Source organism: Streptomyces sp. NBC_01463, from assembly GCA_036227345.1.
Classification (GTDB): domain Bacteria; phylum Actinomycetota; class Actinomycetes; order Streptomycetales; family Streptomycetaceae; genus Streptomyces.
This window is the reverse complement of sequence record CP109468.1, coordinates 8,622,120-8,737,462: the sequence shown is the minus strand read 5'-3', so window position 1 is coordinate 8,737,462 and position 115,343 is coordinate 8,622,120. Positions and strand designations below refer to the sequence as shown.

Annotated in this window: 100 protein-coding genes and 3 pseudogenes (2 of these 103 cut by a window edge); 40 read left to right on the top strand and 63 right to left on the bottom strand. The window is 70.3% G+C overall.

Going from position 1 to position 115,343, the window contains the following annotated elements; translation table 11 throughout:
• A protein-coding gene (locus OG521_38405; GenBank protein ID WUW26328.1) for an MFS transporter crosses the window boundary here: on the top strand, positions 1-499 show its 3' end. The gene continues 836 nt to the left of window position 1, outside the view; the window shows 499 of its 1,335 coding nt (coding positions 837-1,335); its start codon lies off the left edge, out of view; its stop codon occupies positions 497-499.
• Positions 500-560: 61 nt separating this feature from the next.
• Here the strand turns inward: OG521_38405 and OG521_38400 are convergent, their stop codons facing one another.
• Entirely contained in the window at positions 561-1,280 is a 720-nt protein-coding gene (locus OG521_38400) for an SDR family oxidoreductase (GenBank protein WUW26327.1), read from the bottom strand.
• 181 nt (positions 1,281-1,461) lie between these two features.
• Between OG521_38400 and OG521_38395 the strand changes: the two genes are divergently transcribed.
• Together OG521_38395 and OG521_38390 are read left to right on the top strand one after the other, a co-directional pair.
• The gene (locus OG521_38395) at positions 1,462-2,067 is read left to right on the top strand and encodes a TetR/AcrR family transcriptional regulator (GenBank protein WUW26326.1); all 606 of its coding nucleotides are present in this window, start codon (positions 1,462-1,464) and stop codon (positions 2,065-2,067) included.
• Positions 2,068-2,389: 322 nt separating this feature from the next.
• Positions 2,390-3,196 (top strand): hypothetical protein, encoded by an 807-nt coding sequence (locus OG521_38390; protein WUW26325.1) that lies wholly within the window; start codon positions 2,390-2,392, stop codon positions 3,194-3,196.
• Between the two features lie 236 nt (positions 3,197-3,432).
• Here the strand turns inward: OG521_38390 and OG521_38385 are convergent, their stop codons facing one another.
• Complete coding sequence (locus tag OG521_38385) at positions 3,433-5,742, bottom strand: ABC transporter permease (GenBank protein WUW26324.1); 2,310 nt, start codon at positions 5,740-5,742, stop codon at positions 3,433-3,435.
• The gene (locus tag OG521_38380) at positions 5,739-6,449 is read right to left on the bottom strand and encodes an ABC transporter ATP-binding protein (protein ID WUW26323.1); all 711 of its coding nucleotides are present in this window, start codon (positions 6,447-6,449) and stop codon (positions 5,739-5,741) included. Before OG521_38380 ends, OG521_38385 begins: the two co-directional genes overlap by 4 nt.
• 137 nt (positions 6,450-6,586) lie before the next feature.
• Here OG521_38380 and OG521_38375 point away from each other — a divergent pair, with 137 nt between their 5' ends.
• Both OG521_38375 and OG521_38370 read left to right on the top strand, forming a co-directional pair.
• The gene (locus tag OG521_38375) at positions 6,587-7,426 is read left to right on the top strand and encodes a histidine kinase (GenBank protein ID WUW26322.1); all 840 of its coding nucleotides are present in this window, start codon (positions 6,587-6,589) and stop codon (positions 7,424-7,426) included.
• Positions 7,423-8,139: a response regulator transcription factor gene (locus OG521_38370; GenBank protein WUW26321.1), complete on the top strand. Its 717-nt coding sequence runs from the start codon at positions 7,423-7,425 to the stop codon at positions 8,137-8,139. Before OG521_38375 ends, OG521_38370 begins: the two co-directional genes overlap by 4 nt.
• Positions 8,140-9,018: 879 nt before the next feature.
• Here the strand turns inward: OG521_38370 and OG521_38365 are convergent.
• Positions 9,019-10,014 (bottom strand): LysR family transcriptional regulator, encoded by a 996-nt coding sequence (locus OG521_38365; protein WUW26320.1) that lies wholly within the window; start codon positions 10,012-10,014, stop codon positions 9,019-9,021.
• Positions 10,015-10,156: 142 nt separating this feature from the next.
• On the opposite strand from OG521_38365, the gene OG521_38360 reads away from it, so the two are divergent.
• Complete coding sequence (locus OG521_38360; GenBank protein WUW26319.1) at positions 10,157-11,608, top strand: MFS transporter; 1,452 nt, start codon at positions 10,157-10,159, stop codon at positions 11,606-11,608.
• On the opposite strand, the gene OG521_38355 is transcribed toward OG521_38360, so the two are convergent.
• Positions 11,609-12,658, bottom strand: coding sequence for a zinc-binding dehydrogenase (locus tag OG521_38355; GenBank protein ID WUW26318.1), 1,050 nt, complete (start codon positions 12,656-12,658; stop codon positions 11,609-11,611).
• A 95-nt stretch (positions 12,659-12,753) separates the two neighbouring features.
• Here OG521_38355 and OG521_38350 point away from each other — a divergent pair, with 95 nt between their 5' ends.
• Positions 12,754-13,311 (top strand): TetR/AcrR family transcriptional regulator, encoded by a 558-nt coding sequence (locus OG521_38350; protein WUW26317.1) that lies wholly within the window; start codon positions 12,754-12,756, stop codon positions 13,309-13,311.
• Positions 13,312-13,560: 249 nt separating this feature from the next.
• On the opposite strand, the gene OG521_38345 is transcribed toward OG521_38350, so the two are convergent.
• Complete coding sequence (locus tag OG521_38345; GenBank protein WUW26316.1) at positions 13,561-14,823, bottom strand: DUF6357 family protein; 1,263 nt, start codon at positions 14,821-14,823, stop codon at positions 13,561-13,563.
• 264 nt (positions 14,824-15,087) lie between these two features.
• Here OG521_38345 and OG521_38340 point away from each other — a divergent pair, with 264 nt between their 5' ends.
• Complete coding sequence (locus OG521_38340) at positions 15,088-15,540, top strand: TIGR03618 family F420-dependent PPOX class oxidoreductase (GenBank protein ID WUW26315.1); 453 nt, start codon at positions 15,088-15,090, stop codon at positions 15,538-15,540.
• Between the two features lie 484 nt (positions 15,541-16,024).
• Here the strand turns inward: OG521_38340 and OG521_38335 are convergent, their stop codons facing one another.
• Positions 16,025-16,882: an alpha/beta hydrolase gene (locus OG521_38335; GenBank protein WUW26314.1), complete on the bottom strand. Its 858-nt coding sequence runs from the start codon at positions 16,880-16,882 to the stop codon at positions 16,025-16,027.
• Between the two features lie 104 nt (positions 16,883-16,986).
• On the opposite strand from OG521_38335, the gene OG521_38330 reads away from it, so the two are divergent.
• The 3 genes from OG521_38330 (at position 16,987) to OG521_38320 (ending at position 18,922) form a co-directional block, all read left to right on the top strand.
• A complete protein-coding gene (locus tag OG521_38330; GenBank protein WUW26313.1) occupies positions 16,987-17,397 on the top strand; it encodes a helix-turn-helix transcriptional regulator in 411 nt (136 codons plus the stop codon).
• 322 nt (positions 17,398-17,719) lie between these two features.
• Complete coding sequence (locus tag OG521_38325; GenBank protein WUW26312.1) at positions 17,720-18,361, top strand: acyltransferase; 642 nt, start codon at positions 17,720-17,722, stop codon at positions 18,359-18,361.
• A 171-nt stretch (positions 18,362-18,532) separates the two neighbouring features.
• Positions 18,533-18,922 (top strand): hypothetical protein, encoded by a 390-nt coding sequence (locus OG521_38320; GenBank protein WUW26311.1) that lies wholly within the window; start codon positions 18,533-18,535, stop codon positions 18,920-18,922.
• A 39-nt stretch (positions 18,923-18,961) separates the two neighbouring features.
• Here the strand turns inward: OG521_38320 and OG521_38315 are convergent.
• Both OG521_38315 and OG521_38310 read right to left on the bottom strand, forming a co-directional pair.
• Positions 18,962-19,843, bottom strand: a pseudogene (locus tag OG521_38315) (IS5 family transposase).
• 218 nt (positions 19,844-20,061) lie between these two features.
• Complete coding sequence (locus OG521_38310; GenBank protein ID WUW26310.1) at positions 20,062-21,204, bottom strand: alpha/beta hydrolase; 1,143 nt, start codon at positions 21,202-21,204, stop codon at positions 20,062-20,064.
• A 502-nt stretch (positions 21,205-21,706) separates the two neighbouring features.
• Here OG521_38310 and OG521_38305 point away from each other — a divergent pair.
• The 3 genes from OG521_38305 to OG521_38295 all read left to right on the top strand — a co-directional run bounded on the left by OG521_38305 (position 21,707) and on the right by OG521_38295 (position 24,683).
• Positions 21,707-22,195, top strand: coding sequence for a hypothetical protein (locus OG521_38305; protein ID WUW26309.1), 489 nt, complete (start codon positions 21,707-21,709; stop codon positions 22,193-22,195).
• A gap of 159 nt (positions 22,196-22,354) precedes the next feature.
• Complete coding sequence (locus OG521_38300) at positions 22,355-23,248, top strand: IS5 family transposase (GenBank protein ID WUW26308.1); 894 nt, start codon at positions 22,355-22,357, stop codon at positions 23,246-23,248.
• Between the two features lie 628 nt (positions 23,249-23,876).
• The gene (locus OG521_38295) at positions 23,877-24,683 is read left to right on the top strand and encodes a GPP34 family phosphoprotein (protein WUW26307.1); all 807 of its coding nucleotides are present in this window, start codon (positions 23,877-23,879) and stop codon (positions 24,681-24,683) included.
• Between the two features lie 136 nt (positions 24,684-24,819).
• Here the strand turns inward: OG521_38295 and OG521_38290 are convergent.
• The 7 genes and pseudogenes from OG521_38290 to OG521_38260 all read right to left on the bottom strand — a co-directional run bounded on the left by OG521_38290 (position 24,820) and on the right by OG521_38260 (position 31,129).
• Positions 24,820-25,500 (bottom strand): annotated as a pseudogene (locus OG521_38290) (IS5 family transposase).
• A gap of 13 nt (positions 25,501-25,513) precedes the next feature.
• A pseudogene (locus OG521_38285) lies at positions 25,514-25,885 on the bottom strand (helix-turn-helix domain-containing protein).
• Between the two features lie 45 nt (positions 25,886-25,930).
• Entirely contained in the window at positions 25,931-26,779 is an 849-nt protein-coding gene (locus OG521_38280) for an AfsR/SARP family transcriptional regulator (GenBank protein WUW26306.1), read from the bottom strand.
• Between the two features lie 139 nt (positions 26,780-26,918).
• On the bottom strand, positions 26,919-27,584 hold the full coding sequence (locus OG521_38275; GenBank protein ID WUW26305.1) for a TetR/AcrR family transcriptional regulator: 666 nt from the start codon (positions 27,582-27,584) through the stop codon (positions 26,919-26,921).
• A gap of 133 nt (positions 27,585-27,717) precedes the next feature.
• Entirely contained in the window at positions 27,718-30,225 is a 2,508-nt protein-coding gene (locus tag OG521_38270; protein ID WUW26304.1) for a caspase family protein, read from the bottom strand.
• Positions 30,222-30,575, bottom strand: coding sequence for a hypothetical protein (locus tag OG521_38265; GenBank protein ID WUW26303.1), 354 nt, complete (start codon positions 30,573-30,575; stop codon positions 30,222-30,224). Before OG521_38265 ends, OG521_38270 begins: the two co-directional genes overlap by 4 nt.
• Positions 30,576-30,697: 122 nt before the next feature.
• On the bottom strand, positions 30,698-31,129 hold the full coding sequence (locus OG521_38260; protein ID WUW26302.1) for an SRPBCC family protein: 432 nt from the start codon (positions 31,127-31,129) through the stop codon (positions 30,698-30,700).
• Between the two features lie 241 nt (positions 31,130-31,370).
• On the opposite strand from OG521_38260, the gene OG521_38255 reads away from it, so the two are divergent.
• A complete protein-coding gene (locus OG521_38255; protein ID WUW26301.1) occupies positions 31,371-31,898 on the top strand; it encodes a hypothetical protein in 528 nt (175 codons plus the stop codon).
• A 134-nt stretch (positions 31,899-32,032) separates the two neighbouring features.
• Here the strand turns inward: OG521_38255 and OG521_38250 are convergent, their stop codons facing one another.
• Complete coding sequence (locus tag OG521_38250) at positions 32,033-34,279, bottom strand: MMPL family transporter (GenBank protein WUW26300.1); 2,247 nt, start codon at positions 34,277-34,279, stop codon at positions 32,033-32,035.
• Positions 34,280-34,541: 262 nt separating this feature from the next.
• Here OG521_38250 and OG521_38245 point away from each other — a divergent pair, with 262 nt between their 5' ends.
• From OG521_38245 to OG521_38230, 4 genes are all read left to right on the top strand, one after another.
• Complete coding sequence (locus OG521_38245) at positions 34,542-35,264, top strand: TetR/AcrR family transcriptional regulator (protein WUW26299.1); 723 nt, start codon at positions 34,542-34,544, stop codon at positions 35,262-35,264.
• A gap of 203 nt (positions 35,265-35,467) precedes the next feature.
• Positions 35,468-36,595, top strand: coding sequence for an FAD-dependent monooxygenase (locus OG521_38240; protein ID WUW26298.1), 1,128 nt, complete (start codon positions 35,468-35,470; stop codon positions 36,593-36,595).
• Between the two features lie 195 nt (positions 36,596-36,790).
• A complete protein-coding gene (locus tag OG521_38235; protein ID WUW26297.1) occupies positions 36,791-37,585 on the top strand; it encodes an SDR family oxidoreductase in 795 nt (264 codons plus the stop codon).
• Positions 37,586-38,125: 540 nt separating this feature from the next.
• Complete coding sequence (locus tag OG521_38230) at positions 38,126-38,635, top strand: DinB family protein (GenBank protein ID WUW26296.1); 510 nt, start codon at positions 38,126-38,128, stop codon at positions 38,633-38,635.
• 141 nt (positions 38,636-38,776) lie between these two features.
• Here the strand turns inward: OG521_38230 and OG521_38225 are convergent, their stop codons facing one another.
• Complete coding sequence (locus tag OG521_38225; GenBank protein WUW26295.1) at positions 38,777-39,322, bottom strand: GNAT family N-acetyltransferase; 546 nt, start codon at positions 39,320-39,322, stop codon at positions 38,777-38,779.
• Between the two features lie 145 nt (positions 39,323-39,467).
• Here OG521_38225 and OG521_38220 point away from each other — a divergent pair, with 145 nt between their 5' ends.
• Genes OG521_38220 through OG521_38210 form a run of 3 tightly spaced genes read left to right on the top strand, consistent with a single transcriptional unit; the run spans position 39,468 to position 43,134 of the window.
• Positions 39,468-40,028, top strand: a complete 561-nt coding sequence (locus OG521_38220) for a 2Fe-2S iron-sulfur cluster-binding protein (protein ID WUW26294.1) — start codon at positions 39,468-39,470, stop codon at positions 40,026-40,028.
• Positions 40,025-41,026, top strand: coding sequence for a xanthine dehydrogenase family protein subunit M (locus OG521_38215; protein WUW26293.1), 1,002 nt, complete (start codon positions 40,025-40,027; stop codon positions 41,024-41,026). Before OG521_38220 ends, OG521_38215 begins: the two co-directional genes overlap by 4 nt.
• Positions 41,026-43,134 (top strand): xanthine dehydrogenase family protein molybdopterin-binding subunit, encoded by a 2,109-nt coding sequence (locus OG521_38210; GenBank protein ID WUW26292.1) that lies wholly within the window; start codon positions 41,026-41,028, stop codon positions 43,132-43,134. Before OG521_38215 ends, OG521_38210 begins: the two co-directional genes overlap by 1 nt.
• 110 nt (positions 43,135-43,244) lie before the next feature.
• Here the strand turns inward: OG521_38210 and OG521_38205 are convergent, their stop codons facing one another.
• From OG521_38205 to OG521_38195, 3 genes are all read right to left on the bottom strand, one after another.
• Positions 43,245-43,700, bottom strand: coding sequence for an SRPBCC family protein (locus OG521_38205; GenBank protein WUW26291.1), 456 nt, complete (start codon positions 43,698-43,700; stop codon positions 43,245-43,247).
• 141 nt (positions 43,701-43,841) lie between these two features.
• Positions 43,842-45,026, bottom strand: coding sequence for an alcohol dehydrogenase catalytic domain-containing protein (locus OG521_38200; protein WUW26290.1), 1,185 nt, complete (start codon positions 45,024-45,026; stop codon positions 43,842-43,844).
• Positions 45,027-45,131: 105 nt separating this feature from the next.
• Positions 45,132-45,356, bottom strand: coding sequence for a DUF2945 domain-containing protein (locus tag OG521_38195; GenBank protein ID WUW26289.1), 225 nt, complete (start codon positions 45,354-45,356; stop codon positions 45,132-45,134).
• 239 nt (positions 45,357-45,595) lie between these two features.
• On the opposite strand from OG521_38195, the gene OG521_38190 reads away from it, so the two are divergent.
• Together OG521_38190 and OG521_38185 are read left to right on the top strand one after the other, a co-directional pair.
• A complete protein-coding gene (locus OG521_38190) occupies positions 45,596-46,042 on the top strand; it encodes a hypothetical protein (protein ID WUW26288.1) in 447 nt (148 codons plus the stop codon).
• A gap of 101 nt (positions 46,043-46,143) precedes the next feature.
• A complete protein-coding gene (locus OG521_38185; protein ID WUW26287.1) occupies positions 46,144-46,299 on the top strand; it encodes a DUF6131 family protein in 156 nt (51 codons plus the stop codon).
• A gap of 207 nt (positions 46,300-46,506) precedes the next feature.
• Here OG521_38185 and OG521_38180 read toward each other — a convergent pair whose 3' ends face one another.
• The 17 genes from OG521_38180 to OG521_38100 form a co-directional block, all read right to left on the bottom strand.
• Entirely contained in the window at positions 46,507-46,971 is a 465-nt protein-coding gene (locus OG521_38180) for an Asp23/Gls24 family envelope stress response protein (GenBank protein ID WUW26286.1), read from the bottom strand.
• Positions 46,972-47,129: 158 nt separating this feature from the next.
• Entirely contained in the window at positions 47,130-47,408 is a 279-nt protein-coding gene (locus OG521_38175) for a gas vesicle protein K (GenBank protein WUW26285.1), read from the bottom strand.
• Positions 47,405-47,632: a gas vesicle protein gene (locus tag OG521_38170; GenBank protein ID WUW26284.1), complete on the bottom strand. Its 228-nt coding sequence runs from the start codon at positions 47,630-47,632 to the stop codon at positions 47,405-47,407. The genes OG521_38175 and OG521_38170 overlap by 4 nt, the downstream gene beginning before the upstream one ends.
• Positions 47,633-47,635: 3 nt before the next feature.
• Positions 47,636-48,451: a GvpL/GvpF family gas vesicle protein gene (locus tag OG521_38165; GenBank protein WUW26283.1), complete on the bottom strand. Its 816-nt coding sequence runs from the start codon at positions 48,449-48,451 to the stop codon at positions 47,636-47,638.
• 29 nt (positions 48,452-48,480) lie between these two features.
• Positions 48,481-48,819, bottom strand: a complete 339-nt coding sequence (locus OG521_38160) for a gas vesicle protein (protein WUW26282.1) — start codon at positions 48,817-48,819, stop codon at positions 48,481-48,483.
• A complete protein-coding gene (locus OG521_38155; protein ID WUW26281.1) occupies positions 48,812-49,909 on the bottom strand; it encodes an SRPBCC family protein in 1,098 nt (365 codons plus the stop codon). Before OG521_38155 ends, OG521_38160 begins: the two co-directional genes overlap by 8 nt.
• 6 nt (positions 49,910-49,915) lie before the next feature.
• Positions 49,916-50,839, bottom strand: coding sequence for a histone protein (locus OG521_38150; protein WUW26280.1), 924 nt, complete (start codon positions 50,837-50,839; stop codon positions 49,916-49,918).
• Between the two features lie 7 nt (positions 50,840-50,846).
• On the bottom strand, positions 50,847-51,101 hold the full coding sequence (locus tag OG521_38145) for a gas vesicle protein GvpG (protein WUW26279.1): 255 nt from the start codon (positions 51,099-51,101) through the stop codon (positions 50,847-50,849).
• Position 51,102: 1 nt separating this feature from the next.
• Positions 51,103-51,858, bottom strand: coding sequence for a GvpL/GvpF family gas vesicle protein (locus OG521_38140; GenBank protein ID WUW26278.1), 756 nt, complete (start codon positions 51,856-51,858; stop codon positions 51,103-51,105).
• 2 nt (positions 51,859-51,860) lie between these two features.
• Positions 51,861-52,316 (bottom strand): gas vesicle structural protein GvpA, encoded by a 456-nt coding sequence (locus OG521_38135; GenBank protein WUW26277.1) that lies wholly within the window; start codon positions 52,314-52,316, stop codon positions 51,861-51,863.
• 34 nt (positions 52,317-52,350) lie between these two features.
• Positions 52,351-52,674 (bottom strand): gas vesicle protein, encoded by a 324-nt coding sequence (locus OG521_38130; protein WUW26276.1) that lies wholly within the window; start codon positions 52,672-52,674, stop codon positions 52,351-52,353.
• 332 nt (positions 52,675-53,006) lie between these two features.
• Positions 53,007-53,795, bottom strand: coding sequence for a hypothetical protein (locus tag OG521_38125; GenBank protein ID WUW26275.1), 789 nt, complete (start codon positions 53,793-53,795; stop codon positions 53,007-53,009).
• A 209-nt stretch (positions 53,796-54,004) separates the two neighbouring features.
• Complete coding sequence (locus OG521_38120) at positions 54,005-54,676, bottom strand: HAD family hydrolase (protein ID WUW26274.1); 672 nt, start codon at positions 54,674-54,676, stop codon at positions 54,005-54,007.
• A gap of 13 nt (positions 54,677-54,689) precedes the next feature.
• Positions 54,690-55,658, bottom strand: a complete 969-nt coding sequence (locus tag OG521_38115) for an LLM class F420-dependent oxidoreductase (protein WUW26273.1) — start codon at positions 55,656-55,658, stop codon at positions 54,690-54,692.
• Between the two features lie 209 nt (positions 55,659-55,867).
• The gene (locus tag OG521_38110; protein WUW26272.1) at positions 55,868-57,916 is read right to left on the bottom strand and encodes a CocE/NonD family hydrolase; all 2,049 of its coding nucleotides are present in this window, start codon (positions 57,914-57,916) and stop codon (positions 55,868-55,870) included.
• Between the two features lie 35 nt (positions 57,917-57,951).
• Entirely contained in the window at positions 57,952-59,265 is a 1,314-nt protein-coding gene (locus OG521_38105) for an ATP-grasp domain-containing protein (GenBank protein ID WUW26271.1), read from the bottom strand.
• Between the two features lie 58 nt (positions 59,266-59,323).
• Positions 59,324-61,234 (bottom strand): NAD-binding lipoprotein, encoded by a 1,911-nt coding sequence (locus tag OG521_38100; GenBank protein ID WUW26270.1) that lies wholly within the window; start codon positions 61,232-61,234, stop codon positions 59,324-59,326.
• A 573-nt stretch (positions 61,235-61,807) separates the two neighbouring features.
• Here OG521_38100 and OG521_38095 point away from each other — a divergent pair.
• Together OG521_38095 and OG521_38090 are read left to right on the top strand one after the other, a co-directional pair.
• A complete protein-coding gene (locus OG521_38095) occupies positions 61,808-62,068 on the top strand; it encodes a hypothetical protein (GenBank protein WUW26269.1) in 261 nt (86 codons plus the stop codon).
• 156 nt (positions 62,069-62,224) lie between these two features.
• On the top strand, positions 62,225-62,464 hold the full coding sequence (locus OG521_38090; GenBank protein WUW26268.1) for a DUF5133 domain-containing protein: 240 nt from the start codon (positions 62,225-62,227) through the stop codon (positions 62,462-62,464).
• A 194-nt stretch (positions 62,465-62,658) separates the two neighbouring features.
• Here the strand turns inward: OG521_38090 and OG521_38085 are convergent, their stop codons facing one another.
• Complete coding sequence (locus OG521_38085; protein WUW26267.1) at positions 62,659-63,039, bottom strand: VOC family protein; 381 nt, start codon at positions 63,037-63,039, stop codon at positions 62,659-62,661.
• Positions 63,040-63,280: 241 nt separating this feature from the next.
• On the opposite strand from OG521_38085, the gene OG521_38080 reads away from it, so the two are divergent.
• Together OG521_38080 and OG521_38075 are read left to right on the top strand one after the other, a co-directional pair.
• Positions 63,281-64,153 (top strand): DUF2236 domain-containing protein, encoded by an 873-nt coding sequence (locus tag OG521_38080; protein ID WUW26266.1) that lies wholly within the window; start codon positions 63,281-63,283, stop codon positions 64,151-64,153.
• Between the two features lie 289 nt (positions 64,154-64,442).
• Positions 64,443-65,753 carry a serine/threonine-protein phosphatase gene (locus OG521_38075; GenBank protein ID WUW26265.1) on the top strand — a complete coding sequence of 437 codons (1,311 nt, stop codon included), beginning with the start codon at positions 64,443-64,445 and terminating at the stop codon, positions 65,751-65,753.
• 187 nt (positions 65,754-65,940) lie between these two features.
• On the opposite strand, the gene OG521_38070 is transcribed toward OG521_38075, so the two are convergent.
• The 6 genes from OG521_38070 to OG521_38045 form a co-directional block, all read right to left on the bottom strand.
• Positions 65,941-66,276, bottom strand: coding sequence for a helix-turn-helix domain-containing protein (locus OG521_38070; GenBank protein ID WUW26264.1), 336 nt, complete (start codon positions 66,274-66,276; stop codon positions 65,941-65,943).
• Positions 66,277-67,018: 742 nt separating this feature from the next.
• Entirely contained in the window at positions 67,019-70,108 is a 3,090-nt protein-coding gene (locus OG521_38065; GenBank protein WUW26263.1) for an alpha-mannosidase, read from the bottom strand.
• 73 nt (positions 70,109-70,181) lie between these two features.
• Positions 70,182-71,354 carry a glycoside hydrolase family 76 protein gene (locus tag OG521_38060; protein WUW26262.1) on the bottom strand — a complete coding sequence of 391 codons (1,173 nt, stop codon included), beginning with the start codon at positions 71,352-71,354 and terminating at the stop codon, positions 70,182-70,184.
• Between the two features lie 65 nt (positions 71,355-71,419).
• Positions 71,420-72,256, bottom strand: a complete 837-nt coding sequence (locus OG521_38055; protein ID WUW26261.1) for a carbohydrate ABC transporter permease — start codon at positions 72,254-72,256, stop codon at positions 71,420-71,422.
• Positions 72,253-73,194, bottom strand: coding sequence for a sugar ABC transporter permease (locus OG521_38050; protein ID WUW26260.1), 942 nt, complete (start codon positions 73,192-73,194; stop codon positions 72,253-72,255). The genes OG521_38055 and OG521_38050 overlap by 4 nt, the downstream gene beginning before the upstream one ends.
• The gene (locus OG521_38045) at positions 73,191-74,507 is read right to left on the bottom strand and encodes an extracellular solute-binding protein (protein ID WUW26259.1); all 1,317 of its coding nucleotides are present in this window, start codon (positions 74,505-74,507) and stop codon (positions 73,191-73,193) included. Before OG521_38045 ends, OG521_38050 begins: the two co-directional genes overlap by 4 nt.
• Positions 74,508-74,779: 272 nt before the next feature.
• On the opposite strand from OG521_38045, the gene OG521_38040 reads away from it, so the two are divergent.
• From OG521_38040 to OG521_38010, 7 genes are all read left to right on the top strand, one after another.
• Entirely contained in the window at positions 74,780-76,492 is a 1,713-nt protein-coding gene (locus OG521_38040) for a class I mannose-6-phosphate isomerase (protein WUW26258.1), read from the top strand.
• Positions 76,489-77,415 carry an ROK family protein gene (locus tag OG521_38035; GenBank protein WUW26257.1) on the top strand — a complete coding sequence of 309 codons (927 nt, stop codon included), beginning with the start codon at positions 76,489-76,491 and terminating at the stop codon, positions 77,413-77,415. Before OG521_38040 ends, OG521_38035 begins: the two co-directional genes overlap by 4 nt.
• Before the next feature lie 55 nt (positions 77,416-77,470).
• Positions 77,471-78,487, top strand: coding sequence for a LacI family transcriptional regulator (locus tag OG521_38030; protein WUW26256.1), 1,017 nt, complete (start codon positions 77,471-77,473; stop codon positions 78,485-78,487).
• A gap of 73 nt (positions 78,488-78,560) precedes the next feature.
• Positions 78,561-81,659, top strand: coding sequence for a glycosyl hydrolase-related protein (locus OG521_38025; protein WUW26255.1), 3,099 nt, complete (start codon positions 78,561-78,563; stop codon positions 81,657-81,659).
• A 229-nt stretch (positions 81,660-81,888) separates the two neighbouring features.
• The gene (locus OG521_38020) at positions 81,889-83,643 is read left to right on the top strand and encodes a diacylglycerol kinase family protein (protein ID WUW26254.1); all 1,755 of its coding nucleotides are present in this window, start codon (positions 81,889-81,891) and stop codon (positions 83,641-83,643) included.
• Complete coding sequence (locus OG521_38015) at positions 83,644-84,597, top strand: YihY/virulence factor BrkB family protein (GenBank protein WUW26253.1); 954 nt, start codon at positions 83,644-83,646, stop codon at positions 84,595-84,597.
• Complete coding sequence (locus OG521_38010) at positions 84,598-85,371, top strand: phosphatase PAP2 family protein (GenBank protein ID WUW26252.1); 774 nt, start codon at positions 84,598-84,600, stop codon at positions 85,369-85,371.
• 59 nt (positions 85,372-85,430) lie between these two features.
• Here the strand turns inward: OG521_38010 and OG521_38005 are convergent, their stop codons facing one another.
• The 8 genes from OG521_38005 to OG521_37970 all read right to left on the bottom strand — a co-directional run bounded on the left by OG521_38005 (position 85,431) and on the right by OG521_37970 (position 101,097).
• The gene (locus OG521_38005; GenBank protein WUW26251.1) at positions 85,431-86,042 is read right to left on the bottom strand and encodes a hypothetical protein; all 612 of its coding nucleotides are present in this window, start codon (positions 86,040-86,042) and stop codon (positions 85,431-85,433) included.
• Positions 86,039-87,064, bottom strand: a complete 1,026-nt coding sequence (locus OG521_38000; GenBank protein WUW26250.1) for a caspase family protein — start codon at positions 87,062-87,064, stop codon at positions 86,039-86,041. Before OG521_38000 ends, OG521_38005 begins: the two co-directional genes overlap by 4 nt.
• Before the next feature lie 171 nt (positions 87,065-87,235).
• The gene (locus OG521_37995) at positions 87,236-87,607 is read right to left on the bottom strand and encodes an FKBP-type peptidyl-prolyl cis-trans isomerase (protein WUW26934.1); all 372 of its coding nucleotides are present in this window, start codon (positions 87,605-87,607) and stop codon (positions 87,236-87,238) included.
• A gap of 182 nt (positions 87,608-87,789) precedes the next feature.
• Positions 87,790-89,673, bottom strand: coding sequence for a hypothetical protein (locus OG521_37990; GenBank protein WUW26249.1), 1,884 nt, complete (start codon positions 89,671-89,673; stop codon positions 87,790-87,792).
• Entirely contained in the window at positions 89,670-93,599 is a 3,930-nt protein-coding gene (locus tag OG521_37985) for a DUF5682 family protein (GenBank protein WUW26248.1), read from the bottom strand. The genes OG521_37990 and OG521_37985 overlap by 4 nt, the downstream gene beginning before the upstream one ends.
• 234 nt (positions 93,600-93,833) lie before the next feature.
• Positions 93,834-95,057, bottom strand: coding sequence for an AAA family ATPase (locus OG521_37980; protein ID WUW26247.1), 1,224 nt, complete (start codon positions 95,055-95,057; stop codon positions 93,834-93,836).
• Positions 95,054-100,240, bottom strand: a complete 5,187-nt coding sequence (locus OG521_37975) for a hypothetical protein (protein ID WUW26246.1) — start codon at positions 100,238-100,240, stop codon at positions 95,054-95,056. The genes OG521_37980 and OG521_37975 overlap by 4 nt, the downstream gene beginning before the upstream one ends.
• Positions 100,237-101,097: a DUF4132 domain-containing protein gene (locus tag OG521_37970; GenBank protein ID WUW26245.1), complete on the bottom strand. Its 861-nt coding sequence runs from the start codon at positions 101,095-101,097 to the stop codon at positions 100,237-100,239. The genes OG521_37975 and OG521_37970 overlap by 4 nt, the downstream gene beginning before the upstream one ends.
• A 553-nt stretch (positions 101,098-101,650) precedes the next feature.
• On the opposite strand from OG521_37970, the gene OG521_37965 reads away from it, so the two are divergent.
• Positions 101,651-103,417, top strand: coding sequence for a cellulase family glycosylhydrolase (locus OG521_37965; protein WUW26244.1), 1,767 nt, complete (start codon positions 101,651-101,653; stop codon positions 103,415-103,417).
• Between the two features lie 97 nt (positions 103,418-103,514).
• Here OG521_37965 and OG521_37960 read toward each other — a convergent pair whose 3' ends face one another.
• On the bottom strand, positions 103,515-104,774 hold the full coding sequence (locus OG521_37960; GenBank protein ID WUW26243.1) for an MFS transporter: 1,260 nt from the start codon (positions 104,772-104,774) through the stop codon (positions 103,515-103,517).
• 98 nt (positions 104,775-104,872) lie between these two features.
• Between OG521_37960 and OG521_37955 the strand changes: the two genes are divergently transcribed.
• A complete protein-coding gene (locus OG521_37955) occupies positions 104,873-105,253 on the top strand; it encodes an ArsR family transcriptional regulator (protein ID WUW26242.1) in 381 nt (126 codons plus the stop codon).
• A gap of 134 nt (positions 105,254-105,387) precedes the next feature.
• On the opposite strand, the gene OG521_37950 is transcribed toward OG521_37955, so the two are convergent.
• From OG521_37950 to OG521_37935, 4 genes are all read right to left on the bottom strand, one after another.
• Positions 105,388-106,602: a PQQ-binding-like beta-propeller repeat protein gene (locus OG521_37950; GenBank protein WUW26241.1), complete on the bottom strand. Its 1,215-nt coding sequence runs from the start codon at positions 106,600-106,602 to the stop codon at positions 105,388-105,390.
• 269 nt (positions 106,603-106,871) lie between these two features.
• Positions 106,872-107,069: a DUF4236 domain-containing protein gene (locus tag OG521_37945; GenBank protein ID WUW26240.1), complete on the bottom strand. Its 198-nt coding sequence runs from the start codon at positions 107,067-107,069 to the stop codon at positions 106,872-106,874.
• 138 nt (positions 107,070-107,207) lie between these two features.
• On the bottom strand, positions 107,208-107,888 hold the full coding sequence (locus OG521_37940) for a permease prefix domain 1-containing protein (GenBank protein WUW26239.1): 681 nt from the start codon (positions 107,886-107,888) through the stop codon (positions 107,208-107,210).
• Entirely contained in the window at positions 107,885-108,226 is a 342-nt protein-coding gene (locus OG521_37935; protein ID WUW26238.1) for a PadR family transcriptional regulator, read from the bottom strand. The genes OG521_37940 and OG521_37935 overlap by 4 nt, the downstream gene beginning before the upstream one ends.
• An 89-nt stretch (positions 108,227-108,315) precedes the next feature.
• Between OG521_37935 and OG521_37930 the strand changes: the two genes are divergently transcribed.
• Both OG521_37930 and OG521_37925 read left to right on the top strand, forming a co-directional pair.
• The gene (locus OG521_37930) at positions 108,316-108,780 is read left to right on the top strand and encodes a hypothetical protein (protein WUW26237.1); all 465 of its coding nucleotides are present in this window, start codon (positions 108,316-108,318) and stop codon (positions 108,778-108,780) included.
• A gap of 5 nt (positions 108,781-108,785) precedes the next feature.
• Positions 108,786-109,103: a DUF3817 domain-containing protein gene (locus OG521_37925; protein WUW26236.1), complete on the top strand. Its 318-nt coding sequence runs from the start codon at positions 108,786-108,788 to the stop codon at positions 109,101-109,103.
• A gap of 53 nt (positions 109,104-109,156) precedes the next feature.
• Here OG521_37925 and OG521_37920 read toward each other — a convergent pair whose 3' ends face one another.
• Both OG521_37920 and OG521_37915 read right to left on the bottom strand, forming a co-directional pair.
• Positions 109,157-110,737, bottom strand: coding sequence for an amidohydrolase (locus OG521_37920; protein ID WUW26235.1), 1,581 nt, complete (start codon positions 110,735-110,737; stop codon positions 109,157-109,159).
• A 54-nt stretch (positions 110,738-110,791) separates the two neighbouring features.
• Complete coding sequence (locus OG521_37915) at positions 110,792-112,291, bottom strand: APC family permease (GenBank protein WUW26234.1); 1,500 nt, start codon at positions 112,289-112,291, stop codon at positions 110,792-110,794.
• Between the two features lie 142 nt (positions 112,292-112,433).
• Between OG521_37915 and OG521_37910 the strand changes: the two genes are divergently transcribed.
• A complete protein-coding gene (locus OG521_37910; protein WUW26233.1) occupies positions 112,434-113,063 on the top strand; it encodes a TetR/AcrR family transcriptional regulator C-terminal domain-containing protein in 630 nt (209 codons plus the stop codon).
• 116 nt (positions 113,064-113,179) lie between these two features.
• On the opposite strand, the gene OG521_37905 is transcribed toward OG521_37910, so the two are convergent.
• The 3 genes in view from OG521_37905 to OG521_37895 are tightly spaced (at most 56 nt apart) and all read right to left on the bottom strand, a layout consistent with a single transcriptional unit that may run on beyond the window.
• Positions 113,180-114,049 (bottom strand): alpha/beta hydrolase, encoded by an 870-nt coding sequence (locus OG521_37905; GenBank protein WUW26232.1) that lies wholly within the window; start codon positions 114,047-114,049, stop codon positions 113,180-113,182.
• A 56-nt stretch (positions 114,050-114,105) separates the two neighbouring features.
• Positions 114,106-115,326 (bottom strand): FAD-dependent monooxygenase, encoded by a 1,221-nt coding sequence (locus tag OG521_37900; GenBank protein ID WUW26231.1) that lies wholly within the window; start codon positions 115,324-115,326, stop codon positions 114,106-114,108.
• Positions 115,323-115,343, bottom strand: the 3' portion of a protein-coding gene (locus tag OG521_37895; GenBank protein WUW26230.1) for an MFS transporter. 1,389 nt of this gene lie beyond the right edge of the window; only the last 21 of its 1,410 coding nucleotides appear in the window; the start codon falls outside the window, past its right edge; it ends in the stop codon at positions 115,323-115,325. The genes OG521_37900 and OG521_37895 overlap by 4 nt, the downstream gene beginning before the upstream one ends.

The following is a 115,343-nucleotide window of genomic DNA, read 5'->3' as shown; positions in this document are numbered from 1 at the left end:
CGGCCGACGACTCGGCACCGGCACCGCACTCACCTGCACGGCCGCGGTCGAGGGGCTCGCCGTCCTGGGGCTCGCCTTCGCCCCTAACCCGTACGTCGCCGGCCTCGCGCTCGCCGTCTGCGGAGCGGGCATGGGCGCCACGATGGTGCTCGCCCCCTCCCTCCGGCAGACCATCGTCCCCGCCCACATGATGGGCCGGGTCGCCTCCACCTCCCGCATGCTCTCCATGTGCGCCGCCCCGTTCGGCGCTTTCCTCGGCGGCTGGCTGGCTACCACCTACGACGTACGCACTCCGCTCTACGCTTCGGCAGCCCTCCTCCTCACCATGACCGCCGTCACGGCGACCATGACCAGCAATCGCCAGGTCGAGGCTGCTCTGCGCGCCGCCGCGCCTGTGGCCGATGATCTGGACCGTCCACTCCCCCGGAGCCTCGTCCAGGAGGCCGCCGTTCAGGAAACCGCCGTTCAGGACTCCGCGAAAGCGCTGAGTCAGAGCTGAGACCATCCGTGCCCCCCCTGCGCCCAGCAGGAGCGGGACAGAAAGCACGGCCCGCCATCGCCTACACGGGGCGGGTGTGAACGCCGATGCCCCCAGACACGATCATGTTGTCGCCCGTTATGTAGCCGGCGCCGTCCGACGCAAGGAAGGCGACAGCTTCGGCGATGTCGACCGGGGCTCCGACGCGGCCGAGGGGGACGCTTTCACCCCATGAGGCGACCGTGTCGGCGAGGATGCCCATCTTGCCGTACGCGGGGGTGTCGATCACGCCGGGGCTTACCGCGTTGACCCGGATGCGGCGGGGGGCGAGCTCGATGGCCAGGGAACGTACGAGAGGCAGCAACGCCCCCTTGGCCGCGGTCATGGCGGCGCCGAGACCGTCGCCCGCGCCCACGGTGAACACCACGGACGCGCCCTCGTTCAGCAGGGGAAGCGCCTTCTGCAGCGTGAAGAAGTTGCCCTTGACGTTGATGTCGAACAGGGCGTCGAAGGCTGCCTCGTCGGTGTGCTCGATCGTGAGGCCGGGACGGGGCAGGCCCGCGTTGAGGTAGAGCAGGTCGAGGGAGCCCAGGTGCTCGCGCGCCTGGTCCAGGGCCTGGTCGATGTCTGACAGGGAGCCGATATCGGCCTGGACGGCGACGACGTCGTCGGGAAGGCCGGTGTTGGCGGTGTCGCCGAGGCCGGTGACCATGACGCGGTAGCCGCGCGAGTGGAGGAGTTCCGCGGTGGCCTTGCCGATCCCGCTGGTTCCGCCGGTGATGAATGCCGTCTTTGCTGCCACGGTTGCTCCCCTAGCTATTGACGTGGGCACCTCCGGTCCCGCCTCGACAGAGGGAAGGGACCGGGGAGGCGGAGCTCGGTACAAACACCCGGCCGCCCTCATGGCAGCGTACGCCTACTTGGCAGTGACTGCCAGACTTCGCGTGACTGCCAGATTGGCAGGCTGCGCTAAGCTGGCGACCATGACGCAGGGAATTCGGAACGATGGGGCGACTACGTCCACGCTGTGGGACCGGACGCGGCGGCTGGCCGCTCAAGAGATCCTCCAGACCGCATTGCGCCTGTTCGCCCAACAGGGATACGACGAGACGACCATCGCGCAGATCGCCCGCGAAGCCGGAGTCTCCCAGCGCACCCTCTTCCGCTACTTCGGCACCAAGGAAGACCTTGTCGCCGGCAGCGAGGAGCAGTTCACCACCCTCCTGACGGAAACCGTCCGGGAGCAGCCCGTCGACGCGAGCACCTGGGACGCGTTGCGGGCCGCGTTCAAGGCGGCGCTCTCCCTCCATGCGACTCCCCAGGAAGCGCTGGAGCGCCTCCGCCTGGTACACAACACCGACTCCCTGCGCGCCGCCTATCTGGGGAAGCGCGTGCGCTGCCAGGAGGAGCTACTGCCGCTGCTCGAAGCCAGACCGGCCCATGCGGGGCTGGGCAAGGGGCAGGCCCGCGCCATCGTTGCGACAGCGTTCGCCTGCTTCGATGCCGCCATTGCGACGTGGCTCGAGGGCGATGGGCAGGGCGACATCCTTGATCTGTACGACCAAGGCCTGGCCACGGTGCGCAGCTAGAGCCGCTCCGGCCGCCGGATGGGCCCGTGCCACCTGTTCGCATCCCAGAGCGGGAGCGGCCCCGCTCCCGCGGCCGGGTTGTGCGGCATCCGGGTCATGACGGGCCCTCACACCCATCGGCGCCGCCTTGACCCAGCTCCGCGGACTCGCCAAATGAGATGCATTCCAGGAGAGTTGGCGCGCAGAAGCACCCGCTGTTCCCGGAAGTTACCGACCGGGGTTCCGAGTGTTCGTGACGTTCGCCGTGGCCGTGTCCTGAGTCCTGGCGTACGCGCTGACCGCCCATGTACGCGATGTGGTCGACGTGCGCCAGGAGGCTTGCGTGGATGGGACGTTGATCATTGATGATCTACGGGTACAGGAGCTGGAGCTCGCGGACGGCACGTTCGCCTACACGATCCTGTGGCCGGAGGGCGCGACCCACCGGGAGGCGGACGGCTTCCTACGGACTCGCCAACCCGGTACGGACCGCACGTACGCCTTCCACTTGGTGGACCACCTGCGGTGGCTGGAACACGAGGGCCTGACGCTCGCCTCGGTGACGCTCGATGACCTGTACCGGTACATGGGCGCGGTGGGCGCGAAGATCACGGGTCCGTACGGACAGCCGTGGCGGACGGGTAAGCAACCGTACGAACACTCGACCTTGAAGCTGGTCGCATCCTGTCTGAAGGGCTTCTACCTTCATGTATCCGGGCTGGGGATCAACGAGGAGTTGGGCAAGCGACTGGATCGAAGCCAGCTGCCAACGCGCCGGGACAGCCGACCAGAGAGGCCTCACGGCAGCGAGGCCGAGACGGCCTGGCGTGAACGCGCGCTCAACGCCGAAGACGGACTCAAGAGCGCACACGCGGAGATCAGAAGACAGCGCTCCCGCAGGGGCCAGTTACTCGGTCAGATCCGCGATCTGAAGGCCCGCTGGTCGGACGGGTCGGTGACGCGCCTGGTCGAGCAATACGCGCAACCCAAGCAGCGGGTTCAGCAACTGTCCCAGGACCAACGGCAGATGAGGAACGAGCACAGGCGACCCGGACGAACAACAGGTTCCAGGACCGCCGCATCGCCCAATTGGAAGCACAACTGCTGGAACACACCGGCGGCAGCTGAGCGGCCGTGCTCGCCTCGCTAATCGGAGCCGGGCTTCCAGCGCCCGGACGGAGGCCGTCACCGTGCCCGTCCTGGCGCCTGGAGCCACGGCCCGCGTCAGGGCCTGGGCAGCGGCAGGCCGGGCACCTGCGCGTGCCGCAGGTGCTGCCCGCCGCCATAGACGTGCAGGGTAAATGCCTCCAGGCCCGGTACACCGGCCGCGTCGTAGGCGTCCAGGCCGGCCGGGGCTGGTTCCAGAGGCTGGAGCTGACGGGTGATCTACTCGGTGTGCAGCACCGAGGCGATGGTCATCCGGGCCGCCGACCGGGCCGGGACCAGTGCGCCGAGGACTGCGATCGCCACACCCGCCAGGAGCATCGCGGCCAGCTGCGGCGCGTGCCACACGTCCTTCATATATGCGGGGAAGTCGACCACCCCGACATGGTCCACGACGAGGCGGTGCGCCACGATCCCGAGCGGGATGCCGAGCAGCCCGCCGACCGCGCCCAGCCCGGCGACCGAGGTCACCGTCATCACCACCACCTGCCGGGGTGTCATCCCGATCGACTTGAGCATGCCCAGGTCCCGGCGCCGCTCACGGGTGTTCAGGAGAACGGTGTTGAAGACACCGAGCGATGCGACGAGCGTCAGCAGCACCGTGAACACCGTCGAGAAGGTGATGACGGTGGCGGTGCCGGCGTTGCCGGAGTCCATCACCGACGCGTGCAGGCCCGGGTCGAGCGCAGCGACCGCCTCGGCGTAGGCGCGCGCGTCGGAGCCGGGGGCGAGCCGCACCGTGTACTCGGTGGCGTGGACGCCCGGTGCAAGTTGGGTGAAAGTATCCCAAGCGGCCTCCAGGGCCCGGGCGTTGCCCTCCATGAGCTGACCCACGACGGTCGCGGTGATCTTCCTGCCGTTCAGCTCCAGCGTGACCCGGTCACCGAGCTTCAGTCCGCGCTGGGTCAGGAACGCCGGCCCGGCCACGATCTCGCCCGCCGCGACCGGCGCCCGGCCCTTGACGATGGTGTGCTCGTACAAGGAATCGTCGCCGCGGTAGAAGTCGGCGAAGACGGGCTGGGTCTGCCCAGTCATGTTCGTCTGGGACAGCGCGCGGGCCCGTACCCCCTCCGCACCCGGCAGGGACCGCAGCCGTTTCTCGATCTGCGGGTCGCTGAGCCTGGGCGGGGTCCGGTCGCTGCCCGAACCCCCGGTCGTCACGTGGATCCTGGCGCCTCCGTCCTCCCGCCCGACATTGCCGTGCGCCACCATGCTGCTGGTCAGTCCGGTCGACAGGGTCACCGTGGTGACCCCGAGGACGATGGCCGCCATGGTCAGCAGGGCGCGGCTGGGGCGGGCGAACGGCTGGCCGAGGCCCAGACTGACCGGGCGCGGCAGCCGGCTAGCGCCGAGCAGCCGCTGGACGCGCAGCCCGCGCCCGGTCCGCGGCGCGCCGCCCGCGCTGATCGCCTCCGCGGCGGGCAGCCGGTGGGCGCGCAGGGCGGGGACCAGCGCGGCCAGCAGGACGAGGACGGGCATGCCCACGAGGCAGGCCACGGACACCCACGGGCTGATGTCGCCGACCGAGGCCCGGCCCACGTCGATGCCGGTGAACGCGACCTTCAGGATCGGCCCGGCCAGCGCGTTGCCGGCCAGAGTGCCCAGCACGCAGCCCACCACCGCCGGTACGGAAAGCATTGTCAGGTAGACGGCGACGACCTGGTTGGGGGTGAAGCCCAGGGCCTTGAGCACCCCGATGTGCCGGTACCCGGAGACGACCGCCCCGCTGACCACGTTGCCGACGATCAGGGTGGAGACGAGCAGGCCGAGGATGCCGAAGAGTGTGATGAACGGGAGGTAGGAGTCGGCCAGCGCGGAGAAGGCCTGCTTGAGGGTGAGGTAGGTCTGAGCGCCGGTCAGCGATTCCCTGGGCAGTCCCGTGGTGGCCCGTGCCAGCGAGGCGCTCAGCTGGGCCTCCGTCGAGGAGTCCGTGAAGCGGTAGAGCATCTGGGCGGAGGTCGGGTGCAGTGCGGCCATCTGCTCGGGCGAGACCCAGGCGCTCCCCGACTTGCTCATGCTGGCGGCGAATCCAACGACGGTCAGCGTCGCTCCGCCGGGGGTCTCCAGCTTGGTGCCGAGCAGCTCGGGGCCTGGGGAGCCCTGGACGGACCAGTTGACGACGATCTCGCCGGGTGCGGTGGCCCAGTGGCCCTCAAGGAGTTCGATCCGGTCCACGGGGCCCGCCGGATCGGCTCGGCCCACCACCGTGAGGGTGCCGCCCGCCATCCAGAGCCAGTCCTTGGGGATGGCGACGACGGCCTGCCCGAACGGCCCGGCCGCAGCCTCCACTCCGGGCTGCCGGGCGGTCCGCGCCAACTGCGCCTGCGAGACCTTCGTGGTGTCGAAGGCCGCCACCGTATGAGCACCGCGCTGTGCGGCGTAGGCCTTGTCGAAAGGGCCCGAGGCGGCGCTCAGCAGCGCCAGCGCGAGCAGGACGGTCGTGGTGGAGCAGAGCACGACGAGCCCGATGACGAAGGTCTGGAGCCGGCGGCGCTTCACGGCCGCGCGCGAGGCTCTCCATACGGCGCTCACGCGGTCGCCTCCAGCGTGCTCTCGCGGGCGACCCGGCCGTCGGCCACTTCGATCAGCCGGCTGGCGCAGCGGGTGGCCAGCTGCGGGTCGTGGGTGACGATCAACAGGGTCTGGCCGATCTGGTTGAGGTCGATCAGCAGATCCATCACCTGCTCGCCGGACCGGCTGTCGAGGGCGCCGGTCGGCTCGTCGGCAAGCAGTAGGGCCGGGCGGTTCATCAACGCCCGCGCGACGGCGACGCGTTGGCGCTCGCCGCCGCTGAGCGTCGCCGGATAGTTGTTCCGGCGTTCGGCGACACCGAGTTCGTCCAGGAGCTCCAGGGCACGGCGGCGCGACTGCCGGGCCGAGGTGCCGGTCAGCTGCGCGGCCAGCGCCACATTGTCCAGGGCGGGCAGATCGTCGATGAGGTTGAAGAACTGGAAGATCATGCCGACGTTCCGCCGCCGGAACAGCGCCAAGCCGGTCTCGTTCAGTTTCCCGAGATCCTGACCCTGCACCTCGACCGTGCCCGACGTCGGCCGGTCCAGGCCGGCCACCATGTTGAGCAAGGTGGACTTGCCGCAGCCGGAGGGGCCCATCACGGCGACCGCGTCCCCCGCCCTGATCTCCAGCGACAGGCCGTCCAACGCCTTCGCGTCGCCGTACTCCTTGTGGACGCTGTCCAGCCGCACCACCACTTGCCGGGCACTGTCGTGATCAGTTGTCATGGCTCGAACTTAGGACGGAGCCCGCGGAGGGGCGTCACCCCCCGGGTGTATCCGTCCGGGCAGGTCATCCCGGGGATGTACGGCGCTGCATCCGGGGGATGATGCGGGGCGTGTCGTGCAGCTGCGAAGATGGTCCGGTGTGGGGATCCGGGACGATGTGGCTGGTCATCGCCCTGGCGGCGGCAGTTGGCGCCGCTGGGTGTCTGTGTGTGGCGGTGGTCCGGGCGCGGCGGCTGCACCAGGCGGCCATCGAGGAGCGCGGCTGGCTGCTGGAGCGGGAGCGCGAGAGCGCGGCGCGGACCGCGGTCGACGCCGAGCGGGCCAGGATCGCCGCCGAGCTCCACGACATCGTCAGCCACAACGTGAGCCTCATGGTGGTCCAGGCCGGGGCCGCCCGTGAGGTGCTGGCCACGATGCCGGACGAGGCTGCGGCGGCGATGAGCGCCGTCGAGGGCGCCGGGCGGAACACGATGACCGAGCTGCGGCACCTGCTCGGCCTGCTCGCACCCGCGCAGAACGGCGACGACGAGCCCTACGGTATGGACCTGTCACCGCAGCCGAGCTTGAGCCGGCTCAGCCCGCTGATCGACCGGATTGCCTTTGCCGGCCTGCCCGTGGAGATGCGCATCTCGGGTGAGCCGCGCCCGCTGCCGACCGGGATCGATGTCACCGCCTACCGGATCATCCAGGAGGCCCTGACCAATGCCCTCAAACACGGGGACGGAGCGAAAGCCGAGGTGACGGTGCGATACGCGGACCACTACCTGCGAGTCGAGGTGCTGAACAGCGGACCGAGCGTCCTGTCGGACAGCCGGCCCACGCGGAGGGAGCCGGTCCCGGGCCAGGCAGACGGAACGGGACGCGGGCTGCTCGGCCTGCGGGAGCGGGTCGCCGTCTACGGCGGCGATCTCGACGCCCGCCGCCGGCTCGGCGGCGGCTACCGCGTGCGCGCCCGGATCCCGCTGGACCGGCCATGACGCACACCGAACCCGCCCCTCGCGTCGTGATCGCCGACGACCAGGAGCTGGTCCGCACCGGCTTCCGCCTGATCCTGACCGCCCGCGGCATCGACGTGGTGGGCGAAGCCGGCCACGGAGCCGAGGCCGTGGCCACCGTGCTGAGGCTGCGGCCCGACGTCGTGCTGATGGACATCCGAATGCCCGTCATGGACGGCCTGGAGGCCGCCCGCCGCATCCTCGCGCAGGCCCCGGACTGCCGGGTGATCATGCTGACCACCTTCGACCTCGATCACTACGTCTACGCCGCCCTCGCAGCCGGAGCCAGCGGATTCCTGCTCAAGGACGTCACCCCCGCGCATCTGGCCGCCGCCGTACGCCTGGTCGACACCGGTGACGCCCTGCTCGCACCCTCGATCACCCGCCGCCTGGTGGAGCGCTTCGCCTCCAGCGCCTCCAGAACCGGTTCGGGACTTGCAACCCCGGCCGTCCACCGAGACCTGGCCGCGCTGACGCCGCGTGAGCGCGAGGTGCTGACGCTGATGGGCCGGGGTCTTTCCAATTCCGAACTCGCGCGGGAACTGACGCTCAGTGAGGCGACCGTGAAGACCCACGTAGCCCGGATCTTCGCCAAGCTGACCCTGCGCGACCGGGCCCAAGCCGTCGTCCTCGCCTACGAGACAGGACTCGTCTCACCGGGCGAGTCCGCTGACACCGCCAACCCCTGTCGATAGCCGGCAATCTGGAGATCAAGCATGGATCAGCCAGTTGGTGTCAGATGAGGTGACGACCTCGGCCCGGCGCTATGTTCGGAAACGGCCGTCTGCGGACATGATCAACTGTCAGTTTCCGAAGTCGCCTACACAGGTGAGCTGGTGATTTGCTGTCACATTCAGGGAACTGCGAACGTGCCGGACGGGCCGAACTCGCCTGCACTACGGGCGAGTTGCCCGTGGTCGTGTGCGTGATGGGGCTTCCGGATGACAGAGGAACCGGTGGCCGGGCGTGGGGTGCTGACCGCGCCGACCCAACGGACCCGGGCGAAGGAACTCTCCGCCAGGCCGACCATGATCGCGGCCTGAGGGCGTCGAGGCATGGGCAAGCACAGCCGACCCGGACCGTCGAACCAGCCGTCGCGCGCCGTCCCGCGTGTGGACGCCGACAACCCGTTCGCCGCGTACGACAAGCGGCGCCGCCCGCCGATGGACATCTACCGGCGGCCACCGGCCGGTGCACGGCGGCGCCGGTCACCTCCGGCCCGACGAGCCGCGCGTCCTGGAGGCGTGGAGCGGGTTCGCGTACGAGCCGGCCGGCACCGCCCCGGCCTCGCAGCAGCCCAGGAATGGGTGAACGAACTTCCGATCGGCGACGGCCCCGCAGCATGATGCTCCGTAGCGAAAGGCATCCCAATCCGTGCCCGGGTGCGGTGGCCTACCGAACGTCAGCCGGACACGTAGCGAACATGTCCGGCACGCAAAGAGCGTGGTCAAGCCAGCTTCTCGCGAGAGACGGTCGGAAAACTTCACGTGCAGACCGCCCCGGCACCGGGCGTACCGTCCGCCTGCACCTGCACCTGGTCCGGTCCCGCCATCGCCCGCCACCTCTTCAACCGGTCAACCCGTCGGCAGGGAGGCCCGCTCGGCCGAGGGCTCCGGCACCCGGGGCCGGAGCTCCGAGGTCGCGGATCGGCCGACAATCACTCTCCTGGGGTCAGCCGGAGCCATGTCCCGTGCGATCTCGCGTGCCGCGCGGCCGAAGAGCTCTATCGCGCGGCTGTCGCCGCCGGACCGCCACATCAGGCCGTATCCGAGGGGGCTGTCCCCCTCCACCGGAACGTAGGAGATACCGGGACGGCCGTGGTAGAGCGCGATGTGGGCCCCTGACAACAGGGCTCCCTTGCCACCGGCGACGAGTGTCAGGGCCTCCTGATAGTTGGTGACGGCCGGCCCCCGCTCGATCGGTCGGCCACTGGGGGTGCGGGCCGGCAGTTGATGCTCCAGCCAGTAATCCGGGATGTCCCCCGCAATCGTCAGCAACGGAACGCCGACCAGGTCCTCAAGCGTCACCGTGATCCGCCCGGCCAGGGGATGCCCGGCCGCGACAGCCAGCACCCTGTCCTCGACGAGGAGCGTCGGACCGCGGGTCAGGTCGTCCTCGCGCACGGGGAAGTCCGTCAGCTGGAGGTCGAACTCGCCCTTCCGCAGCATCCCGTACGGATCGGAGAGCGGCACCTCGCATACCTCGACCGCGAGTTCGGGGTGGGCGGTACGCAGCTTCTCGATCGTCTTCATCACCATTTCTCCCGCCAACGGCGTGGAGAAGCCGACGTGCAGAATGCCTTCGATGCCCCGTGCCGAGGCGACAGCCCGCGCCATGGCGTTCTCGATGCCGCGGAAGTGCGGTGTGAGGTCGTCACGCAGACGGCTGCCCAGGCCGGTGAGGGCCACCCGCCGGCTCGTGCGCGTGAACAGCGGCGCTCCGACGCGGCGCTCCAGCTTCTGGATGAGCTGGCTCACCCGGGCACGGGAGAGACGCAGGCGGACGGCGGTCCGGCCGAAGTGCAGTTCCTCGGCGAGGACGAGGAAGCATTCGAGTTCGCTCTGTTCCACGTACGTCTCCGGGATCGTGTGGGACGTGGATCGGTAAGCCTGACTGACCGAACGTTGCGATCATCGCTGTTGTTCCCGTCCGGGTCGTGGCGAAGGCTTGAGGCACCACCAACACCCACCACCTCGGAAGGGGTTCATCGTCATGACTGCCTTGAGTACGTCGAGCGGGCTGAGCGCACACAAGTGGGGCGTCCTGCTCGTGCTGTGCGGCGCGATCTTCCTCGAAGGAATCGATGTCGCGATGCTCAATGTGGCATTGCCGTCGATCCGCGCCGACCTCGGGCTCTCCACCGGCGAGTTGCAGTGGGTCATGAGCGCCTACGTACTCGGTTACGGCGGTTTCATGTTGCTCGGCGGCCGTGCGGCAGACCTGTTCGGGCGCCGGCAGATGTTCGTCTCCTGGCTCGCCGTCTTCCTGCTGTTCTCCGGGCTCGGCGGGTTCGCCACCGAGGGGTGGATGCTGATCGTCGCGCGGTTCGTCACGGGCGTCGCCGCGGCCTTCATGACCCCGGCCGGTCTGTCCGTCATCACCACCGGCTTTGCTGAGGGTCCGGAGCGGAACAAGGCCCTGTTGCTCTACTCGGGCACCGCCGCGGGAGGCTTCACGATCGGTCTGGTCGCCGGTGGGCTGCTCACCGCCGTCGGCTGGCGCTGGGTCTTCTTCGCCCCGGTCGTGCTCTCCTTCCTCATCCTTGTCGCGGCCCTCGCGTTCGTCCCCAAGTCCGCACGCCCCGACAGGTCCGGTCAGCGCGTCGACGCCGCCGGCGCGCTCACCGTCACCGCGGCGCTCGTGCTGATCGTGCTGGGCGTGGAGCGTGCGGCCCACGCCGGGATCGCTGCCAGCGCCGGAACCCTGCTGGCAGGGCTCGCCTTCCTCGCGGCGTTCCTCGTCATCGAACGGCGGTCGGCCGAGCCCCTGGTACGTATGGGCATCTTCCGCAGCGCCTCTCTGGTCCGGGCCAACCTTTCGGCGATGCTGTTCGCCGCGGGGTTCTTCGGCTTCCAGTTCCTGGTCGTGCTGTATCTCCAGGAGCTGCGCGACTGGTCGACGCTGCAGACGAGCTTCGCGATGCTGGTCATCGGAGTCGACGCGATCCTCTCGCCGACCCTCACTCCTCGGCTGGTCAGCCGCTTCGGCACCTCCAAGGTCATCCTCGGAGGGCTCCTGCTCGCGGTGCTCGCCTACGGACTGTTCCTCCCGTTGGGCGCGGACTGGAGTTACGCGGCCATGTTCCCGAGTCTGCTCCTGCTCGGTCTCGCGTTCTCACTGGCGTACGGGCCGCTCACCATCGTGGCTACGGAGGGGGTCGCTGAATCGGAGCAGGGACTCGCGGGCGGTCTTCTCTACACCGCGTTCCAGTTCGGTGCCGCCCTGGGGCTCTCCGCGGTCACCGCCGTCAGCGCGGCCGCCACGCACGCGGAGACTCCTGCCGCAGTACTGGACGGGTACCGGACCGGTCTGCTCGTCCCGTTCGCGGCGGCGGCCGCCGCGGCCGCCATCAGCGCCTTCGGCCGGCGCACCCGGCGGAACGGAGAGCCGCCGGTCGCGGTGGACGCTGCCGGGGAGCGCATCGACGTACCCGCCTCCCGCTGATCAGGGGCGCAGGACGATCTTTCCCACGTGTCCCCTGCGGGAGAGCTCCTCCTGCGCCCGAGCGGCCTGGTCCAGGGGGAAGGCCGTGGCGATGACGGGCTGGACCTCTGCCCGGCGGGCCAGGTCCATGAGGAGGTCGAAGTGCCTGGGCGTGTGCATCGCGGAACCGATGACCTGGGCGTTGTGCAGATAGAGGCGGCGAACGTCAAAGGTCACACCGTAGCCTCCGAGTGCGCCGGCGATGACCCACCGGCCCCCTTCGCGCAGCAGCGGAAGCCCCTCACCCACCAGCTCGCCGGCCACGACGTCGAGTGCGACATCGATGCCCTCCGGAGCGACGGTGCGGATCTGCCCGGCGATGTCTCCTGCACGGTCGACGACTTCGTGCGCACCCGCTGCGCGCACCGCATCGATCTTGGGTCCGCTGCTGATGGCGACCACCCTCGCGCCGCGCGCGCGTGCGATCTGCACCAGCGCGAGGCCGACGCCGCCGGACGCTCCGGAAACCAGGGCGGTCTCACCCTTCCGCAGCCGACCTCGCTCGATCATCCCCAGTGCCGTGCCGTAGGCGGTCGGCAACGTCGCGAGCTGGTCGTCCGTGAGCGGCGATTCCGTCATGTCGTGCACACGTTTCACCGGCGCCGTCACATACTCGGCGTAGCCGCCGTCGCGTTCACTCCCCATCAGCCCCACCGGGTTGGCGTCCGGCCCCTCGGTGTCGTAGATCGCGGGATCGACGACCACCCGGCGTCCGACGAGGGTCTCCTGCGCTCCGGGTCCTGCGGCGACGACGCGGCCGGCCACATCGGCGCCCTGGATGCGCGGGAAGTCGATCGGACCCCGCCAGCCCGAGAGCGCCTTCGGGTCGTCCGGCCGGCCGTAGGCACCCTCCCGCGTCCACAGGTCGGTGTTGTTCAGCGCCACCGCGCCGACCCGGACCAGCACCTCCCCCGCCCGGAGTGCGGGAACCGGAACCTCCGTCAGCTCAAGGACCTCCGGTCCTCCGTGCCTGGTGATACGCACTGCTCGCATGAGATCGGACGGACTCATCGCTTGGTCCTCCTCACAGGTATACTGATCTGTAAACATCTCCCACCGTACACCGATCAGTGAAGGGATCATCCGTCGTGCAGGGATCGCGGCCCATGACACCGGCCGGCCGCCGCATCGTGGCGGCCGCCGAAGAGTTGTTCTACAACCGCGGCATCACAGCGGTCGGCGTGGATCTGATCGCCGAGCACTCCGGCGTGACCAAGCGAACCCTGTACAACCAGTTCGGGTCGAAGGACCGCCTCGTGGCGGCCTATCTCACGGAACGCGACCAGCGCTGGCGCTCCCTCGTCCGGGCAGCCGTCGACGCGAGCGACACGCCCGTCACGGCCGTCACCGCACCCTTCGAGGCGCTGCGGATCTGGAGCGGGGCCAACACCCGCGGATGCGCCTTCATCAACGCGCTGGCCGAGCTCCCGGACCCCTCACATCCCGCCTACCGCATCGCCGCGGACCAGAAGCACTGGCTGCTCGACCTGTTCGGGGAACTCGCCGCCAAGGCAGGCTGCTCACACCCGGCCACCCTTGCCACCCAGCTCCTCGTGCTGCACGAGGGCACCATCGCCACGCAGCCCCTCGCGCTCGACAGCCTTGCGGCGAGCACCGACTTGGCGCGGGTACTGGTCCGAGACGGCGCGCCGGACCGCCAGTAGGGCGGCTTCGGGGAGGTCAGGTCGTTCGACCAGGCGCCCCGGCGCGTCCCGGCCAGGACGGCTACCGCGCCCGGGCACGCGATGGCCCAACTTTCGGTCCGGCTGCGTCCAGGGCGACGGTGAAGCAGACCGCTGCCGGAGGGAAGGCCACCACGCCGAGCACGGCGGCTTCGGCCCGAACGTGACACGTGAAACGTGACAGCATCCGTCAAGCCCCTTCCGACGGCGCGTGCGCCGGCTCCCCCGGGGCTACTGGGCGTCGCGCCGCCGGCGCGCACGCTCCAGCTGATCGGCATCCGACAACCAGGAGCCGTGCTGGTCGAGTGCGACGCAGCCGCCGCGGACGAATACGCTCAGCAGGTTCCGGTACCCTCGGATCCCGTCGACCAGGCTGTACTCCACCCGGTACTCCGGATCCGCCCCGCCCACACCCTCGCGCACCGTCGTGACCCGGGCGATGGAATCCGCGTAGAAGTGGAGCTGGAGCCCTTCGCCCATCTCCTCGTCCTCGATGGTGAACACCTCGTTGTCCGCGGCGGAGCGATCGCCGACGAACTCCCAGAACTCCGCGGTGGCGTTGCGGGTACCGCCCTGGAGCCACCTCTTCTCGACACCCTTGTCATCGGTGAACAACAGGGCCGTCTTCCTCGTACGCTCGCCGAAGTCGGTGCGGTCGCCGACGATCGTCTCGTCATCCTCCATCGGCGTGCTCCTGGAGCGGTCCGTGGCCTCCGAGCACATCAGGAAGCTCACGGTGCGCACCGCGTCGTCGACGAGCTCAGGGTGTGCCCGGCGCACGGCGGCGTCGACCGCCTTCGCCATCCGGTCCCAGTCCCCCTTGTCCGTGGCCCGCTTCCCCCGTCGCGGATCGCGGCCGATCCGCATCCCGGCGCACGCCTGCTCCGCGGTGGCGATCACTCGCATGACCTCGGGCAGCAGCGCGGGGGCGACGGCATCGGGGCTCCGCTTCGGAATCGTCGCGCCGTGCAGGTACTGGCCCGTGTACCTCAGAACCGCGGCGTCGAGGGGGCCGAGCACTTCTCCGCGCTCGGCCCGACGGCGGTTCGCGTGGTATTCCTGCGCTCGTTTCCCGTTCGACGTCTCCGTCGCCGCGCGCATCGCCGCGCAGACCTGACCGCGCTCGAGCAGACCGATGTCGGCTCCGTGGGCGATGAGTCGACTCCTGTCCCACGGGATGCGCCGGAAGAGCGCGTCGACGTCCGCGGGCGGGGAGAGAAGGATCGGGTCCAGGAGCGCAACGGCAGCGGCCTCGTCGAGCGGGCCCCGGGTTCCGGCGGCGTCGCACAGCGGAAGGACCGCGCTCCACAGCAGCAGGTGCCTGGCGAGGTCCTCCCGGATCACCGCGAGATGGGCTTCGCCGATCGGGAACGTGAACGTACGAGGATCATGGTTGGCATCGGCACCGGCACCGAGAGTCAGCTGGAGCTCACCGTCCTCGCGGATCACGTTCGGTATCCAGCCGCTGTTGCGCGCGAAAACGATGTCTCTCATGGGCTCAGTCTCCCCCATGGGCCGGGACTGCCGAGTGCCGCCCGCACTCACCTGACCGGCCACCGGCGGGTACACCCGTGCCGCGCAGAGCGAGCAGACTCGCCAGGGGCCGGGCCAGCCGTTCAGCGGGAACCGGCGAGCACGCCGCGCGTGCACCGGGAGCCCCCTGCCCGGACCAACCGAGGCAGACAGCAGTCGCGTCCCCCCACCACCAGCCATGACCTCCGCGACCGTCCCGCCGATCATGATTGGTAGCCTCCGAAGATGACTGCGACTCTTGACCAAGCTGTCCGCGAGCGACTTCAGGCCGCCCACATCTGGTACGTCGGCACCGTGTTCGCCGATGGAGCACCGCAGGTCAGCCCCATGTGGGTGGACCTGGAGGGCGAGGGAGAGCTGTCGTTCAACACCTCGGTCGGCCGGGTGAAGGAGGAGAACCTCCGCCGCGACCCCCGCGTCTATCTCTCACACGCGGACGCCGTCGACCCGTTCGACCGGGTGCAGATCAGTGGGGAAGTGGCCCGATTCATCGAGGGCGAGGAGGCGCATGACCGGATGGACCGGCTGGCACGGAAGTATCTGGGCGTCGACAGGTTCGAATGGACCATGCCGTCGGAGCAGCGGGTCGCGGTGATCGTCCGCCCGCTCAAGGTGAGGCACATCGTCGGGGTGGAGCGGTTCCGGCCGGGTGGCCCCACTCCCCCTCGTACTCCCTGACCATCCCCTGCCCCCGGCGCGTACCCCTCGACCATGGCCGAAGGCTCGGCATCCGGCCCGGCAGGCCGACCGCAAGCCCGTCCACCACGAGTTCGCATCCCGCGGATGCCACCTCGTGGACGTTCCGGAATCGGCTGCTGAGGGTTCGTCGCCCTCCGCGCCCGCGCCCGGATCGTCCGGCTCTGCGGTTCGGCACATCTGCCACCTCCTCTCGACAGCGACCGCGACCATCGCGAGCTGTCGCGACACGCACGCGGTGGATCCGCGAGCCGCCGATGCATCGTGCGAGAGGAGCTGAGAGGTTCTGTGGAACTCATCACCTGAAGTGGTTCGCTTACCGTCCCTCAGAAGCACGCTCACCGGCAAGAACGTGCAAGCGACGTAGCGTCAGTGCAGTGTGAAATGGCCGCAGTTGACGTCCGAGCGGATCAGTAGACCAGCAGCCCCATCGTGCGCCCCCCCCTGACCACTTGCCCCGTTTCGGTCATTTGGCCAGATCGGCGGAGAGAAACGGGCCAAGCAGCGCGCACAATGCGTCGGGGCGGTCGAGCGGAATGATGTGGCCGCAGTCCTGCACCTGGTGTCCGACGAGGTCATCGGCAATGGGACGGAGTTGACGTTCGAGTCCGCGGCCGACCGGATGGGAACCGACGGCCATGGTGGGCATCGTCAGCCGAGCCGTCGCAACGGCGTCCTGGAGCTGACGCGCGCTCGTGGGCAGGGCCCGGTAGTAGGAGAACGCGCAGCGCAGGGCCTCGCTCCCGGTGTACGCGTGCACGAAGGCCGCGCGGATGTCGTCGGGTACTCCCCGTCCGCCTGTCCCCGAATCGAGGAAGAAGTCGAGGTACGGGCCCTCGTTGCCGGCCAGGACCGTCTCGGCGAGGCCGGGGACACTGTGGAAGCCGAACCACCACGGGGCACCGCTACTGACGAAGTGTTCCGCTCCGGGCAGGCGGCCGAGCAGTCCCTCCATCACCACCAGGCGCCGCACGAGGCCGGGCCGGCGCAGCGCGAGCAGAGCAGCAGGAGCGACGCCCGCATCGATGCCGACCACCGCAGCCGAGGTCTCGCCGAGTGCGCCGAGCAGCCCTTCGGCGTCGTCGGCGAGGGTGCCCGCGTCGTAGCCCTCGACGGCGCGTTCACTGTCCCCGAAGCCGCGCAGGTCCGGGGCGATGACCCGGTACTGTCCGGCCAGCCGGCCCATGATGCCGCTCCAGAGTCGCCAGGTATGCGGAAAGCCGTGCAGCAGGAGAACCGCCGGTCCGTCCCCGGCGACGGCGACGTTGAGCTCGACACCGTTCGTGGCGATGCGGCGCAGTTGGTATGCGGCATTGACGGGCACAAGGACTCGACTCCTCAAGTGGTTACCATTGGTGACCACAGAACGATAGGTAACCGCCGCATCACTTCATAGACGGCACTTACAGGGAAGGTGGTGAGCCGCAGGTGACCACCCGGGAAACCCGGTCCGCCGTTCGCGGAGTACGGGGAGACCTGTTCGACCCCAAGTGCCCGACGCGGCAGCTGCTGGACCGCATCGGCACGAAGTGGACGTCCATGGCCGTCAAGACGCTCGCCGACGCCGCACCGGACGAGGTGCGGTTCGCGGAGCTGAGACGCCGCATGCCCGGCGTCTCGCAGAAGATGCTGTCCGTGACGCTGCGCAGCCTGACCCGCGACGGGCTGGTGTCACGGCGGGTCGAACCGACGGTGCCGCCAAGGGTCTTCTATCAACTCACCGCACTGGGGCTGTCCCTGGAGACCGCGCTCGCCGGGGTGCGGGCCTGGGCGGAGGAGCACATGGCCGAGATCGACCGCGCCAACGAGACCGCTGACCACGACGTGGATGAGGCATAGGCAGGACGCCGTGCCCGGTTCACGGGCTGCTCGGGTGCTCGGGAATGCGTTCGTGACCGCGCTCATGCCGCACCGACGCCTGGCTGTCACCCCCGAAGCCGACCTGCGCCGTACCGAGGCCATGATCCGCCTCGCGAAGACTGGTCTGATGAGCCGTCGCCTCACCTGAGAGGCCGCCGTGAATCGGCGTGGCACCTAATGGCGCCCGTATCAACCATCGTCCGCCCCGTAGTGCCTCAGGTCGCGGATGGCACATTGCCCCGGCGAACGCGAAGTCGGAAATCCGCCAGCATGCTCCCAGCCGGTCGCGGAGAATCCGCCCATGATCGCTGAAGCGCAGGGCATCCGCATCCGGCACCGTGGGCATGAACCGCAAGTCCATCCCACTGCCTACGTCGCCCCGACGGCCACGCTCGTCGGCAATGTCCGCGTGGGGCCAAGGGCGCGGGTGATGTTCGGCGCGGTGCTCGATGCTGAAGGGTCTCGGATCGAGATCGGGGAGGCTGCGGTGATCTGTGAGAACGCGGTGTTGCGCGGGTCTGCGGTCGCCGGTGACCAGCCGGTGCTTGTCGGCGACCACGTCTTCGTGGGGCCGCATGCCACGCTGCTGGGCTGCGAGGTAGAGAGGTGCGTCTATGTGGCGACCTCGGCGACGGTCCTGCAGTGCGCACGGTTGGGGGCCGGCTCGGTTGTCGCTGTCGGCGCGCTCGTCCATGCGCGCACCGTTCTGCCGGACGAGTACTTCGTGCCGCCGCACACCGTGGCCCTTGACGCACCGGTGCGGCTGCTGGCCCCCGGCGATCCGGGCCTGGCCGAGGCCGTCCGGCGGGTGGGGTTCGCGCAGGTGGCGTTCGGCGTCGACGCGGAGTGGACCGACCGGATCAGCCGGTACGAGCACATCGCGGAGGTGCGGGTCGCCGAGTTCGGAACGCACGCGGACGATGAGGTTCTGAATCCCGGCTAGGGCCTGTCCGAGGCGTCGTGGTGGGGCGCACGGTCGTCGGTTCGGTTCGGTCGATCGTTGTAGCCGGAATTCAACTCGCGATAGGTTCTGTTCGAACTGGGCTGAGGGCGTTCTGATGCGCCCCCGTCCCGATGATGTCGCGCACGAGTGCAGTGCGCTGGGGGGATTCTGATGATCGCTGCTTCGTTCTTCCTTTTCGTGGTCGCCGTCCTGGCCCTCTTTTTCCTGGGCTTTCCCTTCCTGTTGCAGGTTCCGTTGCGCAAGCGCGGGGTGCAGGTCATGGCTTCCGAGGTGAGCAGGACAATCCCCAGGGACGGCAGGATCGATGTGCAGTACGGGTATCTCGTGGCGGACGGAGGGCACCACACTCTGTGGCGCCGCGGGATGTCCACGGAGCCGCCGGTGCTGACGGGGGTGGTCTACGACCCGAACAAGCCGAAGCGGGCCGACTTCAGCGACCGCATGCCGGAGAACGTGCAGCGCACGCGGATGGTTCTGCTTTGTCTCACGGCGGTGGCCGTCGTCATGTTGGTGCTGATGGCGGTGGGCGCTCTGTTGTGATGGCTGAGGGACGCGCGAATCGGAAGGCGGGCGGGCTGGTCAACTGCGGAGCCATAGCCTGATCGCGGCCACGGCGACCGTGCCGTGAAGGACATACGCCCTCTTGTCGTAGCGTGTGGCCACGGCTCGAAAATTCTTGAGCCGGTTGATGGTCCGCTCGACTTCTTTGCGACGTCGGTAGATCGTCTTGTCGAACCCCGTGGGCCGGCCACCTTGGGTGCCGCGGCGCTGGCGGTTGGCTCGCTGGTCTCTCGGCTCGGGATGGTGTGTTTGATTTGGCGTCTGCGCAGGTGACGCCGGTTTCGGGTGACGAGTACGCCTTGTCGCCCCCAACGTGATCGGGTCTGGTTCGTGGTCGTCCGCCAGCTTGTCGTGGCACACGGATCTCTTCAAGCACAGGAATCATCTGCGGTGCGTCTCCCCACTGGCCGGGCGTGATGACGAACCCGAGTGGGTGGAGCCCACCCTCCCCAGCGAGATGAATCTTGCTTGCAGCAGCCCGCCTCGTGAGCGGCCCAGGGCCTCATCGGATCTGTGACACGCTGGTTGGCCTCGCTGGCCCGGAACCTTCGGGGCACGGGTGGTGGCTCCGGCTGCATGCTGATGAGCGCGGCAGGTCGTGGAGTCGACGCTGACCATGCTCCAGTCGATCCGGCCTTCGGCATCAGCGTCGGTCTGGACGGCCCGCAGGATTCTCCCCCACGTGCCGCCCGCCGACCACCTGCGATGGCGGTCGTGCACCGCCTTCCACTTGCCGAAGCGAGACGGCAGGTCTCTCCAGGGAAGGCCGGTCCGCTGCCTGAACAAGATCCCGTTGATCACGCGGCGGTGGCATTGCCAGCGTCCACCACGCCCGCGATGCATCGGCAAGTGCGGCTGCAGCCGAGCCCATTCCTCATCCGAAAGATCTCCCCGCCCCATGCCCTATGGAACGAGCTCCAAGCCGCAGCGTCACCCGACCCATCGGACAGTGCCTAGGCCGCTTCTTGTGGGTCGCATTGCTGACCAGATGAACACGGCGGACAGCTCCTGGCTTCGCGCCAGCAGCCCCGGCCCCTTGAGGTGAGGTGACCCGCATCCGAGTTCCACTCCGGCGCGCATCCGGCAGCATGTACCGATGACAGGGCCAAGGCCGCCCCTCAGGCTGCCGTCTGACGCGGAGTGGCCAGAACCCAGGCGGCAAAGGCATCGATACTGTCCACGACCGCCTCGAAGCGTGGGGAATGGAAGATGTCGAAAGCGTGCTGTGCGCCGGGCAGTTCGGCGTAGACCACAGTGCTGTTCGAGGCGCGACGGAGCTGAGCGGCGAAGTTCCTCGCGCCCTCGACGGTACCCAGCGCGTCCTTGGTGCCATGGGCGATGAAGAACGGTGGTGCACCGGGGTGGATGTATCCCTGTGGCTGCGGCGCGGGCGGCGGCTCGTCCGGCGGGGTGCCGAAGTAGTGGCCGTAGAAGCCGTACAGGCAGACGGCCGCGGTGACGGAGGTGTCGGCCGACTCGAATCCGGGCTGGAACACCGGGTCGTTCGGTGTGAGCGCGCACAGGCCTGCCATGTTGGAACCGGCCGAGCTGCCCGCCACGAACAGCCTCGACGGATCGGCGCCGTACTCGGAGCCGTGCTCGCGCACCCAGGCGATGACCTTCTTGGCATCGATCTGGTGTCCGGGGAAAGTGGTCTCCGGACGCAGTCGGTAGTTGGCGCTGATGCACAGCCATCCCTGCGCGGCGAGGTGGGACAGCAGGGGACGGGCCTCGCGGCTCTTGCCTCCGCTGGTGTAGTGGCCGCCGTGGAAATAGATCAGGACCGGCGCGTTCCGCGGCGCGTCCCGGTGGCGGTAGATGTCGAGGAGATTCCGGCGGCCGGCGTCACCGTAGCTGATGTTCCGGATCCGCTGCACGTCACGCCGGCGCATGAAGCCCGGCAGCAGAAGGATGCGGGCCCACGGCCGGTTGCGGCGCATTGGCGTCTGCACCCGGTCCCGCCAGCCGGTCCCGAGACCGTCTTCAAGGGCCTGCCCGACGGCCTGATCCGAGCGCACACCCCGCCAGGCGGATACCGCCAGCCCGAGCGTGGCTGCGACGGACACCGCGACCAGCACCTTGGCGCCCGTCGAATCGAGGTCGCCCTGACCTGCGGCCAGGGCCGTGGAACCCACCAGGAAGTAGATGCCCACGAACGGCACCTCGTTGATGATCAGGCCGAACCAGAAGCTCATGCTCGCCAGCAGTTGGGGCCGGCGCGGCGCGACAACGGCGAAGAAGGTGCACCAGGCGATGAGCACGGTTGTCGCTAGATATCCCATTGGCATGGCGATCACCGTACCCGCGTCAACTCCGCTGTGTTGCTTGGCCTTTCTTCGACTACCGAACTCGCATGAGCGCAGTCGCACCGCTTGCCCGACCGCGGCTTGGCCGATGAGCCGAGTCGGCAGCTCGGCGGGCTGAGATACACGCAAGGTTGCGCCTCGGAGCCTTCGATTCCGACCGAGACGTCGCCTGGAGAACCGCTACAGAAACGGTCCAGCTCCTCCGCCGGAGTGCCCGGTCGCCCGTACCGTGAACTCTCTCCAGGCTTCGGGATCGGGCCGGGACGCGCGCATCGGTGTAAGGGTGAAGACACATGTCGAATACAGCCGTCACCTCCCCCACCAGGCAGCACGCCCGCGGACGGATCAGCTGTTGCTTGGCCGCGACCGTGGCGGCTGTCATCGTCTGGCTGGTGGCGCACTCCGTGGCAGCCGTACTCGTTCCCGGATTCGCCCGTACCGCGCGAAAGGACTGACCATGGCAAAGACAGCTCTGACCCTGCGCAAGACGGGCGGCACGTTCGTCATCGACGGACTCGAATCCCCCTCCGGCACGCTGAGGTTCAACCGCGGCATGCGCACGGGCACGGTCACTGCGGATGGTCACGCTCTGCCGATCGCGGCCACCGGACGGCTACGGACCCGTGTCACGGCCGGCGAGGACGCGATCCTGTGTCTGGACGGCCAAGGGGCGTTCGTCCCGGGCAGCGGGGCGCCGGTCGAGTGGCGTACGTCCCCGCCGCGCCGTGGCCGGTACCACGCGACTCTCGTCCGGGGCTCCGACCTGATCGACTTCTCCCTGGCCCGGTCCGCAGGCAAGTCCGTGCGGATATCCGTCAGCGGCCACTGGGACGAGCTCGAACTGATAGCGCTCGCGGGCTCGTTCGCGCTGCTGTCCCGCCGCCGCGGCGACACGTACCTCAAGATGGCCATCGCCGGCATCGTCGGCGGACACGGCCCGCGCTGAGTGTCCGTCACGCGACGGCGGCCTCCTTACCGGACTGCCCGGACTTGCCGCACTTACCGACCGCAACCGCCCGCCGTCGCGATGGGGACCCGGGGACCGGCGCGTCCTCGACCCGCCGCTAGAGCGCGTCTCCTTGATGGGTTGATCAGTTGATCGGATATGCCTGTCCGGTTAGTGATCACTGATGCGATGTGGGCCCGGATCGAGCCGTTGATGCCGACTGATCCAGTCCGTGGACGGCGGTGGGCCGACCACCGTCGAACCCTGGAGGCCATCGCCTGGAAGCACCGCACGTGCTCACCCTGGCGGGATCTTCCCCGCGAGCTCGGTGCGTTCCAGACCGCACACAAACGCCTGATCAGATGGGCTGCCGACGGCACCTGGCGGCGGATCCTCGCTGCAATCCTCGCCCAGGCGGACGCTGCTGACGAGGTGGGGTGGGCCGTATCGGTGGACTCCACTGTCTGCCGGGCTCATCAGCACGCGGCCGGGGCCAGAAAAGGGGCACTCAATGATGCTGAACCCGCCGATCACGCACTCGGCCGCTCACGGGGAGGCCTGAGCACGAAGGTCCATCTCGCCGCTGACGGTCAGGCACGGCCCTTGGCCTTACACGTCACTGCGGGCCAGGCTGGCGACGCTCCAGCCTTCGAGACGGTCATGGCCCGCATCAGGGTCCCTCGCACCGGCCTGGGCAGACCACGAACGCGACCCGACGTGGTCCTTGGATACCGGGCCTACTCATCCCGAGCAATCCGCCGGCATCTACGCCGGCGAGGCATCCAGGCCGTCATCCCGCAGCCCTCTGACCAGATCGGACACCGCCTCCGCCGAGGCCGGGCCGGCGGCCGTCCCCCGAGCTTCGACGCGGAGGCGTACAAGCAGCGCAACACCGTCGAGCGGTGCATCAACCGTCTGAAGCAGTGGCGCGGCCTGGCCATGCGAACGGACAAGCTCGCCATCGCCTACGAGGGTGCACTTCACCTCGCAGCCATCCTGATCTGGACACGACCATGGAAAGCCAAGGACGCCCGCTCGCCAGGGAATGCCTGACTCAGGGCCTCGACATGGCGTCGACTGCCTTCGCCCTGCAGTCTGAGCACCTTCCAAACCTCTTCGCGACGAACAGGTGCCGATAGACCGTCACCTGGCGCTGCGAGATGCCACAGAGTGTCGCCCGATCCGATATGGCGTGCTCCTGAGCCGGGCCGCCTGTCTCCGTACATGCCGCAAAGCTCGTCGGGGCAAGCCCGAGCGTGAATCTGAGGGATCGGAGGTGGTGACCAAGCTGCTGCATGGCGCCCACCATCGCACGTGGCTCGATCGCCGTGAAGTCAGGGAGACAGGCTCCAGGCCCTGTCGTCAAACTGCCGTCGTCGCCCGGAGGGCGGCTACGCTGCGTCTGGTGCGTGTGACCGCGGGGCGCTGGAATAGTCTCGCAGTGGAGCTGCCAGGGCGTTTCGGCAACGCTTCCAGCGCCAGAACGCCGAGTGGCAGACGGCAATTACGCCAGGAGTAGTTCCGCCATGTCCCCAGGCCGTAAAGGCCCGCCCAGGTCCTGACAGAAATGCCTGTGCGTCCGGGCTCGGACTCCCGGGGGCAGACACTCCGGCACAAGCAGCACGCTGAGCATCCTGCGGAGCGCTCCCTTCCGCGGACCGCCATGCCTACCCTGGCAGGCATGACTACGGCGGATGAACTACTCCTGCTCGCGATAGTCCCGGGCAGGCAGCGCATACGCATACGCATACGAAGCGACAATCGGCTTCGGTATGCCCTGCGGGCCTCGGAGTTGGCAGATCTGTTCCTGGCCGGACGGATCGCCGTCGGGCGCCGACGGATCGAGGTGTTGGACACCCGGCCTGTCGAAGACCGTCGCCTGAGCAATGTCCTGCAAGGTCTCGGCGCAGCTACTCCCCCGCCCGGCCTCAAGGACTGGCTGCGCCGGACACCGCGCTCCCTGACCGTCGAGTACCTCTCCCAACTGGAGGACCAGAAGGCGGTCCGTGTCCGCCGGTGGCGCGATTCCAGCGGCCGTACTCGCAACGACATTCTTTCCGTGGACATGCCGCGCCGCCAGGCGCTACTGACCCGCCTCGACAGCGTGGTCCGCTCTGGCTCGGCAAGGTCCACCGCTGACCGCAACCTCACCCTCGCCGTGCTTGCCCAGGCCGCGGGCCTCGCCCCTGCCGCCTACCCTGGACTGCGCGGCATCACCGACCGCCGCCGTATGGCCACCCTCGCCGCAACGCACCGTCTCACCCCCGCAGCCGCCGGAGCGGTCCCGGCCGCCGACGTGGAGCTCGCTGCGGCACTGACCACCGGCGCCGACGTCCTCACCCGCCAACTCCTCGGCGAGCTCAGTGACCTCTACGCCGACTTCACTACCGGCGGCCACGGTCTTGGCCACGGATTGGACTCCGGCGGTTGGTCCGAGGGCGGCGCAGGCGGCACCGGCCACCACGGCGACGGGCACGCCGGCTGGTGACTCCGACAGCCGGGAGTCGCACGGCTCTTGACCTTGCCCGGGCCCGGCGGAACTCGGTACGCGAGCCGTGCGGGCAACCCTCGCCATCCATCACATGACATGACATGGTGTCAGGGGCGCCTCTACTATCCGTAGCTTAGCGTCGAGCCCACATCAGGAGCGATGCGAGAGCGACTGCTGCCTGGTAGGACTCGGCGTTCTTGTCGTAACGCGTGGCAAGGCCGCGCCAATGTTTCAAGCGGTTGAAGCAGCGTTCGACGACGTTGCGCTGTTTGTAGAGCTGCTTATCGAAGGTTGGCGGGCGCCCGTCGCGGCATCCTCGGCGGAGCCGGTTTCGGATCTGGTCGGCCCGTTCCGGGATTGTGTGCCCGACACCGCGCTGTCTGAGCCAGACCCGGATGGCTTTGGAGCTGTAGCCCTTGTCGCCCAGGACGTGGTCGGGCCGATTCCGTGGCCGTCCCGGTCCGAGGCGGGGCACCCGTATCGCGTCCATCACGGCAGTGAACTGGGTGCAGTCGTTGGTGTTCCCACCAGTGACAGTGAAAGCGAGCGGACGTCCCAGGGCATCGCAGGCCAGGTGGATCTTGCTGATCAGTCCGCGCCGGGAGCGTCCGAGTGCGGGACTGCCCCCTTTTCGTGCCCCGGCGGCGTGCTGGTGAGCCCGGACGGCCGTGGAGTCGACCGACACAAGCCAGTCGATGCCCCCGGCCGCGTCCGCCTTCGCCTTCGCCTGGGCGGACCGGAGCATCCGGTCGAAAGTGCCGTCCAGGGCCCACCGGCGAATTCGGGTGTGCAGCGTGCCCCACGGGCCGTACCGCCGCCCGCCGCGCAGCGCAGCGCAGCACGATCCTGGCACGCAACGCGAGGAACTGAGCGGTCTTGGCCCGCCGCGCCCACTGCTGCAGCTGTCGGCGCTCAGTCTCGTCGAGGATCAGGTCGGCCTTCGGCCGGCCAATCCACCCGGCGTCCTCAAGCCCGGCCATCCGCTCCGCCGCGAAAGCCCGACGCCACTTGCCGACCGTCTTGGCCTGGACACCCACGAGCCGTGCGACACCAGCGTTTGACATGCCCTCAGCGCACGCCAGGATGATGCGGGCCTTCTCAGCCGAGCGCCGATGCGGCACCTCTGTCCGGCGCAACAACTCGGCACGCTCGGCCTCGGACAACGTGATCGCCACAGCAGAAGGCCCCGAATGCGACATGACATCAGGCTACTTACTAACCCTCAGGATTTCTGGCGCATCACACTAGCTGATCGGCACCGCACCCGCGCCGCGCAGCGGGAGCACGGAGCCGTCCTGGGGGCTGCGTCCGTCGCCGGCGGGGGTCGCCAGCAGGGCCTTCTGCAGTCGGCCGAGCCGGGCGGACGGTTCGATCCCCAGTTCCTGGACGAGCGTGTTCCGCAGTCGGCGGTAGTGTCCGACCGCCTCTCCCCGGCGGCCGGAACGGTGCAGCGCGATCATGAACTGGGCATGCAGGTTCTCATGCGTGCGGTAGCGGCTCACCAGTACCGTCAACTCGGCCAGCAGCTCGCGGTGCCGCCCCAGCCTCAGATCCGCGTCGATGCGCTGATCGAGGGCGCGGAGGCGGCTCTCCTCGAGCCGTCTGACCTCCATTCCCAGCTGCCCGCCCGTCTGCACTCCGGAGAAGGGTGTTCCGGTCCACAGTGCCAGCGCCTGCCGCAGGGTCTCTGCGGCCCCGGGGTAGTCGCCCGCGTCCATGGCTCGGTATCCCATGCCTGCGAGCCGGTCGAACTCGCGGACGTCGCTGACCCCTTCTGCACCGCTGACGAGCATGTAGCCACCGGGCGCGGTGACCAGGACGTCCTTGGGGGTACGGGCAGGACGGTCGGCGGGGTCCTTCGACAGCGCCACGGCGATGTGGTCGCGGACCTGAAGCACGTAGGTCTGCAGGTTCGTACGGGCGCTGCGCGGCGGTGTGCCCGCCCACAACTCCTCGATGAGGACCGGCACATGCACCACCTGGTCCGCCTGCAGGGCCAGGAGTGCGAGAAGCTGACGGGGCTTGGGCGCGGTAGGGGTGACGGAGACCCCGTTCTCACGTACGTCCAGCGCACCCAGAACGTCGATGTCCACGCAGCTCGCCTCCCCGGCTTCCTGGCTTCCCTGACTTCCTGGCTTGGCGCACAAGGCTTGACAGTAAAAAACAGCACGGGCGGTTTGTCAATGAGGCCGCTGGTGTCCGCGGTCCTCCGCCGTTGCGCCGGAACGCCTGTTACGCCTCGGCGGAAACGTGCTGCGCGTCGGTCGCGTTCCGAACCTCGGCCAGGACGCGGGCGCCACGGTCCGGTGCGGTGTCCAGCCTGATCAGCGCCGCAGGTGTGGCGATGGCAGGCAGTACGTGGTTGTACAGCACCGAGATGCGCCGTTCGAGATCTCCGTAGCCGGACTCCGCCTCGGAGACGAGCTGGGTGCCGACCCATGCACCGAGAAAGCACTCCGCGGTCTCCGCCGGATCGACGTGCGGCAGCACTTCGCCCCGCTCCTTCGCCTCCGTGAGGAACGTGGTGATCAGGCCGGTCCAGGCCGGCCACGCGCTGCCGAACCGAGCACGGCCCTGCGTGTCGGCCGACAGGCGGATGCCGGCGAGCAGGATGACATCGCCCGGGATGCGGTGGGCCAGCGTCATCCCGACGTCGACCCACTCCTGCAGTCTCAGATCACGCGGCACCCACCGCTCGGGGTCGACCTGCTCTTCTATGACTCCGCGCGCCAGTGCTTCCTTGGAGTCGAAGTGGAAGTAGAGGGCGCCCTTGGTCACTCCGGCCCGCTGGAGGATCTCGGCCATGGTGGCCGCGGTGTAACCCCGTTCGGCGAAGACCATGGCTGCCGCCTCGATAACAGCGCGACGGGTCCGTATCGCACGCTCTTGCTGTGCCATGGCCCCTCCTCCGGTAGCAAACAAAACCGAACAGGACGTATCTTACTCATTCTCCGCCACCGGACACCGCTCGCCTCACCCCGTCCGACCGCCGCCGTGGTCCGTCCCGCCGGGCCACCGCCCCCTGCTCCGTTCAGCGGCGCCACGCCTGACTGCCCCAGTCCTGCCGGGCCAGATGCATCATCGGCGAATGCCGCTGTCCCGCGTAACGCGCTACTGCCAGGTCGAGTTGATCAGGTGAGACGTCGAGCCTGCTGCCTTCGAGCGACAGGATGCGCAGGCCGCCCTGGTCCGTCTGGCACGGCCACCAGAGCGAGCGCGGTCTGACGGCGCCCGGCCGGAACCACACCACCAGCGAGTGCCTCACCGGTTTGGGACTGCACACGATGCCGATGCTCTCGATGTCTCCCCAGGGAACCCGCAGGGAGCGGGTACCGACCGGAGTCCGGAAGACGAGTGTCAGGCCCGGCACACCGACGTGGAAGGTGATCCGGTGCCGGCCCAGCAGGAAGTAGGCAGGCAGCCCGATCAGCGGAAGCGGTCCGAGGACCATCGCGTAGAGCGCGTCCAGCCAAGGCGGCGCGCTCCCGTTCGTCATGAACTGCGAGGCGGTGAAGCCGGGAGCCATGAGCAGCACGGTGAGCAGCACCGCCACACCCACGGAGCGGTATCCCGCGAAGGAGCTTCCTTCGTGGGGAATCGCGCCCCTGCGCGCGGACCTCGCGGCCTTGGCCGGGCTGGAGTACAGCCAGTCCCCGGCGTCGGACACCACCGGCGTGTCACCGGCGAAGCGTTCCAGCGCCTCCTTGACCTCGCGATGGTTGTCGGCGATCTCCGGCAGCACGCACAGAGTGACGCGGCCGGCGGTGAGCCGTGGCAGGAACCGACCGGTCCGGTCGACCGGTGTGTGCGTGCCGGCCGATGGCCGGACCGCCAGCAGGCCCATGCTGGTCATCCCCCTGGGCCAGCCGACGAGCGCGATCTCCTCGATTTCCGACCAGGCGTACGAGATCTCCAGCGCGGCCCTGGTCAGGCGGAGGCCTGCCGCGCTCACCACCAGCCGCACCGGGCTGACCAGGCGTGAGACGCTGAACCAGCAGACGCCGCAGGAAAGGGCGCAGAACAGCAGCGGCATCACCTTCAGCCACAGAGTCTCCGGTTCCGTGAGAACTTGCTCGGGAAAGAAGGCGTAGGCGAGCAGTCCGAACAGGACCGCACAGGCCGTCATCACCTTTCTGTCCGCCGTGAGTTCCACGATCGGCTCCGTACTGCGGACCGAGCCGAGAGGCCCTGCGCTCGGCGTCCATGCCGACCCGGCCATCTCCGCGAGGGCGGCCTCCACCGCGGCCGGGGGCCCGTCCAGGTGCCGGAGGGCCGCGAAGTGAAGGGCGCCGGTCGTCGCGTCGCGACGGGGCCCCGGGGAGCCGCGACGCGACGTGCTGATGTACGCACCGGGTTTCGGCCGGAGGAGCAGCTCGTAGCGGGGCCCGCGGATGCGGCCGCCCGGCCGTGTCCGCACCCACACCCGGCTCACCCGGTGCCACGGGTAGGAGAAGCTGTCGTTCTTTCCGTAGCGGACTTCGATCCCGTCGGGCCGGATGATGAGGTAGTAGTCGCTCGGGTAGCGGCGCCAGAGCACGGCGAGGATCAGCACGAGAGCGGTCAGGCATGCGCTGGTGACGATGCCTTCGGGGGTCTTCAGGTCGAGTTGCTGGTCGTCTCGGATTCCGAAGGCGGAGATCAGCCAGCCGAGCCCCAGTACGGCCGGCACGGCGATGCCCCACTGCATCACCCGGCTGTGCCGGACAGAGGCGCCGAAGCGGGTCTCGGTTCCCCGAGCAGCCCGTTCCCGCTCCGCGGGGCGGCTCGACACGCCGGACACGTCCTCGGCCAGGGTGACCGCACGGTTGCTCACGATGGCGAGTTCGGCATGCCCGTCGGAGCCCTGTTGCTGGGGAAGCGGCATGGAGCGCCGCTTCAGGGCTTCGCACAGCGGGCCGTACAGGGCGCTCAGGGACAGCAGTTCGGGCCCGCCCGGCACACCGTCGCGCAGGAGTTGGATCAGCTCACCGCTGAAGGCGGTGTAGCGGTCCCCGGGCGGTGCGTACGAGAGCAGATCGGCCGAGGAGGACGTCAGGAGGTAGGTCCCACGGATCGCGGACTGCTCCGACGCCTCGGTGGAGTCGCCCATCATGGCATCGAGGATCCAGCCGCTCCGGCAGCAGTCCAGGATCAGTATCTTGTTGCGGCAGGACGAGGTCTCGAAGATCTCCCGCAGCGCCTGGAAAGGCACGGCCGTCCACCGCAGATCGTTCTGGTCGGCCCCTGTCAGTGCGAGATACAGCTCGCTGTAGTCGTAGTTGAGGATGCCGTGGCCGGAGAAGTACACGAGCAGGGTGTCCGGAGCGTCCTGCGCCGCCTCCCGGACCTTGCGGCAGACCTCCTGCGGAGCCGAGGAGTCCTGCACGACCGTGCACCGCCCGGGAAGGAATCCCCCGCCGCTGTCGGACGTGAGCAGCTCCTGCAGGACCTCCAGGTTGTTGCGCACGGCGAGCAGGGGTTTGAGGTCCACGCTGTCGTACGAAGAAGTGCCGATCAGGACCGCGCTGGACCCCCGCGGGTCCGGCAGTCTCACGCTCATGGCCGGGAGCGGTCGCGCAGGGCCTCCTCCAGGAGGAGCCTGGCGTCCTTCGCCGAATCGGCGGTGATCGTGGCGCTGCGCCCGTCGGCGAGCGTCACCTCGACGGTGGCGGCGGAGCGGCGCGCCTGCAGCAGGGCGGGGAGCGTGGTGACGAGGGCGGTGAGCGCGCCGCCGCTGCCCAGGCCGACGAGCAGCAGTTCGGTGCCGGAACCCATCGCGCCCTCGTCCGGCTCCGCGCTCACGGTGCTCACATGGCCGCGCAGATCACGGTGCGCCGTCAACTGCTGCCGGATGGATGCCACATCGGAGTCGCTGACTCCCTCGCCGAGCAGACGCAGTTCCACGTTCATCGGCACATGCCCCCGTTTGCTCCGTAGTTGGTGCACAGTGTGCCCCAACTCCCGTCCTGTGGTGCGTGGATCGGGATTCATACGGCGCCGGGTGGACGCTGCCGGCTCGGCGAGGGCAGCGCTCAGAGTGAACCGTCGGCCGTTCGCTCGGCCAGCTTCTGGAACTCTCCGAGGTCGTAGTTGGCCAGGACCGAGTCGAGGTTGGTGAGGGCTCCCACGTGTTCGACGAAGCCCTGCGGGTCGTACTCGATCTGCAGAGTCACCCGGCTCGACTCGTCGTCCAGCCGGTGGAACGTGACGACACCGGCGTGGTGGACCCCCGCCGTCGTCTTCCACGCGATCCGCTCCCCCTCCACGACCTCGCTGAGCTCGGCGACGAAGCTCTTGTCCGCTCCCGGGAGGGAGAGCTGCCAGGCGAACCGGCGCTCGTCCAGCCGATCGACGCGCTGTACGTGGCTCAGGAACACCGGCCACCGTGACACGTCGCTCCACAGGGCCCATGCGACGGACACCGGTGCCTTGATGTCGACCGTCTCGACGAGTGAGGACGTCATGGAAGCTCCTTAGGGGTTTCGCCGGCCTCTGGGCCGTTGCGCGCCATTCCGTACCGGCCACGTGCCGTTCCGTTCCGGCTGTACGTCGATGCGTCGATGTACTCCGGACGACGCTGCGCCTACCCCCGCCGGCCGAGGCCACACACAGGGGGTCCGGGCGTCCGGGTGAGCGGTGCATCGGGGGTGACGGGGTATCCGAGGCAGTACGGTGATACCCGTCCATTCCGAGGAGGTTCGCCCCATGCACGCGTTGAAGCATTGGTTCGACCGCAGTCTGCTCGCACAATCAGTGTTCGTCCTGGTGCTCGGCGTGGGTATCGCGGCCCTGTTCCATCGGGGCGACAATCCGGTCTCGTGGGTCGTCCAGGGTGTGTTCTACGGGGCTGTCGTCATGGGGACACTCGCCTTCCAGCGTCGTAGGGCCGCCCGCGCCGCCGGTACGGACGCACAGGGCGTGACCGAGCTGCACCGCAAGATCCGGCACCGTGAGGTGCCGGAGGAGCCCGAGGAGCGGGCGGCCATGAGACGCCTGGTGGCCGAGCAGTTGGGCACGATGGAGCGCGCGGGTCGCTGGCTGCCCTACTCCCTCGGTTTCCTGGGCCTGATCGCGGTCGGTCTGGTCGTGCTCGGGGTGGTCGGCGGTTCACTGACCTTTCCGCTGATCTTCGCCGTGGCCTTGATCGGCTTCTGCTACTGGTGTTTCTGGATGCGCCGCCGCTCCCTGGGTCTCTATCACCACATGCGGGCAGAGCTGCAGGGTCACACCTGACGTGGCCGGGCGGTCCGCCAACCGTCCGTGGCCACTGGTCCGGACCCCGCCGCCGGCCCCTTGCACTCCCCCGCACACCGCGACCGTGCCCGCTCCCCGAGTCCTCGGGGAGCGGGCACGGTCGCGGTGTGCGGTCAGACCTTCGTCGGGCTCTTCACGGGCGGCGGACCGGTCACCGGTCCCGGAGCGGGCGTGTGTCGGGTGGCGGGGCCTCCTTCGCTGAGGCCGATCCGTCCGTGGAGCTTCCGCAGGAAACCGGGTGCGTACCAGGCCGAGCGGCCGAGCACCCGCATCGCGGCGGGCACGAGGATGCCGCGTACGGCGACCGCGTCGATGAGAATGGCCAGCCCGCTGCCCAGGCCGAACATCTGCATGAAGCTGAGCTCCGCCGTACCGAACGCGAAGAAGCTGACGGCGAGCAGGCAGGCGGCCGCGGTGACGATGCGTCCGGTGTGGCCCAGGCCGTTGGTGACGGCGGACTCGTTGTCCTCTCCCTGATCGTGGAGTTCCTTGATGCGGCTGGTGACGAACACCTCGTAGTCCATCGAGAGTCCGAAGGCGATGCAGAACATCAGCACGGTCATGGACACCTCCATGGGCTGCGCGGTGAAGCCCAGCACGGAGGAGAGGTTGCCGTCCTGGAAGATCCAGGTCATCACGCCGAGGGTCGCGCCCAGGCTGATCAGGTTCAGGAGCAGGGCGCGGAGGGGCTGCACGACGCTGCCGGTGAACAGGAACAGCAGGAGGAAGGTGGTGACCGCGACCAGGCCGACGGCGAGCGGGAGCCGGCTGCCGATGGAGGACTTGGAGTCGACGAGCTGGGCATCGACTCCGCCGACCAGGGGGTGTGTGCCGGCCGGCGCGGTGACTGCTCGGACCTGTCCGACCAGGCTCTCGGCCGCCGCCGATTTCGGTGCCGGCGAGCTCACCACGTTGATCCGTTGCGCGTCGGCGCGGCTCAGGGCGCTGTTGCCCCTGCCGTTCGGTGCGGACTGCCCGTCGGCGTAGGTTCCCGTGCTGGTCTCGACCCGGACGACGCCGTTGAGCCCGGACAGGGCCATCGCGTACGAGTCCAGCGGGGCCTTGCCCACGGAGTTGCCGATCACGACGTGGAGGGCGGCGTCGTCGCTGCCGTCGAACTTCTCCCGGAGTTCCGCCGACACCTGGCGGCTCTGGGCGTTGTCGGGCAGCACGCGTTCGTCGGGGGTACCGAAGGTGATGCCGAGGAGCGGGCTCGCCGCCACCAGCAGGACCGCGAGCACGGGAAGCGCGGTGAGCGCGGGACGCCGCATGACGGTGCCGGCCAGCCGTCCCCACAGGGGTGCCCGGGTGGCGGGGCGCTTCGCCTTCGCCCATGGCATCCGCCCGCTGTTGACCCGGTGCCCCAGCACGACGAACAGCGCCGGCATGACGAACAGGGTGCTGACGGCCGCGATGACGACGACGCCGACCCCCGCGTAGCCGAACGAGCGCAGGAAGTACTGCGGGAACACCAGGAGCGCCGCGAGTGCGGCCGCCACGGTCGCCGCGGAGAACGCGACCGTGCGGCCCGCCGTGCTCACCGTCCGCCGGACGGCGTCCTCCACGCCCGCCCCGGTGGCGAGTTGCTCCCGGAAGCGGTTGACCATGAGGAGGGCGTAGTCGATGCCGAGGCCGAGGCCCAGTGCCGTGGTCAGGTTGACCGCGAAGACGGAGACGTCGGTGACGCTGCCCAGGAGATACAGCTCCGCGAACGTGCCCGCGATGGCGATGACTCCGATCGCCAGCGGCAGCAGCGCCGCGACCAGGCTGCCGAAGACGAGGAGGAGCAGAACGAGGGTCAGCGGTACGGCGATGGACTCGGCGAGGACGAGATCCTTCCCCGACTGCGTACCCATCTCACTGGTGACGGCCGCGCCGCCGCCGAACCGGACGGTGAGTGAGTCCTCGTACTGACCGCTGTAGGCGTCGATGACGCTGTCGGCGTTCTCGCCCCGCTCGGTTTCGTCGTCGCCCTTCACATGGGCGAGGACCATCGCTTCCCGGCCGTCCTCGGAGCGGAGTTCGGGGGCGGTCGTGTCCCAGTACGAGACCACGTTCTCCAGATGCTGTTCCTTCTTGAGGTCGGCCACCAGGCTCCGGCCGCGCTGTTCGGCGGCCGGAGCGTCGACGCGGCCGTCGGACGCACGGACCAGCAGCACGAGGTTCGTCTCCCCGCCGAACTTCTCGTCGATGACCTTCGCCGCCCGGGTGGACGGGGAGGCCGGGTCGTCGTATCCGCCGCCCAGCAACTTGCCGAACGCGCCGGCGCCCAGGGCGCCCATGAGGGCCAAGGCCACTACGGCGACGACGAGTACCAGCCGTGACCTGCGTATCGCCAGTTCGGCTATGCGTTCAAACACGCCCGTTCTCCTTCGGTGTCCATACGGTGAAATGCGACGCGAGACGGCCGGGCCGGCCTGGGGGAAGGTGCGGTGATGATCCGCAGCCCTTCTCCAACTCGGCAGGAGCGGCAGCGGTGTTGCCCTCTTCGTCGCCGTGAGTGACGTTAGTGGGGCACCAAGAAATTTGGCAGTGTTAGATTTTCCTGGCATCTCGCACTCACCGGATGGTCCACAGCGGCGGCGGTTTCACGGTCGCCCCATGCCCGTAGAGGAATCCGCAATGACCCAGCCCTCCCTGCGCGAGCGACGCCGGACCGCGGCCACCCAGGAGATCGTGGACGCCGCCGAACGCCACATCGCCGAACACGGGCCCGCGGCCCTGTCCCTGCGGGCCGTCGCCCGGAGCCTGGGGATGACCGTGCAGGCGCTGTACCACTACTTCCCGAGCCGGGACGCCCTCGTCACGGTCCTCGTCACCAAGGCGTACGACGACCTGGCCGACGCCGTGCAGGCCGCCGTCGACAACCCGGCGGAGGGCCCGCCCCTGCCCCGCCTGGTGATCGCGGCCGAGGGCTACCGGAACTGGGCGACCTCCCACCCCGAACGCTTCCAACTCCTGTACGGAACACCCCTGCGGGGCTACGCGGCCCCCGCCGACGGCCCCACCACCCAGGCGATGCGCCGGATGAGCGCGATCTTCGAGCACGAGATGTTCGGCGGGTTCACCCAGGAGCAGCTCGCCGCGGCCGAGACCTCCGCGCTCTCACCGGCGCTGCGCACCTACCTGGAGCAGCTGCCGCACTACGGTCTCGGGCATCTCCCGCCCGCCGCGACCGCACTCCTGCTGAGCTCGTGGGGACACCTGCACGGCCTCGTCGTGCTGGAGGTGTTCGGGCACAGTTCCTTCCTCGGTGAACACCAGGGCGAGATGTTCCGCGGGGCGATCCAGAACCTGCTGGACGATGTGAACCGCCGCATCCCCGCACCCGCGAGCCACGCCTGACGCGGACGGGAGGACCTGACCGGCGCTCATGATCCGGAAGGGGCCCGGCGGATCCGTAAGGGCATCCGACGCCGCGTCGAGCGGATGTCGGTGGCCGCCCGATGCTGTCGGCCCGCTGTCGGCGGCCTGTCGGCGGGACATTGCACCGTTCCAGGGACGGCCGCCGCAGACGATCGGGCGGCCCCCGACCCGGAGGAGCGATCATGCACACCCCCGTCACCATCATCGGAGCCGGCCTCGGCGGACTCACGCTGGCCCGCGTCCTGCACCTCCACGGCATCCTGGTCACGGTCCACGAGGCCGAGGCCTCCGCGTCGGCGCGCGCGCAGGGCGGGATGCTCGACATCCACGACTACAACGGGCAGCGCGCGCTGGAGGCGGCCGGGCTGCTGGACGAGTTCCGTGCCGTCGTCATCGAGGGCCGCCAGGCGATGCGGCTGGTCGAACAGGACGGGACCGTGCTGCACGAGATGGCCGACGACGGCACGGGCGGACGCCCCGAGGTACAGCGCGCCGATCTGCGACGGCTCCTGCTCGACTCGCTTCCGGCCGGCACCGTCCGCTGGGGGCGGAAGGTCAGCGGGGCCCGCGCCCTCGGCGACGGCCGTCATGAGGTGACGTTCACCGACGGCGGCACGGAAGCGACGAGCCTGCTGGTCGGTGCGGACGGGGCCTGGTCGCGCGTGCGGCCGCTGGTCTCCGCCTCCGCGCCCACGTACGTCGGCACCTCGTTCGTCGAGACGTACCTGTTCGACGCCGACACCCGCCACCCGGGCTCCGCCGCGCTGGTGGGCGGGGGTTCGATGCTCGCGCCCGCACCCGGCAGGGAGATCGTCGCCCACCGGGAGAGCGGTGACACCCTGCACGTCTACACGGCGCTGTCCAAGCCGCTGGACTGGTTCGCCGCCATCGACTTCAGCGACGCCGGCGCAGCAGCCGCACGGATCGCGCGGGAGTTCGACGGCTGGGCACCCGAGCTCACAGCTCTGCTCACGGACGCCGACACCGCACCCGTGCTGCGCCCCCACCACACCCTGCCGGCCGGCCACCGGTGGGACCGGGTGCCGGGGGTCACCCTGCTCGGTGACGCCGCCCACCTCACGGCACCGAACGGCGAGGGCGCCAATCTGGCCATGCTGGACGGCGCCGAACTCGGCAGGGCCCTCGCCGCGTCTCCCGACGACGTCGAGGCCGCGCTCGCCGCGTACGAAGAGGCCATGTTCGCGCGCGGCGCCGAGCCCGTCACCTTCGACGGCGCCGAGATCCATGGCATCGACTCCGAGAAGAACACGGCCCGGACGATGCTCGAGATGATCACGCAACAGGGCTGATGGGCGAAGCCCCTCGCGGCACACGGCCCATGACCATCGGCACGCGCTGACACCGGGACCATCGGCACGCGCTGACACCGGCCGGAGCCGATCGGCCCACACCCGCCCGCGTCCGCCCGGACCGGCCTGCACCGATGGGCGGATTACCCGCCTATCGGATGATTGATCGCAACCCATTCAGGGAAGGCGACTCCCATGATCGTCGATCTGTCAGGAAAAACGGCCCTCGTCACCGGCTCCACGCAAGGAATCGGTGCGGCGATCGCCGCCGGGCTCGCGGCAGCAGGGGCCCGTGTCGCGATCAACGGCCGCAGCGCCGGCTCCGTGGCAGCCGCCATCGAGCACCTGCGGGCGCAGCATCCGGAGGCGGAGTTCGTCGCCGCACCGGGCGACATCGCCACCGACGAGGGCGCCCGGGAGGTGCGGGACGCGCTGCCGCACGCCGACATCCTCGTCAACAACCTCGGTATCTTCGGTGCCAAGCCGGCGCTGGAGATCAGCGACGACGAGTGGCGCCGCTACTTCGAGGTGAACGTGCTGGCCTCGATCCGCATGACGCGGGAGTACCTGCCGGGCATGACGGAGAACGGCTGGGGCCGTGTGCAGTACATCGCCAGCGACTCGGCGGTCGTGGTCCCGGCCGAGATGATCCACTACGGCATGTCCAAGACGGCGCTGCTGGCCGTGTCCCGCGGCTTCGCGAAGGAGGCGGCGGGTACGGGGGTCACGGTCAACTCCGTCATCGCCGGGCCGACGCACACCGGCGGTGTCGAGGACTTCGTCTACCAGCTGGTCGACAAGGATCTGCCGTGGGACGAGGCCCAGCGCGAGTTCATGCGCGTGCACCGGCCGCAATCCCTGATCCAGCGTCTCATCGAGCCGGAGGAGATCGCCCACATGGTGGTCTACCTGGCTTCCTCGTTCGCCTCCGCGACCACGGGTGGCGCGCTGCGGGTGGACGGCGGCTACGTGGACTCGATCCTTCCCTGAGCCCACCCCGCGGCACGCGGGGCCCCGCAGCGGACGGGTATCGCCGGTCTCGGTCCGGCGCGCCACGGACCTGCGGAAACGCGATCGGGGGCGGCAGAGGCCGCCCCCGGTTGCGTCTGCGCGCCCTCAGGTCTGCGGACGGCTTCCGTGGTTTGCGCCGTTCTTGCGGCGGGCCTTCTTCTTGCGACGTCGCTTCGAGGACATCAAACCCTCCTTACTCTGCATCTTTGGATCATTATCTACCGGTTTGTCGCCTGTGGCGATCACAGGTCCCTTACCCACTCACACAACGACAAACTCTCGGCGGAGACACCCACGGGCGGTCCGCGTCACCGCCCCGTGACAGTCCCGGCACCCCGGCCTCGCCATGCCCGGAGCAGAGGGGTATTTGCGGCAGCGGGGCCCGATGAGCCTTTCTCATTCCCGTGCTCGGCGGTCTCTGTGGGAGCGATCAGGTCCGGTCGACGGCCGTCGTACGGGGGACAGCCGACGGGACTGGATACTGGCCCTCAACGCCGGCACGCATGAGGAGCACGACCGATGAGCAGCGACAACCGCATAGGACCGCCCAGCGTTGGCAGCGAACGCGACATGCTGCGGGCGTTCCTCGACTACCACCGCGCGACCCTCGCCATGAAGTGCGAAGGGCTCACCGACGAGGAGCTGCGGCAGCAGTCGGTGCCGCCGTCCACGCTTTCGCTGCTCGGTCTGGTGCGGCACATGGCGGAAGTGGAGCGTGCTTGGTTCCGCCGGGTGTTCGAGGACAACGAGGCGCCCATGGTCTGGTCCGACAAGATCGACTTCCAGGCAGCGTACGACGCGAGTGCGTCGACCAGGGCCGAGGCGTTCGCGGCCTGGGATGCCGAGGTGGAGAACTCGCGCCGTATCGAACGGGAGGCCGAGTCCCTGGACCAGGCCGGGCATCAGCCACGATGGGACGAGGAGGTGTCGCTGCGGATGGTGATGGTGCACGTGCTTCTGGAGTACGGCCGCCATAACGGGCACGCGGACCTGCTCCGCGAAGGTGTCGACGGGACCGTGGGCGCCTGACTCCGCCGGAGCCCTCGATCCCCGCATGCTGATCCGTTCCGGACAATCGCCTGCGGGGGTTGGCTCAGCCCGCAGGGCGGCGTCCTGGCGCTGACGGCCGCGATCCGGCGCAACGACCGTGCCGGGCAGACCGCTCTGCGCTCACTCACCGGATACGGCATTTGACCCTTTGGAATCGGTCATCCATGCGTCGGGGTGCGCCGGCAGGGCGAGCCACTGCGACCAGGAGATCTCGCGGCCGAGGAGGCGCGGCCGCTCGAACGGCCAGTCGGCGGCGATCCACCGCGGCACCAGCGCGTCGAGGGCCTGCTCGACCTCGCCGCCCACCAGATCGTCCACCACCCACCAGGCGACTTCGCCGTCCGCGCCGGACTTCTCCGGTGGGTCGATGTAGACGCAGCCGAGGAGTGCCGTCTCCCCCTCGTCGAACAGCGCGTAGTTGAAGGACTGGTGGGCGGCTATCTCCTTCTCGTGCCGCAACAGGTCGGCCCGGTCGGCCTCGTAGGTCATGGTGGCGGCGGGCCAGCCCCAGGCCGGACCGAAGATGGTCCACAGCCGCTCGCGCGAGCCCATCACGGCGCGATAGTCGTGCGGCGCATCCGCCTCCCGGATCGGCCGCAGGTGATGGCCCCCGCCCGGCAGCGGTACCAGGACAGGGTGGACGAAGTCATCGGGAAGCCAGCTCATGGCGCCCGACCGTAACACCGTGCGGGCATGTGCTCCCGCGGCCGGGGCTCCGGCTCCGGCTCCGGCTGATCCGGCACTGCCGCCACTTGTGTGAGTTGGCACCGGGCGCCGTGTGAGGCGAGCTGTTGTCGGGAACCTTGGTGCGGTGAAAAGTGAAATCACCGTGCAGGTCGACGGAATCACGCGTCAGCTGACCGTCGACACGCGTACGACGCTGCTCGATGCCCTCCGCGAGCGGTTGGGGGTGACGAGCCCCAAGAAGGGGTGCGATCACGGACAGTGCGGCGCGTGCACGGTGCTGGCCGGCGGGCAGCGTGTGCTGAGCTGCCTCACTCTGGCGGTCACGCAGGACGGTGCCGAGGTCGTTACCGCCGAGGGGCTCGCTGCCGGTGATCAGCACGCCGAGGGGGGTCTGCATCCTGTGCAGCAGGCCTTCATCGACTGCGACGCCTTCCAGTGCGGCTACTGCACACCGGGCCAGGTCGTCTCCGCGGTCGGAATGCTCGACGAGTTCGCGCGGGGCTGGCCGAGCGCCGTCACCGGCGGCACAGAGGCCCCGGCGCTCGACCGTGCGGAGGTGGCCGAGCGGATGAGCGGCAACCTGTGCCGCTGCGCCGCCTACGTCAACATCGTGCCCGCCATTCAGCAAGCCGCCGCCGCTGCGTCCGGCGTCCAGCGGGCGGCCGGCATGGAGGTATCCGGGTGAAGCCGTTCGACTACCAGCACCCCACCGACGCGGCCGCCGCCGTGCGCAGTGTCGCGGGGGTCCCCGGCGCCGTGTTCCTCGGTGGTGGCACGAATCTGGTGGACCACCTCAAGCTGGGCCTCGTCGAACCCGATCTGGTCGTCGGTGTCACCGATCTCCTGCCCGCCGGGATCGAGGAGCTCGGCGGGGGCGGGCTCAGGATCGGCGCGGGTGTCAGCAACAGCGAACTCGCAGCGGATCCGCGGGTGCGCGAGTGGTTCCCCGTGCTGTCACAAGCCCTGCTGTCGGGCGCCTCGGGGCAGTTGCGCAATATGGCCACCACCGGCGGCAACCCGTTGCAACGCACCCGGTGCGTCTATTTCCAGGACGTCACGACACCGTGCAACAAGCGGGAGCCCGGCACGGGCTGCTCGGCGATCGGGGGCTGGACCCGCAACCACGCGATCCTCGGCGCCTCCGAGCACTGCATCGCGGTCCATCCGTCCGACATGGCCGTGGCGATGTCCGCGCTCGACGCACAGGTGCGCGTGCTCGGCCCCGGTGGCGAGCGCACCATCCCCTTCGTCGACCTGCACCGGCTGCCGGCCGACACCCCGGAGCGCGACACGGTGCTCGAACACGGCGAACTCATCACCGCGATCGACCTGCCCGCACAGTCCATCGCCCGCCGATCGGCCTATCGCAAGGTACGGGACCGTGCCTCCTACGCGTTCGCCCTGGTCAGCGTCGCTGCGGCGCTCGAGGTCCAGGACGGCGTGATCACTGACGCGCGCATCGCGTTCGGTGGCGTGGCGCACGCGCCGTGGCGCGCGTACCGGGCCGAGGAGACGCTGCGGGGCGCCGCGGCCTCGGAGGAGAGTTACCGTGCCGCCGCGGACGCCGAACTCGTCGGTGCCCGGCCCGCCGAAGGCCTGGACGGCGGGAACGCGTTCAAGATCCCCCTGCTGCGCCGCACCCTCGCGGCAACCCTGCGTGACCTGGCCCGAGAGGACGCCTGATGACCTTCCTGAGCGAGCCGGTCGCCATCGGCAGTGACCTGCCGCGCCGGGACGGCGCGGTCAAGGTCCTGGGCACCGCCACCTATGCGTACGAGACGCCCCTGGAGAACGTCGCCTACCTGCATCCCGTCCAGGCGACGATCGCCCGGGGGCGCGTCTCGGGGCTGGACACCTCCGCGGCCGTAGCGCTCGACGGTGTGCTCGCGGTGCTCACGCCCGACACCGCTGAGCGCCTGGCTTCCACGGAGGACCGAGAGCTGGCGGCCCTGCAGGACGAGGCGGTCGACTTCCGCGGCCAGGTCATCGCCCTGGTCGTCGCCGACAGCTCCGAGGTGGCCCGGTATGCCGCCGCACTCGTCCGGCCGGCCTACGCGCAGGAGGAGCACGACGCCGAACTGCGGGCCGACCACGAGGCTCTGTACGCGCCCGAGCGGGTGAACCCGGACTTCCCCACCGACACCGCGGAGGGTGACGTCGCGGCAGCCATGGCGGCCGCGGAGGTGACGGTCGAGCAGACCTACACCACCGCGATGTACCACAACAACCCGATGGAACCCCACGCCACGACAGCCCTCTGGGACCCGGCAGGCGAGGGCTTCCTGACGCTGTGGGACTCCACCCAGGGCGTCCATCCCGCGCGTGCCACCCTGGCGTCCGTGTTCGGCCTCGACGAGGCACGGATCCGGGTCGTCTGCCCGTACGTCGGTGGCGGGTTCGGGTCCAAGGGCGAGCCGCACGTCAATGTGGTCCTCGCCGCGATGGCCGCGCGCGCAGTCCCCGGCCGGCCCGTACGACTGGCGCTGACCCGTCAGCAGATGTTCTCCCTCGCCGGTTACCGCACACCCACCATCCAGCGGTGCGCTCTCGGCGCCGGCCGCGACGGCAAGCTGACCGCCCTCTCGATCGACGTGGTCGAACAGACTTCGCGGATCAAGGAGTTCGCCGAGCAGACCGGTGTGCCCTCCCGGATGATGTACGCGGTGGCGAACCGGCGGACCACGCACAGGCTCGCTGCCCTGGATGTCCCGGTGCCGTCCTGGATGCGCGCCCCCGGCGAGTGTCCCGGCATGTTCGGGCCCGAGGTGGCGATGGACGAGCTGGCGGAGCGCCTGGGGATGGACCCGGTCGAGCTGCGGATCCGCAACGAGCCCGACGTCGAGCCCGGTTCGGGCAAGCCGTTCTCCAGCCGCGACCTTGTCGGCTGCCTGCGGGAGGGCGCGGCGCGGTTCGGCTGGGCGGAGCGTGATGCGCGGCCCGGCGTGCGGCGCAGCGGTGACTGGCTGGTCGGCACGGGCGTCGCGTCCTCCACCTACCCGGTGCACCGTATGCCGCGGTCGACGGCGACGATCCGGCGGGAAGGCGACCGCTATGTCGCCGAGATCGGCGCGGCCGACCTCGGCACCGGCGCATGGACCACGCTGGCGCAGATCGCCGCGGACGCGCTCGGCGTACCGGTCGATGCGGTGGAGGTACGGATCGGTGACACCGACTACCCGATGGCGACGGTGGCCGGGGGTTCCTCGGGGACGGCGACGTGGGGCTCGGCCGTGGTCGAGGCCGCACGCGCCTTCCGTGACAGGTTCGGGACCGAGCCGCCGGACGGGGCCGAGGCGTCCGGTGACGTCGGCCCGCTCGACGACCGCTACGCGATGCACGCCTTCGGCGCGCAGTTCGCCGAGGCGCACGTCCACGTGGACACGGGCGAGGTGCGGGTGCCGCGCCTGCTCGGCGTGTTCGCCGCCGGCCGGATCATCAACCCGCGCACGGCACGGTCCCAGTTCATCGGCGGGATGACGATGGGGCTGTCCATGGCCCTGCACGAGAACAGCGTGCTCGACCCCCGCACCGGCCATGTCGTCAACCACGACTTCGCGGGCTACCACATCGCGGCCAACGCGGATGTCGACGAGGTCGAGGCCCACTGGCTCGACGAGCACGACCCCCACGTCAACGCCATGGGGTCGAAGGGCATCGGAGAGATCGGCATCGTCGGCACGGCCGCCGCGGTGTCGAACGCGGTGTGGCACGCCTGCGGTGTGCGCGTACGAGACCTGCCGATCACTCTGGACAAGGTCCTGCACGCACTGGAGGACCGGCCCGAGCGGTGAGCACCGGGCGACAGCCGGTATTGCGGCTCTGCTGGAAAATCGTTCAAGCCCCGAGGCTGCCCGCCATGGCCGCCCTGTCCCACCTTCTCGGGCAACGGGTGGAATGGACTTCAGGCGGCCTCGTGCGTGCTGTGCGAGGCCTTCTCGACGGTGTCAGCAAGCCGGGCGAGCATGCTGCGGTGGCGCAGTTGGATCAGCGCGTCCACGGCTGTGTTGTGAAGCTTCCCCGCGGGCCCGCGCAGCGGGTGTTCGTCAATGGTCACCAGGGCGTTCTCGCCCCAGGGACGGACTTCCAGAGCGATCCGGGCGGTGCCGAGCCACCCGCTGTCGACTTCCAGTTCCAGCACTCCGGGTGTCTCGCAACGCCGAACGACCGTTCTTCCAGCCACCGACCACGGTCCGAACCGAATCGTGTACCTGATGCTGGAGCCGACCTGCGGCCACTCTCCGTCCGCGGGACGCGACCGCGAGGTCCCCACCACCCAGTCGCCGTACCGCGTGCCGTCGGCCAGGACGGCCCAGACTTCCCCGGCGGGACTTTCGATCAATCGATGTCGTACGGCCATCGGTCCTCCACGTTATCGTCGGATGCACCGGGCCCCGCGCCGGCCCCTTCCGGCGTACGCATTCATTCACCCGAGCAGGGGTGAACCGCGCGCCGCGCCGACAGGACCGGGCGCCCCGGTCCGGCAGGTCAGACCACGCGCTCAGGGAACCAGCAACGTCTTGATCATGCCGTCCTCCTTGTCCTGGAACGTCTTGTACGCCTGCGGCCCCTCTTCGAGCGGCAGATGGTGCGTCGCGAAGCCGTCGACGCCCAAGGGGTCCTCGTCCGTGAGCAGCGGGAGGATCTCGTCGACCCAGCGCTTGACGTTGGCCTGGCCCATCCTGAGCTGAATCTGCTTGTCGAACATGGTCAGCATCGGCAGGGGGTCGGCCGCGCCCCCGTACACCCCGGACACCGAGATCGTGCCGCCCCTGCGCACCACGTCGATCGCTGTCCGCAAGGCGGCCAGGCGGTCCAGTCCCGCCCTGTCCATGAGTCGTTCCGCCAGACGATCGGGCAACATTCCCACGGCCCCGTGCGCCGCCTTCGCCACGGGAGCGCCGTGGGCCTCCATACCGACCGCGTCGATCACCGCGTCGGTGCCTCGTCCGTCGGTGAGGTCGCGGATGGCGTCGCCGAGTTCCTTGCCGAGCCGGCGCAGGTCCAGGCATTGCACTCCGTCCGCGGCGGCGCGGGACAGACGCGCGGGTACGAAGTCGACGCCCACCACCACGCCCGCGCCCCGGTGCCTGGCGACTCGCGCCGCCATCGCGCCGATCGGCCCGAGTCCCAGAACGGTCACCGACCCGCCGGGCGGGATCGCCGCGTACTCCACGGCCTGCCAGGCGGTGGGCAGTACGTCGGAGAGGTAGACGAACCGGTCGTCCGCCGGACCGTGCGGAACCTTGATGGGCAGGCTGTCCCCGAAGGGAACCCGCAACAGCTCCGCCTGGCCACCGGGCACCTGGCCGTAGAGCTTGGTGTAGCCGAAGAGGGCGGCCCCCATGCCCCTCTCCCGGACCTGCGTGGTCTCGCACTGGGAGTGCAGCCCTCGATCGCACATGTAGCAGTGCCCGCACGAGATGTTGAAGGGGACGACCACTCGGTCCCCCGGGGCGAGCGAAGTCACCTGTGGGCCGACCGCCTCCACGATGCCCATGGGCTCGTGGCCGAGAATGTCTCCGGGGTCGAGGTAGGGGCCCAGGACTTCGTACAAGTGCAGATCCGAGCCGCAGATGCCCGTGGACGTGATCCTGACGATGATGTCCGTCGGGTCCTCGATCCGCGGATCCGGAACCGTGTCCACCCGGACGTCCCTTTTGCCTTGCCAGGTCAGTGCGCGCATGAGGCGAGTCCTCTCAGGAGGAACTGCGAAAACGACCCGTGAAGTGTGCTGTGCGGACAGAATTCAACTTCATGCATTCCTCGTCGATCTTCGTCGCCACCCACTTCACCCGGTCTCCTTCTTCCGCAAGGACTGAGGTTTATGGACAGCACGACGGCCGGATTTATCGCTCTCGACCTCGTACTGCGGTCGGTCCTCTGACGCGTCGACGGTACGTCCCGCCGCCTCGGTGCGTTTCGTGATCTTCTTCTTTACTCTTCCGGGTACGACCTGACCATGGCTGCTCCAGGCGACCTGGTCCCCCGGGTCGAGCTTCTTGCCTTTCGCCATGATCCCTGCGCTCCCCGGACTCGAAAATCGGCTGCGGCAGCCCGCACTTCACTGTCGCGCCCTTCATGGCTCGGCGCACTCCGGCAGGCTGCTGCGCCGAAAAGCGGCCGGAACACCGATGAGCGAGGGCGCGCATGGCCTCATACCGACCCCAGGCGTCCGCCTTTGCAGGCCGTCTCGCTCTCGGGAGGAGTAACCCGGCGGATAGGTAAAAGCCCTCTCAGGGCATAGGTACGGGCGTGAGCGATGAACAGAACAGCCGCCCGGACACTTCACACCAGCGCCCCGAAGGCGTCAGCGACAAGACCGTCGAAGCGCTGGGGGCCCTGTCGAAGGCGTTGGAGACGACAGAACGCGCGCGCGGCGCACTGTACGAGTTCCATCAACTGACCGGAAGTGCCGACTTCGCCGTCGGCGACGCCGTCCGCCTCCTGCGCGAGGCCGGCCACGATCAGGACGCCGAGCTCGTCGAGCGCGAGATCCTCGGCCGCAATGTCATCCCGGGCCACTGGACCTTCCAGCTCATCGAGACGTACAACCAGACCTACTACCGGCCCTTCACCGATATCGAGCAGCAACTGGTCCACAGGCTTGCCCAAGGCCGCGACCACCTGTACGAAGCCGAAATGAAAGGGGCACGCCGTCCTCTGGGCGGCACTCCCAGGACCACCATGCGCCCGGATTAGGCGTTCCGCCGGTGGCTTCTCCCTTATCCGGTCCGGGCTCGCCCACAATGCGGCTTGACGCCGTAGGCTGGTAGCAGCGTCAAGCGAAGATGGAGGACGCCATGATTGTCCTCGGCATCATTCTCCTGGTCATCGGTTTCGTTGCGGGAATCTCGATTTTGTGGACCATCGGGATCATTCTGCTCGCCGTCGGTGCCATTCTCTGGATCCTGGGGGCAGCGGGGCACGCCGTCGGCGGACGTCGGCACTACTGGTAGTCGCGGGCACTCCTGGTAGTCGCGTCGGAGCGTCATCTTCCGGAGCCGAATCGCGGAGGATCTCGAGGCCGCCGTGGCGCCGGCTTTGCCGTGCCGACGCCGAACGCATGGCCTTCTGGGCGTTACCGGCAGCCACGCCGAACGCATGGCCTTCTGGGCGTAACCGGCAGCCACTAGGACGCCAGTCCCGGGGTCCGGCACGGCACCTCACTGCACGCGGCGCGACTTCCCGGAAGCGCTCTTCTCCTCGTCGTCGTCCGCGCTGTCGTCGTCACCTGGCACGTAGACGTCCAGAACCCTGATGTTGATCTCGACGACCTCCAGCCCGGTCATCGTCTCCACCGCATCGGTGACATGGATGCGGATCTTCTTGGCGGTTTCCAGGATGAGAGTTCCGTACTCGACCACGATGTCGACGTCGACGGCGGCCTGCTTCTCGCCCACCTCGACCTTCACTCCGCGGCCTGGATCGTTGGAGCGGGACACCTTGTCCTTCATCGCTCCCACAGCCCGCGAAGCGCCCCCGCCGATAGCGTGAACCCCATCGGTCTCGCGTACCGCGATCCCCGCGATCGTCGCGACGACGGTATCCGCGATGACCGTCGTCCCCTTGGTTCCACCCGACGATTCGTTCGATCCGAGCGCCGTTCCGTTTTCACTGCCGTTCGCCATGAGTACCTCGCAGCGAGAGTTCTGTGAGGGGGCCGACCGGAATTGGCGGACGTTTTCCACCACCCGTGCCCCTCTTCCACGGTGCTCCCGGATCGCGACATACGCCATTCGAGTGCCGGTGAAGCGCAGCGTATTCGTGCTCGCCCCTCTGCCTGTCCTCAGTCCCGGGGCAGGAGAGAGCCCAGGGGGCCGAGGTCAAGATTGAGGTCTTCCATCCGTACACCGTGCTGCTCGCAGAGCTCTCGCATGCGCTGATCGAGCATCATCAGGGTCGTGCCGATCTCATCGGTCTGATCGTCGGTCAGGTCGCCTTCGTCGATGCGCCGCAGGGCTTGTCGTTCCATCAACTGGCGGAGCAGTTCGACCACCGTCAGGACCAGGGTGACCAGATCTCGCCCCATCTGCTCGGAGTCCAGATCTACTCGTGACGTCGTCACAGCGGCCCACTGTCGGCCCAGGGGGCGGGAACACGCTCGTTGACCGACGACAGCAGCGCATGGAGTGAGACACGTACAAGTGGGACGTCGGCGATGGCGATGACCAGGTCACCGCTCACGACCACCCCGGTCGCCAGAACACGGTCCAGCAGATCGACCAGTGGCACGCCGATCGGGCCGCTCAAGCCGCCCGGGCCGTCCCACGGAACTGTTTCATGCGTCACGGACTACACCTCACCGACGAAGGAGTAGGGCACCCAGGGCCCAGAGACCTCGATGTGCGCACCGGTGCGCTCTCGCAGTCCAGCAACCAGCAGGTCCAGCTCGGCGGCCCGTTGCCCCGCGACCAGATAGGTCGCGTTCAGGACCTGAACGCGACCGTCGCCAACGGCTCCGTTGCCGTGCGGCCGGAGCCGGCGGGACTCCGTGGCGATGCGGCTCACGTCCGCATCCACGACATCCGCGACCCGCAAGGAAGCCGCTTGCCGCTCCTCACGCTGCGACTGCAGGTTGCGCTTACGTTCCAGATAGGCCCTGCCCGCTCCAGGAGCCGGGCGCGCGCGGTCGGCCGCCGCGGCCGGCTGTTCCTCCGGGGTGTCATCGCCCGCGCTCCGCGAGACGGGTGCGTAGACCTTGATTCCCCATTCGGCGTGATGCGCGATACGTGTCAGCGCCGTGCGGAAACGTGTCGACTCACTGGCCAGTGCGCGTGCCGCCCTCTCGTCCCCGTTGTACAACGTGGCCAGCGGCAAGGGGACTGTGGGGAAGCGGGCAGCGACCGCCGAGACGACCTCATGGTGAGCGCGAGCGTATCGCTCCAGTTCAGCCTCGTCGGTCAGCCTCTTCTGCCAGACCTCGTCCGTGAAGTCAGCCCCCCGGACGGTCTGCACGATCGCTGTGAGCGAGCCGATGCGGAGGGAACGCACCGGCTCGGCCCGCGTCACCCCGGTGAGCCCCTGCACGTCGGGGGCCTCCTCGGCGCGGCAGACCGCGAACACGTAGATGGCGTTCTTCTCCGACGTCCCTGTGCCGCACTCCGTCATGAGCCCCTGCTCTTCCTCTCCCTGACTCGTCACGAGTCCGACGATGTCTCTTCGGAGCCCGATTCAAGTGCCTCAAGCCTCGCCCGCAGCTCGCGGTTCTCGTCCTTCAGTGCGTTCCTCGCCGCATGGGAACTGAGCGCGGGGTCGGTCTCCCACCAGTCGATCCCGGCCTTCTTCGCGGTGTCCACGGAGGCTACGAAGAGCCGCAGACGAATGGTGAGGAGCTCGATGTCGAGAAGGTCGATCTTGATGTCCCCGGCGATGACGATGCCCTTGTCGAGCACGCGCTCGAGGATGTCCGCCAGGTTGGTGTTCTGCGGCCCGGCAACGGGATAGGAAGCATCCTGCCGGAAGTCCAGATCAGTCACTTCGCGCTCTCCGTGATCGCTGCTTCGTGGGCGCGGACCGCCTTCTGCGCGGCGCCTCTTCTTCCTCTTCTTCCTCGTCCGGCTCTTCCTCTTCGTCCGGCTCTTCCTCTTCCTCTTCCTCCTCGTCCTCGTCCGTCAGTTCGTCCTCGTCCTCACCGTCGTCCTCGTCTTCCCACTCGTCCTCGTCCTCCTCCGGCTCTTCCTCGTCGCCGCCTTCTTCCTCGTTCTCGTTCTCCGCTTCTTCCTCTTCCATGGCCTCTTCGTGCGACACGACGACTTCTCCGTCGCGGATCTCGCCACGCCACCCTTCCGGCTCCTCCTCCGTGAGCGTGACGTACCGCTGGAAGTGCTTGAAGTCGAGGCGGACGCGGCGTCCTTGCGCACGCCACAGGTTGCCCGTCTTCTCGAAGAAGCCGGACGGGTAGTACTCCATGACCAGGACGATGCGGGTGAGGGACGGTGCAAGTTCGTGGAAGCTCACCGCGCCTCGCGTCGTCCCCTTGGCGCCTTCGGAAGTCCAGACGATGCGTTCGTCAGGGACCTGCTCCTGGACCGTCGCCTTGAAGCTGCGGGAGGAGGGCCCCACCTTGACCTTCCAGTCGCTCGACATCTCTTCGTCCATCGAGACGTCGCGCACGCCCTTGGCGAAACTGCTGAACTGGTCGTACTGAGTCCAGTGGTCGTACGCCGTGCGCAGCGACACTCCCACATCGAGGACCTCGACGATGTTCATGAGCTTTCCGCCGCTCGCCTTGCGTTTGCCCTTGCCACCGCTGAAGGCCTCCTTGGCCTTGTCCACGACGTTGTCCTTGACACCCTTGGCCTTCTCCGAGACGAACGCCTTCACCGGGGAGTCGCCCTGCAGGATGCGAGAACCGATGGCGGGCAATGAGCCGCCGTTCTCCGCGGCATCGTTCAACTGACCGGTGACATCGGTCAGCTTGTCCCCTGCCTTCTCCGCGAGCTTCTCCACCTGTGTGCTGAGGAAGTTGGAAAGCTCACCGCGGAGTTTGTCCATTCCGGACTCTTCGGTCTCTTCGGCCTCTTCGGTCTCTTCCGACTCAGGCTCTGCGTTATCCGTCCTGGCCATGACTCGCTACCTCCGACCGCTGGTGCGCTTGGATGCGGCCCGCTTCGACGATGCCTTGCCTGCTGCCGTCTTCTTGGCAGCCGCCTTCTTCGCCGGAGCAGCCTTCTTGGCGGCCGCCTTCTTCGCCGGGGCCACCTTCTTGGACGCAGACTTGGCCGGGGCGGTCTTCTTGGCTGCGGTCTTCTTCGCCGTACCGCCGGACTTCTTGGCGGCCGCCTTCTTCGCCGGGGCGGTCTTCTTGGCAGCCGCCTTCTTCGCCGGGGCCGCCTTCTTGGCTGCGGTCTTCTTCGCCGTACCGCCGGACTTCTTGGCGGCTCCACCGCTCTTGCCCGTGGCCGACGAAGACCGGCGGGGCGCGCGCCTTCTCGGCTGCTTCTCCTCCGGCTCCTCCTCGGGCTCCTCCTCGGGCTCCGGCTCTTCCTCGGGCTCTTCCTCTTCCTCGGGCTCTTCCTCTTCTTCCTCTTCCTCGTCTACTGGCTGCTCGTCCTCTTCGTCGCCCTCCTCGTACTCCTCGTCCTCGTACTCCTCGTCCTCTTCTGCGGGTTCCTCTTCGTCCTCGTACTCGTCCTCGTACTCATCGCCCTGGTCCTCGTCGCCCTCGTCCTCATCGCTCGGCGGTTCCAGGAGACGAGCCGTGCGCTCACTGATCGAGCCGGCCAATGTACTCATGCTGCGGTTGGCCGCGGCGGTCATGGCCTTGCGGCCCGCCTCCAGGACCTCGCCCCTGAGCTGGTCCTGGAGTTCCGCAACCTGGGGGACCTCACCGAGTCGGCGCATACCTTCTGCGGCGAGCTGGCGGGGCTCCAGACCGAAGCGTCGACCGGCGAGATACGTGGCGACACTGAGAGCCAGCCGCCCCTTCTTGGTCCGGCCCAGCACGTAGCCGCCGACTACTGCGACCGCTAGGGTCAACTTCGTCTGGTCTTCCATGAGCACGTCACCTTCGATCACTTTGTGCCGGGCCGACCCGTACGGCGTGCAGCCGGTCAAGCAAGCGTTCCTCTTCGCGTTCGAACTCCTCCAGGCTGATGTCTCCGGATTCAAGTTCCTGATTGAGTACCGCCAACTGCGCACGCAGCACAGCAGGGTCGTGCAGCTCGCGCTCGGCAGCGTCGTTGAGCTTCTCCGCCACCCACACCACGCCACGTACCGGCGCGATCGGAAGCGTGAGCAGTCCGGTGATCAGCCCCATGTCATTTCCCGCCCACGAGCACGGGGCGAGCCTCGGCCGAAACGAAGCTGTAGCAGGGAAGGGGGCCGGCCGGCCGGATCTCCGCATGCTCCCGAAACTCCGCCCCGAGGCTCTGCGCCCGCTGGAGGAAGGCTTCGCTCTCGGCGCGGTCGACGAGGAAGGACTCGTTCAGCACGCACCCCTGGACCTCCGGTCCGGGGACGGACGCCCGGGCAGCAGGCGCGAGCTCGCGGAGGATCCGCTGCCCCGCAGTGGCCGCACGCCTGGTGAGCGCGCCGGCGATGGCCTCGCCCAGCCGGAGACTGGCCTCGTAGCCCGGGGTTCTCCGAGCTGCCGCACGGAGCTGCCGCACGCCTTTGTCCTCGGCGACGAGCGCCTTCAGCGCGTTCTGCGCGGGAAGGACCTTGACGTTGATCTCGATGCGGCCCGCGAGCCGGTCCAGGACGTCGGCATAACCGGATTCACCGGCGGCGAGTTGCGCAAGGACCGACTGTTCGTCCGCCGCGACCATTCCGAACCGCATGGGGAGCACCGGCCCGTCGTCGGACAGGCGCATCAGGAGGTCTTGGTGTGCCAGCAGATCGCGTCGGCGGGCTCGGAGCTTCGGGGGCGCGTCGCTGACGACCGCCTCCAGGAGGCCCTGCCTGATGACCCTGAGGACCGCGGGTGGGGATCCGACGCCGACCGCGTCCTTCGGCAGCGCCGTCGCGGCCCGCAGGATCGCGTAGACGTAGACACCTTCGGTCGCTGCGCTCACGCTCATGCCTCCACGCGCCGTCGTCGGCTCTCGCTGCTGCGGGCGGGTGCACGTCGCTTCTTCGGCCGCTCCTGCGGCTCGTCCTCATCGTCGGACGAGTCGTCGCCACCGCCTACTGCCTTGCGTACGGTGTCGCCCACGGACTCGGCCGCGTTCCGCACCTTGCGCTTCCCCACGGACTTGGCCACACCGCCACCGAGCAGCTCGGGAATGGTGGTGCTGCCGGAATCGCGCTCAAGGTCCAGCCGGTTGCACGCCTCCGCGAAGCGGAGGTAGGTGTCCACACTCGCGACAACGATACGGGCGTCGATCTTCAAAATCTCGATGCCGACCAGGGAAACCCGGATGAATACGTCGATGACCATGCCACGGTCAAGAATGAGCTCCAGTACGTCGTACAACGTCCCGGCGCGGGGCGGGCAGGCCACTACCTCGTCCGAGTAGGTGGTCGCGGTCATGGAGGAGTCCTTCCAAGAGGGAGCAAAGCGCGAGTCACTCGTCGGCTGCACCACGTCGGTACCGCCGGACCCTGCGGTATTCCAGGAGTTCGCCGTCGCGGTCGAGCTGCACCTCGTAGGAGGCGAGGAGGCTCGTGGTGTCGGGGATCCGTGGCACTTCGAGAACGTCCACCACCACGCACCAGCCGTCGTCCTCGCGCCGCACGGCGGAGACCCCCTCCGCGGGGTGGCCGATCAGCCCCTCCAAGGTCTTGCTGGCAGCACGGGCCGCATGCTCCGGCCCCCGCGCCGGTCGTCGGGCGCGGGAGGCGGTCGCCGTCTTCGAGCTCCCGGCGTGTGTGCGACGTTGTTCTGCCATAAGGCCAGTCTCGTCACTCCTGTCGACCGCGCATCTTGAGTGGATCCATCGGAGTGCGTGGTATGAGGACCGGAGCGTCTGTCGAGGTCTCCAGCGGCACACAGGGGCGGGGGCACACAGCGACAGCCCCCGCCTCGCGAGGCGGGGGCTGTCGCACGAAACAAAGCGGGGGCTGTCGCACGAAACAAATGGGAGGCTATTGCTCGTTCGAAAGGAAACCTCGGTGCATGGTGTGATGGCGCATGGCTTGCCTCATCGAGTGATCTCACGATCTCCGAGGCCATCGCTGCCGACCATCCCCGTGGCACCCACAGCTAACGTTGTTCTTCCAGCTAATGCTGTTCTTCCGCGTACGTGAGTGCCTCGCGATGCTCGTCGAGCCCCTGCCGTCCGTCCCGCGCCCTCAAGGACAGGTCCGAGCACAGTCTCCGTACCATCTCCCGTGCGTCGTCCTGCGGCGCAGCCCCCTCGACGTACTCCAGGAATCCCAGCAGGGCCTGCAGTTCCCCACTGCGCAGCGCCACCTCGACGACCTCCTGCTTCCCGGCGGTCAGGGCGCTCACGGCCCGCTTCTGGCAGGCGTCGATCTGAAGGCGGGTGAAGCGGCTGTCGTAAGGCGGTGAATCCGCACCACTGTCGTCGTTGAAGGCGGCGAGCCGCTGGAGGAGAGCGCCCGGCTCCGTGTGCGGAGCGCGGTAGAAGGGTCGCTCGTCACTTCCGGAAAGGGCGGCATCCAATTGAACCTCGGAGAGGAACGCGGCCACTCGGCCAGGGTCAGGCGTCAAACCCCCGCCCATCCACCGAGCGGACTCCATCAGTGTCCGGCCGGACCCCTCGGGTATGCAGAAGAAGCACCACCCCGAAACCCCGCACCACAGCAGCCCTGCATCTCGCCCGTCACCGAAGAGCTTTCGCCGGAAGGCGCGGGTGAACTCCACGCTTCCTTCCACGTCCGCACCGAACGCGTCCTGGCTGGAGTCGTCATAGGCCCCGTACGAGGAAATGGAGGAAACCGGGAGGCCTTCGTCGAGAAGCCTGGCGGCGACAGCCACCATGTAGTGGCCTATGGCAGCTTCGAGATCGTCACTCATCTGCTGCGCACGGTCTTCCTTGTACAACACCAGGGTTCTCCGATTCGGCTCCGGTTGCGGGTCCTGTCCTCAAGCCGATTCCCGGAAAGCTGCAGTTCACACGGGGGGCGGCACATCTGACCTCGCGTCAGTCCCTGCTCGGAGGCTTCGGCCGGCGGGGCGTCCTTGGGCCGTCCCCTCAGGCCCGTGCTTCTTCGCCGGGCCGTTGCCGATCGGCGCGGTAGCGGATCAGGCCCCGTTCAGACGGACGGCACTCTGGAGAAGGGGCTGTCGTCGAGGCCCGCCAGAAGGCCGGCCGGATCCGGATACACGGCGTCCGCTCCGGCCTCTTCCAGGTCCTCGCGAGAGATTCCCCCGCACAGCAGGCCGATGACGGCCACGCCCGCCCCGACTGCGGCCTTCATGTCCCAGACGGAGTCTCCGATGAACACCGCTCGCTCCGGCACCACATCCACCAGTTCCAACGCCTGGCGAACGGGGTCAGGCGCGGGCTTGCCCTTTTCCACGTCGTCTGCCGTGGCGGTGGCGCTGATGGAGTCATCGGCTCCGATGGCCACACGCAGAGCAGCAAGTTCGCTGTCCTTGGCCGAGGTGACGAGCACGACCTTCCACCCGGCCGACGACAGGGTGCGCAGCAGATCCGCGGCCGAATCGAAGGCCGGAAGGCGGTCGAAGTACGTGGCGTAGAGCGTGTCGTGAGCAGCGCTCAGCCGCTCGTCGTCCGAGGAGTCGCGGTCCTGGCCCAGGAGGTGACCGAGGAGTTCGGGGCCGGGGAGGCCGATGGCCCGGTGGATCGCGTGCATGGACACATGGTGGCCGGACTGCCGGAGTGCCTCCCACCAGGAGGTGACGTGGAGGTGATTGGTGTCCGTGAGGGTGCCGTCGACGTCGAAAAGAGCAGCGCGGTTCATGCCGGTGTCGTCCTTACAGGGTGCGTCGGAGCGCGGGCAGCAGCTCGGCCTCGGCCCACTCCAGGAAGCTCTCCTGGTGGTCTCCGCCGATCTGGACGAGGGCGATCTCGGTGAACCCCGCCGCCGCGTAGGGGCGTACCGCGTCGACGAAGGAGTCCACGTCGTCGCCGCACGGAATGGCCTCGGCAACGTCCTCGTGCCGGATGTGCTGCGTGGCCTGGTCGAAGGAAGAGGGGCTGGGAAGCTCGGAGTTGACATGCCAGCCGCCGAGGGACCAGCGGAACTGATCCCGGGCGCGGGCAATCGCGGCTTCTCGATCGGTGCCGTAGCAGACGGGCAACTGGCCGACGCGCGGTTTGCCCACCCCGCCGTGTGCGTCGAACCGGTCCAGTAGTTCCGGCTTGGGCTCCGTGGCGATCAGGAGGTCGCCCTGTCGGCCGGCGAGCTCGCAGGACCGGGGCCCGGACACAGCGATCCCGATCGGGGGCACTTCGTCGGGCAGGTCCCAGAGCCGCGCGTTCTCGACGTCGAAATGGGCTCCGTGGTGGGTCACGCTCTCCCCTGTGAACATCCGCCGGATGATGTCGACTGCTTCCTCCAGCCTTTCCAGCCGCACAGGCGCCGCGGGCCAGCCCGCTCCGATGATGTGCTCGTTGAGGTTCTCGCCCGAGCCCAGCCCCAGACGGAATCGCCCCTGGGACAGAATCTGCATCGTGGCCGCCTTCTGCGCGACCACCGCCGGGTGGTAGCGGAAGGTCGGGCAGGTCACGTACGTCATGAGCGGGATCCGGGAAGTGGCCTGCGCGGCCGCCCCCAGGACGCTCCACGCATACGGCGCGTGCCCCTGTGATTCCAGCCAGGGAAACGAGTGGTCAGAGATGACAGAGAAGTCGAAACCTGCCCGCTCCGCCCCCACCACGTGGGACACCAGCTCACGTGGACCGGCCTGCTCGGTCATCATTGTGTACCCGATTCGCACCATACGGGGCGCCTAGCCGCCATCACGACAAGCGAAACCCTCCGCCCGGCAGCAGTGCCCACATGGCCCACAACCCTGGGAGGGGGGCGGCTCCGCGAGAATCCGGCTCCCGGGAGGGCCCTCTTCTCCCGGGAGCCCCGGCGAAGCGGCGAGCGGCTCCCCGTGATCGGAGTGACGCTCGGCAGATCTCCCTCAGGTGCCGCTGTCGCGGCTCAGACGTTCACCCTCGGAACGCTCTCGTTCCAGGTACGGGAGAAGACCCTGCGGCCGTCTTCGTAGCCGTCCAGCGTGGCGTCGACGTGGAACTCCTCCTCGTCCGACGTCAGGACGGTTCGGGTCTCCACCCGGACGTCCCATCCGGGGCGCCCGAACCGCAGGGTCCAGGCCGACTCGCCGGTCACCGATCCGAAGTCGTCCGCGACGGAGGTGTACTTCTCGCAGGCCCGCAGCCCGACCTCGATCCCGTTCTCCTCGAACCGCTGGAGTCCTCGGTCCTTGACGATGTCGAGCGAGGAATGGTAGTTGACCAGATTCCTCGACACGGTCCATGCCTGTTCCGGCTCGGTCAGCCGGGTCACGTCCGGTGGTGCGCATCCCTCGGGCTCGCCGAAGGGTGCGGAGGGCAAGGTCTCCGGGGTGTCCGTCGGCCGGACCGGCAGGGTGAGGGAACTGCCGCTCTCGTGAATGCTCAGCAGGGCGGGTGCGGGTGCCGGCCAGACCAACGGCCAGTACGAGGTGGAGAGCGAGAGCCGGATGCGATGGCCGGCCGGAAAGGCCTGCGCGACTCCGTTGAGGGGAATGCGGACGCGGTACTTCCTGCCCGGCTCCAGTGGTTCGGGACCACCGTCACCTGCCCGGTGCGCGAGGTTGAGCACGCCGTAGGTGACCCTGGTCGCCCGGCCGTCGGCCGCCACGTCGGACAGCCGGACGGCGACCTGCGCCGATTCCCGGGACGAGGACACCAGGAGCTCCACCGCGGGAGCGCCGAGGATCTCCACGCGTTCCGTGAGCGGCTGCGTCTCGAAGACGAGCGAACCGCCGTCCTCCTCGCGCTGGTCGTACGGGAGGTCCGGTGGGGCGTTGTACGAGGCCCACTTCCCGGCGAACTGCCCGACCGAGAGGGGTGACTGAACCGTGTGGACACGTTCCGCCGGTTCGGCCTCCCCCGATGGGGCGGGCTTGCCGTCGTCGTTCACGATCACGTGGTCCCGCAGGGGGCACACCACCTCCTGGACATGGGGAGAGGGCCAGCCAGGCTCCCCCACCCAGCGGCCCGGGCGTTCCTCGTAGGACGTGGAGGGAGGCACGCTCTCCTGCATCCAGGCGCGGATCATGGGCCCGTCCATGGCGCCGTTGTCGGCCCCCTTCAGCCAGTGGTCCCACCATCGGACCACCTCCTGGAGATATCCGATGGCCGGTCCGGGTTCACCGAGGTGCGGCAGCGTGTGCGACCAGGGGCCGATCAGCCCCTTGCGCGGCACATCGACTTGGCTCAGCAGCCGGGTGACCGCGTTGGAGTACCCGTCCGCCCAGCCGCTGGAGGCGAGTACGGGGCAGCCCAGGGCCCGGTAGTCCTCACTGAGCGACGCATGGCGCCAGTAGTCGTCCCGGTGCTGGTGGCGAAGCCACTCGAGGACCCACGGGCTCGCGGAGTCCAGCCGTTCCCGCCACATGTCCCGCCAGCGTTCGCCGACCACGGCCGGATCGGGAGGGCAGGTGGCGTAGGCGAACATGGTCCCCGCCTCGGCCAGATTGTCGGACAGCATGGCACCGCCGACGTAGTGCATGTCGTCTGCGTACCTGTCGTCGGTGAAGGACGCGACGACGATGGCGGCCAGACTCGGTGGCCGCCGGGCGGCGACCTGAAGTGCGGCGAACGCGCCCCAGGAGATGCCCATCATTCCCGTCGTCCCGTCGCACCAGGGCTGCTCGGCGAGCCAGGCGAGCACTTCTTCCGCGTCGCACTGTTCTCGTTCCAGGTATTCGTCCAGCAGGACGCCCTCCGACTCGCCCGTGCCCCGCAGGTCGACGCGTACGCAGGCGTAGCCGTGCCCGGCGATGTAGGGGTGATGGATCGCGTCGCGGGTGGAGGTCAGGTCGTTCTTCCGGTACGGGATGGCTTCCAGGATCGCCGGGACCGGCTCTTCGTCGGAGGTGATGGGGCGCCAGATCCTCGCCGAGAGCCGGATCCCGTCCGACATCGTGATGGTGACGTGGTCCTCCTGCTTGACCGCGTGCGGAAGTCGGTCGACGTGTCGCATTCCGATGGTGTGCTCCTTCCTGGTCCGGGGCGTGTTCACACGGTGCTCGGGTCGCGGCCGCCCGGAGCGGTGTCGTCGAAGGTGAGGCCCAGAGCCGCGATGCACTGGTCGAACTTGCGCCGCATGCCCTCCTCGTCTTCGGCGCCGGTGAAGATGTGGGCGATCTCGTAGCTGTAGCTGTCCTGCTGGGACACCGACGAGAGCTTCTGCCCTTCCGCGGGCACGACATCGATGCGTACCCCGGGTATCGCTCGTTCGATGGCTCCGAGCTCCTCGCGTTTGGGCACCTGGTGCACCGTTCCTTCGCCGAACCACCGGTAGTACCACTTGGCGGCCACGCGGTACGGGCCCTGCCCGCTCGGCGACGTGGGGTCGCGTCCGAGCGCGAGGCTGATCATCCGGTGGTGGTTGGGGGCGCCGTCGACGTAGTCGAACAGCTCCGCGTGCGACTGGGAGTGCCGGGGGTTGATCTCCAGCAGGGAGATGTCACCGGTCTTCGGGTCGTAGAAGTACTCGATGCTGAACGTGGCCGAGTCCATGCCTATCTGCCGGATGACCCGCTCGCTCACGTCGTGCAGCTTCTGGATCACCGAGGGCGGGAGAGCGCTCGGGTACTGGTGACGCAGGAAGCATGGGGAACCGGGGTAGTTGATCGAGTCCAGTACTCCGTAGACGGTGACCTCCCCGTCGTACGCGAAGCCCTCGACGGCCACCTGGATGCCGGTCATCGCTTCCTCGGCCAGACAGACCTCGGCTCCCACCCCCGCCATCTCCGGCGGAAGTTCGAGGAGTTCGAGTACCGAATTGAACGGCCTGCCCACCCGCCCGATTCCGTCCCGTATCTTGTCCACGGCGGTGCGGAATTCCGCCATGTCGGAGACCCCGTATGCCAGTTCCGACGAATAGGCGAGAGCAGGCTTGAGCCACATGGGAAAACTCACCCCATCGGGCGGCTGAGGATCCGCGCTGTGCAGATCCACCCGTCCGAAGTTCGGGTACTCGTCGATCACCTTCTGCTGTTCCAGCCGACTCCAGTACTTGTGCTCACACTTGACGACCGACTCGAGGCTCGTGCTGCGCGTGCCGTACTCTCTGCCGAGCATCGGCACCAGCGTGCTCACAGGGAAATCCCAGTAGCCGACAATCGCGTCGATACTGCCGTCGTGCGCGTCGAGGATCTCCCGGGCGCGACTCATGAGATCGGCCACGGACACCTCCCCCTCCTGCAACTCGCCGATGCTCAACAGGGGATGGAATTGGTAGGTATCGGCTTCCGGGACGGCTTCCAGGGTCGGCAGATTCGCCTCGTCGAGGCCCAGTACGAAGATGTTCTTCCGCTGTGCTGACACCGTGCGGTCCTTTCGTGGGATTCACGGCGCGTACCCGCCGCGCAGCCTCCGAACCGAATCAGTGCCCGGCCATCACGATCACCTCGTCGTCCGCGCTCCAGTGCCGGACCTCTGCCTTGGCGGGGTTGATCCGCACTCCGTGGTCGGCGCCGACCTGGGCGAGACCGCGGCTGCGGTATCCGAGAGCGCATTCCCCTCGGCGCGAGGCGGCTTCGACGACCGTGGCGAAGGATGCCCGCCGTCCGGCCCGGACGTAGTCACCGGCCGGCTTGAGGTGGATCGCGTTGCCCTGCGGCGCCAGCAGTTCCGCGAACAGGCCTGCGAGATGCCAGTTCTGGGAGATCTGGGCCATCAGAAGGCCGACCAGTTTCCCGCTCACGATGAAGTCGGCGCCGACGCCGGCGGGGGCGAGGGCTCTGTTGCGGTCGTCGGTCATCTCGGTGACGACCCGGACCGGGATCCCCGACGTGCGCTCGCGGTCGCGCAGGAGCAGCAGCGTGACCAGCGTCCGGTCGTCCGGTGAGTCGTGACCGGGACCGTGGTCGGGGCCGAGGACGATGACGCCGTCGTGCTCGGAGAGGTCCAGGTCGTTCACCGTCCCCGGCAGGGTCGGATCGCCCGGACCGAAGGTGACGGTCAGCGCGGGGCGGCTTTGCGCGGCGGCGTCGCGCACCTCTGCTGCCAGGCTCTCGTCGCCGTGGGCCACGACGTGGAGGGCGGAGCCGGGCGCGACGTGGTGGGAGAGGTGACGGAGGATGTGTGGTGCGCGGCCGTTCCATCCCAGGAGGAGGATGCGTTCGGGGCGCGCCGCCGCCGGCGCCCTGCTCACCATCACCGGTTCGTCGAACGCGGCGGGTTCGTCGGTGGTGACCGTGGTGTCGTCGTCCTGGGCGATCACGACAAGCCGGTCGCCCGGTCCCAGGACCGAGGTGGGCGGCGGGTTCAGGCGGAGGGCGCCGTCCGGGCGTACGACCCCGACCACGCTGGACGTGGGGCAGGCTCTCAGTACCTCGGCGAAGGCCCGGCCCGTCAGGTCCGGTGCGCCGACGACGTAGAACTCGTCGCCGGCGAAGTCGAGTAATTCCTGGTAGACGAGCGACAGCCCGGGCTGTCTGGCGCACTGGGCCACGAGCCGGGCGGTGACGTCGTCGATCTCGAGCACGACCGCGTCCCGGCCTGCCGCCAGTTCGGCGGCGAGACGGTAGCGCGTGTCCCGCACCACCGCCACGGTCCGCACCCGGCTGTCGTCGTCGACCGCGGTCCGCAGGGCCAGCAGGTTCTTGACGACCTCCGCGTCCTCGTCCGGGTGGTCACGGGGCAGGACCAGGACGACGTCCGCCGTGGCCGGGCTGACTCGGGCGAGCGCGGCCGGATCGGTGGGGCGTCCGTTTCGGCACACGATCCTCGTCCGGCCGGTGCTCCCCACCTCGCTGCGCAGTTCCTCCTCCATCTCGGTCACGTCCCGGTCGGCCAGTACCGCGATGGCGCCCCGGCGCTGGTTGGCGTCGGCTGCGACGAGTTCGGCCACCACGGTGAAGATCTGGTCCGACCAGCCGAGCACGACGGTGTGACCGCTCTCCAGCACCGTGGAGTGGCCACGCCGCAGGGCGATGAGTTCCTCGGTGATCGCCGTGGTGACGAGGCCGACGATGGTGGAGACGTAGAACAGTGCCATCAGCGCCAGCAGGACCGACAGGATCACGCGCAGCGGTGAGCCGACCTCTCCTCCCAGCCTGAGGGTCTGCCCGACGCTCTGCCACACCGCGGCCGTCTTCGCCCATGTCGTGTCCGGGGCCCGGTCGTCCGTCCACACCAGCAGTGCGCTCGCCGGGATCACGACGGACAGGCACGCGACGGCAAGCCATCCGATGAGAACGGTCACGCCCCGCGCCAGCGTGTTGTCGAACCAGTAGCGGGCGCGTTCGTACAGCGGAGCCCGTGGCGGTGTCGCCCGCGCCGGGCGCGTCACTCGGGCCGGTGCGCTCCGCGGCTGTCTCTGCTTTCCCACACGGGCGCCGGCCACGCTCCGGCGCCGGCCCTGATCCTTGATCATCCTGTACACAGGAGCAGCGTGCGGAATCATCTGGTCCGCCACACGGGTATCCGGAGTCGTTTCATCCGATAGGGATCAGGACCGGCCCCGGCCCCGGAGGGTCCTGAAGCGCTCATGGAGCCCGAGCGGCACGGGTGACTCACGGCTCGGCGTTGTCCGCCAGGAGCCGGCCCTGATCCCCGGGCGGGAGCCTCCGCCGGGACAAGCAGGAAGTTCGGCACGTGGACGGAGCCGTCCATCCCTGAAATGGCGGGCCGGGCAACCTCGGGGCCGAAACCCGGGGACACGCGGGCGATACCGCCGCAGGAACAGTGCCAGCGGATGCGCGACACGTGGGGACCCCATGGAATGGAGAGTGTCTTGCGGCTCGCTCCCCTGCCCGGACAGCGCACTCGGCATCCATGCGTCGTCTCGGGACCAGCGGGTAAGCGAGCCGGAGCACCAGCCGCCCCGTACCGGGGGCGGACGCGCGTCGACAGGAGCAGTGAGATGACCGACCGCAGGCCTGAGGGCACCGCCTACACCGGGGCGAAGGCCAGTCCCCCGCCGATACCCGCCGATGTACCCGACCAGCAGGTCCAGGAAGGCGAGGACGCCCTGGACGTGGTTCTCCCGCCGGGTTCCGAACACCTGGAGGGCGAGTCGGAGCCCGAGGGCCCCGACCCCGATGAGGCCGGAGCGGGCCGCAACGCAGCGCGCAACGCCGGTGTCCACCCGGAGCACCCCACCCCGGACGAGTCGACCGGGTGACGGGCGGCATGCGTACGACAGGGCCCCGTCCGTACGGCCAGGGCGCTCGCCTACCGCGATCCCGCTGAAGCGGGACAGCCGGGCTTCGACCCGGGCAATACCCGTGCCGCCCCTGTCGGCCGGAAGGACCCGAATCCGTACCAGGAGGAGTTGGCCTTGCTGCATCCCACGCCCGGCGACATGCGTGCCACGTTGTCCCGCTACGCCGACGCGGTGATCGAGGACGAGCGGCACTCCACGCCGGGCACCGTCCGGCGACGCGAGGACACGGCGTACACACTGTGCGTCATGACTGGCGTCACCGATGTGAAACAGGCCCTGAACGCGGCCGACGCGCTCCTTCGGACGAGTGCCCGCGAGACGGCAACCGCGCCGAGCACAGGAGGAGCCCGCTAACCGGCCTCGCGCTCGTGGCCCGGCTGCCGCCGGGGACGCCGGCACGGATCCGGCGATCCGGCGTGGCCGTCTACGCGGCAGGGGCCTTTCGGTTCCTCGTCATGCAGTACGCGGTGCCCACGGTCCCGAACGGCCCGATGTCTCCTCCTGAGGGCTGTCCCGCACGCAGGGGGAGACCGGTTCTGGCCGGCGTCTCAGGCAGGGGTGGCCAGTGTGAACGTGTGCCCGGCAGGATCGGAGTAGAGGCGCGTGTCGTGAACGCCCCCGTTGTTCTTCGTGTCCACCGGGCGTGCGCCGAGACCGACCGCCTCACGCTCCGCCTCGTCGATGTCCTCACGTGCCACCAGTATGCGCAGGTGAGCCTGTTGGGAATCATCGGGGCGCGGCCAACTCGGGGGCGCGTAACCGTGATCCCTGCGGATCGCGAGATGCACCCCGGAGTGGCCCACGACCTCAATGAGGTCCGGCTCGCTGCTGACGTGGACTTCGGCATTGAGCAACATGGCGTAGAAGTCAGCCAGTTCCCTGGGCTCCGCGCAGTCCAGCACCAGCACGCTCGTCTTCGGTACCGCCATGGCCATCCTCCTGTTTTCACAGTGTCCGGGAACCGGACGATGTTCCGATTACCCGTACCCGAGGTCCGCACACCCGGTCCGCGCCGAATGAAGCGACGCGTCGAGGAGTATCCGAAGGGTGCTGCCCCCGGCCCCCTAGGCACGCCGGGCACGCCGGACCTCCTGTCGGCGCCTTCCGGAGCACGAACGGCGACGACCGGGGCTCCGGCCCGGAGCGCCCCCGAGCGCGCATACTGGCTTCATGGACTCGTTCACGCGTGCCGCAGCCGGCCTGCGGGAGCGGCTGGGCAACGCGATCTTCGCCCAGGTCGCCGGTCCCGCAGGACCGAGGAACCGAGCCCGTATCCACGGAGAGCCCGGCTCGCGCTGGTTCGCTCCCGACCGGCCCATTCGCACCGTCCATGGCGACGCGTCCATGTTCATCGGTGGGCTGCGGGCGTTGCTGCTCCAGTCCTTGCACCCGCTGGCCATGGCTGCCGTGGAGGCTCACTCCGGCTACCGCGGTGACCCCTGGGGCCGGCTCCAGCGCACCAGTACCTTCCTCGCCGTCACCACGTACGGAACAGCGGACGACGCACAGCAGGCCGTCGACCACGTCCGTGCCGTACACGGCCGGGTGCGCGGAACGACGTCGCGCGGAGAGTCCTACCACGCCGCTGATCCCCACCTTCTCGGCTGGGTGCATGTGGCCGAGGTCGAAAGCTTCCTGTTCGCCCACCAGCGATACGGCCTCGAACCGCTCGACGCGGCCGGGTGCGACGGCTACATCGCCGACACGGCGCGCGTGGCGGAAGCACTCGGCGTCACCGACCCTCCACGCGATCGCAGGGAACTCGCTGCCCGCCTCGGGGCGTACCGGGGTGAGCTGCGCCCGACGGAGGAAGCACGCCAGGCAGCACGCTTCATCCTGCTGCACCCGCCGCTGCCCTGGGCCGCCCGCGCACCCTATGCCGTCCTCGCCGCGAACTCCGTCGCTGCCCTCCCCCGGTGGGCCCGGACATCGCTGTCGCTGCCCCGGCTGCCCGGCATGGCCGAGGCCTGCGTGACGCCGACGGGGCAAGCGCTGACCGCAGCGATTCGCTGGGCCATGACCCCGCCCCGCCCACCCGGATGATCACTCAATCCCGCGCGGCGGGGCACGGCGCCGAAAACGATCGGCTTCCTGTTTCTCCGGGCACGGAGAATATCTCCCGAGCGTCGGAAGAGTCCGAGAAAGCCTTGCCCAGGAGTAGTCCATCACGTGGAAATCATTGGGCGGCATGGTGTGCCGGACATGAATTCCCGAACGTGCCCGCAGCCCACTCCATGCGCTCGAATCCGTATCTGCTTATCAGTCGAGGGTCCGGTCCCCGGCTATTGTCTGTCGTGACGCATTTCTCCGGGCCTTAAGGAAGGTGTCGTTGATGAGCGGCACGGAAGTGGCACGCGCCCGAGTCCTGGGCGAGCTGATCGCTGCGAGTCATCTGATGACCCTGGAGCAGTTGCCCGGCACGGTCGCGTCACATGCGGGCCGGGCGGGCTGGCCGCACGTGTTCATCTATCTGGCTGACCTTCGTCAGGAGCGGCTGTACCTGCTCGCCGGCAACGTCGACACCGGCCCCGACGGGATTGACGTGCCGACTGACCTGGCCGTTGAAGGAACCGTGGCCGGGCGGGCCTTCCAGCTGGGAAGAATCACGCCGGCCTCGGCTTCCACGACGGGGCAGTGGTGGGTCCCCTTGCTGGACGGTACCGAGCGTCTGGGGGTGCTCCGCGTCGGCAAGCCGGGGGCACGGATCGCAGCGGACGACGACCTGCACAGGCTCGCCGGCCTTGTCGCCCTCCTTCTGGCGAGCAAAAGCGGAACAAGCGACTCGTACTCCAGGCTGGTACGCCGCCGGAAAATGAAAGTGGCCGCCGAGATGGAGTGGCGGCTGATGCCGCCGCGGACTTTCGCGACCGATCGGCTCTTGGTCAGTGCGGTCATGGAACCGGCTTACCAAGTCAGTGGAGATGCCTTCGACTACGCCCTGGCAGGGGAGACCATTCATCTTTCCGTCTTCGACGCCATGGGCCATGACACTGCTGCCGGGCTGACGGCCAATCTTGCGCTGGCCGCTGCCCGCGTGCACCGTTGCCAGGGTGCCGACCTCTCGCAGACGGCAGAAGGAGTCGGTGCGGCACTGACCGAGCAATTCGCAGGCAGCCGCTACGCCACGAGCATCATGGCCGACCTTCACCTCGATACGGGTGTACTGACCTGGACGAACTACGGTCATCATCCTCCGGTGATCATCCGCGGCAACCGCACCGTCGTGCATCTGTCCTGCCCGCCCGCCCCGCCGCTGGGAACCGGACTCGGAGTGCGCGGTGCCCTGCGCCGTGACCGGCTCGAACCCGGGGACCGTCTGCTCTTCTACACCGACGGCATCACCGAAGCACGCAACGAGGAGGGGCAGGAGTTCGGCCTTGACGGCCTGACCGACTTCCTCATCCGCCACCACTCCGACGGCCTTCCGGTCCCGGAGACCCTACGGCGGCTGATCGGGCACCACTTGGACTACCACCACGGCCGTCTCAACGACGACGCCACCGTCATGCTCCTGGAGTGGCACGGTCCGACTCCCTACCCGCCGGCCGAGCTGAAGGCGCTGACGGGTCTGCCCCCGGCCGTCGCCGCGGACGAGATCGCCTCCGCATGGGTCCAGAAGCCCCCTGTCGACGACAGCGCCTGACGGCGGTTCGCGTCCGTCTGCCACCGGCAGCAGGAGCCGAGAGCGGCTCCTGACCGGTCGAGGGCTCCGGCGACCGCGCCGGAGCCCTTGCCTCGCGCCCGCGTCAGCCGGCCGGGCCGTCGACGTGCCTCTCCGCGGCCGGGAAACGCGAGCGGCGCGCTGTGCCGGCGCGCCGGCCAGGCGTCGGTCAGGCGTGTGCCGTGCCGGGCGGCCTGACACCCGCCCGGTACTCGGCGTTGATGCGCTGGGCCTCTTCCAACTGGTCCTCGAGGATGACGATGCGACAGGCAGCCTCGATGGGTGTGCCCTGGTCGACGAGTTCCCGGGCGCGCGCGGCGATACGCAGTTGGTAGCGGGAGTAGCGGCGATGGCCGCCCGCGGAGCGGAGCGGGGTGATCAGGCGGGCTTCGCCGATGGCGCGGAGGAAGCCCTGTGTGGTGCCGAGCATTTCAGCGGCCCGGCCCATGGTGTAGGCGGGGTAGTCGTCGTCATCGAGACGGCCGAACGAGTCATCTGCTGTCATTTGCACCTCTCTGTGGAACGCGTGGAGGGGCCCTGGTGCCGTACGGCACCAGGGCCCCGAAGGAACTGCTACACCATCTGCCGGCCTTCTAATGCTGTGCCGGCCTTCTGTTTCCGCATGTCCCGACGTGATCGTGCCGGGGGTACGGGGATCGCGGTTGCTTGACCGGAGACCACCTCACTATCGATGTCCTGCGGTACCCGGGCCCAGTCATTCCGCCCGGGCGATCCTGATGGCGCCCGCCTCCTCCGTTCTTCCCTCTGGATCGATGACTTGCACCGGCTGACGAACCTCCCGGTGCACACGTCCGCAGCCTGCGCACGCACTCACGGGCACTGCTGCAGGGCCGCCCCTGATCACTGCGGGCCACCCGGTCCGGTCGCCAGCCCCGTCGCCGTCCTGCAACAACCCTGGCTCCGGAACTCCGCCACCGAACCGTCCTGCGAACTGCAGCCGCCTGTGCGGCACGTGCTGATGCCGGGCAGTTCATCGCTGCCTGGCCCTGCTGCCTTTCTGAACTACGAGAGAAACCATAACGACGCCGACAGCCAATGTCTATCATCGCCGCCATAGATTTCTGCGTGCTCGATCATGAGGTAATCAGCCTCGGGCACTGAGTCGAGGTGGCCGGCACGGGATTCGCCGGTGGACATCCGTGCACCGGTCCGCAGGCGGCCCACCCGGACATCGGTCAGGTCACATCGATCTCGCAGCCCGCCGTTCTCGCCGGACCGGCGAAGGGTCAGAGGCGCAGCAGCACCGCCCGCGTGCCCAGGGTCGGCACGTCGACGGTCGTCGCGCCCCCGGCATCGGGCTCCAGGCGCTCACCGGCTGCGCCGAGGTAGTCGGCCGCCGAGGTCTCCGCGACGCGGAAGCCGGGGGTGATCCGGCAGGCGACCGGCTCCTGGGCGTAGGACTGGAGCCTGACCAGCACCTGTCCGGGGGCGGGGACGGTCAGTCCCACGACGCGCACGCGTGGATCGCCGACCGTCAGCAGTTCGTAGGAGCCGTCCGGCTCCTCGCGGTCCTCGCCCAGCGCGCGGACCGCCAGCAGCGGGCGGCTGCCCGCGGCGGCCGTGCGCATGCCGAGTTCGGGCCCCGTGGTGTGCGGGGCGTGCCCCACGGCCACGCTGTAGCGGAACACGTGGTCGAAGGCCTGCTCGGAGGGGAAGTTGGTGTCCCAGATGTTGTTGTGCACCCAGGAGAAGAGGGTGCCCGGCTCGTCCTGGGCCAGGGACTGCGGATAGGGCGCGTACGGAATCGCGATCCCGCCCACCTGTACCAGCGGGGCGTCCTGGGTGGCCACGGCGGCGACCACGGTCTCGTCCTCGAAGCTCACCCAGCGCCGCACGGCCCGCATGTGCTGCGCCGATCCCGGCACCGTCGGCAGCCCCGTGCCTGTCATGCCGCCGGTGGCCTCCATGCGGACGACCGGCTGGGGCATGGCGAAGGGGAACGCGAAGAACGCGCTCTCCTTGGTCAGTGTCGACCGCTTCACGATCCGGTTCTCCAGATCGATGCGGGCCTGCCCGTGCGGAAGGTGGACGCGCACCCGCAGCAGGTCGGCGCCGGCCGGCGCGCATTCGTAGATCAGCGTCTCGCCGGTGGCGTCGGCGAAGCGGTCCACGAGCGCGGCCGGCGGGGCCGCCGCCCGGGAGGCGAGGAGGTGCATCGACTCGTTGGCCGTGGTCTTGCTGGACTGGTGGTTGAAGCCGCCGGCGGTGGCGTACTCGTCGTACACGTAACCGTTGAGGCCGAGCGTCGCGTCCTGCCGGACCAGCTCCCTGCCGGTCCGTTTGTCGGTGACGGAGCTGATCCACGCCGCGCGCAGATCGACACTCACCCGCAGGAACTCGTTCTCCAGCACCGTGGGCTGTGCGGCGTGGGTCGCAACGGCCGGCGTGGTCCCCTTCCCCTCGACGACGTCCACGCGGACCGCCCCGTGGGCGGGCACGTCCGCCAGCCTGAACAGCAGGAAACGGCCGGCGGCCCGGTGCAGCTCGTTGGTCTGGGCCTCCTCGGTGTGCTCTAGCGGCGAGCCGTCGCGGGCGTCGAGGAGCAGGACGGAGTCCTCCAGCGGGACCGTGCTCTCGGGGAGGAACAGCCGGACCGTCTCCGAGCGCCGCCAGCTGCACGTGTTGGTGACGTAGTAGCCGGCGAGGGTGCCCGAGCGCGGTGAGAGACGCTCACCGAGCGCCGCGCCGGCGCCGTCGAGGAGCGTCTTCGCGTCGTCGTGGGCACGCAGCGCCTGCGCGTACTTCCAGTGCCACTGCCGTTCGCCGGACGCGTGACCGTGATCGCCGTGCGTCCAGGGGTCACCACCGCCCCAGGTGTGCTCGTTGAACAGCGAGGCGGCCCGGTAGACCTCGGGAGCCGACGCGGTGATTCCGGCGGCGGCCGCGCCCAGGATCTCCGCGTGCCCGGCGACCGTCTGGGCGTCGGCCAGCGCCGCCTGGCCGTCACGGGTGGCCGCGAGCGGGACGGCACCTGCGCCGACGCCGTCCACCCACCAGTCGCTCCAGTCGCCCTCGAAGGTCTCCAGCCGGTCGCCGAGGCGGGCTTCCGCATCGGCGAAGAAGTCCTCGTTGCGCGAGGTGCGCAGGACGGGGAAGGCCCATTCCTCGTTCCACCGGTTCACGGTGTCCGCGATGACCCGGCGCGGCGGGCCGTTGTCCGCGAACTTTCCGAGCACCCGCAGGTGCAGGATGTCCCAGGGGTACGGGTCGCCCTTGAACTCCTCGTCCAGGACCGGGAACCCGGGGATGCCGCGCCCCTCGTGCGGGTACTGGTGGGTGGCCAGCGCGGTCAGGTAGTGGGGCAGCAGGTCGTCCACCCGGTCGAAGGACTCGTCGAACCCCAGGATCGAGCCTTCCATGTACGCCAGCCCGTGCGGGGTGTCGGTACGCCACACCAGCACGCTGCGGCCGCTCGGCGCCTGCCACCTGAACAGCCGGGGCAGCGCCCCGCCGCCGGTGTGGTGCGGCACCGCCCGCCCGGCCCAGTTGTGGGCCACCGAGAGATAGCGGATGCCGCTGTCGGCGAGTACGTCGGGCAGCCCGACGACCTGTCCCGGGACGTCCGTCTGCATGGCCGTGGTGATGTCGATCCCGTGCTGTTCGCGCAGTTCCCGCACAGGGCGCAGCAGTTCGTGGAGTTCGTCGGTGGAGCACGTCTCCGTGTGCAGGTTGAACGGCATCGCGGTCAGCTCGATGCGGCCCTCCCGTACCCGCTCCAGGAACCGGGCGACCTGCTCCGGCGGACGGTTCGCCGACCAGTTCTCGAAGCTGAAGAACCCCTCGACCGCCCAGCGGAACATCGAGGCGTCGGGCCGGTCGTCCGTCGCGCGGCACAGTTCGAGCAGTGAGTCGAGGTACTTGCGGCCCTCGGCGAGCACGGTCCCCTGCGGGTCCGTGTAGCCGATGTCGAGATGGGCGTGCTGCACCAGGTGCAGCGTCCAGTGCCGCTGCGGGGTCAGCAGCACCTCGATGCTCTCGCCCGGCGCCAGCTCGGGCAGTTCCACCAGGACCGGCAGGGGCGAGTCCACCTCGGGGACCAGCAGCCGGGCGCTGTCCTGCGGACCGGGTATCACCTCGCTGCGCACGGCGGTGCCGGACAGGGTGGTGACGTGGGCCAGTGTCACGGGCCGGCCGGCCCGTATCCGTACGGACTGCAGAAGTCCGCCGTCGCCGTCATGGCGCAGCAGAGGTTCGCAGGAGAGCCGGACGGCGTGTCCGCCGAGTACGCCGGCGGCGCTCACGCCACGGTCGCGCAGGATGTCGCGGGCGATGTCGGAGTCCCACCAGGAGGCGCGGGACAGGTCGGGGCGGGGCATGGAGAGGGTTCTCCGCTCTGGCGTGGTGTGCCGGTTCGGTGCGTTCGGGAGGGGGTGCCGGTGAAGCCGGCAGTCAGGAGCCGTCGGTGGCGAGGCCTGCGAAGATCTGCACCATCGCGGACTGTTCGAGGGTTTCGGCGGGGGCCGACGGGTCGTAGTCGCCGCCGCCGGAGGGCTGGAAGCGGAAGAGTCCGTTCGACGGGTCCCGGTTCTCCTTCCAGGTGCGCTCCGCGTAGGTCTTCTCCACCTGCCGGTAGGCCTCGTCCCCGTGCGCCCCGGCCAGGATCCGGAGGTTGTCGAAGTAGATCGCGTTGAAGATCGCCGGCTGGTCGTGCAGGCGCTCGCCCTGCTTCCAGTACGCGAGCGAGCCGTCCGCGTCCTGCACGGCGCGCTTGAGGTACGAACGGTCCCCGGTCACCCGGTAGAGCGTCGTCGCGGCGCCGATCATGGCGCCGGAGTTGTACGTCCACAGCGTGGGGTCGACCGTGCCGTCGTCACCGCGGCTGTTGCGGTAGAGCCCCGGTGACTCGCGCAGGCAGGACCAGTTCCACTCGTACCACGTCCGGGCGCTCGTCAGGTAGCGGCTCCGGTGGGTCTCCTGGCTGAGCCGGGCGGCGAGTTCCGCGGCGAGCCCCGTCACGTTGGCGGCACGCATGGTGTTGGCCGGGGAGTCGACCCAGTCCATCCCGCCGGGGCATTCCTTGGCCGGGTCGTCGTCCCAGCCGCGGCTGACGATGTCGAAGGTCAGTTCCGCGCGGTGGAGGTAGGTGGTGTCGCCGGTGGATCGGTACTGGTCCAGCAGGGACAGGCCCACCACGGAGTTGTCGTCGTAGAAGACGTCGCCGCCCTGGCCGAGCGGTGCCGGGAGGTACGAGTCGTAACCGGGCCGGCCGTCGCGGGGCTCGAAGTAGAGCTCCAGGGTCGCGAAACGCTCGGCCGCGTCCGCCCCGTAGGTGTCGCCCGCGCCGGGAAGGGCGGCCATATCGACCGTCGCGGCCGCCGCCTCACGCATCGGCCAGAGGTAGGAGTGGGCGTTGTCGGCGCTCTGGCGCGGGGTCTTCTCCTGGTAGAGGCCGTGGTTGTCGGCCCCTTGGTACAGGTGCTTCTGGAGTGCGTCGTACGTGTGGACCGCGCGGTCCTTCCACGGATCAGCCGCCGGCTGCGCGGCGGCGGGCGTGGGGCACAGCGCGGCGCACAGCAGGGGGGCGGCGGCCAGCGCGAGGGCGGTGCGGGCGGGGATCTTCACCGGGGTGCCTTTCGGGGGTCGGCTCGGGGCGTCGGTGCGGGGACTGGTGCGTACTGCCTCGGAGGTCAGCCGAGCTTGAGACTGCTGACGAAGAAGCGCTGCGCGGAGAAGAAGAGGACGACGGTCGGCAGCGACACGAGCAGGGCTCCGCCCAGGACGACCGGGGGTCCGACGTTGGAGTAGTTGCCCTGGAGTTCGGCGAGCGCGGCCATCACCGGACGGATGTTGCGGCTGGTGGACAGGGTGATGCCGAAGAGCAGGTCGTTCCAGACGGCGACGAACTGGAAGACGAACGCGGCGACCATCGCCGACTTCGACAGCGGGACATGGATCTGCCAGAACACCCGCCACCAGGACGCGCCGTCCAGCCGCGCCGCCTCGATCACCTCACCGGGCAGCGTCTGGGCGAAGTTGCGCATGATGAAGTACGCGAACGGGATCGCGACCGCGACGTAGACCAGGAACAGACCGATCTGCGCGTCGTAGAGGCCGGTGCTCGCGTACGCGAGGAACAGCGGACGCAGGAAGACCTGGAGGGGCAGCAGCGTGCCCGAGTAGATCAGCCAGAACCACAGGGTCTTGCGCTTCACCGGCATGATCACGGTGGCGAACGCCGCGGTCGTGGCGACCACGATGGCCGCGGCCGAGCTGGTCACCGCGTACAGCAGGCTGTTGCCCATCGCGGGGCCCAGCCTGGCGCGGGTCCACGCCTGGGACATGTTGTCGAACAGACCGAAGCCCCCGTGCGGCAGCCAGTGCGGGCTGCCGCCGTACTCGGCGGCCGGCACCAGTGCGTTGACCACCAGCAGCCAGGTCGGCACGGCCCAGAGGAGGGAGACGAGCACCAGGACCGTGTTGCGGACGGCGGTGCCGGCGGAAATGCGGCGGATGGACATGCTCATGCGCCTTTCGGGGTGAGCTGGCGCCGCAGGTACAGCCAGGAGGCCAGCAGCACGATGACGGTGAGGACGACGGCGACCGCCGCGCCGGCGCCGGGGCGCAGCGCGAGGAACGTCTCCTGGTACATCGAGACCGCGAGCGTCTCGGAGTTGCGGCCGGGGCCGCCCTGGGTCAGCACCCAGATCAGGTCGAACGACTTCAGTCCGTTGACCAGGCTGCTGCCGACGACGATCACGGAGACGGTCCGCAGCTGGGGCATGACGACGTACCAGAACTTCCGCAGGCCGTCGGCTCCGTCGAGCGACGCCGCCTCCAGGGTCTCCGGGGGGATGGTCTGGAGACCGACCAGGAAGAGGATCACCGCCACACCGGTGGACTGCCAGGTGTTGGCGACGATCATGACCAGGGTGTTGCCCGGCCATTCGAGCAGCCAGCCCTGGGCGAAGGAGCCGAGACCGAGCGCCTGGAGTGCCTGGTTCGCCGCGCCGTCCGTCGTGAGGATGAAGTTCCACACGACGGCCACGGCGGAGCCGGAGATCGCGTAAGGCAGGACCACGAGCAGGCGCGCCACCCGGGACCAGCCGGACTGGTTGGTCATGACCGCGATGCCCAGGCCCAGGACCAGCGGCAGGGCGACCGTGCCGACCACCCACATGAGCGTGTTCTCTATGGACTTCGCGAGAACCGGATCGCTGAGGAAGAGGCCGTAGTTGGTGAACCAGGTGAAGGAGGAGACCCGGCCGTCGCTGAAGAAGCCGCGGTACAGCGTCACCGCGAACGGGGTGAGGAGCAGGGCCGCGACGAGCAGGACGGCGGGTGCCAGGAATCCGGCTCCGGCCAGCCTGTCCTTCGTCCTGCGCGGAGGCCTGCGGACCGGGGGTGCGGGCGGTGGCACGGGTGCGGCGGCCGTCGTGGGGCGCCTGTCGAGAGCCGATGTCATGATTCGTCCTTGTTCCAGGCGGCCCACTCCTTGGAGGCCCGGCTCGCCATGCTGCGCAGCGTCGCCTCGGGTGACATGGCCTGCGTCATGAAGGCTCCCAGGTCGTCGGTGTTCCCCTGGATGAGGTTGGGAGGCCCGGACTGTCCGTACCGGGGGAGCTCGGTCCAGTGCTCGCGCAGGGCCTGCTTCCTGATGCGGGCGAGCACCGGATTGGCGGTGACCGCCTTCGGGTTGGCCGAGCCGTCCTGGAGGAAGTCCGTCCACACCCGCTGGACCGAGGGGTGCAGCCAGTGGGCCGCGTTGGCCATGGCGGCGTCGTGCGACACCGCCTTCTCCGGAACGGCCAGCACGCCCGCCTCGGTGATCACGGACCGCTTGGTGGAGGCGTCGACCGGGGGCAGGACGAAGGCGTCGAAGTCCTCGCCCGGCTTCATCCCCGCCGCGGCGAGACCCTGCGACTGCCAGGAGCCGTGCAGGAACATGCCGACCTTGCCGGTCTTCAGCGCGGCCGGGCCGTTGTTCTGGTCGAAGTCGGCCGGAGTCGTCCAGCCCTTCTTCATGAAGTCCTGCCAGATCTGCATGGCCTTGTGCGCCTGCGGATCGGTGTACTTCGCGCGGCCCGCGATCAGATCGGCGTAGAAGACCGGGTCGACCTTGCTGATGAGCTCCTCGAACCATTCGTACGCGGGCCAGTTGCCGCTCTGCGTGGCGACGAAGGGTGTGATGCCGGCCTTCTTGAGCACCTCGGCGGTGTGGAGCAGTTCCTCCCACGTCTCCGGCGCCCGCAGCCCGTGCCGGTCGAACACCTGCGTGTTGTAGAACAGCACGTAGTACGACTGGTAGAGGGGCACCCCGTACACGGCGCCCCGGTAGGACATCGCGTCGCGGAGGGTCCGGGTCACCCAGCCCTCGCGCTCGTAGGCGTCCCACATCTGCGTCAGGTCACTGAGGCTGCCGGTGCGGGCGAGCTGTTTGAGGTTGTAGCCCGACTGCCACTTGATCAGGTCCGTCGCCTTCGTGGTCTGCAGCGAGATCTGCGTGACCTGGGTGTAGGCGGTGGGGTTCGGGTTCGACAGCGGGCGCAGCGCGTACCCGGTGAGCTTCTTGAGCTCGCGCCCGGCCGACACGTATCCCGCGTCCCAGGTCGCGTTGTCGTTGGCCAGTGACGTCGTGCCCGGTATCGAGGCCGTGCTGTCGCCCCGCGCGCATCCGCCGGTCAGCGCGGCCGCCGCGCCGGCCCCGAGGCCCGCCAGCAGGGTGCGGCGGCGGAGCGGGGGAGACGACTGCTCTGTCGTCTCGCCGGTTGATCTCATGGGTTCACTTCCCTCTGGATCCCGGCGGGATCCGTGGCTCTGGGGTGCGGTGTGGAGATCCACCGGAAGCGCGTCTGGCGTTCGTCTGCGCGCTCCGGGTTGCCAGGATGTTAACGACACCACGAGATCGAGACAAGGCTTTCTCCTGGACTTTGACAGATCCGCACTTCAGCCGGGTGAATCGGGGGTCATTTCCTCGTGCGTCTTGTTCGTGTTGAATGTTATCGATACCATTCACACGCTTGCCGGTCCCGTCCTCATCAGGAGCATCTGTGCACCAGCCCCGTCCCTACGAACGCAACCCGCGGTACGCCGCCACCGGCGGCACCGTCGTCACCGGCTGGGCGGCCGCCGTCGCCGACGTGCCGACGACCTCCACCGTTCTCGCCCTCGACGGGCCCGCCGCACTGGACTGGGAGGAGGCCGCCGCCTCCCTCGCCGCCGCTCTGCGCGCCCGGGGCACCGAGGTCACCCTGTGCGACGTCCGGGATCTCTGGTCCGCGGACGCCGTCGAACGGCTCTGTGTCCCGCACGCGGACGCGGACCCGTTCTTCCTGCCCCTGGCCGAGTTCTCCATGGGCGACCTCTTCGTGACGCCCCCCGTCCAGCCGCGTCCGCGCGCCGGCGTCAGGCTCGTCTTCGGTCCGGGAGCCGCGCTCACCGAACCCGACCTGTTGTGGTGGGCCGACCTTCCCAAGCGGTACGCCGAGGAGGCCGTCACGCGGGGAGAGCTGCCGCTCGGTGCCAACCTGGGCCGCCCCCGGACCCCCGGCGAACTGCGCAGCCTCTTCTACACCGACTGGCCCGTCGGCGACCGCCACCGCGACGCCGTCGCCCGCCGGGTCGACCGATGGGTCGACCTGCAGGGCGCGCGGGGCCCCGCCTCTCTGGACGGCGCCGCCGTGCGGGCCACCCTCGCCGTGCTGGCTAGCGGCCCCGTCCGTACCCGCCCCTTCTTCAACTCCACGCCGTGGGGCGGCCAGTGGGGCGCGCGGGAGCTGGGCTTCGAGCCCCGGGGCGGCAACACGGCCCTCGGCTACGAACTCATCGCACCCGAAGCCGGAATCCTGGTCGGCCAGGACGAGGCGGCCCAGGTGGAGCTCCCCTTCCAGCTGCTCTGCGAGCTGCACCCCGAGGAGTTCCTCGGCCCTGACGTCCACCGTCGCTACGGCACGTCGTTCCCCATCCGCTTCGACTACCTCGACACGGTCGGCGGCGGCAATCTGTCCCTGCACCTGCACCCGCGGGAGCAGTACATGCGGGACACGTTCGGCTGGCCGTACACCCAGCACGAGACGTACTACGTGACCGCGAGCGAACCCGGTGCGCAGGTCTACCTCGGCCTGCGGGAGAGTGCTGACGTGGACGTCATGCGCAAGGAGGTCGAGGCGGCCGCGGCGGACGGGCTCCCGCTGCGCGTCGAGGACCACGTCATGACGCACCCGGCCGACGCCGGGCAGCTCTTCATGATCCCGGCCGGCACCCCGCACGCGTCCGGCGAGGGCAACCTGGTCCTGGAGATCAGCGCCACGCCCTACCTCTACTCCCTGCGCTTCTACGACTGGCTGCGCAAGGGCACCTCGGGTGCGCCGCGGCCGCTCTCGTACGCGCACGGGTTCGCCAACCTCGACAGCTCGCGGCGCGGCGACGACGTGCTGAAGGACCTCGTCCAGCAGCCGCGGACCCTGCGCGAGGGCCGGGGCTGGCGCGAGGAGGTCGTCGGCGCGCTGCCCGACATGTTCTACGCCGTGCACCGCTTCGTGATCGAGGGGCCGGAGGCCGCCGATGACGACACCGCGGACCGCTTCCACATCCTCAACGTCTCGGCCGGTGACGGCGTCGTCGTGGAGACCGCCGGCGGTCTCCGTCACGAGCTCGCGTTCGCCGAGACCCTCACCGTGCCCGCGTCCGTCGGCCCCTACCGGCTGCACCCCGTCGGCAGTCGTCCGGTGCACGTGGTGAAGTCCCTGGTGACGCAGGTATGAACCGCGTTCCCGTACTGGAGATCGGCGGCACCCATGTGACGGCCGCGGTCATCAACACCGCGGCCGGACGGCCCGTCCCCTTCTCGGTCGTACGGCAGCCGGTCCCCGCCGGCGCGCCGGCCCGTGAGCTCCTCGACGCGATCGCCGCCGTCGCCGACCGCGTTGACGTCCCGGTGGCCGCGCACTGGGGCGTGGCGATACCGGGTCCCTTCGACTACGCCGCCGGTGTCGGGCGGTTCCGGGGCATCGGCAAGTTCGAGGCGCTGCACGGTGTGGACGTCGGCGCGGAACTGCTCGGCCGGCTGCCGGGAGCCCCGAGCGGCATCAGTTTCGTCAACGACGCCGACGCGTTCGCCCTGGGCGAGTACCGGGCGGGCGCGGCCGCCGGCCGGAGCCGGGCCCTGTGCATCACGCTCGGGACGGGTGTCGGCTCCTCCTTCCTGGCGGGCGGGCACCCGGTCGTGGAGGGCCCCGACGTGCCGCCCGACGGCAGGGCGCACCGGATGACCGTCGACGGGCTCCCGCTGGAGGAGGTCGTGTCGCGGCGGGCCATCCGCAGGTTCTACGCCCGCACCGCCGGGGTGCCCGATGCCGACGGCCTCCCGGACGTGCACGACATCGCCGGTTCGGCCCGGGCCGGTGACACACACGCCCTGCGTACCGTCCGGCACTGCTTCGGGGCACTCGGGCGCGCGCTCGCACCCTGGTGCGAGCGGTTCCGCCCGGAACTGATGGTCGTGGGAGGGTCGATGGCCCGCTCCTGGGACCTGGTGGGGCCGGCCGTCCGGGAGGGGTTCGACTCATGGGCACCCGGGACCGCGCCCCCGACCGTCACGGCCGGACGCCCCGCCGACGCACCGCTCATCGGCGCGGCCCACTGGGCGTTGCACAGGTCCGCCGGCACTCCCCCCGTACGGACCTAGAATGACGGCGTTCGCCAACCACCGGCCACCCGACGACCCCGCAGGAGAACCGCCCATGGCACAGCAGCGATCGGGTGAGGGCGGAGCCCCGACGATGCGCGACGTGGCCGCGAGCGCCGGCGTCAGTGCCATGACGGTCTCCCGGGTGCTGAAGAACGACACCCGGGTCAGCGAGGCCGCCCGGGAGCGCGTGCTCGCCGCCGTCGAGGCACTCGGCTACCGGCGCAACGAGACGGCGCGCAGTCTGCGGCTGGGCGGCAGCGGGATGATCGGACTGGTCGTCACCAACCTCGCCAACCCCTTCTACTCGCGTCTGGCGCTCGGTGTGCAGGAGGTGGCGTCCGAGCACGGCCTGCGGGTGCTGCTCAGCAACACCGCGGAGCAGGTCGACAGGGAACGCGGGCTCGTCGAGGACCTGGCGTCCCGTCAGGTCGACGGCATGATCGTCGTGCCGGCGGGCAGCAGCCACCGTCATCTCGCGCCCGCGGCGCTGCGCGGCATGCCGATCGTCCTGGCGTCCCGGCCGCCCGCCGGGATGGACGCCGACTGCGTCCTCGTCGACGACTTCGGCGGCGCCGAGCAGGCCACCGGACAGCTCATCGCGGACGGCCACCGCCGCATCGGTTTCCTGGGCAACCCGCCCGCCCTGTACACCGGCGCCGAACGGTTCCGCGGATACTGGGCCGCCCATGAGGCGGCCGGGCTCGAACCCGACGAGAGCCAGGTGCGGCGCGGCCTCACCGATGTGCCCACCGCGGAGGCCGCCGCACGGGCGCTGCTCGACGCACCCGACGCGCCGACAGCCCTCTTCTGCACCAACAACCGCCTGACGCAGGGCGCCATCCGCGCCGTGCGGGCGCTCGGCAGACCGGTCGCGCTGGCCGGATTCGACGACTTCGACCTCGCGGACGTCCTCGGTCTGCCGCTGACCATCGTCTCCTACGACGCCGACGAGATCGGCCGGCGGGCGGGCCAGATGCTCATCGACCGGATCAACGGTTCGTCCGCCGAGCCGATCCCGGCCCGCCGGACCGTCGTACCCACCCACGTCATCCGCTACGGGACGCGCTGACCCGTTCCCTGCCGCCGCTGCCACGGCACCGGCTTGCCCTTTCGCCTCCCCGTCCTCCCTCACGGAGTCCCCCATGCACCACGACCGAACGGTCACCGAACGCCGTCTCGCCCGCGTGCTCGACCAGCGCCTGCGGCCCGCGGTGTACCGCGAGAGCCTGCCCCTGGACGTCGCGACATGGAACGTCACGGGTGAGCCCGTGCCCGTGGCCGAAGGAATCGCAGCCCCGTACGAGCCGGTCCGCACCGGTGCGATGTGGGGACCTGCCTGGTCCACCAGCTGGTTCCGGATCAGCGGCACCGTGCCCGCCGCCTGGGCCGGACAGCGCGTCGAGGCGGTTCTGGACCTGGGCTTCGGCAGCACGCAGCCGGGCTTCTCCGCCGAGGGCCTCGTCCACCGCGCCGACGGAACACCGGTCAAGGCGCTCAATCCCCGCAACACCTGGCTGCCGGTCGCCGAACGTGCCGCCGGTGGCGAGTCGTTCGTCTACTACGTCGAGGCGTCCGCCAACCCGGTGATCTTCGACTCGGGTGCCGGGGGCGACCCCTTCGTCCCGACCCGGTCCGGCGGTGTCGCCCCCTGGCTGCACGGCGACGGGGCACCGGGCGAGCCGCTCTACCGGCTGAACCGGATGGACTTCGCCCTCTTCGATTCCGCCGTCTGGGAGCTCGTACAGGATCTGGACGTCCTCGGCGGCCTGATGCACCAGCTGCCCGAGGACTCCACCCGGCGCCGGCAGCTGGAGCACGCCGTGAACCGCGGCCTGGACGTCATCGACCTCCAGGAGATCGGCGAGAGCGCCGCGCACGCACGCGAGATCCTCGCCCCGGCGCTGGCCTCCCCCGCGCACGCGAGCGCCCACCGCGTCTCCGCCGTCGGCCACGCGCACATCGACACCGCCTGGCTCTGGCCCGTACGCGAGACCGTGCGCAAGGCGGCCCGGACCGTCTCGAACGTCACCGCCCTGATGGACGACCACCCCGAGTTCCGCTTCGTCATGTCCCAGGCGCAGCAGCTCGCCTGGCTCAAGGAGCAGCGGCCCGAGGTGTTCGCCCGCGTGGTCGAGAAGGTGCGCACCGGGCAGTTCCTGCCCACCGGCAGTCTGTGGGTCGAACCGGACACCAATCTCTCCGGAGGGGAGTCGCTGGTCCGTCAGTTCGTGCACGGCAAGCGCTTCTACCTGGAGGAGTTCGGGGTCGAGACGAAGGACATGTGGCTGCCCGACACCTTCGGTTACAACGCGGCACTGCCGCAGCTCATGAAGCTGGCCGGCATCGAGTGGTTCCTCACCCAGAAGATCTCCTGGAACACCACCAACGCATTCCCTCACCACACCTTCTGGTGGGAGGGCATCGACGGGACCCGCATCTTCAGCCACTTCCCTCCCGTCGACTCCTACAACGGCGATCTTTCCGGCGCCGACATCGCGCACACCGAGCGCAACTTCCGGGACAAGGGCGCGGCGAACCGTTCACTCGTCCCGTTCGGCTACGGGGACGGCGGCGGCGGTCCCACCCGCGAGATGCTGGCACGCGCACGGAGGCTGGAGAACCTCGAAGGTTCGGCGCGGCTGGAGATGGAGGGCCCCGAGGAGTTCTTCACCAAGGCGCGGGCGGAGTACCAAGACGCGCCCGTCTGGGTCGGCGAACTCTACCTGGAGCTGCACCGCGGCACGCTCACCAGTCAGCTCGCCACCAAGCAGGGCAACCGCCGCAGCGAGCACCTGCTCCGGGAGGCCGAGCTGTGGGCCGCGACGGCGGCCGTGCGCGGCGGCCGCCCGTACCCGTACGAACTGCTCGACCGGGTGTGGAAGTCCGTGCTGCTCCACCAGTTCCACGACATCCTGCCCGGCACGTCGATCGCGTGGGTGCACCGGGAGGCCGAGGAAACGTACGCGGAGGTGGCCCGGGAGCTCGGCGAGGTCATCGACGGCGCCCAGCGCGATCTCGCGGCGAGCGGGACCGGGCCGGCCGACGGAAGCGGGGCCGACGGCGAGACCGTGTTCAACGCGGCCCCGCACGCACGCGACGGCGTTCCCGCGCTCGGCGCCTCACCGCGTGGGCGGACTGCCCGCCAGGTCGCCGCCCGGCCCGTCGAGGACGGCGGGTTCGTCCTGGACAACGGCCTCGTGCGCTTCACGGTGGACGCCCGGGGCCTGGTCACCTCCGCCCTGGACCTGACGGCCGGCCGCGAGGCGCTCGCGCCCGGTGCGGTCGGCAACCTCCTCCAGCTGCACCAGGACTTCCCGAACCAGTGGGATGCCTGGGACGTCGACGCGTTCTACCGCAACACCGTGCGCGACCTGACCGGGGCGGACGAGGTCGCCGCGGTCCCCGGCGGGGTGAGGGTGGTACGCAGCTTCAACGCCTCCCGCATCACTCAGGTGCTGCGTCTCGACGAGGGCAGCCGCCGTCTCGACGTCGAGACGGACGTCGACTGGCAGGAGTCCGAGAAGATACTCAAGGCCGCCTTCCCGCTCGACGTACGGGCGGCGGAGTCCAGCGCCGAGATCCCCTTCGGCCATGTCCGGCGCCCCACGCACAGCAACACCTCATGGGACAGCGCCCGGTTCGAGATCTGTGCCCACCGCTACCTGCACCTCGCGGAGCCGGGCTGGGGCGCGGCCCTGGTCAACGACTCCAGCTACGGCCACGACGTGACGCGGGACGTCCGCCCCGACGGCGGAACCACCACGACGGCGCGGATCTCGCTCCTGCGCGCCCCGCTCTTCCCCGATCCCGACTGCGACCGAGGTGAACACCGGCTGCGGTACGCGCTGGTCCTCGGCGCGGACATCCACGACGCGATCCGCGAGGGCTATCACTTCAACCTGCCCGAGCGTGCGGTCCCCGGCGGCGCGACCGTCGAGCCGCTGGTGCGGGTCGATGACGTCGGCGTCGTCATCGAGGCGATCAAGCTCGCGGACGACCGCTCGGGCGACGTGATCGTCCGGCTCTACGAGTCCGGCGGCGGCCGGGTGCGGACCACCCTCCGAGCCGGTTTCGCCGTCGCCTCCGCACGGGTCACGGATCTGCTGGAACGGGAGCTGGAGAGTGAGCCCGCTCCGGTCCTGGAGGGATCCGACGTGACGCTGTCCCTGCGCCCGTTCCAGATTCTGACCCTTCGCCTGGTGCCTGCCGGCCACGCGGCCTCGGCTGTCGACGTGGGCTGAACGGCGGCGGCCATGACGCGCTCATCAGCCCCGTCCGGGACGCGGGGCTGATGAGCGTCGCCCGGGCCGGGGCACACACGGGGCACAGGGGCTCACGTGGCGCGAGGGATCACATGGCGGACGGGTGCATGCCTGCCGGGCGGATTTCGGGGCAGACGGCGGAACACCGGACGGGCCGAACACGCGCCCGGCCACCACTGTCGTCGCACTGCCGAACACGGGGAGCGCCATGCCCACCGCCCTGCCGGAGAGACCGGTCCACAGGTCCACGGAACCCCGGGCCGTCTCCCGGCCGGGGCGGTCTCCCGCCCTGACCAGTGGCAGCGGCGGGGCCGCCGTCCGGATCGGCGCACTGACCGTCTGCCAGGCCGCACTGATGGTGGGCCTCGGCCTCCTGATCACCGGACCCGCAGCCGGCATCTGGCCCCTGACCAGCGAGGACCGCGTCAACGAGGGCTTCGAGAACCTGCGCAACGCGGGCCTCAACGACGCCTCGTTCATGGCGTCGGAGGCCGGCAACACCGCCACGGTGATCATCATCACCGCCCTGGTCTGTGTGGGCCTGATCCTCATACCCAGGCTGCCGAAGTGGCGGGAGGCGGTGTTCCTCGCCGTCTCCGTCTCGCTCCAGGCGCTGGTGTTCCTGGTCATCACCGTGTCCGTGGACCGGGAACGACCCGATGTGGACCGCCTCGACGCCTCGCCGCCGACCGCCAGCTACACCTCCGGCCACACCGGGGCCGCGACGGCTCTCTACGCGGGTCTCGCCGTTCTGGTGCTCACCCGGATCCGGGGCCCCTGGCGGAAGGTGGCCGGCTTCCTGCTGCTTCTCGTACCGCTGCTCGTGGCGGTGGCACGCCTCTACCGGGGGATGCACCACCCCACCGATGTCCTCGGCGGCCTGCTGAACGGCAGCCTGTCGCTCCTGATCGTCGGCCGCGCCATGATGACCGACGGCAGCAGCCCGGCCCCCGCTCCGTCGAACGCCATGGAGATCGCGCTGGAGGCCGCGGAGGAACGCTCGGAACACGTGCCGGGCCACACCGTCGTCATCGTCAACCCGACCGTGACCGACGACGCGGAACGCGACACGCTGCGGCTGGTCCTGGAGGAACACGGGCGTCACTCCGTGGAGTTCGTCTCCACCACCGCCGACGACCCGGGCGGCGGCCAGGCGGCCGCCGCGGTCCGCGACGGAGCAGCGCTGGTCGTGGTCTGCGGCGGCGACGGAACGGTGCGGACCGTGGCGGACGCACTGGCCGGTACCGGAGTCGGTCTGGCCGTGGTGCCCTGCGGCACCGGCAATCTGCTCGCCCGGAACCTGGGGCTGCCGCTCAAACCCGCGGACGCCCTGGCCGCCGCGCTGTCGGGCAGCCCCCGCCGGATCGACCTCGGCCGGATCGAGGGCGACGGCCTCCCCCCGACGCGCTTCACCGCCATGGCCGGCGCCGGACTGGACGCCGCGATGCTGGAGCACACCGGAGACCGCGCGAAGTCCGTCATCGGCTGGCCCGCCTACGTGGTGGCCGGTGTCAGCAGCCTGCGAGCGCCCCGGATGTCCCTGTCGATCCGGCTGGACCGCGGGCCCGTTCTGCACCGCACCGCCCGTATGGTGCTCCTCGCCAACATAGGCAGGGTGCAGGGCGGCGCCGCCCTCGTCCCGGCCGCCGAACCCGACGACGGGCTCCTCGATCTGGCCGTCTTCGACCCGCACGGGCCCACCGGCTGGCTGCGTGCCGTCGGCATACTGCTGCGCGGCCGCTCGAAACCGCCCCGCCCCGCCGCGCAGAGCAGTTTCCCGCCCGCCGACGGCGAAGGCACCGGCACCGCGGTGGAGTACTTCACCTTCCGCCGCGCCGAACTCCGCTTCGCTCCGCAGCAGCCGCGCGAGATCGACGGAGACCCGGTGGGGCCGGGCCGGTGGCTCGTCGCCGAGGTCGAACCCGGGGCACTGACCGTGCTCCTGCCGTCAGGGAGCGAGTGAATGGGCACCGCGACCCGGGTCCCGCAGACCCGCGACATGGCAGGTGACGAACTCTCCGCCGACGAGGCGCTGGCCTCGCTGCGCCGCTACGGCCGCTGGGCGCTGGTACGCGACTCCTTCGTCCGCTTCCGTTACGCGGACGGCTTCAGCCACTCCCGCGCGCTCGCCCTTCAGACGGTTCTCGCCGTCATACCGCTGGTCATCGCCTTCGTCGGCCTCTCCGCCACCCTGCACACGGAGAACATAGGGAGACTGACGGAACTGACCATCCACCGCATCGCCGCGGGGCCGAGCGCCGAGGTCGTGGACGACGCGCTCGACCGCAGCCGGCAGCGCGCCGGCGACGGGACCCAGCTCACGCTCTGGTTCGGCCTGGCCTTCTCGCTGGTCAACGTCACCACGGCGATGTGCCAGATCGAACGCGGCGCCAACCGGATCTACGGGGTCGAACGCGACCGCCCCTTCCACCAGAAGTACTTCCGCGGCCTGGTGATGGCGCTGGCTGCCGGGATACCCCTGGGAATCGGGTTCATCCTGATGGTGGTGGGCGGTGACCTGGCCGCGGCCGCTGTGTCGGTCTACGGGCTCGGCGAGGGCGCCGGGCACGCCTGGGACCTGCTGCGCTGGCCGTGCGGGCTGTTGCTCGCGCTCATCTCCGCGAGCGCGATCTTCCGCCGCTCGCCCCGCCGGAAGCAGCCCGGCTACACCTGGCTGGCGTTCGGGGCGGCCGTCTATCTGGTGCTGTGGACCCTGCTGACCTGGCTGCTCAGCCTCTACCTCTCGGTCAGCGGGTCCTTCGACACCGTCTACGGCCCGTTGAGTGCGTTCATGTCACTGCTCCTCTGGGCCTATCTGACCTCCATCGCCCTCTTTCTCGGCCTGTCCTTCGCCGCACAGCTGGAGGCCGCGCGGGCCAAGCGCCCCGGCCCCATCCATCCCGATCCAGGAGCCTGAATGGTTGTACGAGCGACCGGCCGGCTGCTTCGTGAGCGCCGCGCACGGGCGGCCGACCGCAGATTCGGCGCACGGCTCATCGGTGCCGCTGCCGTCGCCGCGCTCTCCGCGGTGCCCTTCGGCCTTCTTCTCGTCCTCGTCGAGGGCCGGTGGCGCCCGCTGCGCGTCATGGACGCGGGTGCGGCGCGGCGGCTGCACGAGACCGCGCGCGCACACCCCGGGTGGACAAGCACCCTCCGCTTCCTGTCCGACTGGGTCTGGGATCCGGCGACGCTGCGTTGTGTGGTCGCGCTGCTGACGGTGTGGCTGCTCTGGCGCCGCGCCTGGCGGCTGGCCGCCTGGTCCGGCGTGACGGCGGTGGCGAGCGCCCTGATCGGGCTGCTGGTCAAGGTCGTGGTCGAGCGGGCCAGGCCCTCCCTGTCGGACCCGGTGGCCCAGGCGCCGGGCTTCTCCTTCCCCTCGGGTCATGCCATGACGGCCACCACCTCGTTCGCCATCCTGCTGCTGGCCCTGCTGCCGCTGGTGCCTCGTGGCCGGCTGCGCACCCTCTTCTGGAGCGTCTCGGTGGTGTCGGTGGTGGGCGTGGGCTTCACCCGGGTCGCGCTCGGCGTCCACTGGTTCAGCGATGTGGTGGGCGGCTGGCTCCTCGGTCTCGCCGTGGTGGCCTCGACCGCCTGGGCGTTCGAAGCCTGGCGAGCCGATTCGGGCCGTCGCCGCAGCCAGATGGCCGAGGGTCTGGAACCCGAACTGAGCGAGGCAGCTCCGGAGCGTTGAACGACGGGCTGCCACGCCGGAGACCGTGGAAGGCGCGCCCCTCCCCCAACCGGCCTCACTCAGCAGGCAGGCACCGCGACCACGGCGAGTGCGGTGGCCATGGGCACGGACCGCACGCGCTGCTCCGGCGCGGTGCCCGTGGTCAGTCGCAGCGTCTTCCCGTCGGATGCGGCAAGCCGCCCGCACAGGACGCCGCCGGTCGTGGTCACCTGAACACTCATGCCGGGACTCGGGCCCGGGCTCGCGTACGTCGTCCAGGCCACCCCCACGGATGACGCGACGAGCATCACCCCGGCGACGAAACAGCCGATGGCCCGGGACAGGGCCCGCCGGCAGTCCTGCGTCTCCTGCTCCGTCCACTCCTCCAGATCCGCGCCATTGGTCACGATGTCCTTGGTCCGGCGCCCATGGCTGGCTCGTACCGCCAGCAGAGTCCCCGCCAGCAGCAACAGGAACCCGCCTGCGATGAGGCCGCTCGCCAGGACCACCGCCCAGCCGGGCAGGTCGGTGAACGTCTCGCGCCCCTTGAGGACGAGTACGGCCGTGAGGAGGCCGGTCAGCCCGGTGAGGCCGTTGCGCCATCCCTCCGCCTGTCTGCGTACGATGTCCAGCTGCTGGAAGGGGAGTTCATCGGCGAGGTCCTGCCATCTGCTCTCCGGACGCTGGGTCACGGGCGGCCGGCCTGCCAGTGGGCACCGCAGCCGAGCTGCCTCTCCACGTCGGGGCGTCCGGAGTGGTTGACCCTGAGCGGGCGCGTGCCGGTGGGGAGCCCGGCGACGCTGTCCAGCACGCGCATCGGATAGTCGTCGTCCCGCCAAGGGTGCGGCATCTGTTCGCTCGCCCGGCGGTACTTTCCGGACAGGCTCCGCACGGCCGCTTCCACGCGCTCGCGGAGCACCTCCTGCACCTCCGGAGGATCACTGCACGGCAGGCTCCACAGGTGTGCGGTGGACACCGCCTGCACCCACTCCGGCACGCCGCCGGTATCGGCGACCACGACGTCGGGGAGGTCGCCGGCGGGCGACCACTGGGGATGCTGCTCGTGGTCCCTGAGCTCCGCCGTGACCGAGGCGCTGACCTGCCGGAGCGTGCGGTGGGGCGAATCGGGGTGCAGCGCGTATGCCAGGGCCTTGGTGAAATGGCTGCCGTCGGCGTCGTATCCGCTGGTCTCCCCCGGTGCGCAGCTGTTGCCGACGACCAGTTGTGTGGGGTGCGGCGCCCGGTAGTGGTACGGGCGGATGCCGCTCGTACCCGATCCGTCACGGCAGGCGTCGAAGCAGGCGATGACCAAGGCCGCGGGGCAGGCGGTCGGCCCCAGCATGCCGAAGAAGTCCCGGTCCAGGTCGATCAGCGAGTCCGTGTCCGGGCTGCCGTCGGCCAGCGCCTTGGCGTTGGAGGGGACCAGGTGGTCCTTTCCTCCGAGGTGCAGTCCGTGGCCGGAGAAGTAGACGAACAGCACACCGCCGGCCGGGACCGAGCGCAGCGCGTCCCGGACAGCGTCCTGGATGGCGTCCCGCCTGCTCTCGTCGGGACCTCCCGGGCCGAGCACCGTGCACCGGTACTCGCAGGCCTCAAGGGCTTCGCGCATCCTGCGCAGGTCCTCGCGGACGGGATCGCCGATGGACCGCAGTGGAAAGGCGTGCTCGGTCTGCTGCGGCACCCCCACCAGAAGAGCGCGACGATCACTGTCCATCCACTCACCCCGTTGCTCGCGCCGTACTCCTGCTCGTAGATGATGAACGGCTGCGATGCGGCCGGGCAAGCAGATCGGCCCAACCCGACGCTCATGAGCTGCAGTTGTGACGCATTGGGGCCGCCCCGCCGATCATGGCGGGCTCGCGGGGAGGCCTGGTGGCGGAAGGCCTCAGACTGCGACGGAGAGCAGGTCCACCACGAAGACGAGCGTCGAGCCCGCCGGGATCGACACCGAGGGCGACTGGTTGCCGTAGCCGAGGCGCGGGGGAACGATGATCTCGCGCCGGCCGCCGACCTTCATCCCTCTGACCCCGCGGTCCCAGCCCTTGATGACCCTGCCCCCGCCCACGGCGAACTTGAACGGCCGGCCCCGGTCCCAGGAGGCGTCGAACTCCTTCCCGGACTCGAAGGTGGCGCCGACGTAGTGGACGTGGACGACCCTGCCCGGCTTCGCCTCAAGGCCGTCCCCGACGACGAGGTCACGGATGGTCAGCTCGGTCGGAGCGTCACCCTCCGGAACGACGATCTCCGGCTTCGTCAGGTCACTCATTGCAGCCTCATTCGCTCGCCGCCGGGGAGCCCTCATACAGGCCGGCCAGGCGCATCGACACTCCACGCGGTAGATCATCATGCCACCGTGAATGCTTGGTCCACTGCAGCGCGTCAAGCCCGCGGAGCACAGGGGCTCAGGGCTCAGGGCTCAGCGTGTCTGGACGTACTACGTCATCGGTACGTTGGTCGTGGCTCCTGTTCCAGGTCGGACGGCGCCGCGGACGGAACCTCCTGTGCCGGGCCCCAGGCTGCCGCGCACAGCGACTCGGCCACTGCGGCCGTGTAGCGGGCGGACGCGAGCCAGTAGGTGGCGAACCCGTCGGTGTCGGCAGGGAGGAGGCGGCCGAAGAGGTCGCGATCGCGTTGGGCCGCCGAGGCGCACAGGGCGGTGAGGAGTCCGGCGGCCGTGGGGAGGCCCGCACGGCGGATGCGGCGGGCCTCGGCGGTGACGTCGCCGAGCATGCCGAGGGCGGCGCGGCCCGCCGGGACCGTCTGTTCCACCCGGCGCTCCAGGAGGTACAGCGGCGACTGCGCGCCGCTCTCTCCGGGCTGTGGCGGGGCGAGGTGCGCGGGGGCAGTCGGGTCCGGGAGGTCGGCGCGGCGCAGGCGGTCGAGGCCGAAGTCGATCGTGCCCGCGCCGGTGGGGTGCGAGCAGGCGAGGAGGGTGAGCCGGGGGTGGAGAGCGGGCACCAGCCGTCCGATGATCCTCAGCCGTGTCCCCGGTGCCGTGGCCAGCAGCATCAGGTTGTCGCGGTGGGCCAGCGCGGGATCGTCGTCGGCGACGGTGAGACGTACCCACGCCTCGGCGGGCGCACCGGCGACAGGAACGCCTCCCTCGCACCGCGCGAGCAGGCAGGTGCCACCCGACTCCCGCACCGCCCCGAGGAGTTCGACGTCCAGGAAGAGCAAGTCACTGCCACCGCCGTCCTGGTCCCCGTAGCGGGAGGTGGACCGCAGGGCGCGGGCGGCCTGTTCGGACGGCGGCGTGTCCCACAGGGCGGCGAGCGGCGGCTCCGTCCACGCCGCACCCCGCGCGGTCACGGCTTTGACGCCCTTCCCGGCGCCCAGTCTGCCGTCCGGCGAGACCGTCGCCCCCGAGACCGCCAGGCCGGCCCGGCCCAGCTCCCGGTGGGTGAGCGCGCTGTCCCCCAGCCGCACGGCCCGGTCGGCCACGCCCAGGGCGCGTCCGACGCCGCCGGGTGCCACATCGCCGACTGTGAAGAGGCGGCCGTCGGAACCCGCGACCCAGGTACGGACGCCGCCGTGCCCCGAGTCGGTGACCACGGGTTCGGTGAACAGGCCGTACAGGCGCAGCGAGCCGTCGGCGCTGTACGGGCGGCGCGCGCGGCCCCGGACAGCGGCCAGCTCCGCGCCGGACGCCGTTCCCACTCGATGTGCGGTGCCCAGGAGTTCGGCCAGGGCCGTGACGAGGTCGGCGGTGCGGTAGGACGGGTCCCCTGCGCGGGCCGCGCGCAGCAGGGTCACCACGGACAGCGCGGCGCCCGCGGCACGGGGCAGTTGCTGGAGCCGGGCGGTGTGCGCGGCGCGGAGGAGCGCCGACTGGGTGACCGCGCCGGCCCCGTCCACGCCGGCCTCCAGCACGGCGGCGCCCGCCGCCCACAGGGCGTCGGCCGCGGCGCGCTGTACCGGGAGCGCCACATCGGGCGGGGAGGCTGTGTCGGGGGTGGGGCCAGGGGCGGTGGCCGTTGCGGAGTCTGGTTCGTAGGTCGGCGGGGTGGACTGATCGGCGTGTTCCGGTGCCGGGTCCGCCGTCGGGGCGGCGCAGGCGGCGGCCGCGCGGTGGGCGCAGGCCGGGGCGAGGAGGCAACCGCAGACGATGCCGTCCGCCGTCGCCACCACACCGCCCGGGGCGTGCAGGCGCAACTCGGTGTCGTCGTCGACCGCGATCGTCACCGTGTCCCCGTCGCGGTGCGTGGGGCGTGCGGCGAGCTTGGTGACCATCGCGTCCAGGCGTTTGCGCAGCCGGGGCGAGAGTTCCTCCACCAGCGTTGCCGTGACCTCCGGCGCGACGGGTGGCAGCCGGTCTGCGGTCATGCGGTCTTCTCCCCTATCCAACGTGCCAGTTCGAGTGGGCTGAGGGCTGCCACGGGCATGCCGGCGGCCACGAGTTGTCCGGCGACGCCCGTCGAGTAGCGGGGACGGCCCGCGTCGTCGAGACTCGCGCACCCGAGGACGTGGCAGCCGGTGGTCACCAGGGCCCGCACCTCGGCCAGCAGTCCGCCGAGCGGTGCGCCCTCCTCGAAGTCGCTGATGACGACGACGAGGGTGCGGGCGGGCACCGTTATCAGGCTGCGGGCATGCCGCAGCCCGGCGGCGATGTGCGTACCTCCGCCCACGCTCACCTCCAGCAGGAGGGAGAGGGGATCGTGCACATGGCCGGTGAGGTCGACGACCTCCGTGGAGAAGGTCAGGAAATGGGTGCTCAGGGTCGGCACCCCGGCGAGCACGGAGGCGGTCAGCGCGGACCAGATCGTGGATGCCTCCATGGATCCGGAGACGTCGGTGACCAGGATCAGACGCCAGTCGGCCGACCGCCGGGCACGGCTGCGGAACACCGGCCTCTCCGGGATCACCTGGACCGTGCCGTCCGCCGCCCGCCGGGCGGTGGCCAGGTTGGCGCGCAGCGTGCGCGGCAGGTCCAGCCGGCCGCCGGGGCGGCGGGTGGGCCGTGCCGACATCGTGCCGGTGAGGGCGGGCCGCAGCCGGGTGGCGAGTTGCCGGGTCAGTTCGTCGACGAGGCGGCGGACCAGGGGGCGGAGCGCCGCGAGGCGGGCTTCGGGGAGGCCGCCCGCGTACCGCAGGATCGTCCGGAGCAGTTCCACGGAGGGAGTGGCGGCCGCCGGGTCGAGTTCGGCGAGGACGTCCTGCCGGCCTGTCGCGGCCGCGGCGGCGAGGACTTCCTCGCGGATGCCGGGGCCGAACAGTGCGGCCAGTTCCTCGGACCACTCGCGGACGCCGGGGAACGACGGTTCCCGGCCGCCGCGCGGTCCGGAACCGTGCCCCGGTCCGGGCAGACCGCTGCGCGACCCTTCGCCGTGTCCCGTGCCGTAGAGCTCATCCAGAGCGGTCGCCAGACGGGCGGCGCCGGACGGCAGTTGGTCGGGCCGTCGGCCGAGCACGAGCCGCCACCGGTCGGCGGGGCCGAGCGTCCGCGCGGGGGTGGCCGGGGTGGAGGGTGCGATACCGGGAGCGGGAGCGAGGGCGCGCGCGGGGGTGGCTGCGGCAGATGGCGCGTTGGCGGGGGTGACCATGGGGCGCGCGGTGGCGGGATTGCCGGGCGGCGGTCGGAACCGGTCTTCGTGAGCGGGAGCCGGGCCCTCGTGCGCAGGTGCCGGCTCCTCATGCGCAGGTACCAGCCCTTCAAGAGCGGGAGCCGGGCCCTCCTGTGCAGGTGCCGGGCCCTCGTGTGCAGGTACCGGGACGGGCAGACCCAGGCCGGCCAGGAGCTCGCGGGCGGCGAGGTCGGCGGTCGTTCGGCGGGCCAGCTCGGCCGGATCGTCCGCGTCCAGGGTGCCCACCCGTTCGCCCAGCCGCTCCTCGACGGTGTCCAGCAGCCGGTCCCGGGCCGCCGGGCTCAGGGTGTCGAAGCCACCGCGCAGGGCCGGCAGGCGGGCCAGGAACCCGCTGTCGTCCAGCTCGACGACCCGGTGCAGCAACGGGTCAAGGGCTGCTACGCCGACGGTCAGGAGTGGGCCCGCCACCGTCAGGACTCCGGTGAGGCGGGCGGCGAGCGCGGCCCGGGAGGCGCTGTCCACGGCTCCGTCCACCCAGGAGCCGACTCGCCCCCCGAAGGCCTCGGCCTCGTCGTGACCCGTGAGCACCCTGACCGCCCCGGCGGCCGCGGCGATCAACGGGGTGCCGTCGGCGGCCAGCCGGGCGAGGGCCGCGGTGAGCCGGATGCCGCCCAACCGGTCGGCCCGCTGGGCCAGTTCGAGCAGCGCGCGAGCGTCCTCGGGCTCCTCGGATCCGGTCAGGCCGTCGACCTGACGGACCGCGGCCGAGGTCAGGAGTTCGGCCGCGTGCACGGTGCGCTCGGCGCGGCCGGAGGCCGTGGCGTCGAGACCTGAGGCGGTGGTGTCGGGATCGGAGACCGTGGCGTCGGGGGCCGAGGGGCCGTCTGGCTCGGTCAGGCCCGGCAGATGGCCGGCCTGGATGCGGTCCAGCAGGTCCAGCCCGGTGAGAAGTTCGGGAAGGGTGCCGCTCGCGGGCAGTACGGCCGCCAGTTCGGCCAGCCGTTCGTCGGCCAGCGCGGGGAGCCCGCATTCGGCGGCCTGCGTGAGGCCTCGAACGACCTGGGCGGCCGTCGGGCCGCCCTCCGCGCGCTCGGCCGCGTGCCGTTGTCGCAGCAGTCCTGCTGCCGCCTGGGCCGGGGTGACGCCGCGGGCCCCGGCCGCGGTGAGCATCGCGGCCGTCGCCGGGGTCCACCGCACCTGCCAGCGCGTCGTGAGTCCTTCCGTGCCCGCCGCGCCGGTCACCCCCTGCTCCTGCGCGTACGGGATGCCGCACACCGTCAGTCTGCGCAGCAGCAGTTCGCGCCGCCGGTCCAGGGTGGAGCGGGCCGGGTCGAGCCTGAGGTCGCGCGGTGCCTTCTCGTGCGCGTCCCCGGGGCCGGGGAGGGAGAGCGCATCGGTCTCGGCCTCGACGGCGGGTCCCAGTCCGCTGCGCGGAGCGGCGGGCGTGGGCCGTCCGGTGCGGACTCCGACGAGTACGCGTTCGAGGGCCTTGGCGACGGCGCGGCCCGTGCCGTAGGTCTCGCCACGCCCCAGCACCGTCTGCACGGCTTCCAGGAACTCACCGCGTCCGGGGGCGGGCAGGCCGCGCAGCCGTGCCAGGTCACCGGCCACCCGGACGACTTCCCGGCCCTCCGCCGGGCCGTAGGGGTGACCCTGTTCGCGCAGCGCGGCACAGACGCGGACCGCGGTACGGATCAGTGCTTCGTGCAGCGCCGCCGGGTCCCCGGCGGCGCCCAGGACGGTGTGCTGCCACTCCGGGTCCCGGATCCCGGCCGGGTAGCCGGACCGTGAGTCGAGCAACGGGTACGTGTACGGGACCAGGGAGACCGTGCACTCCCCCGCCCCCGCAGCCCTGTTTACGTGACCGTCCGCGCCCGGCTCGGGCGCCGCGGCGGACTCGTCCCGCGCGACCGGGCCCGAACCCCGGGTGGCCTCGGCGACGGCCGGCAGGAGCGCCGGGGTGTGGAAGGCGCCCACCACCACGGCGGGCCGCTGCCCGTTCGCCAGGGCCTCGGCGACGTGTCCGCGCATGCATGCCTCGCGCACCAGGTCCGTGCCCTGCACTCCGCCCAGCGCCTCGGCCTCGTACCGCAGTGCCCAGCCGGTCAGCAGGGCGGCACGGCGGAGCGCCTCGGGTGTCGAACCGGGTGCGAGGGCCTCCACCAGCCGGTCCCACAGGTCGTCGCCGTCCCGGCCGGTGAGCCGGGACCGGAGCGCGGCGGACAGTCCGCGCCCCTCCCCCGGCACGGGAGCGGAGTCTGCGCCAGGGACAGGCGCGGGGGCGGGGGCGGAGGTGTCCGGACCGCCCTCCGCCCACGCCCGGTCGGCCAGCGGCAGGTCGATGGCCACGGCCGGCACACCGTTTCTTGCCGCCCAGCGCAGAGCGACCAGCTCCGGCGAGAAGTCCGCGAACGGGTAGAAGGCCGGTCCCCGTTCGCCTCCCGTGCCCGGCCCCGGGCCGTCGGCGGGCACGGCGGCCAGCGCCACCGGGGCCTCGGTCTCCTCGTGGGCGAGCCAGCCCAGCCAGGGCTGGAACTCGGCGGGCAGTTCGATGAGGAGGACGTCGGGGGCCGCCGCGTCCAGCAGCGCCGGGAGGGCGGCCGCCAATGAGGGTGCGTGGTGGCGCACCCCGATCAGGAACGGCAGCCCGGGGCCGGTCGCCGCCAGGTCCGCCACCGCGTCCTCCGCAGTGGCGGACCCGGCCGCCGGTCCCCGTGCCGAGGACACCGCCGACGCACCGGCGGTGGGCAACACCCCAGCGGCAGGCGGCTCCTGGGCAGCGGATCGCGACTCGGCAGCGGACGGCCGATCGGCGGGGGGCCGCGTCTCGGCAGCGGACCGTGACTCGCCGGTGGACCGTGGCTCGGCTGTGGGCCGCGTCTCGGCAGCGGACCGTGACTCGCCGGTGGACCGTGGCTCGGCTGTGGGCCGCGTCTCGGGAGTGGTCGACTCGATCATCCGTCAGCTCTCCAGCACCGCGCGCAGATCCCACAGGGCGCGCCACGTGGCCGAGCCCTGCTCCGCGCGCCTGCGCACCGGACCGTCCCAGTACCCCAGCAGCCGTGCCGCGTCGGCGGGGTCGTCCTTGCGGACGACACCGAGCAGGTGGCCCGGCAGGAGGGAGAGCACGTCACGGTCGCCCGGGAAGTAGGCGGCGGCCAGGCCCAGGGAGCCCGCGACGGAGACGGCCTCCGCCGTGCTCATCACCGTGGAGGGGCGTTCGACCTCCCAGCCCTCCACGGAGCGGCCCTCGCGCAGGTCCCGGAAGGCGGTGACGAGGGCTTCGAGGACCGCGTCGTCCACCTGGTAGGCGGCACCCACGCGTTCGACGGCTGCCTGCGACTGGCTTCGGACGAGGGCGGTCTCGGCGTCCACGTCCCCGATGGGGCCGACCGTCTCGAAGTTGAAGCGCCGCTTGAGGGCGGCGGACATCTCCGAGACGCCTTTGTCCCGCAGGTTGGCGGTGGCGATGAGGGTGAACCCGGGGGCCGCGTGCACTTGGGCGCCCTCGCTGCCCGCGAGTTCGGGGACCGCGATCCGCCGCTCGGAGAGCAGTGACACCAGAGCGTCCTGGACCTCCGGCAGGCAGCGGGTGACCTCTTCGACTCGGGCGACGGCGCCCCGGGTCATGGCCGTGAGAACCGGGGAGGGCACCAGGGCCTGTTCGGTGGGCCCCTGGGCGAGCAGCAATGCGTAGTTCCAGCCGTACTTGAGCTGGTCCTCGGTGGTTCCGGCGGTGCCCTGCACGGTGAGCGCGCTGGTTCCGCAGACGGCCGCCGACAGCAACTCGGAGAGCATGGACTTGGCGGTGCCCGGTTCGCCCACGAGGAGGAGTCCGCGCTCTCCGGCAAGGGTGACCACGCACCGTTCGACCAGGGCGCGTTCGCCGACGAACTTCTGCTCGATCACCAGGCGGGGCGGCACCCCGGATCCGGGCCGGGCGTCCTTCGGCAGGCTCAGTGCCTCGCCCGCGCTGCCCATCACGAAGGTGACGACGGCACGCGGGGTGAGCAGCCAGCCGGGTGGGCGGGGCCCGGAGTCGTGGGCGGCGAGGAAGGCAAGCTCGGTGGCGTACCGGTCCTCGGGCGGTGTGACCTGGCGGGGCGCGCGGCCGGGCGCCGCGGCCCGGTCCGGGTCGCCGACCGCGGCGGTGCTGTCCAAGGTGGTCGTGATGTCGTTCGTCATCGGCGGCCCTTCCGGGTGGCGCGGGTTTCCAGTTCCTCGAAGGCGGGGGCGTCGCCGCCGCGGACCCGTCCCCAGGCCGCTGCGAACAGTGCGGGCACGGGGAGGGGTGGCATGGTCCGGGTGGATCCGGCCACGGGGTACAGGCCTTCCTTCCAGGTCTCCAGCGGCAGTCCGGGGGCGCCGCGTTCGAGCCAGCCGCAGGGGAGGAACAGGGTGCGGCCGGCGCGGGAGCGCTTCGCCTCCACGACGAGGTCGGTGGCGACGAGTTCCGCCCGGGCCTTCTTGACCCGGGCCGGCTTCCACTCGGTCCAGCGGACGCAGTTGCGGTCCGTCGGGTCGGGCAGAGTGAGCAGCATCAGGTAGAGAGCGGCGGCGTCCGCGCTCAGGCCGAGGGTGTCGGCGGCCTCGGTCACCAGGTCCGGCACCGCGCGCGTCGGGTCCTGGGCCGGATAGTGCGGGGAGCCGTCCGGGGTGCCCGCCGCGGCCAACGCCTCGGTCCCCTCGCCCAGCAGGGTGCGCAGCGCGAGCAGATCGCCGCTGCCGTGACCACCGACGGTGCCCTCGACCAGGCCGAACGCCGGGTCTTCGGGCCCGGTCAGGCCGGCCGGACGGATCAGCAGTTTCTCGTTGTCGCCGTGGCCGGGGGCGAGGAGCAGCGCCGTACCGGCCCGGACCAGGCCGTCGGCGTCGGCGCCGCCGGATTCGGGCAGCCCGTGGGCGGCGCGGACCGCGAGGCCGATCGAGCTCCCCGATTCGGTCCACTCCAGACCGAGGTCCAGCACCAGGTCCGGGTCGGCGAGGCGGCTGCGCAGGGCCGCGAGTCCGACGGGCAGGTGTGCCCGCAGGGGGTGTCCGTACGGCAGCGTGTAGGCGAGGGTGTTCAGCGCGGTCAGGGCCGAGAAGACCGCACCACGTGCGCTCACTTGGAGCAGGCCCGGGCGGCCGGTGCCGTCCTGGACGGCGGTGCCGTGGGCGAGCCAGGTCCGGGAACCCGTGTTGAGGATCAGGTCGACGGCGCCGGAGCCGGTGCCCGACAGGTCCAGGTCCATTTCCTCGGGGACGCGGACGAGGGAGGCCAGGCGCTCCTGCCAGACCTCGGCGGCGGCCCGGACATCGGGGCCCGTGGACCACAGCTCGGCTGGATCTGCCGGCAGCAGTGCCCGGATCAGGGCGTGCCGGTCGTCGCGGGGCAGGGAGTTGAGCCTGGCCAGGGTCGCCTCGAAGGCACGTGTCTTCGTCCCCAGCAGTGCGAGCGCCTCGGCGCCTGGCTCCTCGACGGCTGCCGACAGCAGGGCGGCGGACTGGAGGGATCCGATTCCGGTGGCGGAGTCGAACGCTTCGGCGGCCTCCGGACGCCAAGGTGCCGGACCCTGCTCCCTTACCAGGGCGACGATCCGGGTGAGCCGGTCGCGGGCGATGCCCTGCCGGTGCACGTGTTCGTGGTCCAGGGTGAAGCCGGGGACGGGACCGAAGGCGCCGGTCGGGTCGTGGTCCAGGGCGAGCCAGCGAGCCGCGTCGCCGTAGTAGTAGTTCCGGCCACGGCTGGCGATGACGACGACAGTGCGGGTGCCCTTGCGCAGCACCTGGCCGAGGCGGTGCACGGCGTCCTGGCGTCCCGTCGCCGCGTTCCCTGCGGGGAACGGTTCGATGAGTTCCACCTGCCGGACCGTGCCCGCCGGGTCGGCCAGCGGCCCCGCGGCGAGGGTCTCCAGCAGCACGAGGAGGCCCTCGCGGTGCTCGGGGGAAGTGGTCGGGGAGGCTGCGCGGTAGGCCAGTTCGGGCAGGCAGTCGAGGAGGGAGGGCCAGCTCACGAAGTCACCGGGCACGGTGTACTCGTCCCGCTGCCAGCCGTCCACCGGGGTGAACGGAACCTTGGACGGGATGGGCGGGCCGAACGCCGGCTCGCCGGCGAGGACATGGTTGACGGCGAGGATCTGCCGGATCGCGGTCCATCGTCTCCCGGCACCCCACCAGCCGCCGTGCATCCGCTCGGAGTTCCACGCGGAGGCGGTCTGCAGGGTCGTGTCGTCGGCGTGCTCGGGTTCGTGCTCGAAGAACATGCCCTTGGTGCGCGCGGTGTTCCGGGGCGTGGCCGGCTCCACGGGCTTGGGCGGCTCCAGGTACTGGGCGGCCGAGACAGCCCGGTCCACCGCGCTCCGGACGAGCGCGGTGACGCCTGCGAGGAGTTGGGCGTCGGTCACCTCGGGCAGCACCCGGGCGACCGCCACCTGACTCAGTTCCTGTGCCGAGGGCCCGGTGTACTCCTCGACAGCCCGGTAGGCCTCCCAGTGCCGGGCGACCTCGGCGGCGACCTGCTTGAACAGCTCCCCCGCCCGGGAGTCCGTCAGGTCCCGCAGGGCGCGGGAGCCCCTCTCGTCCCTCGGGCGCAGGGCGTGCCAGTAGGCCATGGGAGGCACGTAGGGCGTGCCCGCAGCGTCGTTGCCACCGGAGGAGTCGAGGGAGACGGACCACAGGCGGCCACCGGTGCCGTCCGCGTCCGACGGGTGCGCTTCGACGGAGCGGTGGTTCAGGGCCATGACCGGCCGTGACCCGCCGGGGAGCGTGAGGCCGCCGAGCGGCACCGGGGAGCCGCCGCCGGGCAACGGGTACGGCAGGGTGACCGTGTGGCCGTCGGGGGTGCCGGCGACGATCCGGTGGCCGTCGGCGGGGTCGGCGGTGCCGGGCTCGGTGACCGTACGGCGGACCCAGCGGCCGAGGACCGTGCCGTCCGTGCCGAACGGGGTGGTCTCCAGACCGGGCTGGAGCGGCAGCACCTGACAGCGGTCGGTGAGCAGCCGGGTGCCGTCCCGCACCCCGGAGCGGAGGAAGCCGGGCAGGGAGGAGCGGCCGTGCGTGCCGCTGACCGGGTCGTACTCCAGCCATACCTGCTGGGTGCCCTGGTGGCCCTCCCGCCAGTGACCGGTGCCGTCGGAGATGACGGCGCGCTGGGCCGGGAGGGAGGTGTCGCCCGCGTGGAGCGCCTTGCCGCCGGTCGCGCGGCCGCCACCGGGCAGCGGCAGGCAGACCTCGTCCGAGGGGCCGGAGCCGCCCCAGCGCGGGATCTGGTCACCGCCGACGGTGAACACGTCGGCCGGGCGGTGCGACCAGTAGCCGGACTGCTTGCCGTCCTCCCACCAGATGACCAGCAACTCGCCGTCGACGTAACGGAAGGCGGGAGTCCGCCATTGGTCGGAGCTGGCGGGCAGCCGCAGGGTGTGCCGCAGCAGCACACCTTCCGGGCCGACGACGACGGCCCGTTCGGGCGTGTTCAGGATCAGTGCGGGCCAGGCGCCGGTGACGCCGACGCTCTCCGACCGGTGGTGCCGCTGACGTGTGGAGGCGGCGGCCTCGGCGGCCAGTTCGGCGTAGGCCTCGTCGAGCGCGGGCCAGCCCAGTTCGTCGAGGACGCCGGTGCGCAGGGTGGAGGCGAGCAGCGGCACGACGTCGTGGGCCTTGAGGAGCCGCACGGCTTCCGGGGCGACGTCCGCGATCACACCGCGGAACGCCGAGAGCCTGTGGAGGGCGGTGCGCAGCCCGGGGAGTCCTCGTGCGGCCGTGTACTCCTCGGCGCAGGTGGTCAGCCACTCCCGCAGGATTCCGGAGAGCACCGGATGTGCCGCAAGCTTCGCCATGCCGGCGTCGCTCAGGCGCTGGCCGTGCCCGTCGCCGAGGCCGCCGACGTTGCCGAGGAGAAGGGCGCGGAAGACCGGCCGGCCGGCGACGGCGGTGAGGTCCCGCGCTCCGGGCACGGTGTCGGTGAGCCATGGGCCCAACGAGAAGCCGTTGGACCGCGCATTGCCCGCGTCCTGGTCGTCCGGCTCGGCGACGGGGACACCGGAGGCCAGGCAGAGGTCGAGAAGGTCCAGGTCGGCATTGCGCTGCCAGCGGCCCTGGAACAGCTCGACGGGGCGTCCGTCGGCGCGCAGCCGGTCCGCCATCCGGGCCACCAGGTCGAGGGTCTGCCGGCTGCGGCCCGAGGTGACCCGGTTGCGCCGGCGGTGTGCCTCCCAGCGGGCGAGCCAGTCCGCCGGGGAGACGGTCGGGTCGGCGGGGGCGGAGTCCGAAGGGGTGTTGTCCGGGAGAGCTGTCAGCAGGTCCTCGGCGCCGGACTCGGCCAGCAACGCCAGCCAGTCGGATTCACCGGCCTTCTCCCCGTGGCCCTCGCTGAAGGTCTCCGGGAAGAAGCCGAGGAGCCGGGCCCGCACGGCCACGTCCCGTCGGGCCAGGGCGATGAGCGCGGAACGGTAGGCCGTCCAGAACGAGGCGGGGGCGCGGACGACTCCCGGGGAGCCGATCAGATCGGCCACCAGATCGCGTTCGGCGGCCTCGCGGTCCAGTCCGGCGGCCTTGACCAGCGCGCGCACGTCCTGCGGCAGCGCCGCGTACGGCGGCATGCCGGCCGCGCAGCGCTCGACGAGCAGACGGCGGAACTGCGCCCAGGCGTCGGCCGGGGCGAGCCGGGCCACCAGGTCCCGTACGTACTGGCGCAGTGCCTTGACGGTCAGTGCGCCGGCGAAGGCGAACTCCAGGAAGACGGCCCGCTGCCGGTCCTCGTCCACGACCAGCCCGTGCACCCGCTCGGCCTCGCGGGCCTTGCCGAAGAAGGACGCGGCGTAGGTGGTGTTCTCAGCCTGGAGGAAGAGGCGCGCCACCTGCTCGTAGTAGGTGGGGAGGAAGTGGGGCACGGCACGGCCGAGGCGGACGCCGAGCGCGTCGAAGCCCTCCTTGGCCGCTCCGGCGCGGGTCTTGGCCTGCCGGCCCAGCCGCTCGATGTCCTTGACCAGGGCGAGGGCGTGGTGCCCGTTGGCCGGGTCGTTGACCAGCGCCCAGGCCGGGAAGCCCAGTGTCTCGCGGCGCACCTGGCCGACGACGGGGGCCTCGGCGGTCCGGGCCAGCCCGAGGAACTCCAGGGCCAGGTCCTCCGCTTCACCGAGGGTGCCGGGCACGAGCCGGACCACGGGGCGGTCGCCGAGGGCGGTGTGCGTGTAGGTGCGGGCGGTCAGCGCGTCGGCGTCGTCCCGGTCGGTGGTGCCGGCCGGGAGGATCGTGCCCGCGTCGAGCAGGGCCGCCGCACGGGCCTCGTCGGCGTGGGCGGAGGTGATCCTTCCCCGGGCCTGGGCGGGAAGGGGCGTCGCGTCGGCGGCCGTCGGGTCCGTGTTGGTGTTCGTCGTCGTGATGCTCATGCCGCCCGCTCCTCGTTCTCCACGTCGCGGCCGGCGTAGAGCGCCGCCGCCATGCGCATGCCCTCGGACCACGTGACGGGGCCGACCTCGGCGACCGTCAGCGCGCGCCCCGAGGGGTCGGTCCAGCCCAGGGGGCCCGTCTCGGTGTCGTACGCGTCGTACCCGTCGTGCTCACCGATCCAGATACGTGCCTCGGTGGTGGCGCCGTCCTCGACGACCGGGCAGACCGCGTATCCGCCGCGCGACCGGTATCCGAGTTGGGTGACGCGGCCGTGCAGGAAGCGCAGTTCCTTGAACACGCCGCCGGCATACGTGTCCACGGATGTGGTGTCGGGGGCGAGGCCCGGCGGGCGGCGCCACACCTCGCGGAACAACTGCTCCACGTTCTGGCTGACTCCCAGTTCGACCGCGAACTCCCGCAGTTCGTCGAGGTCGTCGAGGAGGACCGGGTGAGGCACGCTGACGACGTCCGGGGTGATGCGGACCGTGTCGCCGTCCAGGTCGACGAGCCCGAGACCGCGGTCCGGGTCGACATCGCGCAGGAACCCGGCGACCCCGCCGTCCGCACCCGTGACGACCACGTCCCGCAGAGCCGCCTGCCACGCCGGATCGGGCCAGACGCGGGCGAGCACCGCCGTGGGGACGGGCAGCGAACGCACCATCCACTGCTCGACGTCGGTCAGGCACTGGTGCTCGTGCCGCTCCAGCCACTCGGTCAACTGCCGGAGCCCGACGACCGCCGGGTCCTCCTTCAGTTTGGCCGGAACCGACTTCAGCCGCCGTCCCTTCCCGTTGCGGCAGACCACCTTGCCCGCTTCCAGAGCGACTTCGTAGTCGCCCGCCGGAACCCACCCCATGCGCTGTTCTCCCCATTGATCCGAGCGGCCGTCGAACCGGCGGCACGCTGATGAGACCCGCCGGCGGCAACGCACCGTGACGAGTGAAAAAGACTCTAGGCGCCGCCAGTGACAATGAGGTCGGGCCCCTCCGCTTCGCCGTACGGGCCGGACCCCGAAGGGGACGTCCTGCCCCGCCCGCCGTCCCGCCACGGCCCGCGATCACCTCGCCCACTGCCGGAACGGTCCGCCCCGTCTCCGGCGCCCCGGTCGGGCGATACGCCTTCAAGTGATAAAGGCTGCGCACTCCATTGACATGCCCATTGCTCTATCGCTTTTATGGCGCCGGGCCGCAGGCCATCGGCCCCCCGCCCCCGGAGAACGAGAGTTGAGTCCGGGACAAGGGGGAGCGATCGCCCGCGACGCCACCATCCCCCATGCCTCCACCGGCAGGGCACGCGACAGAAATGGGAGCGCTCCCATGATCGTTGCAGGACCTGCCGCCCTTCAGAGAGGAACCCGCACCGTGCCCCACCCTCTCCGGCTTCTCCGACTCCCCCCATTCCTCCGGCGCATGGCCCGTACGGCGGCCATCACCGCGGCCGCCCTGCTCCTCCCCCTCGCGGGTTCCCAGGCGGCAACCGCAGCCGACGTCGCACCGGGTGCCGGCTACTGGCACACCAGCGGCCGCCAGCTCCTGGACGCCGCCAACCAGCCGGTCCGCATCGCCGGCATCAACTGGTTCGGCTTCGAGACGTCCAACTACGTTCCCCACGGCCTGTGGTCCCGCGACTACAAGAGCATGATCGATCAGATGCAGTCGCTGGGCTACAACACCATCCGGCTGCCTTACAGCGACGACATCTTCACCGGTACGGCGCCCACGAGCATCAACTACTCCGCGGGCATGAACAGCGATCTGCAGGGTCTCGACTCGCTGGGGGTGATGGACCGGATCGTGGAACACGCGGGCAGCATCGGCATGAAGGTCATCCTGGACCGGCACCGGCCCGACGCCGCCGGCCAGTCGGCGCTCTGGTACACCGCCTCCGTCCCGGAATCCACCTGGCTGGCCAACCTCAAGGCGCTGGCCGCACGCTACGCCGGCGACGACGCGGTGATCGGCATCGACCTCCACAACGAACCGCACGACCCTGCCTGCTGGGGCTGCGGGGACACCACCAAGGACTGGCGGCTGGCCGCACAGCGCGGCGGCAACGCCGTCCTCTCCGTCAACCCCGATCTGCTGGTCTTCGTCGAGGGCGTTCAGACCTTCAACGGGGTGTCCGGCTGGTGGGGCGGGAACCTCATGGGTGTCGGCCAGTATCCGGTGGAGCTCGACGTGGCGCACCGGGTGGTCTACTCGGCGCACGACTACGCCACCAGTGTCGCCCAGCAGCCCTGGTTCAACGACGCCTCGTTCCCCGCCAACATGCCCGGCATCTGGGACAAGTACTGGGGCTACATCTTCAAGCAGAACATCGCACCGGTGTGGGTGGGCGAGTTCGGCACCACGCTCCAGTCCGCCACCGACCAGAAGTGGCTGAAGGCACTGGCCGACTACCTGCGGCCGACGGGCCAGTACGGCGGTGACAGCTTCTCCTGGACGTTCTGGTCCTGGAACCCCAACTCCGGTGACACCGGCGGAATCCTCAAGGACGACTGGGCCACCGTCGACACCGTGAAGGACGGCTACCTGGCAAGCATCAAGGCACCCGGTTTCGGCGGCGGAGGTGACGGTGGCGACGGTGGCGAGACCCAGGCGCCCTCCGTTCCGGCCGGCCTCACCGTCACCGGGACCACCAGCAGTACGGTCTCCCTTTCGTGGACGGCGGCGTCCGACGACACCGGGGTCACGGGCTACGACGTGTACCGCGGCTCCGCCAAGGTCGGCACGGCCACCGGCACCGCCTACACGGACTCCGGTCTGACGGCCGGCACCTCGTACGTGTACTCCGTCCGGGCACGCGACGCGGCGGGGAACACATCCGCGGCTTCCGCCCCGGTGACGGCCACCACCACCCGCACCTCCGGCGGCAACAGCGGATGCACCGCGGCGTACACCGTCAGCGGCGACTGGGGGAACGGCTTCGGCGTCGACGTGACCGTGACCAACACGGGCAGTTCGAGCGCCGCCGCGTGGAAGGTGAGCTGGACGTGGGCGGGAAGCCAGCAGGTCACGAACATGTGGAACGCGGCCTACACCCAGACCGGCTCCGCGGTCAGCGTGACGAACACTCCGTACAACGGGAGCCTCGCCGCTGGTGCGCACACGAGCTTCGGCTTCCAGGGAACGCCGGGCTCGGGCGGCGTCCCGACCGTCACCTGCACCCTCTCCTGACGCGGCAGAGTGCCGCTTCCGCCCCGGCCGACGAGAGGTCGGCCGGGGCGGGCGCCGGGCCCGCCGCTCACCGCGGGAGCACCGTACGCACCTGTCGTCAGGACGGCTCGTCGGCCTGGCGCCGGCCGACGAGGGTCAGCCCTCCGACGACCGCGAGGCCCATGAGGACCACGCCGAACACCGTGGCACCGGCGGTCAGGCCCACCGCGTCGCTGAGATAGCCGACGGACACGGGAAGGACGCCGGCCGGCAGATAACCACCCACGTTGAAAGCGGCGTTGGCCTCCGCCAGACGCCGGGAGGGGACCGCGGAGTTGAGCAGCGACAGCCCGCCGAGCTGACCCAGCCCCTGGCCTGCGCCGGCGAGCAGCGCCGAGGTGACGAGGACCGGTGCCGACGAGGTGTGCACGGCGACGATCAGCATCGCCATGCCGGCCGCAGTGCTGATCGCCCCCATGGCCAGGATGAGACGCCGGCTCAGGTGCTGAACGGCGAACTGCACACCGGCGGCCGTGAGGAACATGGCGAACGCCATGGCACCGGCGACGATCCGGCTGGTGGTGCCCAGCAGGCCCGACAGGAGCGAGGGGCCGAGCGAGAGAACGAAGGAGGTGGCGGTGATGCCGGGCGCGAACACGGCAATTCCCATGAGGAGTTGGCGGCCGCTACCGCGCGGCACACCGGGTATGCGCACCCAGGCGCCCCTCGGGGGCGACACATGGCGACTGAGCGGCATGCGCAGCACGGTCAGCACGGCGGTGAGGAGCAGCACGCACTCGACGACGAACACGGTGACGGTCGGCGCGGGCAGCGTCTCGGACAGGACACCGGCCAGGAACGGGCCGAGACCGGCACCGATGACCATCGCGCAGGAGGCGATGAGAGCAGCGGTCCGCGCGCGTGCAGGACCGGCCACGTCGGTCACCGCGGCCATTCCCGCCGAGACGGTCGCCCCTACGGCCATGCCCGTGAACAGCCGGGCCGCGATCAGGGCGGTCACACTTCCGGCGGTCGCGAAGAGCAGGCAGGCGACGAGAGCGAGCGCCAGCGCCGGCAGCAGAACGGGCTTGCGCCCGACCCGGTCGGAGACCACACCGCAGACGAGGAGCGAGCCGATGAGGCCGACGATGTAGCACGCGAAAACGACGGTGAGGGTCCCCTTGGAGAAGCCGATGTCGTGCTGCCACAGCACGTACAGCGGTGTCGCGGCATTCGAGAGGACGAAGACCGCCGTCACCGGCCATGCGGCCAGCCACACCCACCACGTCGGAGCAGCACCCCGGTCGGCCCGGGCCCCGGAGCCGCCCCCGGCCCTGCCCCCGAGAGTGTGGACAGGTGTGGCTGGAGATCTGGACATGACTGTTCCTCCCGAGTCACCTAAGTACGAGTTGAGTCGAACTTAGCATGCAGTACGATTGGAGTCGTACTAAGGAATCGATCCATCGGGAGTTGGCCATGCCTCCGAAAGCGAGCACCTCGCCCGTGACTCATCAGGCGTTCCCCGAGCCACCCGGTCTGCCCGGACCCCTGCCCGAGCCGGCGATCGAGGAGTTGCGGCTGGAGACGGTCCTGGGCGCGCTCAGCGAGCCGTTGAGACTGACGATCGTGCGCAAACTCCTCCTGGAGTCGGAGCAGTTCGACCATTCCTGCGGCTGGTTCGGGCTGGACCGGCCCAAGTCCTCACTCACGCACCACTTCAAGGCACTGCGGGAAGCGGGGGTCACACGCCAGCGCCAGTACGGACTCGAGCGCCGCAGCCACGTACGCGTCGACGATCTCAACGCCCGCTTCCCCGGCCTCCTCGACCTGGTGGCCGCCTGGACACCCGGGGCGTGAGCGGGTCCGCCGCCGAGCGGCCGAATCCGGATCCATCGGGTTGGCGCGTTCATCGGGTTCCCGCCACGGCAGGCACTCGCACATCGGAGGCGGGGCGCCGGTCGGCACCCCGCCTCGATGTGGTGCGCGACGCCCTACTTCTTGCGGAACGCGATCAGCGTGCCATCGGCTCCGGGTACGAAGAGCCGGCCCTTGGCCGTGGAGATGCCGGGAACGACGAAGCCGCGCCCGTCGTCCTCGGCGATGATGTTGGACGTGGGCGCGGGCGCGGGGTAGCGCCGGTACGACCACGCGACCTTGCCGGTCTTCTGGTCGAGCACGACGAGGCGGCCGTCGGCGTCGTCCACGTACACGTATCCGTTGGCCACGAGGCGCACCGTGGCCGCTGCCACCGAACTCGTATAGGTCCAGGCGGCCTTGTACGTAGTGGTGCTGCGCGCACTGACCTTGCCCAGATGCGCGGTGTACACGCGGCCCGGGCCGAAGACGGGAGTCGCGTCCGCGGGCAGCTTCCGCACTTCGGCGCCGGTCTTCTCGTCGTAGGCGGTGACCGTCTGGTCGTCACTGTCATTGCTGCGCACCCATGCCGCACCGGCGCCCAGAACGACCGGGTTGCCGTACGCGCCCCAGACGTCCGGCACGTGGAAGCGGTGCAGCTCAGCACCGGTCTTGAGGTCGAGGTGGTGCCACGCGATGCTGTCGAACCCGATCCAGACCCCGGAGGCGTCGACCACGGTCGGGGCCCAGGACCACTCCGAAAGGGTCGCCGTCCACGCCTGGGCTCCGGTGTCGGCGCGGAGCGCCAGGGCCGTGCCGCGGCCGTCCTGGAGGTAGAGCAGTCCGTCGTACCAGACGGGCGGGTACTGCATGGACGCCGAGCCGATGGTCACCGACCACTTCGGCTTCCCGGTGGCCGGGTCCCACGCGGCGATCGTGCCGCGGGACGTCTGCGTGTACAGCAGACCTCCCCCGTACGCCACCCCCGCCTGGGGCTCGTTCTGTTCCAGTGAGACGGCGGGCCACAGGTCCTTGCCGGTGGCGGCGTCGACTCCGACGAGCATCATGCGCGGGCCGCCCTCGGTGCCGTCGTCGGCGTTGACGACCGCGTACACCTTGTCGCCAACGGCGACGGGCGCGGAGACGACGGTCCCGAAGTCCCGTGACCACAGCTTGGTGTACGGAGGGGCCGCTGTGGCTCCCGCGACAAGGCCGTCGGCCCGGCCGTTCGCGCGGTAGCCGAGCGTCGCATCCGTCAGCTCGGCCGTGGTGGCGGTCCTGCCCGGCACCGGGGCCGACGCCGCCCGTGGAGAACCCGTGAAGGTGAGCAGTGTGACGGCGGCGAGAGTCATCACGCCAAGTCTCGTACGCAAACGGCGCGTTGTTGCATTCAACGAGGTACCCCCTGGTCAGTTGCCACCCGGTTCGGATGACAACGGCCCATTACCCCCACAGAACGTTCACATGCGTTCGGACTCAGAGGTGCGGGGCGCGGCCCAGGGCGATCCGGCATACCGACCCGCGGGGGCGGGGCGTGCGTCATGCCGGCGCGGCACCCGGGGGTCCGGCCGACTCGACCGGGACCGGGGTGGTGCCGCCGGCCTGCGCACGCCCGCTCCGCTCAGTGACGGCTTGCACGGGTGGTGCGGCGCCAGCCGAAGGGGCCCGGCAGATTCATCGACGTCGTGCGCCGGCCGGTGCTGCTCCGGGTCCGTCGTGGACCGTGCTTGCCACCTGTCGTGATCGACCACGACTTGCGGTTGATGTTGAGGGTCACACCCGGAAGGATCCTGAAGCTCTTGCGGAACGTGAGCGGCATGGTGCCTCCTGGTTCGGTGTCGTCGACCAGCCGGTGACGTCGACGAGTTGTCCTTCGTGTTGCCTGATAATCGCCATGCATGTACGGCGGCTCGGGCCGGATTCCGGGAACCGCGCTCCGGCCCGCCCGGTCCGCTCGTCAGGGGGCGGTGACAGGCAGGCGCGCGCACCGGCGGCACACGCGTGCGGACGTGGCGACACGCGCGTGGAGGGCGATGACGATCAGACAGGCGGCCGCGGTCAGGGGCCAGTCACCGGCGATCACGGCGGCTGCGACGAGCGTCAGGGCGCTCAGTCCGAGGGCGACCGCCGCGGCGGTTCCCGACCAGGCGACCACGAGAGGCAGTCGTTGCGGGAGGCGCAGCCGGCGGCCCAGCGAGCCAGTGGCGGAGAGGAACACGGCCGCGGGCAGTGCGGTGAGGGCCGAGAGGCCGCCGAGATGCGCGACGGCCACCTGGAGCGAGCCGGGCAGTCCGTGACCCTCCACGCGGGTGGAGAGCTCGACCAGGGACCAGCACACCAGCAGGCACGGGACGATCAGCATGACGGTACGTGCGGTGTGACGGGCCTGAGTGACGGTCAGTTCGTACTGGAAGCTGGGGGCCAGTTCGGCCACGGTGCCGAACTCGCGGATCGCCCGGCGTGCCGCCTCCCGGCCGGGTTCGGCATCGGGCGACAGTTCCCGCGCGGCATCCAGGAGGCCTTCGCGCAGCTCGTCCACCATCCGGGCCTTGAGCCGGGCCGGGCCGTGCAGTCTCGCCGCCAGGTCCGCGAGGTGGGTCTCGACGGGGTCGCCGGCCGGAGGCTCCGACGCCTTCACGTGGCGTGTCCGGGGGCGGGGGCGGGTTCCAGGACCGAGCCGATCGCCGCGGTGAACTCCCGCCACAGGGTCCGTTCGGTCGCCAGGCTGCGCCGTCCGGCGTCGGTGAGCCGGTAGCAGCGCCGGCGGCGTTCACCCACCGACTCCCAGACACTGCTCAGCAGCCCGATCCGCTCAAGCCGGTTGAGGGTGGGGTAGATCGTGCCCTTGCGCAGCTCCAGCACACCGCCGCTGCGCTCCTGGACCGCGGCGATGATCGCGTAGCCGTGCAGGGGGCCCGATTCCAGTACGGACAGCAGCAGTCCGTCCAGGTGGCCGCGTACCGCATCCGTCTTCATAGTCAGGCAGCCTACCTAAACGGCGTCACGGCGTGCTACTTATAGGTTGGAAGCCAATCCATTGGCAGCAAATCCATGAAGGGACCCTTGTGACCAAGGTGCTGCTCTCGCTGCATGTGCTGGCCGCGATCCTGACGATCGGACCGATCACCGTCGCAGCCTCGATGTTCCCGCGCTACGCAAGGCAGTCGGCAGGCGGTGACGCGCGGGAGTCCGACGGCGGGACAGCCGCGTTCCTGCACAGGCTCTGCCGCGGGTACGCGGTCGTCGGCATCGCCGTCCCGGTCCTGGGCGTCGCCACCGGGGCCCGGATGGGCGTCCTGGCCGACGCCTGGCTCCTGACCTCGATCGCGCTCACGGCTGCCGCCGGGGCACTGCTGATCACGGTGGTCCTGCCCGGACAGGCCCGGCTGCTCGGTCAACCCGCGGAGGCCGCACCGGAGCTGCGCCCGGCGGCGGCGCGCCTCTCCATGACCACGGGAATGTTCAACCTGCTGTGGGCCGCCGTCGTCGTGCTGATGATCGTTCGCCCCGGCTCCACGACGGGAGCCTGACCGGTATGCGCACTCTGCGTTTCGCGGCCGCGGTCGAAGCCTCGTCCCTCGCGCTCCTGCTGCTCAACCTGTTCACCGTGCACACCGGAATGATCACGTCGCTCGGCGGCCTGCTCCACGGCACGGCCTACCTCACCGTCATCGTCACCGTCTTCCTCGCTCCTGCCCCCACTCCGCCGGGAGCCAAGGGGTGCGCCTTCCTTCCCGGCATCGGAGGACTGCTCGCCCTGCGCCTGCTGGGGCGGCGGTCCCTCGTCCCGCCCGGGACGAGGGACGACACCACCGACGGACAGGCCCGCGGAGAACTGGCGGAAGGCACCTGACGGACACGACCCCTCGCGAGGCGGCACATCACCCGGTGACCCGGCCGATGTGCTCAGCAGCCGCCGCGATGGGTGACATGCCCACCGACAGTCGTGAGGCGGACCGGCGCCTCGGCGATCTCGTCCGCGGTCGCGGTGACCGGGTCCACGCCGAAGGCCGTGAGGTCCGCCCTCAGCCCCGGGGCGATACGCCCGCCCTCCTCCCCGGCGGCGAGCGCCGCGTGTGAGGTGCAGCCTTCCAGGGCCATCAGGCCGGTGAGCCCCCGCCGGGAGCCCGCGGCACCCTGCGGGGCCTGCGCCATGGACAGGACCCGGCGGACGTCGTAGTGCGCGATCGGCCAGTCCGAACCCAGGGCGAGCACCGCGCCGGCGTCCCGCAGGTCGCGGATGCGCCACGCACGGGACGCCCGGTCGGAGCCGAGACGCCTGGACCACTCGTCCGCGTGATCGCCCCGGGTGTAGGCGGTGTGGGGCGGCTGCATGGAGGCGGCGACGCCGAGCGCCGCGAACCGGGGGATCGTGTCGTCGGGCACCGTCTCGATGTGTTCGATCCGGTGCCTGCCCGCGCCGCCCGCGCCGAGGGACTCGACGGTGTCCAGGACATGCCGGACGGCCGCGTCACCGATGGCGTGGGTGGCGGTTCCGACACCGGCCGCGTGCAGGTACCGCACGGCGTCGGAGTACGCGCGGGGATCGGGCCAGAAGGCGTCCGTGCCCTGCCCGTGGCAGTCGGCGTGCTCCAGCCAGGCGGTGCCGCCCTCCACGGTGCCGTCCATGAAGAACTTGACCCCGCCGACCCGCCAGTGCCGCCCGGCCTCCCGCTGGAGGGCGATCAGTTCGTCCAGACCGTCCTTGCCCGTACCGGGCATGCACCAGGGCGCGAGACGCAGCCGCAGCGGCAGGACCGCCTCGTCCTCCACCGACGCGAGCAGCTCGGGCACGTCGCCGTGCCCCATGTCCATGACGTGTGCGCCGGTCAGTCCGGTGGCCGCCATCTGCGACAGCAGCGCGAGCAGCCCGGTGCGGCGCTCGCCGAAGGAAGGGCGGGGGACGGCGGCGAGCATCAGGTCCATCGCGGCGTGCTCGATCAGGTGACCGGTGGGACGGCCGTCCGCGTCGCAGACGATCTCGGCGCGCTGGTCGAAGGAGCGCGGCCCGGTGATCCCCGCCGCGCCCAGGGCGGCCGCGCTCGCCAGAGCGGAGTGTCCGTCGTAGAAGCGGATGAACGCGGGCGCGCCGCCGAGTTCGTCCTCGACCAGGTCGCGGTCGATCCGGCGGCCTCCGAACACGTTGTGGTCGAGCCCCCAGGCGATGACCCAGCCGTCGGTCCGTGGGGCATCGCGCAGGGCTTTCCGGAGTTCTTCGAGTGTCCTCACACCCGACAGGTCGGTGCCGGTCGCCATCTCGAGTCCCCACACGGGGTGGCTGTGCGCGTCGACCAGGCCGGGCACGAGCGTGGCTCCGGTGAGGTCGATGCGCTCCGTACCTGGTCCGCTCCATTCGCGGACGATGTCCTCGGTGCCGCCGACGGCCGCGATCAGTCCGTCCCGGACGGCCACGGCCGCCGCCTCCGGCAGGGCGGGATCGAGGGTGCGGACATGGGCGCCGGTGAGGAGAAGGTCGGCTGCGGGCATGGGGGTGAACTCCGTTCGGGGTGCGTCCGGGACGCGGGAAGGGGAGGTGGCGAGTCAGGCCGCAACGGGCCCGGTGTGGCCGGCTTCGGTAGCGGCCGGCTCCGCCGCGAAGTCCTCGAAGACGTCGGGCTTGCTGCGCCGCAGTCGCCACGCGAGCGCCAGGCCGAGGACGAAGACGGCGGGCGCGACGGACACCAGGACGCTGTTGACCAGCGAGGACGCGCCGGTGAACAGGTCGAGGTGGGTGCAGACGAGCACGATCGCCACGCCCAGGAGGACGGACGCCACCACGGGGGCGACGACCGTGCGCAGCACACCCTCCTGGTGGGTGATGCGGCGGAAGTAGAACGGTACGGCGATCGCGGCGAGGAGCTGGAGCACCATGAGGCCGACCATCCCGGGGGTGTTCACCCACAGCAGCAGCTGGGCGTACGGGTCGGCGCCCGCGGCCCAGAAGGCGAGCACGACGACCGCGCCGAGCACGGTCTGCGCGATGCCTGCGGCGTACGGCGATCCGTGCCGGGCGTGGACGCGTCCGAAGACCTGCGGCACGACGCCTTCCTCCGCGAGTGCGAGCCCGTAGCGGTTGATCGCGTTGTGGAAGGCGAGGAGCGAGGCGAGGACGCTGGTCACGATGAGGATGTGCATCAGGTCGGCCGCCCAGCCGCCGACGAAGGTGGTGATGGCGGAGAAGAAGAGCCCGGCCGGGTCGCTCCCCGCCGCGGCCACGACTCCGGCGTCACCGAAGGCCTGGATCACGATCCAGACGGTGAACGCGTAGAACAGTCCGAGGAAGGCGACCGCGATGTACGTCGCCCGGCGTACGGTGCGCCCGGGATCGCGGGCCTCGCGGCGGTAGATGACGGTCGACTCGAATCCGGTGAACGCGGCGAACGCGAAGGCGAGCACCGCGGCGGTGCCGGGAACGAACACGTTGCCCGGTGCGAAGGATGCCGCGGACAGGCCCTGCGCGCCTCCTTCGAGCAGCACCCCGCCCGCGAGCAGGACGAGAATGCCGGTCTCGGCGCAGAGCAGGACCCCGAGGAGCTTCGCCCCGAAGTCGATGGACCGGAAGCCGCCGTACCAGATGAGCACGAGCCCGGCCAGGGACACCGGAAGCCACGGGATGTCGATCCCGAACAGCGCACGGAGGGTGTCCTGCGTGGCCGTCCCGAGCAGCCCGTAGACGCCGATCTCCATTCCGTTGTAGCCGACCATGGCCAGCAGGGCGGCGCCTATGCCCACCGAGCGGCCGAGGCCGCGGGTGATGAAGGCGTAGAAGGCGCCGGCGCTGCGTACGTGGCGGCTCATGGTGGTGAAGCCGACGGCGAAGACGGCGAGCGTCAGCCCCGCGACCAGATAGCCGACCGGCGCGCCGATGCCGCCCAGCGCGATGGCGAACGGGGCGACGCCTGCCATGACGGTGAGCGGGGCGGCGGCGGAGACGACGAAGAAGGCGATGTCGGCGGTACCGAGCGTCCCGGCGCGCAAGGTGGGACCGGCGACCGGGCCGGGGCCGGTGGGCAGCTGGGTCTGCGCTGGGGTTGCGGGCATGCGGAAGGAGCCCTTCTGGCGGCGGGGAACGGGATCCCGGAGGCAGGACCTCGGGGGCCGGAAGCAAACCTAAAGGCTTTCGGTTTCGGCAATGTAGCCTTCCTCCGGGCATACGGGAAGACCTGGGATTCGGGAGAGCGCGATGGGACGGCCGAGCAAGCCGCTGCTGGACAGGGAGCGGATCACCACGACCGCGCTCGAACTCGTCGACGCGGAGGGCGATTTCAGCGTTCCGAAGATCGCGAAGCGGCTCGGGGTCCAGACGGGGTCCGTGTATCACCATGTGGATGGCCGGGACGGCATCGTGGAGCTTCTGCGCGAGCGGGTGGCCGTCGCGATCGATCCGGCTCCGCTCACGGCCGGAGCGCTGTCGTGGGACCGGCGGATGGCGGACTGGGCCCGTTCCTACCGGTCGGCCTTCGCCGCCCACCCGAAGGCGATCCCCCTGCTCACCATGTCACCCGTGCGAGCGCCGCGGGTCCTCGAGCAGTACGACCTGGCGGCCTGCCTCCTCCTGGAGGCGGGCTTCCCCCTGCCGGACGTGATGCTGGTGATCATCGGCCTGGAGAACGTCGTGCTGGGCTCGGCTCTGGACATGGCGGCGCCGGAGACGATGTGGGAGCTGACCGAGGAGTCGGCGACGCCGCACCTTGCCGCGGCCCTGGCAGCGATGAACAGGGGACGCGCCGACGCGGCCTTCGAACTGGCCCTGACCGGATTCCTGTCCCACGCCCGTTCCATGCTGCTGCCCCAGGCGGTCTCTGACCGGTGAGGACGAGGGAGTGAGCGCGTCACCGGGGAAGGGCTGCCGTTCCCTGCCCGGCGAACGATCGGCGCGCCCGGCGGCCGTGGCCGGCGGCGTGCGGACTCCCCCGCCCAGCCGTCGGCCTACGAGCGGCCGTCGAGGACCTCCCGCAGTCGATGCGCGAACTCGTCGGGCTTCCCCGGATATCCGTACTCGCCGTCGAGGAACCCTCCGTGGTGGCTCGGGAACACGGCCACCCGCCGGCCGAGCAGCTCAGCGGTGGCGACGGAAGTACGTCCGGTCAGCACGTTCTCGGACTCCTCACCCACAGCGATCACCACGCGGGCCGGCGCGGCGGTGATCGCGTCGGCATCCGGCCGATAGCTGCTGATCGCCCACGACCGATCGGACAGCAGTGGATCGTCACGTGAGCCGTCGTCCTCCGTGGGCATGCCGAACGCCGCGGGATCGGCCGGCGGCTGTGCGAAGTACGCGTCGGTGAACTCCCCCTCCCACGAGGTCATGGCCACGAACCCGGCCATCCCGGCCCCCCATCCCCGCTTCTCGTACGCCTCCAGGACCCCGGCCCGCGCCCGTACCGCAGCGGGGCCGTCCAGCGTGAGCGTGATGAGCGGCGGCTCGTGCGCGACCAGCGTGGCCACGTCCGCGGGATACGTGGCCACGACCGCGAGCGCGGTGACCGCTCCGCCACTGCTCGCGAACATGTCGACCGGTCCGGCACCGAGCGCCTCGATGACGGCGTGCACGTCGTCGGCCTGGATCTGCGGCGTCTGGTCGTCCCGCCCGTCCTTGCGTGTGCTGCGGCCGAGCCCGCGCGGGTCATAGGTGGCAACGGTCCGCTCGGGAAAGCGGGCCGCCAGCGCGGCGAAACCGGCGGCGTCCATGGGCTGTCCGATCATCAACAACGGCGGGCGCCCGTCCGTCGTCGGCAGCGGCCCGCGAACGTCGTAGACGAGGTCCGCGCCGGCTGTCTCAAGCGTGTGAGTCTCCATACGTGTGCAGACCGGTCCCGCGCCGGAAACTCATCGGCGCGCGCGGGCGGACGGGCTCACGGCATGGGCGTGAATTCCGGCAGGGTGAGGGCCGAGTGAGCGGGTCGCCCCTTCGACGCGGGCATGGCACCGAGGTTGCGCAGCCGCTCGTTACGCCGTTCCAGCGCCGGGGCCGTGGTGGGGAAGAGGGCGGCGTCACCCTCGCCGACCAGCCCCTGGTTCATGGTCACGAACTCACGGGTGTGGCACTCGTAGGCGGCGAAGCCCGCGGCATGGTCCCGGTCGGCCAGGGAACCGGCGAGCATGTACGCGCCGACGAGGGCGAGGCTGGTGCCCTGACCGGTGAGGAACGACGGTGCGTACGCGGCGTCGCCCACCAGCGCGACCCGGCCGCTCGACCAGCGGGGCATACGGATCTGGACAGCCGCGTCGAAGAAGACGTCATCCGCGTCACGCATGGCGGCCAGCAGGACCGGAACCTCCCATCCCGCGCCGGCGAAGGCCTCGACGAGCAGCTTCCGTTGGACTTCCGGACTCCGGAACGCACCGCCCGGCGCTCCCGGGTGGGCGAAGTTCAGGAAGGCGTGCACCACGTCGTCGTCCTCCACCGCGTAGAGGGCCGCGGCCCGGCCCGGGGTGTTCCACATCATGACCTCGTGGGAGAGACCCAGGGTGTTGCGCATGGTGAACACGGCGAAGCAGTAGCCGAGATACCGGTGGAACCGCTCCTCGGGGCCGAAGAGGAGCTCGCGTGTGCGGGAGTGCAGGCCGTCCGCACCGATCACCATGTCGAAGGTGCGCCGGCCGCCCCCGCGGAAGGTGACATCGACCGCATGGGCGGACTGGTCGAGGGCATCGACGGACTCGTTGAACAAGAACTCCACGTCGTCGCGGACCGCCGCGTGGAGGACACCGGTCAGATCCCCGCGCCGCACTTCGAGATCCTGTCCCTCGACACCGCCGGCGACGGTGTGCGGGCTGAGCGAGGCCACTTCGCTGCCGTCGACGTCCAGGAAGGTCAGACGGCGCGAGTCGATGTGCGCGTCCCGCAGCTGCGGCAGGATGCCCATCCTCCGGACAACGCCGAGTGCGGTGCCGCGCACGTCGACCGGATAACCACCGGCCCGAAGTGTGCCTGCCTTCTCGACCACCGTCACCGCGTATCCGTAGCGGGTCAGCCAGAACGCGAGGGCGGCTCCCGCGATACCGGCGCCGGATATCAGCACCGTGCGCTTGCGTGCGGGACGGACACTGCTCAACAGGTCGGCGCGGGTCATGCGTTGACTCCTTTGTC

Excerpts from the sequence above, each read along its gene's own strand:
- OG521_38225 (WUW26295.1), bottom strand. The coding sequence starts at position 39,322 with ATGAGCTGGCTTCCCGATGACTTCGTCCACCCTGTCCTGGTACCGCTG.
- OG521_38265 (WUW26303.1), bottom strand. The coding sequence starts at position 30,575 with ATGAACGTGGAACTGCGTCTGCTCGGCGAGGGAGTCAGCGACTCCGAT.
- OG521_38245 (WUW26299.1), top strand. The coding sequence starts at position 34,542 with ATGACCCAGCCCTCCCTGCGCGAGCGACGCCGGACCGCGGCCACCCAG.
- OG521_38145 (WUW26279.1), bottom strand. The coding sequence starts at position 51,101 with ATGGGGCTGATCACCGGACTGCTCACGCTTCCGATCGCGCCGGTACGT.
- OG521_38030 (WUW26256.1), top strand. The coding sequence starts at position 77,471 with ATGGCACAGCAGCGATCGGGTGAGGGCGGAGCCCCGACGATGCGCGAC.
- OG521_38065 (WUW26263.1), bottom strand. The coding sequence starts at position 70,108 with ATGCCCCGCCCCGACCTGTCCCGCGCCTCCTGGTGGGACTCCGACATC.
- OG521_38045 (WUW26259.1), bottom strand. The coding sequence starts at position 74,507 with ATGAGATCAACCGGCGAGACGACAGAGCAGTCGTCTCCCCCGCTCCGC.
- OG521_38135 (WUW26277.1), bottom strand. The coding sequence starts at position 52,316 with ATGACCGCGACCACCTACTCGGACGAGGTAGTGGCCTGCCCGCCCCGC.
- OG521_38110 (WUW26272.1), bottom strand. The coding sequence starts at position 57,916 with ATGCGACACGTCGACCGACTTCCGCACGCGGTCAAGCAGGAGGACCAC.
- OG521_38035 (WUW26257.1), top strand. The coding sequence starts at position 76,489 with ATGAACCGCGTTCCCGTACTGGAGATCGGCGGCACCCATGTGACGGCC.
- OG521_38345 (WUW26316.1), bottom strand. The coding sequence starts at position 14,823 with ATGAGAGACATCGTTTTCGCGCGCAACAGCGGCTGGATACCGAACGTG.
- OG521_37965 (WUW26244.1), top strand. The coding sequence starts at position 101,651 with ATGGCCCGTACGGCGGCCATCACCGCGGCCGCCCTGCTCCTCCCCCTC.
- OG521_38210 (WUW26292.1), top strand. The coding sequence starts at position 41,026 with ATGACCTTCCTGAGCGAGCCGGTCGCCATCGGCAGTGACCTGCCGCGC.
- OG521_37975 (WUW26246.1), bottom strand. The coding sequence starts at position 100,240 with ATGAGCATCACGACGACGAACACCAACACGGACCCGACGGCCGCCGAC.
- OG521_38115 (WUW26273.1), bottom strand. The coding sequence starts at position 55,658 with ATGGTGCGAATCGGGTACACAATGATGACCGAGCAGGCCGGTCCACGT.
- OG521_38085 (WUW26267.1), bottom strand. The coding sequence starts at position 63,039 with ATGGCGGTACCGAAGACGAGCGTGCTGGTGCTGGACTGCGCGGAGCCC.
- OG521_38205 (WUW26291.1), bottom strand. The coding sequence starts at position 43,700 with ATGGCCGTACGACATCGATTGATCGAAAGTCCCGCCGGGGAAGTCTGG.
- OG521_37955 (WUW26242.1), top strand. The coding sequence starts at position 104,873 with ATGCCTCCGAAAGCGAGCACCTCGCCCGTGACTCATCAGGCGTTCCCC.
- OG521_38150 (WUW26280.1), bottom strand. The coding sequence starts at position 50,839 with ATGGAAGACCAGACGAAGTTGACCCTAGCGGTCGCAGTAGTCGGCGGC.
- OG521_37980 (WUW26247.1), bottom strand. The coding sequence starts at position 95,057 with ATGACGAACGACATCACGACCACCTTGGACAGCACCGCCGCGGTCGGC.
- OG521_38120 (WUW26274.1), bottom strand. The coding sequence starts at position 54,676 with ATGAACCGCGCTGCTCTTTTCGACGTCGACGGCACCCTCACGGACACC.
- OG521_38320 (WUW26311.1), top strand. The coding sequence starts at position 18,533 with ATGATCGCTGCTTCGTTCTTCCTTTTCGTGGTCGCCGTCCTGGCCCTC.
- OG521_38050 (WUW26260.1), bottom strand. The coding sequence starts at position 73,194 with ATGACATCGGCTCTCGACAGGCGCCCCACGACGGCCGCCGCACCCGTG.
- OG521_38360 (WUW26319.1), top strand. The coding sequence starts at position 10,157 with ATGACTGCCTTGAGTACGTCGAGCGGGCTGAGCGCACACAAGTGGGGC.
- OG521_38300 (WUW26308.1), top strand. The coding sequence starts at position 22,355 with ATGCCTGTCCGGTTAGTGATCACTGATGCGATGTGGGCCCGGATCGAG.
- OG521_37900 (WUW26231.1), bottom strand. The coding sequence starts at position 115,326 with ATGACCCGCGCCGACCTGTTGAGCAGTGTCCGTCCCGCACGCAAGCGC.
- OG521_38395 (WUW26326.1), top strand. The coding sequence starts at position 1,462 with ATGACGCAGGGAATTCGGAACGATGGGGCGACTACGTCCACGCTGTGG.
- OG521_38185 (WUW26287.1), top strand. The coding sequence starts at position 46,144 with ATGATTGTCCTCGGCATCATTCTCCTGGTCATCGGTTTCGTTGCGGGA.
- OG521_38305 (WUW26309.1), top strand. The coding sequence starts at position 21,707 with ATGGCAAAGACAGCTCTGACCCTGCGCAAGACGGGCGGCACGTTCGTC.
- OG521_38255 (WUW26301.1), top strand. The coding sequence starts at position 31,371 with ATGCACGCGTTGAAGCATTGGTTCGACCGCAGTCTGCTCGCACAATCA.
- OG521_37935 (WUW26238.1), bottom strand. The coding sequence starts at position 108,226 with ATGAAGACGGATGCGGTACGCGGCCACCTGGACGGACTGCTGCTGTCC.
- OG521_38015 (WUW26253.1), top strand. The coding sequence starts at position 83,644 with ATGGGCACCGCGACCCGGGTCCCGCAGACCCGCGACATGGCAGGTGAC.
- OG521_38235 (WUW26297.1), top strand. The coding sequence starts at position 36,791 with ATGATCGTCGATCTGTCAGGAAAAACGGCCCTCGTCACCGGCTCCACG.
- OG521_38200 (WUW26290.1), bottom strand. The coding sequence starts at position 45,026 with ATGCGCGCACTGACCTGGCAAGGCAAAAGGGACGTCCGGGTGGACACG.
- OG521_38240 (WUW26298.1), top strand. The coding sequence starts at position 35,468 with ATGCACACCCCCGTCACCATCATCGGAGCCGGCCTCGGCGGACTCACG.
- OG521_37910 (WUW26233.1), top strand. The coding sequence starts at position 112,434 with ATGGGACGGCCGAGCAAGCCGCTGCTGGACAGGGAGCGGATCACCACG.
- OG521_38350 (WUW26317.1), top strand. The coding sequence starts at position 12,754 with ATGACACCGGCCGGCCGCCGCATCGTGGCGGCCGCCGAAGAGTTGTTC.
- OG521_38195 (WUW26289.1), bottom strand. The coding sequence starts at position 45,356 with ATGGCGAAAGGCAAGAAGCTCGACCCGGGGGACCAGGTCGCCTGGAGC.
- OG521_38355 (WUW26318.1), bottom strand. The coding sequence starts at position 12,658 with ATGAGTCCGTCCGATCTCATGCGAGCAGTGCGTATCACCAGGCACGGA.
- OG521_38155 (WUW26281.1), bottom strand. The coding sequence starts at position 49,909 with ATGGCCAGGACGGATAACGCAGAGCCTGAGTCGGAAGAGACCGAAGAG.
- OG521_37920 (WUW26235.1), bottom strand. The coding sequence starts at position 110,737 with ATGCCCGCAGCCGACCTTCTCCTCACCGGCGCCCATGTCCGCACCCTC.
- OG521_38025 (WUW26255.1), top strand. The coding sequence starts at position 78,561 with ATGCACCACGACCGAACGGTCACCGAACGCCGTCTCGCCCGCGTGCTC.
- OG521_38095 (WUW26269.1), top strand. The coding sequence starts at position 61,808 with ATGACCGACCGCAGGCCTGAGGGCACCGCCTACACCGGGGCGAAGGCC.
- OG521_38340 (WUW26315.1), top strand. The coding sequence starts at position 15,088 with ATGACTGCGACTCTTGACCAAGCTGTCCGCGAGCGACTTCAGGCCGCC.
- OG521_38295 (WUW26307.1), top strand. The coding sequence starts at position 23,877 with ATGACTACGGCGGATGAACTACTCCTGCTCGCGATAGTCCCGGGCAGG.
- OG521_38080 (WUW26266.1), top strand. The coding sequence starts at position 63,281 with ATGGACTCGTTCACGCGTGCCGCAGCCGGCCTGCGGGAGCGGCTGGGC.
- OG521_38370 (WUW26321.1), top strand. The coding sequence starts at position 7,423 with ATGACGCACACCGAACCCGCCCCTCGCGTCGTGATCGCCGACGACCAG.
- OG521_38075 (WUW26265.1), top strand. The coding sequence starts at position 64,443 with ATGAGCGGCACGGAAGTGGCACGCGCCCGAGTCCTGGGCGAGCTGATC.
- OG521_37945 (WUW26240.1), bottom strand. The coding sequence starts at position 107,069 with ATGCCGCTCACGTTCCGCAAGAGCTTCAGGATCCTTCCGGGTGTGACC.
- OG521_38270 (WUW26304.1), bottom strand. The coding sequence starts at position 30,225 with ATGAGCGTGAGACTGCCGGACCCGCGGGGGTCCAGCGCGGTCCTGATC.
- OG521_37925 (WUW26236.1), top strand. The coding sequence starts at position 108,786 with ATGCGCACTCTGCGTTTCGCGGCCGCGGTCGAAGCCTCGTCCCTCGCG.
- OG521_38130 (WUW26276.1), bottom strand. The coding sequence starts at position 52,674 with ATGGCAGAACAACGTCGCACACACGCCGGGAGCTCGAAGACGGCGACC.
- OG521_37970 (WUW26245.1), bottom strand. The coding sequence starts at position 101,097 with ATGGGGTGGGTTCCGGCGGGCGACTACGAAGTCGCTCTGGAAGCGGGC.
- OG521_38055 (WUW26261.1), bottom strand. The coding sequence starts at position 72,256 with ATGAGCATGTCCATCCGCCGCATTTCCGCCGGCACCGCCGTCCGCAAC.
- OG521_38010 (WUW26252.1), top strand. The coding sequence starts at position 84,598 with ATGGTTGTACGAGCGACCGGCCGGCTGCTTCGTGAGCGCCGCGCACGG.
- OG521_37990 (WUW26249.1), bottom strand. The coding sequence starts at position 89,673 with ATGACCGCAGACCGGCTGCCACCCGTCGCGCCGGAGGTCACGGCAACG.
- OG521_37905 (WUW26232.1), bottom strand. The coding sequence starts at position 114,049 with ATGGAGACTCACACGCTTGAGACAGCCGGCGCGGACCTCGTCTACGAC.
- OG521_37960 (WUW26243.1), bottom strand. The coding sequence starts at position 104,774 with ATGTCCAGATCTCCAGCCACACCTGTCCACACTCTCGGGGGCAGGGCC.
- OG521_38020 (WUW26254.1), top strand. The coding sequence starts at position 81,889 with ATGCCCACCGCCCTGCCGGAGAGACCGGTCCACAGGTCCACGGAACCC.
- OG521_38260 (WUW26302.1), bottom strand. The coding sequence starts at position 31,129 with ATGACGTCCTCACTCGTCGAGACGGTCGACATCAAGGCACCGGTGTCC.
- OG521_38180 (WUW26286.1), bottom strand. The coding sequence starts at position 46,971 with ATGGCGAACGGCAGTGAAAACGGAACGGCGCTCGGATCGAACGAATCG.
- OG521_37915 (WUW26234.1), bottom strand. The coding sequence starts at position 112,291 with ATGCCCGCAACCCCAGCGCAGACCCAGCTGCCCACCGGCCCCGGCCCG.
- OG521_38000 (WUW26250.1), bottom strand. The coding sequence starts at position 87,064 with ATGGACAGTGATCGTCGCGCTCTTCTGGTGGGGGTGCCGCAGCAGACC.
- OG521_38070 (WUW26264.1), bottom strand. The coding sequence starts at position 66,276 with ATGACAGCAGATGACTCGTTCGGCCGTCTCGATGACGACGACTACCCC.
- OG521_38165 (WUW26283.1), bottom strand. The coding sequence starts at position 48,451 with ATGACGGAGTGCGGCACAGGGACGTCGGAGAAGAACGCCATCTACGTG.
- OG521_38380 (WUW26323.1), bottom strand. The coding sequence starts at position 6,449 with ATGACAACTGATCACGACAGTGCCCGGCAAGTGGTGGTGCGGCTGGAC.
- OG521_38325 (WUW26312.1), top strand. The coding sequence starts at position 17,720 with ATGATCGCTGAAGCGCAGGGCATCCGCATCCGGCACCGTGGGCATGAA.
- OG521_38230 (WUW26296.1), top strand. The coding sequence starts at position 38,126 with ATGAGCAGCGACAACCGCATAGGACCGCCCAGCGTTGGCAGCGAACGC.
- OG521_38275 (WUW26305.1), bottom strand. The coding sequence starts at position 27,584 with ATGGCACAGCAAGAGCGTGCGATACGGACCCGTCGCGCTGTTATCGAG.
- OG521_37950 (WUW26241.1), bottom strand. The coding sequence starts at position 106,602 with ATGACTCTCGCCGCCGTCACACTGCTCACCTTCACGGGTTCTCCACGG.